At 71.3% G+C, this 82,288-nt stretch carries 75 protein-coding genes, 1 tRNA gene and 1 pseudogene; 65 read left to right on the top strand and 12 right to left on the bottom strand.

The genetic code is table 11. From position 1 onward, the window contains the following. Together SOM13_RS13135 and SOM13_RS13130 are read right to left on the bottom strand one after the other, a co-directional pair. The coding region (locus SOM13_RS13135; protein WP_320479961.1) for a TPM domain-containing protein at positions 1-1,997 on the bottom strand (1,997 nt) is incomplete at its 3' end. A 106-nt stretch (positions 1,998-2,103) separates the two neighbouring features. Next, positions 2,104-2,511, bottom strand: coding sequence for a hypothetical protein (locus SOM13_RS13130; RefSeq protein WP_192058155.1), 408 nt, complete (start codon positions 2,509-2,511; stop codon positions 2,104-2,106). Positions 2,512-2,581: 70 nt separating this feature from the next. Between SOM13_RS13130 and SOM13_RS13125 the strand changes: the two genes are divergently transcribed. The 3 genes from SOM13_RS13125 (at position 2,582) to SOM13_RS13115 (ending at position 4,430) form a co-directional block, all read left to right on the top strand. After that, complete coding sequence (locus tag SOM13_RS13125; RefSeq protein WP_243215639.1) at positions 2,582-3,466, top strand: EamA family transporter; 885 nt, start codon at positions 2,582-2,584, stop codon at positions 3,464-3,466. A gap of 95 nt (positions 3,467-3,561) precedes the next feature. Then, complete coding sequence (locus SOM13_RS13120; protein ID WP_192058151.1) at positions 3,562-3,777, top strand: hypothetical protein; 216 nt, start codon at positions 3,562-3,564, stop codon at positions 3,775-3,777. 86 nt (positions 3,778-3,863) lie between these two features. After that, positions 3,864-4,430: a recombinase family protein gene (locus tag SOM13_RS13115; RefSeq protein WP_320479960.1), complete on the top strand. Its 567-nt coding sequence runs from the start codon at positions 3,864-3,866 to the stop codon at positions 4,428-4,430. A gap of 17 nt (positions 4,431-4,447) precedes the next feature. Here the strand turns inward: SOM13_RS13115 and SOM13_RS13110 are convergent. Further along, positions 4,448-4,522, bottom strand: a tRNA-Arg gene (locus SOM13_RS13110). An 89-nt stretch (positions 4,523-4,611) separates the two neighbouring features. Here SOM13_RS13110 and SOM13_RS13105 point away from each other — a divergent pair. Both SOM13_RS13105 and SOM13_RS13100 read left to right on the top strand, forming a co-directional pair. Further along, entirely contained in the window at positions 4,612-5,280 is a 669-nt protein-coding gene (locus tag SOM13_RS13105) for a pyridoxine/pyridoxamine 5'-phosphate oxidase (protein ID WP_192058145.1), read from the top strand. 74 nt (positions 5,281-5,354) lie between these two features. Beyond that, entirely contained in the window at positions 5,355-6,113 is a 759-nt protein-coding gene (locus SOM13_RS13100; RefSeq protein WP_320479959.1) for a gamma-glutamyl-gamma-aminobutyrate hydrolase family protein, read from the top strand. A 77-nt stretch (positions 6,114-6,190) separates the two neighbouring features. On the opposite strand, the gene SOM13_RS13095 is transcribed toward SOM13_RS13100, so the two are convergent. Further along, positions 6,191-6,844: a hypothetical protein gene (locus tag SOM13_RS13095; protein ID WP_320479958.1), complete on the bottom strand. Its 654-nt coding sequence runs from the start codon at positions 6,842-6,844 to the stop codon at positions 6,191-6,193. Between the two features lie 144 nt (positions 6,845-6,988). Between SOM13_RS13095 and argS the strand changes: the two genes are divergently transcribed. From argS to SOM13_RS12990, 21 genes are all read left to right on the top strand, one after another. Continuing rightward, a complete protein-coding gene (argS, locus tag SOM13_RS13090; protein ID WP_320479957.1) occupies positions 6,989-8,653 on the top strand; it encodes an arginine--tRNA ligase in 1,665 nt (554 codons plus the stop codon). After that, a complete protein-coding gene (locus tag SOM13_RS13085; protein WP_320479956.1) occupies positions 8,650-9,402 on the top strand; it encodes a DUF2993 domain-containing protein in 753 nt (250 codons plus the stop codon). Before argS ends, SOM13_RS13085 begins: the two co-directional genes overlap by 4 nt. Positions 9,403-9,482: 80 nt before the next feature. Beyond that, complete coding sequence (gene lysA, locus SOM13_RS13080; RefSeq protein ID WP_320478304.1) at positions 9,483-10,886, top strand: diaminopimelate decarboxylase; 1,404 nt, start codon at positions 9,483-9,485, stop codon at positions 10,884-10,886. Between the two features lie 91 nt (positions 10,887-10,977). Beyond that, the gene (locus tag SOM13_RS13075; RefSeq protein ID WP_192058133.1) at positions 10,978-12,312 is read left to right on the top strand and encodes a homoserine dehydrogenase; all 1,335 of its coding nucleotides are present in this window, start codon (positions 10,978-10,980) and stop codon (positions 12,310-12,312) included. Beyond that, on the top strand, positions 12,312-13,394 hold the full coding sequence (gene thrC, locus SOM13_RS13070) for a threonine synthase (protein WP_192058130.1): 1,083 nt from the start codon (positions 12,312-12,314) through the stop codon (positions 13,392-13,394). Before SOM13_RS13075 ends, thrC begins: the two co-directional genes overlap by 1 nt. After that, positions 13,391-14,344: a homoserine kinase gene (thrB, locus tag SOM13_RS13065; RefSeq protein ID WP_192058128.1), complete on the top strand. Its 954-nt coding sequence runs from the start codon at positions 13,391-13,393 to the stop codon at positions 14,342-14,344. The genes thrC and thrB overlap by 4 nt, the downstream gene beginning before the upstream one ends. Before the next feature lie 255 nt (positions 14,345-14,599). After that, positions 14,600-16,921, top strand: coding sequence for a transcription termination factor Rho (rho, locus tag SOM13_RS13060; RefSeq protein WP_320479955.1), 2,322 nt, complete (start codon positions 14,600-14,602; stop codon positions 16,919-16,921). A 2-nt stretch (positions 16,922-16,923) separates the two neighbouring features. Beyond that, complete coding sequence (gene prfA / locus SOM13_RS13055; RefSeq protein ID WP_192058124.1) at positions 16,924-18,006, top strand: peptide chain release factor 1; 1,083 nt, start codon at positions 16,924-16,926, stop codon at positions 18,004-18,006. Next, positions 18,003-18,893, top strand: a complete 891-nt coding sequence (gene prmC / locus SOM13_RS13050; RefSeq protein ID WP_414655527.1) for a peptide chain release factor N(5)-glutamine methyltransferase — start codon at positions 18,003-18,005, stop codon at positions 18,891-18,893. Before prfA ends, prmC begins: the two co-directional genes overlap by 4 nt. A gap of 38 nt (positions 18,894-18,931) precedes the next feature. Next, entirely contained in the window at positions 18,932-19,609 is a 678-nt protein-coding gene (locus SOM13_RS13045; RefSeq protein ID WP_243215124.1) for an L-threonylcarbamoyladenylate synthase, read from the top strand. After that, entirely contained in the window at positions 19,606-20,886 is a 1,281-nt protein-coding gene (locus SOM13_RS13040) for an MraY family glycosyltransferase (RefSeq protein WP_320478307.1), read from the top strand. The genes SOM13_RS13045 and SOM13_RS13040 overlap by 4 nt, the downstream gene beginning before the upstream one ends. After that, positions 20,883-21,311: a hypothetical protein gene (locus tag SOM13_RS13035; RefSeq protein ID WP_320479954.1), complete on the top strand. Its 429-nt coding sequence runs from the start codon at positions 20,883-20,885 to the stop codon at positions 21,309-21,311. Before SOM13_RS13040 ends, SOM13_RS13035 begins: the two co-directional genes overlap by 4 nt. Positions 21,312-21,517: 206 nt before the next feature. Continuing rightward, complete coding sequence (gene atpB, locus SOM13_RS13030) at positions 21,518-22,324, top strand: F0F1 ATP synthase subunit A (RefSeq protein WP_192058118.1); 807 nt, start codon at positions 21,518-21,520, stop codon at positions 22,322-22,324. Between the two features lie 56 nt (positions 22,325-22,380). Further along, positions 22,381-22,614: an ATP synthase F0 subunit C gene (gene atpE, locus SOM13_RS13025; protein WP_043594505.1), complete on the top strand. Its 234-nt coding sequence runs from the start codon at positions 22,381-22,383 to the stop codon at positions 22,612-22,614. Between the two features lie 20 nt (positions 22,615-22,634). Further along, entirely contained in the window at positions 22,635-23,195 is a 561-nt protein-coding gene (locus SOM13_RS13020; protein WP_192058115.1) for a F0F1 ATP synthase subunit B, read from the top strand. A gap of 2 nt (positions 23,196-23,197) precedes the next feature. After that, positions 23,198-23,992: a F0F1 ATP synthase subunit delta gene (locus SOM13_RS13015; RefSeq protein WP_192058113.1), complete on the top strand. Its 795-nt coding sequence runs from the start codon at positions 23,198-23,200 to the stop codon at positions 23,990-23,992. A 61-nt stretch (positions 23,993-24,053) separates the two neighbouring features. Further along, entirely contained in the window at positions 24,054-25,691 is a 1,638-nt protein-coding gene (atpA, locus tag SOM13_RS13010; protein ID WP_192058112.1) for a F0F1 ATP synthase subunit alpha, read from the top strand. A 43-nt stretch (positions 25,692-25,734) separates the two neighbouring features. Beyond that, positions 25,735-26,634 (top strand): F0F1 ATP synthase subunit gamma, encoded by a 900-nt coding sequence (locus SOM13_RS13005; RefSeq protein ID WP_192058110.1) that lies wholly within the window; start codon positions 25,735-25,737, stop codon positions 26,632-26,634. A gap of 39 nt (positions 26,635-26,673) precedes the next feature. Continuing rightward, positions 26,674-28,134 (top strand): F0F1 ATP synthase subunit beta, encoded by a 1,461-nt coding sequence (gene atpD, locus SOM13_RS13000; protein ID WP_192058108.1) that lies wholly within the window; start codon positions 26,674-26,676, stop codon positions 28,132-28,134. 2 nt (positions 28,135-28,136) lie between these two features. Next, complete coding sequence (locus tag SOM13_RS12995) at positions 28,137-28,397, top strand: F0F1 ATP synthase subunit epsilon (protein WP_192058106.1); 261 nt, start codon at positions 28,137-28,139, stop codon at positions 28,395-28,397. 22 nt (positions 28,398-28,419) lie between these two features. Further along, positions 28,420-29,205 (top strand): YaaA family protein, encoded by a 786-nt coding sequence (locus SOM13_RS12990; protein ID WP_243215129.1) that lies wholly within the window; start codon positions 28,420-28,422, stop codon positions 29,203-29,205. Here SOM13_RS12990 and SOM13_RS12985 read toward each other — a convergent pair. Continuing rightward, the gene (locus SOM13_RS12985) at positions 29,175-29,735 is read right to left on the bottom strand and encodes a methylated-DNA--[protein]-cysteine S-methyltransferase (protein WP_192058103.1); all 561 of its coding nucleotides are present in this window, start codon (positions 29,733-29,735) and stop codon (positions 29,175-29,177) included. The genes SOM13_RS12990 and SOM13_RS12985 overlap by 31 nt on opposite strands. A 170-nt stretch (positions 29,736-29,905) precedes the next feature. On the opposite strand from SOM13_RS12985, the gene SOM13_RS12980 reads away from it, so the two are divergent. The 9 genes from SOM13_RS12980 (at position 29,906) to SOM13_RS12940 (ending at position 46,228) form a co-directional block, all read left to right on the top strand. Beyond that, complete coding sequence (locus tag SOM13_RS12980; RefSeq protein WP_320478310.1) at positions 29,906-30,412, top strand: FHA domain-containing protein; 507 nt, start codon at positions 29,906-29,908, stop codon at positions 30,410-30,412. Then, complete coding sequence (locus SOM13_RS12975; RefSeq protein ID WP_192058099.1) at positions 30,409-31,209, top strand: PP2C family protein-serine/threonine phosphatase; 801 nt, start codon at positions 30,409-30,411, stop codon at positions 31,207-31,209. The genes SOM13_RS12980 and SOM13_RS12975 overlap by 4 nt, the downstream gene beginning before the upstream one ends. 100 nt (positions 31,210-31,309) lie before the next feature. Further along, entirely contained in the window at positions 31,310-32,833 is a 1,524-nt protein-coding gene (locus SOM13_RS12970; RefSeq protein WP_320479953.1) for a serine/threonine-protein kinase, read from the top strand. After that, positions 32,830-38,682, top strand: a complete 5,853-nt coding sequence (locus SOM13_RS12965) for an Ig-like domain-containing protein (protein WP_320479952.1) — start codon at positions 32,830-32,832, stop codon at positions 38,680-38,682. Before SOM13_RS12970 ends, SOM13_RS12965 begins: the two co-directional genes overlap by 4 nt. Positions 38,683-38,701: 19 nt before the next feature. Beyond that, positions 38,702-39,673 (top strand): AAA family ATPase, encoded by a 972-nt coding sequence (locus tag SOM13_RS12960; protein ID WP_192058093.1) that lies wholly within the window; start codon positions 38,702-38,704, stop codon positions 39,671-39,673. Then, positions 39,670-41,064 carry a DUF58 domain-containing protein gene (locus SOM13_RS12955; RefSeq protein ID WP_320479951.1) on the top strand — a complete coding sequence of 465 codons (1,395 nt, stop codon included), beginning with the start codon at positions 39,670-39,672 and terminating at the stop codon, positions 41,062-41,064. Before SOM13_RS12960 ends, SOM13_RS12955 begins: the two co-directional genes overlap by 4 nt. After that, the gene (locus SOM13_RS12950; RefSeq protein WP_320479950.1) at positions 41,061-43,415 is read left to right on the top strand and encodes a DUF3488 and transglutaminase-like domain-containing protein; all 2,355 of its coding nucleotides are present in this window, start codon (positions 41,061-41,063) and stop codon (positions 43,413-43,415) included. The genes SOM13_RS12955 and SOM13_RS12950 overlap by 4 nt, the downstream gene beginning before the upstream one ends. Positions 43,416-44,020: 605 nt before the next feature. Continuing rightward, positions 44,021-45,238: an FHA domain-containing protein gene (locus SOM13_RS12945; RefSeq protein ID WP_320479949.1), complete on the top strand. Its 1,218-nt coding sequence runs from the start codon at positions 44,021-44,023 to the stop codon at positions 45,236-45,238. Positions 45,239-45,427: 189 nt separating this feature from the next. Then, complete coding sequence (locus SOM13_RS12940; RefSeq protein ID WP_320479948.1) at positions 45,428-46,228, top strand: hypothetical protein; 801 nt, start codon at positions 45,428-45,430, stop codon at positions 46,226-46,228. A 3-nt stretch (positions 46,229-46,231) separates the two neighbouring features. Here SOM13_RS12940 and SOM13_RS12935 read toward each other — a convergent pair whose 3' ends face one another. Continuing rightward, on the bottom strand, positions 46,232-47,284 hold the full coding sequence (locus tag SOM13_RS12935; RefSeq protein WP_192058084.1) for an asparaginase: 1,053 nt from the start codon (positions 47,282-47,284) through the stop codon (positions 46,232-46,234). A 45-nt stretch (positions 47,285-47,329) separates the two neighbouring features. Here SOM13_RS12935 and SOM13_RS12930 point away from each other — a divergent pair, with 45 nt between their 5' ends. From SOM13_RS12930 to rbfA, 20 genes are all read left to right on the top strand, one after another. Next, a complete protein-coding gene (locus tag SOM13_RS12930) occupies positions 47,330-47,809 on the top strand; it encodes an OsmC family protein (protein ID WP_192058082.1) in 480 nt (159 codons plus the stop codon). A gap of 186 nt (positions 47,810-47,995) precedes the next feature. Next, positions 47,996-48,562, top strand: a complete 567-nt coding sequence (locus SOM13_RS12925) for an FKBP-type peptidyl-prolyl cis-trans isomerase (protein ID WP_192058080.1) — start codon at positions 47,996-47,998, stop codon at positions 48,560-48,562. A gap of 31 nt (positions 48,563-48,593) precedes the next feature. Then, positions 48,594-49,607 carry an FKBP-type peptidyl-prolyl cis-trans isomerase gene (locus tag SOM13_RS12920; protein WP_320479947.1) on the top strand — a complete coding sequence of 338 codons (1,014 nt, stop codon included), beginning with the start codon at positions 48,594-48,596 and terminating at the stop codon, positions 49,605-49,607. 99 nt (positions 49,608-49,706) lie between these two features. Then, a complete protein-coding gene (gene dxr / locus SOM13_RS12915) occupies positions 49,707-50,783 on the top strand; it encodes a 1-deoxy-D-xylulose-5-phosphate reductoisomerase (protein WP_192058076.1) in 1,077 nt (358 codons plus the stop codon). A 138-nt stretch (positions 50,784-50,921) separates the two neighbouring features. Further along, positions 50,922-52,256: a site-2 protease family protein gene (locus tag SOM13_RS12910; protein ID WP_320479946.1), complete on the top strand. Its 1,335-nt coding sequence runs from the start codon at positions 50,922-50,924 to the stop codon at positions 52,254-52,256. Positions 52,257-52,297: 41 nt separating this feature from the next. Continuing rightward, on the top strand, positions 52,298-53,446 hold the full coding sequence (gene ispG / locus SOM13_RS12905) for a flavodoxin-dependent (E)-4-hydroxy-3-methylbut-2-enyl-diphosphate synthase (protein ID WP_182501110.1): 1,149 nt from the start codon (positions 52,298-52,300) through the stop codon (positions 53,444-53,446). A 230-nt stretch (positions 53,447-53,676) separates the two neighbouring features. Next, positions 53,677-54,600: a MetQ/NlpA family ABC transporter substrate-binding protein gene (locus SOM13_RS12900; RefSeq protein ID WP_320479945.1), complete on the top strand. Its 924-nt coding sequence runs from the start codon at positions 53,677-53,679 to the stop codon at positions 54,598-54,600. A 79-nt stretch (positions 54,601-54,679) separates the two neighbouring features. Next, on the top strand, positions 54,680-55,717 hold the full coding sequence (locus tag SOM13_RS12895; protein ID WP_192058072.1) for a methionine ABC transporter ATP-binding protein: 1,038 nt from the start codon (positions 54,680-54,682) through the stop codon (positions 55,715-55,717). Position 55,718: 1 nt separating this feature from the next. Beyond that, positions 55,719-56,378 carry a methionine ABC transporter permease gene (locus SOM13_RS12890; RefSeq protein ID WP_192058070.1) on the top strand — a complete coding sequence of 220 codons (660 nt, stop codon included), beginning with the start codon at positions 55,719-55,721 and terminating at the stop codon, positions 56,376-56,378. Positions 56,379-56,469: 91 nt separating this feature from the next. Next, positions 56,470-57,501 carry a MoxR family ATPase gene (locus tag SOM13_RS12885; RefSeq protein WP_320479944.1) on the top strand — a complete coding sequence of 344 codons (1,032 nt, stop codon included), beginning with the start codon at positions 56,470-56,472 and terminating at the stop codon, positions 57,499-57,501. A gap of 5 nt (positions 57,502-57,506) precedes the next feature. Further along, on the top strand, positions 57,507-58,394 hold the full coding sequence (locus tag SOM13_RS12880) for a DUF58 domain-containing protein (protein ID WP_243215116.1): 888 nt from the start codon (positions 57,507-57,509) through the stop codon (positions 58,392-58,394). Then, positions 58,381-58,863, top strand: coding sequence for a hypothetical protein (locus SOM13_RS12875; RefSeq protein WP_320478321.1), 483 nt, complete (start codon positions 58,381-58,383; stop codon positions 58,861-58,863). The genes SOM13_RS12880 and SOM13_RS12875 overlap by 14 nt, the downstream gene beginning before the upstream one ends. Further along, complete coding sequence (locus SOM13_RS12870; RefSeq protein WP_320479943.1) at positions 58,854-59,855, top strand: vWA domain-containing protein; 1,002 nt, start codon at positions 58,854-58,856, stop codon at positions 59,853-59,855. Before SOM13_RS12875 ends, SOM13_RS12870 begins: the two co-directional genes overlap by 10 nt. Further along, positions 59,852-60,916: a VWA domain-containing protein gene (locus tag SOM13_RS12865; RefSeq protein ID WP_320479942.1), complete on the top strand. Its 1,065-nt coding sequence runs from the start codon at positions 59,852-59,854 to the stop codon at positions 60,914-60,916. The genes SOM13_RS12870 and SOM13_RS12865 overlap by 4 nt, the downstream gene beginning before the upstream one ends. After that, positions 60,913-61,737, top strand: coding sequence for a hypothetical protein (locus SOM13_RS12860; protein WP_320479941.1), 825 nt, complete (start codon positions 60,913-60,915; stop codon positions 61,735-61,737). Before SOM13_RS12865 ends, SOM13_RS12860 begins: the two co-directional genes overlap by 4 nt. Positions 61,738-61,781: 44 nt before the next feature. After that, positions 61,782-63,545, top strand: a complete 1,764-nt coding sequence (locus SOM13_RS12855) for a proline--tRNA ligase (RefSeq protein WP_320479940.1) — start codon at positions 61,782-61,784, stop codon at positions 63,543-63,545. Between the two features lie 156 nt (positions 63,546-63,701). Beyond that, complete coding sequence (gene nusA / locus SOM13_RS12850; protein ID WP_192058055.1) at positions 63,702-64,691, top strand: transcription termination factor NusA; 990 nt, start codon at positions 63,702-63,704, stop codon at positions 64,689-64,691. A 110-nt stretch (positions 64,692-64,801) separates the two neighbouring features. Beyond that, positions 64,802-65,104, top strand: a complete 303-nt coding sequence (locus SOM13_RS12845; protein WP_320479939.1) for a YlxR family protein — start codon at positions 64,802-64,804, stop codon at positions 65,102-65,104. A gap of 75 nt (positions 65,105-65,179) precedes the next feature. Beyond that, positions 65,180-67,981 carry a translation initiation factor IF-2 gene (gene infB, locus SOM13_RS12840; RefSeq protein WP_192058051.1) on the top strand — a complete coding sequence of 934 codons (2,802 nt, stop codon included), beginning with the start codon at positions 65,180-65,182 and terminating at the stop codon, positions 67,979-67,981. 101 nt (positions 67,982-68,082) lie between these two features. Further along, positions 68,083-68,601: a 30S ribosome-binding factor RbfA gene (gene rbfA / locus SOM13_RS12835; protein ID WP_192058048.1), complete on the top strand. Its 519-nt coding sequence runs from the start codon at positions 68,083-68,085 to the stop codon at positions 68,599-68,601. Here the strand turns inward: rbfA and SOM13_RS12830 are convergent. Continuing rightward, entirely contained in the window at positions 68,598-69,467 is an 870-nt protein-coding gene (locus SOM13_RS12830) for an A/G-specific adenine glycosylase (RefSeq protein ID WP_243215193.1), read from the bottom strand. The genes rbfA and SOM13_RS12830 overlap by 4 nt on opposite strands. 71 nt (positions 69,468-69,538) lie before the next feature. On the opposite strand from SOM13_RS12830, the gene SOM13_RS12825 reads away from it, so the two are divergent. The 9 genes from SOM13_RS12825 to SOM13_RS12785 all read left to right on the top strand — a co-directional run bounded on the left by SOM13_RS12825 (position 69,539) and on the right by SOM13_RS12785 (position 77,453). Continuing rightward, complete coding sequence (locus SOM13_RS12825) at positions 69,539-70,099, top strand: hypothetical protein (RefSeq protein WP_192058043.1); 561 nt, start codon at positions 69,539-69,541, stop codon at positions 70,097-70,099. A gap of 43 nt (positions 70,100-70,142) precedes the next feature. Beyond that, a complete protein-coding gene (truB, locus tag SOM13_RS12820) occupies positions 70,143-71,045 on the top strand; it encodes a tRNA pseudouridine(55) synthase TruB (protein ID WP_243215204.1) in 903 nt (300 codons plus the stop codon). After that, positions 71,042-71,410 carry a hypothetical protein gene (locus SOM13_RS12815; RefSeq protein ID WP_192058041.1) on the top strand — a complete coding sequence of 123 codons (369 nt, stop codon included), beginning with the start codon at positions 71,042-71,044 and terminating at the stop codon, positions 71,408-71,410. The genes truB and SOM13_RS12815 overlap by 4 nt, the downstream gene beginning before the upstream one ends. Positions 71,411-71,468: 58 nt before the next feature. Beyond that, complete coding sequence (locus SOM13_RS12810; protein ID WP_192058039.1) at positions 71,469-71,882, top strand: hypothetical protein; 414 nt, start codon at positions 71,469-71,471, stop codon at positions 71,880-71,882. Further along, entirely contained in the window at positions 71,882-72,826 is a 945-nt protein-coding gene (locus tag SOM13_RS12805) for a bifunctional riboflavin kinase/FAD synthetase (RefSeq protein WP_320478327.1), read from the top strand. Before SOM13_RS12810 ends, SOM13_RS12805 begins: the two co-directional genes overlap by 1 nt. A gap of 109 nt (positions 72,827-72,935) precedes the next feature. Further along, positions 72,936-74,603, top strand: a complete 1,668-nt coding sequence (locus SOM13_RS12800) for an SDR family oxidoreductase (RefSeq protein ID WP_414655467.1) — start codon at positions 72,936-72,938, stop codon at positions 74,601-74,603. Positions 74,604-74,681: 78 nt separating this feature from the next. Then, positions 74,682-75,266: a GDSL-type esterase/lipase family protein gene (locus SOM13_RS12795; protein WP_192058033.1), complete on the top strand. Its 585-nt coding sequence runs from the start codon at positions 74,682-74,684 to the stop codon at positions 75,264-75,266. 74 nt (positions 75,267-75,340) lie between these two features. Then, complete coding sequence (locus tag SOM13_RS12790; RefSeq protein ID WP_243215195.1) at positions 75,341-75,706, top strand: DUF6804 family protein; 366 nt, start codon at positions 75,341-75,343, stop codon at positions 75,704-75,706. 115 nt (positions 75,707-75,821) lie between these two features. Continuing rightward, positions 75,822-77,453 (top strand): stealth conserved region 3 domain-containing protein, encoded by a 1,632-nt coding sequence (locus SOM13_RS12785; RefSeq protein ID WP_320479938.1) that lies wholly within the window; start codon positions 75,822-75,824, stop codon positions 77,451-77,453. Positions 77,454-77,558: 105 nt separating this feature from the next. On the opposite strand, the gene SOM13_RS12780 is transcribed toward SOM13_RS12785, so the two are convergent. Further along, positions 77,559-78,035: an NUDIX hydrolase gene (locus tag SOM13_RS12780; RefSeq protein ID WP_243215196.1), complete on the bottom strand. Its 477-nt coding sequence runs from the start codon at positions 78,033-78,035 to the stop codon at positions 77,559-77,561. 38 nt (positions 78,036-78,073) lie between these two features. Between SOM13_RS12780 and SOM13_RS12775 the strand changes: the two genes are divergently transcribed. Continuing rightward, positions 78,074-78,898 (top strand): oxygenase MpaB family protein, encoded by an 825-nt coding sequence (locus tag SOM13_RS12775; protein ID WP_320479937.1) that lies wholly within the window; start codon positions 78,074-78,076, stop codon positions 78,896-78,898. 483 nt (positions 78,899-79,381) lie between these two features. Here SOM13_RS12775 and SOM13_RS12770 read toward each other — a convergent pair whose 3' ends face one another. From SOM13_RS12770 to SOM13_RS12755, 4 genes and pseudogenes are all read right to left on the bottom strand, one after another. After that, positions 79,382-80,365, bottom strand: coding sequence for a phosphodiesterase (locus SOM13_RS12770; protein ID WP_192058024.1), 984 nt, complete (start codon positions 80,363-80,365; stop codon positions 79,382-79,384). A gap of 226 nt (positions 80,366-80,591) precedes the next feature. Then, positions 80,592-81,767: an alcohol dehydrogenase catalytic domain-containing protein gene (locus SOM13_RS12765; protein ID WP_320478330.1), complete on the bottom strand. Its 1,176-nt coding sequence runs from the start codon at positions 81,765-81,767 to the stop codon at positions 80,592-80,594. Positions 81,768-81,898: 131 nt separating this feature from the next. After that, positions 81,899-82,159, bottom strand: a complete 261-nt coding sequence (rpmA, locus tag SOM13_RS12760; protein ID WP_192058019.1) for a 50S ribosomal protein L27 — start codon at positions 82,157-82,159, stop codon at positions 81,899-81,901. Positions 82,160-82,188: 29 nt separating this feature from the next. Next, positions 82,189-82,288 (bottom strand): annotated as a pseudogene (locus SOM13_RS12755) (50S ribosomal protein L21); the annotation flags it as partial.

The raw sequence follows: 82,288 nt of genomic DNA, 5'->3' as shown, positions 1-82,288 counted from the left end.
CCGCCGCCCCCGCCGAAGCCGCCGCTGCGGCCGCCGAAGCCCCCGCCGCCGCCGAAGCCGCGGCCCCCGCCGCCCCCGCCGCTGAAGAGCCCGCCGATGATCAGTCCGGTGACGATGCCGCCGAGATCCGCTCCGCCCGACCCGCGGCCCCCGCCGCCGCCGTAGCCGTAGCCGCCACCCCCGCCGAACGGCGAACCCTGCTGGTACGACGAGACGTCGGACGCGGCCTCGCTCGAGGCCGCCTCGGCGGCCTGGTTGGCCAGGTGGGCCTCGCCGAGGGCGGCGTCGCGGTCGACGGTGGCGAGCGAGACGGCGGTGGCCAGGTGCCGCTCGGCCTCCGACAGGCGCGTCCGGGCGCCGGGCCCCACGGCACCGCGGCGGGTCTCGATGAAGTCGCGGGCGGCGCTGATCCGACTGCGCCCGGACAGCAGGGCCTGATCGAGCGCGGCCTGGGCCCGACGCCGAGCGGTCTCGGCGTCGCGGACGGCCGCGAGGGCCGCATCGACCCGGGTGTCGGCGTCGTCGAGCCGGGAGAGCACGGCCAAGGGGTCGGCGGGGTTCTCCGCGGCGAAGCGGAGGGCGGCGTCGACCGTCGTGACCGTCGCCGCGAGGTCCACCCCGCGGGGAGCGGCCGAGGGCTCGAGGGCACGGGCCGTGTCGAGATCGGTGCGGAGCTCGGCGGTCAGAGCGCCGATCCGGCTCTGAGCCGTCGCCAGCGAGTCTCCTGCACGATCGACGGCGTCGGCGAGCTGGTCGACCTGCCCGAGCGCCTGTCGTCCGGCTCGGATCCGGGCGACGGCCTGGCCGGTCTCGCCCGCCGAGAGATGGGTGCGGGCGGCCTCGGCGCACTCGTCGACGAACTCGAGCAGACGCTCGGCCTGATCGACGTTGCCGGTGATGGTGGCCACCGCGGTGGGGGAGTAGGTGCGCGACAACGCGGCGAGCGTCGCACGCGTCTCGCCCAGCCGGGACCGGCGCTCGTCGCGTGCTCCGGTCAACGCGGCGGCGTCGGCGGGCGCGTCGTCCTCGGCACGTCGCATCTCGTCGAAGGCGTCGGACTGCGCGTCGAGCGCCGTGCCGGCCGACTCGCAGAGCTCGACGATGCGCAGCGTCCACTCGCGACGCTGCTCGGGGCTGTCGGGGACGTGGTCGTCCAGTCGCTGACGGAGCTCGAAGGCCTCCCGCGCACTCGATCGGGCCGATTCGAGGGCCTCGGCGAACGGCCGGGCCGCCTGGTCGCCGAACTGGGCGGCGGCGAAGCCGACCTCCTGGGCCCCGGCGGTGATCTCGTCGTCGAGGGCGACGAGCAGGCCCGCCGCCCGCCGCTCGATGTCGTCCTGCTCGGCACGGGCCGCGGCGAGGGCGCGGTTGCGCCGGCGGCGGCGGGCGATCGCGACGGCGACGACCACGGCGATCACGACGAGGGCCAGCACCCCCAGGGTCCAGAGCAGCCACGTCGCGTCGCCGCCCCCGGACGAGCCGTCGTCGCCGCCCGACCCCGACCCGTCCGTCCCGATGGCGTCGGCGAGCGAGGTCGCCGCCCCGGCCCAGTCGCCGTCGCGCAGCTCGGGCACGAGCACGTCGGTCTCGAGGGCGGACTGGTCCGCGGCGGTGATCGACGAGCCGTCGGCGACCGAGAGGTCGTACAGGCGGTCGTCGATCGCCACGGAGAGCAGCACGTCGTTGACGCCCAGCTGATTCTGCTCGGCCGTCGCCCGACCCCAGGCGGCGCGGTCGGAGGGCGACGTGAACGAGTCGACGTACACGACGAAGAGGTTCGTGCCGTTCTCGGCCGCGAGCGAGTCGAGCGACTGCTCGACCCGCTGCTCGTCGGCGTCGGTCAGCACGTCGGCCTGGTCGACGACGTACGCGCCGGCGAGATCCACCGGCGCCACCGCCTGCGCGGCCGTGGCGCCGACGAGCGTCCCTCCGAGCGCCAGAGCACCCGCCAGAGCGATGCCCGTCATGATCCGACCACTCCGTGCGACGACGCCCACGACTCTCCCCTCGATGATGGGGGCGAGTCTAGTGACGGGCACCGACACGTCGCCCGGGCGACGGCCGGGGGCGGTCACGCCGTGTCGAGTGCGCGCCGCGCCGAGATCACTCGACGAAGAGCAGGGCGACCGAGGCGACGGCGCACACGGCGCCGACCGAGAGCAGCACGCCCCCGGCCAGACGGAACGCGTGTCCGTCCTCATGCGGGGTGTCCGTCCGCACCGAGGAGGGGCGGCGAGGGTCGTAATGGACCGTCAACTCGGTCTCCACGGGCGTCTCGATGGCGTAGTCGGCGAACTGGGTCTCGTGCAGGTCGCCCCACGAGTCCATCCAGCGCGCCGTCGCGACCCGCGCGTAGTCCGGAGCGGGGATGACGACGGCGACGGTCTTCTCGTACCGACGGGCCCGGCGTCTCGAGACCGCGGCGGCGATCGAGAACGGCGTCCCCGCGATGAACCCCAGCCAGCCGAACATCTCGACGACCGACGAGATCACGGGCAGGGCGTCGGACATGCCACGATCGTAGTGCCGCACCGCGGCGCAGGCCCCCGAGGCCCCCGTCCGTCCGTGAGGAACCCCCGCCGTGAGTCGATCCCCCCTCGACGTCGTCCCCGCCCCGATCCTGGCGGTCGGGGCCATCGTCTCGGTGCAGTTCGGCGCCGCCCTCGCGCGGACCCACTTCGACGCCGTCGGCCCTCTCGGCGCGGCGGCCCTCCGCCTCGCCTTCGGCGCCGTCATCCTGCTCGCCGTCTTCCGCCCCCGCGTCCGCGGCTGGGACGCCCGCACGTGGCTGGGCGTCGTCCTGCTCGGTCTCGCGCTCGCCGGCATGAACTCGCTCATCTACCTCGCCATCGACGTCGTCCCGCTCGGCGTCGCCGTCACGCTCGAGTTCCTCGGCCCGCTCGTCGTGGCCCTCGTGCAGACGCGACGCTGGCTCGACGCCGGCTGGGCGGTGCTCGCCCTCGGCGGGGTCGTGGTGCTCGGCTCCGATTCGAGCGGCGCGATCCCCGCGCTGGGCGTCGTGCTCGCGCTCGGCGCCGGGGCCTTCTGGGCGGGCTACATCGTCGCCAACGCGAACCTCGGGCGCCGCGCCGACTCGCTCTCCGGGCTGGCCGTCTCGATGCTGGTCGCCGCCGTCGTGGTGGTGCCGTTCGGCGCGGCCGACGCGACCGCCGCCGTGATGGCCGACCCGCGCCTCCTCGGCGTCTTCCTCGTCGTGGCCGTCGCGACGTCGGCCGTCCCCTACGCGCTCGAGATGGTCGCGCTGCGGCGACTGCCCACCCGGGTCTTCGGCGTGCTGTCGAGCCTCGGGCCCGCGATGGCCGCACTGGCCGGGCTGGTCGTGCTCGGCCAGGGGCTCGGCGCCCGCGAGCTGATCGCCCTGTCTCTGGTGACGGCGGCGAGCGTCGGGGTCACCGTCACGGCGCGTCGACGGGTGGTCGTGGTGGCCGAGCCGCCACCCGCATGACGTTTTCCGGATGATCTGTACCCCACTCACGGGGTACGGGCGTACTCTCGCCTCATCGGACCAGAGTCGGTCCGAGGCAAGCGAGGAGGAACACCATGGGAGCCGTTCTCGAGAAGACGTCCCGGGCAGAGGTCGTGCCCCTGGGCGACGGGTATCACCGAGTGTCCACACCCACCGCCGGCGTGATCGGCTTCGTGCACGAGTCCGAGGGTCGCTTCGAGGTCCTGCGGGGTCGGGTCCGCACCGCGACCCGTGCCGAGGGCGTGTACCGCACGCTCGACGTCGCGGTCATCGCGCTCACCTACTCCTGATCCGCACGTTGGCGGTGCCCACCGGCACCGCGTCCGAACCACGGCCCCGCCTCGGCGGGGCCGTTCGTCTCTGAGAGGGGTCCGTCATGGCGGTGATCGGCTACGCCCGCATCTCGGACGACGACCCGGCCCCCGACCGGCAGCAGGCCGTGCTCGAGGCGGCGGCGTGCGAGCGCATCTACATCGACCGGGCCACGGGGCGTCGCGAGCGCCAGCCCTTTCTGGTCGACGCGCTGGCCTCGCTCCGTGACGGCGACGTCTTCGTCGTCACGCGGCTCGACCGGCTGGGCGGCTCGGTGGCGGCGCTGCTCGATCTCGTGGCGGGGCTCGACGACCGCGGTGTCGCCTTCCGATCGCTCGACGACGGCATCGACGAGATCGGCCCCTGGGGTCGGTTCTTCTTCCGTACGGCGTCGGCGCTGGCCGGTCACGAGCGGTCGCTCGACGCCGAGGCGGGTCTGGCGGCGACGAGGCGCCGTCGGGAGGCGCGCGAGGCGATGTCCCGCAGCCGTCAGACTCTGAGCAGTCGCCGGCTGCGGATCGCCCGGGTGCTGCTCGCCGACGACATGCCGATGCGCGACGTCGCCCGCCATCTCGACGTGCCCGAGCGCGTTCTCCGCCGCGGACTCGAGGGCCGCGAGGCGGATCAGTAATCGGTCGGACGATTCTGTGGTGCCCCCAGAAGGATTCGAACCTTCGCCCCTGCCTCCGGAGGGCAGTGCTCTATCCCCTGAGCTATGGGGGCCCGGGACGTCGTCCAGGTTAGCAGCCATTCCGTGCGCCTCCCGACGCCGCTCCCGGTCGCGCCGCATCCCCGGGGAGCACGCTGGTGCCATGAGCACCGACGAGTCTGCCCCGATCCTCCGCGACCGGCTGCGCCAGGCGAAGCCTCCCCACCCCGACGTCCCGGCCCTCGACCCCGGGGCCGCGCCGGACGACCCCCGCGAGCTCGTGGTCGAGTGGCTCGTCGACGCCGTCGAGGCCGGTGTCTCGCAGCCGCAGGCGATGACGCTCGCGACGGTCGACGCCGACGGCGCGCCGGCGTCCCGCGTGGTGCTGCTGAAGGACGTCGACAGCGCCTTCTGGTTCGCGTCGTCGTCGCTCAGCCCGAAGGGGCGGCAGATCGAGGCGGAGCCCCGCGTCGCCCTCTCGTTCTTCTGGTCCGAGCGGGGTCGGCAGATCCGGGTGGGCGGCCGCGCCGTCGCCGGGCCGCGCGAGGTGAGCGAGTCCGACTTCACCTCGCGGCACCCCGCCTCGAGGGCCGGCGCCATCGCCCTCCCGCAGAGCAGCGTGATCGACGATCCCGAGGAGGCGCGGCGCGCGCTCGACGCCGCCCGTGCGCGCATCGACGAGAATCCCGAGTTCGCCCCCGACGACTGGACGGCCTACCGGGTCGAACCCGAGTCCGTCGAGTTCTGGCAGGCCACGAGCGGCCGCGATCAGGTGCGTCTGCGGTACGACCGCGACGGCGACGGCTGGACCCGCGCCTCCTTGTGGCCCTGATCCGGCCGGGTTCGAGGGCGTAACGCGGCGACACGGAGCTCGCACCCCGGCCGGGCGGCTACGACGATGGGTGCATGCCCTCCGAGCCCCTCCGCCTCGCCGTCGTCGAGGTGACCCGCCACCGCCCGCACGCTCCGCGCTACGACGCGTACGTGCAGACGATGGTGGCCCGGGCGCTCGGCGACGCGGCTCGCGGCGGGTGGGTGGCAGAGCGGCTCGCCGCCCGCGATCTCGGGGCGGACGCCCTCCTCCGCGAGACGTCGCGGGCCGACGCCGTCGTCGTCCTCGGCGGGGAGGACGTCTCGCCCCATCTCTACGGCGCGCAGGGCGGCTACCCCGGCGAGGGGCCGCACGACGTCGTCGCCGACGAGGCGCAGATCGCCCTCGTGCGGCGGTCCCTCGAGACGCTGACGCCGGTGCTCGGCATCTGCCGCGGCCACCAGATCGTCTCCGTCGCTCTCGGCGGCACGCTCGTCCAGCACCTGCACGACGAGAGCGGACTGCACCGCACCGGGGGAGTCCCCGCCGATCTGTCGATGACCGACCACTCCGTCGCGATCGAGCCGACGAGTCGGCTCGCGGGCGTCCTGGGTAAGACCGCCGTCGTCCGCAGCTCGCATCACCAGGCCATCGGTCGACCCGGCGACGGCCTCGTCGTCGTGGCACGAGCGGCCGACGGCGCCGTCGAGGCGGTCGAGCACGAGCGCGCTCCGATCACCGGCGTGCAGTGGCATCCGGAGGACCCGGGCGCCGATCGGGCCCAGCTGCCCGCCCTGCTCGCACGGCTGCGGCACGAGGCCCTGGCGAACCGCACGTCCGTCCGCGCCGCCTGAGCCGCCCCGCCCGACGCGCGGCCCCGAGTCGCGGAGGCGGTCCAAGCCGAGGAGCCGAGGAGCCGAGGAGGCGCGGGTCAGCCGGTCGCGCCGGTCGCCTGGAGCGCCGCCACCACCTGCGCGGCCATCGGCTCGGCCGAGCCCGGCTCGACGAACGCGGTCGACTCGATCACGACGTCGTAGGGGAGGGGGAACAGCTCCGCGCGGCCGACGCCCCGCTCGATGTCGAAGTAGCCCTCGACGCCGTAGGTCGGCACGGAGTTGCTCGAGGCGACGAGGTCGTTCGCCAACGAGGTGAGCCCGGCGTCGTCGTACTGCGCTACCCCGAGGGTGATGGTCTCGCCCGCGGCGTCCGTCCAGGCGCAGAGGGTGCCGTCGGCCGTGGCGATGCGTCCGAGCGGGGATGTCGTGGCGCTGTCGGCTGCGTCGGCGTCGTCGGCGGCGGGCTCCGGTGCCTCCGCGGCGGTGAGCCCCGGGTAGAGCGCGGACAGGGAGGCGGGGTCGACGAGACTCGCGCAGTCCAGATCGACCGGCGTGCTCACCAGCGTCGGGGGCGTGGCGGTCGGGGACTCCTCGGGTGCCGGGTCGGCGGACGCGGCGGCGGACGACTCGGAGGTCGGGGCCCCCGTCGGCGGGGCCGCCGAGGTGCAGGCCGCGAGCGGCAGTGCGGCTGCTCCGACGACGGCGGTGAGGGCCAGGCCCCGCAGGAAGCGGTGATTGGTCGACGTCATGACCACCATCCTCTCCGACGGAGGCTATGGATGCCATCGGACGCCGTGGGGCACGGTCGGGCGACGCCGTGTGCCGTCCGATGCCGCCGGATGCCGGACGGCGCCCGGCTCCCCGCCCGTCGTCTGCCGGTAAGATCGTCGCTCGTGACTCCCGCCGAACTCTCCTCGTCCCTCCTCGCCGTCGTCTCGGGTGTCCTCGAGCGTCGCGGCCTCGCCGACGAGGTCGAGGTGACCCCGGCCGACGTCGTGCTCGAGCGCCCGCGCAATCTCGACCACGGCGACTGGACGACCAACGTCGCCATGAAGTTCGCCAAGCGCGTCGGGATGAACCCCCGCGAGCTGGCGACCGAGATCGCCGGCGAGCTCGCCGAGGTCGACGGTGTCGCCGACGTCGACGTCGCCGGCCCGGGCTTCGTCAACATCCGTCTCGACGCCGCGGCCGCGGGTGCTCTCGCCAAGGTCATCGTCGAGCAGGGCGAGTCGTTCGGCCGGGGCGACTACTACGAGGGCGTCACCATCGACCTCGAGTTCGTCTCCGCCAACCCGACCGGCCCGATCCACCTCGGCGGGGTGCGCTGGGCGGCGGTCGGCGACAGCCTCGCCCGCGTCTTCCAGGCCCAGGGGGCGCTCGTCACCCGCGAGTACTACTTCAACGACCACGGCGGTCAGATCGACCGGTTCGCCCGCAGCCTCCTGGCCAGCGCACTCGGCGAGCCCACCCCCGAAGACGGCTACGGCGGTCTCTACATCGCCGACATCGCCGCCCGCGTCATGGCCACCCACGACGGCGACGTCCGCGAGCTCCCGCGCGCCGAGGCACAAGAGGTCTTCCGCTCGGTCGGCGTCGACTTCATGTTCGCCGACATCAAGAAGTCCCTGCACGACTTCGGCGTCGACTTCGACGTCTACTTCCACGAGAACTCCCTGCACGAGTCGAAGGCCGTCGAGCGGGCGGTCGCGCGCCTCCGCGAGCTCGGTCACATCTACGAGGCCGAGGGCGCCACCTGGCTGAAGACCAGCGACTTCGGCGACGACCGCGACCGCGTCGTCATCAAGACCGACGGCGAGGCGGCCTACATCGCCGGCGACCTGGCCTACTACCTCGACAAGCGCGAGCGGGGCTTCGAGCGCAATCTGATCATGCTGGGCGCCGACCACCACGGCTACGTGGGTCGCATGATGGCGATGTGCGCCGCCTTCGGCGACGAGCCGGGAGTCAACCTCGAGATCCTCATCGGGCAGATGGTCAACCTGCTCCGCGACGGCGAGCCCCTCCGCATGTCGAAGCGCAACGGCACCGTCGTCACGATGGAGGACCTCGTCGACGCCGTCGGGGTCGACGCCGGTCGCTACTCGCTCGTCCGCAGCCCGGTCAACAGCTCGATCGACATCGACCTCGATCTGCTGACCCGACGCAGCAACGACAACCCGGTCTTCTACGTCCAGTACGCCCACGCCCGCACCCGTGCGGTGGCCCGCAACGCCGAGGCCGCCGGCGTCACCCGCGAGGCCTTCGACGCGTCGCTCCTCTCGCACCCGACCGAGGCCGCCCTGCTCGGCGCGCTCGCCGAACTGCCCCGCGTGGTCCGTCAGGCCGCCGAGCTCCGCGAGCCGCACCGCGTCGCGCGCTACGTCGAAGAGCTGGCGGGCACGTACCACCGCTGGTACGACTCGTGCCGGGTGACGCCGCTCGGCGACGAAGAGGTCACCGATCTGCACCGCACCCGGCTCTGGCTCAACGAGGCCGCCGGTCAGGTCATCCGCAACGGCCTCGGGCTGCTCGGCGTCTCCGCTCCGGACCGCATGTGACCGCCTCCGACGGTGCGGGCGCAGCGCGACCGGGGCGTCGCCGCGGTCGCGTCGTCGTGATCGTCGCCCTCGTGCTGGCGGTGCTGGTCGGGCTCTTGGTCGTGGCCGACGTCGTCACCCGCGACGTCCTCGAAGACCGCGCCTCGGCCGAGATCGAGACGACCTCGGGCATCGCGGGCGTAGAGGTCGACATCCACGGCACGTCGATGCTCTGGCAGCTCGTGCGGGGCAGCCTCGACTCCGTGACGCTGTCGTCGGGCTCCGAGTCCGAGCCCCTCCGATTCCGGGTCGACGTCGTCGACGTCCCGACCGATCTCGTCGGAGCGACCGGCGCGGCGACGGGCACGGTCTCGGCCGACGCCGCGACGGTCAACCGTCTCGACGGCATCCGCGATTCAGGAGGCGCGGTGACGTTCGGCGACCGCGAGGTCACGTACACGAAGAGCTTCGCGGTGCCGATCATCGGGGACGTGCCCGTCGACGTCTCCGCCTCCGCCGCCGTCGCCGACGAGGGGCGGGCGATCGCGTTCACGCCGACCGCGGCCTCGCTGCCCGACACGTCGTTCCGACTCGACCTCTCGAGGTTCCTCGGCGACTTCGCCACCACGGTGTGCGTGGCCGAGTACCTGCCGACCGGTGCCGCGATCACGGCGGTCGACGTCGCACCCGGTCGTGCGTCGATCGACCTGTCGAGCCCCGGTCTCGACCTGTCCGAGCCGGTGCTCGACGACGAGGCCACCTGCTCGTGATCGACCGAGCCAGCCTCGCGCCGCCCCCGCGGTCGGTAGGCTCTGACCACATCCCGCCGTCCCCGAACACCGAGGTGCCCGTGTCGTCGAATCCCCTCGCCCCCGCCTGGCTCCAGGTCCCGGCCGAGCCCAACGCCCTCGACGCGTCCGTCTGGTCGCGCACGGCGGCCCGCGACGAGTCCTCGGGCGAGATCACCCTCGGCGGCGTGACCGTCGGCGAGCTCGCCGCCCGCTACGGCACCCCCCTCTACGTCGTCGACGAGGCCGACGCCCGAGGCCGTGCCGCCGAGGCCGTCGAGTCGTTCGGTCGCGAGTTCGGGCGCATCGGCACCACGGTGTCGGTGTACTACGCGGCGAAGGCCTTCCTGTCGGTGGAGATCGCCCGCTGGGTGGCCGCGGCAGGCATGCGCGTCGACATCTGCACCGGCGGCGAGTTCGCCGTCGCCCGAGCGGCCGGGGTCGACCCGGCGCTGATGGGATTCCACGGCAACAACAAGTCGCTCGGCGAAATCGACCGCACGGTCGCGGCGGGCATCGGCGTCATCGTGCTCGACAACGCCGACGAGGTCGTCCGCGTGGCCGACGCCGCCGATCGCCACGGGGTGGTGCAGGCCGTCCGGCTGCGCGTCAACTCCGGCGTGCACGCGTCGACCCACGAGTACCTCGCGACGGCGAGGGAGGACCAGAAGTTCGGGGTGCCCCTCGCCGACGCACCCGAGGTCGTCGCCGCCGTCCGAGGGCGCGCGTCGCTGAGGTTCCTCGGTCTGCACTCGCACATCGGCTCGCAGATCTTCGGCAGCGACGGCTTCGCCGAGGCCGCGTCGCGCCTGCTCGGCGTCCACGCCGACCTACTGCGCGACGGCGACGTGCCCGAGCTGAACCTCGGCGGGGGGTTCGGCATCGCCTACACGAGCGCCGACGACGCCCGTCCTCTCACCGAGCTGGCCGCGGCCCTGGCCGACATCGTCGACCAGGAGTGCCGCCGACTCGGCATCCCCGTCCCGGTGATGGCCGTCGAGCCGGGTCGCTCGATCATCGGGCCGTCGGGCACGACCCTGTACGAGGTCGGCACCGTCAAGGACGTCCTCGTCACCGCAGACGACGGCTCCGGTCAGGCCGTGCGGCGCTACGTCAGCGTCGACGGGGGGATGAGCGACAACGCCCGGACGGCCCTCTACGCGGCCGACTACTCCGTCGCGATCGCGAACCGCGCCTCCTCGGCCGACCCGGTCCTCGTCCGAGTGGCCGGCAAGCACTGCGAGAGCGGCGACCTCGTCGTCCTCGCCGACTACCTGCCGGGCGACGTCGCCCCGGGCGACCTGGTGGGGGTGCCCGCGACGGGCGCCTACTGCTGGAGTCTCGCGAGCAACTACAACCACGTCGGGCGACCGCCCGTGGTGGCCGTCGTCGACGGGGAGTCGCGGGTCATCGTCCGCGGCGAGACCGAGGCCGACCTCCTCGCCCGAGACGCCGGTCTCTCCTGAGACGTCCGTCGGGCCTCTCCGCCGACGCCACCGCACCTCCCGCACCGAACCGGGCCCGCCGATGCGGGCCCACCCATGAGAACGGAACGCCATGATCGAATACCGCAACGTGAGGGTCGCCCTGCTGGGAGCCGGCTCGGTGGGGTCCCAGGTGGCCCGGTTGCTCCTCGAGCAGGCGGACGACCTCGCCGGGCGCGCGGGTGCGGGGCTCGAGCTCGTCGGCATCGGCGTGCGCGACGTCGACGCCCGCCGCGACGTCGATCTGCCGCGGGAGCTGCTGACCACCGACATCGACTCGCTGATCCTCGGCGCCGACATCGTCGTCGAGCTCATGGGGGGCATCGAGCCGGCGCGGACCCACATCCTCAAGGCGCTCGGCTCGGGCGCCGACGTCGTGACGGGCAACAAGGCGCTGCTGGCGAGTCACGGCCCGGAGCTCTTCGAGGCGGCCGAGCAGGTCGGCGCGCAGCTGTACTACGAGGCGGCCGTGGCGGGTGCCATCCCGATCATCCGACCCCTCCGCGACAGCCTGGCCGGCGACCGGATCGTGCGGATCATGGGCATCGTCAACGGCACGACGAACTTCATCCTCGACCGCATGGACACCGACGGCGACACGCTCGAGGCCGCTCTCGCCACGGCCACCGAGCTCGGCTACGCGGAGGCGGACCCCACCGCCGACATCGAGGGCTACGACGCGGCGCAGAAGGCCGCCATCCTCGCCAGCCTCGCATTCCACACGACGGTGCCGCTCGATGCCGTGCACCGCGAGGGCATCACGCGCGTCACCCACGAGCAGGTCGTCGCCGCGCGCAAGGCCGGCTACGTCGTGAAGATCCTGGCGATCTGCGAGCGTCTCGTCGACACCGACGGGGTCGAGGGCGTCAGCGCGCGCGTCTATCCCGCCCTCGTGCCGCTCGGTCACCCGCTCGCCGCCGTGCACGGCGCGAAGAACGCCGTCTTCGTCGAGGCCGAGGCCGCCGGAGACCTCATGTTCTACGGTGCGGGCGCCGGCGGCGTCGAGACGGCGTCGGCCGTGCTGGGCGACCTCGTGTCGGCCGCTCGCCGCCACGTCATCGGCGGCCCGGGCGTCGCCGAGTCCACCCACGCGAACCTCCGGGTGCTGCCCATCGGCCACGTGACCACGCGCTACCAGATCACACTCGACGTGGCCGACCAGCCCGGTGTGCTCGCCGAGGTCGCCGGCGTGCTCAGTCAGCACGGGGTCAGCGTCCACAGCGTGGAGCAGACCGGGGGCGTCCGGCCGGAGGCGGCACCCGGCGACGACGACACCCCGGCCACCGCTACTCTGATCATCGGCACGCACCGTGCGCTCGAGTCCTCTCTCGCCGCGACGGTCGAGGCCTTGGAGGAATCACCGGTCGTGAACACCGTCACGAGCGTCCTGAGAGTCGAAGGAGCCTGATGGCCCACCAGTGGCAGGGTGTCCTGCGCGAATACGCCGACCGTCTCGACATCAGCGAGTCCACCCCGATCGTGACCCTGGGCGAGGGCGGCACTCCGCTCATCCCGGCCCCCGCGCTCTCGCACCGCACGGGCGCGAAGGTCTACGTCAAGTACGAGGGCATGAACCCCACGGGCTCGTTCAAAGACCGCGGCATGACCATGGCCATCTCCAAGGCGGTCGAGCACGGTGCCAAGGCGGTCATCTGCGCCTCGACCGGCAACACGTCGGCGTCGGCCGCCGCCTACGCGGCGCACGCCGGCATCACGGCGGCCGTGCTGGTGCCCGAGGGCAAGATCGCCATGGGCAAGCTCAGCCAGGCCGTCGCGCACGACGGTCAGCTGCTGCAGATCCAGGGCAACTTCGACGACTGCCTCGACATCGCCCGCGATCTCGCCGAGAACTACCCCGTCCACCTGGTGAACTCGGTCAACAACGACCGCATCGAAGGCCAGAAGACCGCGGCCTTCGAGGTCGTCGACGTGCTGGGCGACGCACCCGACTTCCACTTCATCCCCGTCGGCAACGCCGGCAACTACACCGCGTACACCCGCGGCTACCGTGAAGACCTCGAGGCGGGTCGCGCCACGCGTCTGCCGCGCATGTTCGGCTTCCAAGCCGCGGGCTCCGCGCCGATCGTCGCCGGCGAGGTCGTCAGGTCGCCCGAGACGATCGCGAGCGCGATCCGCATCGGCAACCCCGCCTCCTGGCAGCTGGCGCTCGAGGCGCGCGACCTCACGAACGGCTGGTTCGGGGCGATCACCGACGAGGGCATCCTCGCGGCCCAGAAGATCCTCAGCGCCGAGGTCGGCGTCTTCGTCGAGCCCGCCTCGGCTATCAGCGTCGCCGGTCTGCTCGAGCGCGCCGACGCCGGGGTCGTCCCCGCAGGGTCGACGGTCGTACTGACGGTCACGGGCCACGGCCTCAAAGACCCGCAGTGGGCCCTCCGTCGCGCCGACGGGTCGACCGTCGAGCCGACGGTCGTCGCGAGCGACACGGCACGCGTGGCCGAGGTGCTCGGGCTCGTCCCGGCCTCTGCATGAGCCCCGCCCCGGCCGAGAGGTCGGTCCTCGTCAGGGTGCCGGCGACGTCGGCCAACCTCGGCCCCGGCTTCGACACCCTCGGGCTGGCGCTGTCGCTCTACGACGAGCTCGTCGTCACGACGACCGCCGGCAGCGGAGTCGACGTCAGGGTGACCGGAGTGGGCGCGGGGGAGGTCCCGACCGACGCCTCGCACCTGGTCGTCCGCGCGATCGCGGCGACCTACGCGTCCGTCGGGCGCGACCTGCCGGGTCTCCGACTCGACGCCCGCAACGTCATCCCGCACGGCCGGGGGCTCGGATCGTCCGCCGCCGCGATCGTCGCCGGCATCATGGCGGCGAAGGGCCTCCTCGAGGGCGAGGTCGAGTTCTCGTCGTCCGACCTCCTCGCGTTGGCGGCCGAGCTCGAGGGGCATCCCGACAACGTCGCGCCCGCCCTCTTCGGCGGTCTCACGATCGCGTGGACGACGTCGACGGGGCCCGCTCACAAGCGACTCCTGGTGCATCGAGGCGTCTCGCCGGTCGTGTTCGTGCCCGAGACGACGCTCTCGACGAAGCTCGCGCGCAGTCTGCAGCCCGCCTCGGTGCCCCACGAGGACGCCACCTTCAACGTCTCCCGGTCGGCCCTGCTCGTCGCGGCCCTCGTGCAGAGCCCGGAGCTCCTGCACGCCGCCACCGAAGACCGCCTCCACCAGAGCTACCGGGCGAGCGCCATGCCCGAGACCGACGCCCTCATCCGTCTGCTCCGCGACGCGGGGCTGGCGGCCGTCGTGTCCGGCGCCGGGCCGTCCCTCCTCGTGCTCGGCAGCGACCCGGCCCAGCGCCTGTTCGCCAGTGATCTGGTGGCCGAGCACGGCGTGTCCGAGTGGCGCGCGTTGATGCTGGCCGTCGATCTCAAAGGTGCTACAGTCGTAGCGCACCCGGTAGAAAACTCAGATTTCCTGGGCATCTAGCACCGTTCGAACCTCCTCCCATCGACCTCGGGTCGATGCGATCCGATTCGGGCCGCATGGGGTTCCACGTCTTCGAGTCCCCGGGTCGCAACCATCCCGTAGTGCACATCTAGCAGTGTCCGCCTGCCGATCCGGCAGTCGTGCACCGCACCTCCGAGATCCTCTCCTGCAGCGATTCTGCGCAGGCGAGAGGCAGCGGGGTGTGAGCAGCTCTGCCCCGCCGTTCCGAGCGGGGGAGCGAAAGGAAACCATCCAGTGACCGACGTCAGCAACTCCGCGTCCATCGACCGCACCACCGAGCTCGGCGCCATGCGCCTGCCCCAGCTGCAGGCCCTCGCCTCGTCGCTCGGCATCAGCGGTCTCTCCAAGCTCCGCAAGGGCGACCTCGTGGCCGCCATCGCCGCGACCGAGGCCAGCGCCTCGACCGGCACCGTCGAGGCCCCCGCCGTCAGCGAGACCGAGATCCCCGCGGCCGCCGAGAGCATCGACATCGTCGCCCCCACGACCGAGGCGGCTCAGCCCACCCTCGACGTGGCACCCGCCGCCGAGGCGCCCGCCGTCGAGGCTCCGTCGTCCGACGCCGTCGAGGCTCCGGTCGCGCAGGCACCCGCCGCCAAGCGTCGCGGTTCGCGTCGTGCGTCGTCAGCCGCCGGCGCCCCCGCTCAGCGCGGGGCCGTCGACCACGTGAACGCCACCGAGACCGGCACCGAGCCGATCGTCGAGAGCACCGAGGCTCCCGTCGAGACCGCCCCCGCCGTCTCGGGCGCCGACCAGGCATCGTCCGCGACCGCAGCCGCGGCGACCACCGCCGAGTCGAGCGCGGCGCCCGCCGTCGCAGCCGACGAGACCCCCGCCGAGCGCCCCACGCGCAGCCGCCGCGGCTCGCGTCGCGCGACCGACGCCAGCGTGGCCGCCGCGCAGGCCCCCCAGCAGGACGACGCAGCGCAGGCTCCCGGCAGCGCCCCCGAGGCCGGCACCGCCGCGCAGGGCGTCACGGACGGCGCCGAGCAGCAGAGCGGTGCCGAGCAGCAGGGCTCCGACGAGCAGGGCGGCGACCAGCAGAACGGTCAGCAGGGCGGCGGGCGCCGCAGCCGCAACCGCAACCGCGGCGACCGGAAGAACGGCCAGAACGGCCAGCAGAACGGTCAGAACGCTCAGGGTGGTCAGCAGAACGGTCAGAACGGCCAGGCCGACGCCCCTCGCGTCGACGAGCAGCCCAAGCAGAACGGCGCCGACAAGAACGACGGTGCCCGGGGCGACCAGCAGTCCGCGGGTGCTCAGGGCAACGGGCCCCAGGGCAACGGCCAGCAGAACGACGAGGGCGGCCGTCAGGGCCGTGGTCGTCAGCGTGATCGCAAGCGCGGTCGCGGCGCCACGCAGAACGACGAGTTCGAGCCCGAGATCACCGAGGACGACGTCCTGATCCCCGTCGCGGGCATCCTCGACGTCCTCGAGAACTACGCGTTCGTCCGCACGACGGGTTACCTGCCCGGCGCCAGCGACGTCTACGTGTCGCTCGGTCAGGTCAAGAAGTACTTCCTCCGCAAGGGCGACGCGGTCGTCGGCGCCATCCGCCAGCCCCGTGAGGGCGAGCAGGGTCAGGGCCGTCAGAAGTACAACGCCATCGTGCGCATCGACTCGATCAACGGCCAGCCCGTCGAGGAGGCCGCCAAGCGCGTCGAGTTCAACAAGCTGACGCCGCTCTACCCGCAGGAGCGCCTCCGTCTCGAGACCGAGCCGCAGAAGCTGTCGACGCGCATCATCGACCTCGTCGCGCCCATCGGCAAGGGTCAGCGCGGTCTGATCGTCTCGCCGCCCAAGGCCGGCAAGACGCTCGTGCTGCAGGCGATCGCCAACTCGATCGCGAAGAACAACCCCGAGGTCCACCTCATGGTCGTGCTCGTCGACGAGCGCCCCGAAGAGGTCACCGACATGCAGCGGACGGTCAAGGGCGAGGTCATCGCGTCGACGTTCGACCGACCCGCCGAAGACCACACGACGGTCGCCGAGCTGGCCATCGAGCGTGCCAAGCGCCTCGTCGAGCTGGGTCACGACGTGGTCGTGCTCCTCGACTCGATCACGCGTCTGGGTCGTGCCTACAACCTGTCGGCCCCGGCCTCGGGTCGCGTTCTCTCGGGCGGCGTCGACTCGTCGGCCCTCTACCCGCCGAAGCGCTTCTTCGGTGCCGCTCGCAACATCGAGAACGGCGGCTCGCTCACCATCCTCGCGACCGCGCTCGTCGAGACCGGTTCCAAGATGGACGAGGTGATCTTCGAGGAGTTCAAGGGCACCGGCAACATGGAGCTCCGCCTGTCGCGTCACCTGGCCGACAAGCGCATCTTCCCGGCCGTCGACGTCAACGCGTCCGGCACGCGCCGTGAAGAGATGCTTCTCAGCCCCGACGAGGTCAAGATCACCTGGCGTCTGCGCCGGGCCCTCGCCGGTCTCGACCAGCAGAAGGCCCTCGAGATCGTGCTCGGCAACCTCCGCGAGACGCAGAGCAACGTCGAGTTCCTCGTGCAGGTCCAGAAGTCGGTCCCGGCGAACGGCCACGACAACGGCCACAAGGAGCACTAACAGTGTTCGAGTCGGTGGCGGTGCTGCTGGCCGAGCACGACGCTCTGCAGACCCAGCTCAGTGATCCCGCCGTCCACGCCGATGCGGCGCGGGCCAAGAAGATCAACCGGCGCTACGCCGAGCTCAGTCGGATCGTGGCGGCGCACACGGCCTGGCAGCAGGCCGGCGACGACCTCGAGGCGGCGCGCGAGCTCGCCAAAGAGGACGCCGCCTTCGCCGACGAGGTGCCGGCCCTCGAGCAGGGGCTCGACGAGGCTCAAGAGCGCTTGAGGCGCCTCCTGATCCCGCGCGACCCCGACGACGGTCGCGACGTGATCATGGAGATCAAGGGAGGCGAAGGAGGCGCGGAGAGCGCTCTGTTCGCCGCCGACCTCCTGCGCATGTACCTGCACTTCGCCGAATCGCGCGGTTGGAAGACCGAGATGATCCAGAGCGACGACTCCGACCTGGGCGGCTACAAGAACGTGCAGATCGCGATCAAGTCGAACGCGAGCGACCCCTCGCAGGGCGTGTGGGCGCACCTGAAGTACGAAGGCGGCGTGCACCGCGTCCAGCGCGTGCCGGCCACCGAGTCGCAGGGCCGCATCCACACGTCGACCACGGGTGTCCTCGTGTTCCCCGAGGTCGATGCGCCCGAAGAGGTCGACATCAACCAGAACGACCTCAAGATCGACGTGTACCGCTCGAGCGGCCCCGGCGGGCAGTCGGTCAACACGACCGACTCCGCCGTCCGCATCACGCACCTGCCGACGGGCATCGTCGTGGCGATGCAGAACGAGAAGAGCCAGCTGCAGAACCGCGAGGCCGGCATGCGCGTCCTCCGGGCCCGCATCCTGGCGCGCCAGCAGGAGGAGCAGGCGGCGATCGCCTCCGACGCCCGCAAGAGCCAGATCCGGGGGATGGACCGCTCCGAGCGGATCCGCACCTACAACTTCCCCGAGAACCGCATCGCCGATCACCGCACCGGGTACAAGGCCTACAACCTCGACGCCGTCATGGACGGCGCTCTCGGGGCGGTCGTCGACTCGTGCATCCAGGCCGACGAGGAGGCCCGACTGGCCGAGATCGGCGACACGGCGTCGTGAGCGACACCGTCTCGGGCGCCTTCGCGACCGTGAGCACCGTCGACGCGGCCCTGGCGGCCGCCGAGACGGTCCTCACGGCGGCGGGTGTCCCGAGCCCCGCCGTCGACGCCGAGCTGCTCGTCGCGCACGTCACGGATCTGGGGCGCGGGGTGGTCCGGGCCAAGGCGGTGACGCGGGCGCCCCTGGCGGAGGACGTCGTCGACGCACTCGCCGCGCTCGTCGTGCGCCGCGCCTCCCGCGAGCCCCTGCAGCACATCACGGGCACCGCCGCGTTCCGGGGGATGACCCTCGCGGTCGGGCCCGGGGTGTTCGTTCCGCGCCCCGAGACGGAGGGCGTCGCGCAGATCGCCATCGACGCGCTGCGCGCGGTCGCGTCCCCCCAGCCGATCGCCGTCGATCTCGGCACCGGCAGCGGGGCGCTCGCGCTCGCGCTCGCCACCGAGGTGCCGCACTCCCTCGTCTCGGCGGTCGAGCTGTCGCCCGAGGCAGCCGTCTGGACCCGCCGCAACATCGCCTCCGTCGGCGCCGAGAACATCCGACTCGTCGAGGGGGATCTCGCCGACGCGCTGCCCGAGCTCGACGGCTCGGTCGACGTCGTGGTCTCCAACCCGCCCTATGTGCCGCTCGGCATGATCCCGCGCGACCCCGAGGTGCGCCTGCACGATCCGGCGCTCGCGCTCTACGGGGGCGACGACGGGCTCGTCGTGGTCCGCTCGCTCTCGCTCACGGCACGTCGCCTGCTGCGACCCGGGGGAGTCCTCGTGATCGAGCACGGCGAACTCCAAGGAGGCGCGATCCGGGCGATCCTGCAGGCCGACGGATGGCGCGGGGCCACCACCACGACCGACCTCACGGGGCGCGACCGCGCGACCACGGCGGTGCGCTGAGCGGGCTCTGCGGTCCGTCGCACTACTATCGACAGGTCATGGCCTCTCTCTACGACTGCTCCGTCGACTCCGAACTGCTCGCCGGCATGCGCTTCGCGCGCGCCGCCATCGGGCGCGGTGAGCTCGTCGTCCTGCCCACCGACACGGTCTACGGCGTCGGCGCCGACGCGTTCGACCCCGCCGCGGTCCAGCGCCTGCTCGACGCGAAGGGTCGCGGGCGTCAGTCGCCGCCGCCCGTGCTGATCAAGGGGCTCGACACACTCGCGGCCCTCACCGAGTCCGTCCCCGACGTCGTGCGGCCGCTGCTCGACGAGTTCTGGCCCGGGCCGCTGACGGTCATCTTCCGCGCGCAGCCCTCCCTCACCTGGGATCTCGGCGAGACCCGAGGCACCGTCGCCCTGCGCATGCCGAGTCACCCGCTGGCCCTCGAGCTGCTCGAAGAGACCGGCCCGCTGGCCGTCTCGAGCGCGAACCTCACGGGTCGGCCCGCGGCGACGACGGCGGCCGACGCCCGCGACATGCTCGGCGACTCGGTCTCCGTCTACCTCGACGCCGCCGCCGTCGGATCGGACTACGAGCGGCGCCCGGGGGCGAACACCGGCTCGACGATCGTCGATGCGACCGCCGCCGAAGACGGCGTCCTCCGGATCGTCCGGCACGGCGTGCTCGCCGACACCGAGATCACGCGCGTCGTCGGAGTCGACGCGATCGCGTGAGGTACTACCTGCTCGCGATGGCCATCGCGGCGGCGGTCAGCTTCGTCATGTCGGTGGTGGCCTGGCGGGTCGGCCTCAAGTACAAGATCTATCCCACCATCCGCGAACGCGACGTCCACAAGACGCCGACACCTCGACTCGGCGGCGTCGCGATGTACGCCGGCGTGGTCGTGGCGCTGCTCTCCGCCTGGCTGATCTTCCCGCTCATCTCCGGTGTCGACTACTTCCGCCTCGTGTTCGCCGACGCCGGTCCGCCGCTGGCGATCATCGCGGCGGCGACGATCATCGTCGTCATCGGCGTGGTCGACGACCTCTACGACCTCGACTGGATGACGAAGCTCGCCGGGCAGATCATCGCAGCGGGGGTCCTGGCCTGGCAGGGCGTCCAGCTGGTCTCGCTTCCCCTCGGCGGCAGTCTGGCCATCGGCTCGCCCTACATGTCGCTCATCCTCACCATCCTCGCGGTGGTGCTCGTGATGAACGCCGTCAACTTCATCGACGGACTCGACGGTCTGGTCGCCGGGGTGGCCATCGTCGCCAACGGCGTGTTCTTCGTCTACAGCTTCGTCATCTCGATCACCATCGGTCAGACCGAGTACTTCAACCTGGCGGCGCTGATCTCCGCCGTGCTGATCGGCGCCTGCCTCGGCTTCCTGCCGCTGAACTGGCACCCCGCCCGACTCTTCATGGGCGACGCGGGCGCCCTGCTGACGGGGCTCCTCATGGCGACGAGCGCCATCTCGGTGACGGGTCAGATCGACCCGGCGCAGATCTCACGGACGGCGCTCCTGCCGGCCTTCATCCCGATCCTGCTCCCGTTCGCCATCCTCATCGTGCCGCTGCTCGACTTCGGGCTCGCGGTCCTCCGCCGGGTGAGCGCCGGCAAGTCGCCCTTCAGCGCCGATCGGAAGCATCTGCACCACCGCCTCCTCGACATGGGCCACTCGCATTTCCAGGCCGTCCTGATCTTCTACGCCTGGACGGTCGTCGTCGCCGTCGGCTGCCTGATGTTCCTCTTCGTCAAGCCCACGTACTTCGTCATCGTGTTCCTCTGCGTCGGGCTCGTGGCCTGCACCGCCGCGACGCTCGCGCCGCTCAGCCGACGCAAGCGCGTCGAGATGGCCGTCCAGACGACCCCGCGTGACGATCTCGAGGTCAGCGCATCCGGTCGCTTCGACCCGCTCGACGAAGCGGCCTCCGCGCTCGACCCCGCCGACACCGACACGGCCGCACAGGCTGCCGTCCCGGAACTCTCACCCCCGAAGGAACGACCATGAACGACGCCCGATCGATCTTCGTGCAGGTGCTGCGCTACACGGCCGTGCTGGCCCTCGTCATCGCCGTCGTCGGAGGAGGCGCGGGTTACCTCGCCGCCGGCACCGACGGCCTGTACAGCGCCCTGCTCGGAACAGCCCTCGCCGTGCTCTTCGCGGGCATCACGGCCGCCAGCATGCTCGTGGCGATCCGCTTCGAGCTCGCCGCCTTCTTCGGCATCGTGATGGGCGCGTGGCTCCTCAAGCTCGTCATCTTCATCGTCCTCCTCGTGCTGGTGCGCGATCAGCCTTTCGTCAACGACGTGGTGCTGTTCCTGTCGCTCGTGGTCTCGATCATCGGGACGCTCGCGATCGACGCCCTGGTGGTCGTGAGGGGGCGTCTGTCGCACGTGAGCGACGCATCGCTGCCCCCGGCGCCACGCGACTGACAGCAGACCCTTGCGGACCTGCCAGCGAACACTGCAGCGGGTGAAATAAGCTCAGCCGATTCGTCTCTGCGGTCCATACCTTGGTAGGGTTATCTCCGTTCCCCGGCCGCGATTCTCTGCGGGTTATCGGATGACAAACCCACCAATCGTCGCGACACTTCAGGGTGCTCGCCCCGACACAGGAGATAGCGCTGATAGCGAACGCTGTGAACCTGCTCTCCGCCGCCGATGCCGGCCACGGAGACGGGGGATTCCACGCCCCGACTCTTGACGAGTTCTTCCCGCCCGCCATCTTCTTCGAGGGCACGCCCTTCGAACTGAACCGCATCATGCTGGTCCGCCTCTTCGCGATCGCCGTCATGCTGCTGCTGTTCTGGCTGGCTCTCCGCAAGGGCCGGCTCATCCCGTCCCGTGGGCAGAGCATCGCCGAACTGGGCCTCGACTTCGTCCGCATCCAGATCGTCGAGGAGATCCTCGGCGAACGACTCGGTCGCAAGTACCTGCCGATCCTGGCCGCGATGTTCTTCGGCATCTTCGCGATGAACATCACCGGCATCATCCCGGGGCTCAACATCGCCGGCACGTCCGTCGTCGCCATGCCGCTGCTGCTGGCCGTGGTCGCGTACATCATGTTCATCTACGCGGGCATCCGCGAGGCGGGTACGGGAACGTTCTTCCGCAACGCGCTCTTCCCGCCCGGTGTCCCGTGGCCGATGTACATCCTGCTGACGCCGATCGAGTTCATCAACATCTTCATCGTGCGGCCGATCTCGCTCGCTCTCCGACTCCTGCTGAACATGATGGTCGGGCACCTCCTGCTGGTGCTCTGCTTCGCGGCGACGCACTTCTTCTTCTTCAGCATGAGCGGCGGGTTCATGGCCTTCGGCGCCCTGACCCTCATCGGCGGCTTCGTCATGACCATCGTCGAGATGGCCGTCGCGATCCTGCAGGCCTACGTCTTCACACTCCTCGCCTCGGTCTACATCCAACAGGCTGCGGCGAAAGAACACTAAGAACGACGACGGCGTCCGTCGACCGACGGACACCGCCCAACCGGAAGGAAACACAAGTGGACACCACCACGATCCTCGCTGAGATCAACGGCAACATCGCGACCGTCGGCTACGGCCTCGCTGCGATCGGCCCCGGTATCGGTATCGGCATCGTCGCGGGCAAGACCGTCGAAGCCATGGCTCGTCAGCCCGAGCTCGCCGGCCGCCTCCAGGTCACCATGTTCCTGGGTATCGCATTCACCGAGCTGCTGGGCTTCATCGGCCTCGCCGCCGGCTTCATCTTCTCCTGATCAGTTAGGACGACACACCGATGATCGAGACGATCCTCGCGGCCGAAGGCGGCGCGCCCGAAGGGGCTGCCATCTTCTTCCCCGCCGATTACGACATCCTCTGGTCCCTCGTCGTCTTCGTGGTCATCGCTGCGTTCTTCGGGATCTTCGCGATCCCCAGGTTCCGCAAGATCCTCGACGAGCGCGCCGAGAAGATCGAGGGTGGCATCAAGCACGCCGAGGCCGCTCAGGCCGAGGCAGCCGTGGCCCTCGACGAGTACAAGAAGCAGCTCGCGGACGCTCGGGCCGAGGCTGCGCGCATCCGTGAGGCAGCGCGTGCCGAGGGCAACGAGATCCTCGCCGAGATCAAGCAGCAGGCTCAGGCCGACGCCGATCGCATCACCGCATCGGCACACGCCCAGATCGAGGCCGAGCGCCAGGCCGCCGTGGCCTCCCTCCGCGCCGAGGTCGGATCGCTCGCGATCGACCTCGCGTCGGGTGTCATCGGCGAGTCGCTCAACGACGACGCCAAGGCGTCGGCAGTCGTCGACCGCTTCCTGGCCGACCTCGAAGCCGACCAGAACGCTAAGGCGGGCAGCTGACGATGGGTTCCATGTCCCGAGAGGCCCTCGGGTCGGCACGGTCCGTCCTCTCCGATCTGGGTGGGGCGGCCGACCTGGCCACCGGCGAGCAGCTGCTCGACGCTGGCCGGGTCATCGGCGGCTCGGTGCAGCTGCAGGCCTACTTCGCCGATCCGTCGACAGACGTCGTCGTCAAGAAGCAGCTCGTGGACCGGCTCTTCGGCTCGTTCTCCGAGGCGGCACGGGCCCTGCTCGTGTCGGTCGTCGGCAGCCGGTGGTCGTCGTCCCGCGATCTGCTCGCCGGCATCGAAGAACTCGGGTTCCGGGTGATCGCACTCAGCGCCCCCGGCGACAGCGGCATCGAGAACGAGCTCTTCGCGTTCGACGCCGTCGTCCGATCCGACGCTCAGCTCGAGTTGGCCATCGGAACCAAGCTCAGCGACGCGTCGTCGAAGGCGGGCCTCGTCCAGCGTCTGCTGGGCGACAAGGCGAGTCCTCAGACGCTCGCCATCGTGTCGCACCTCGTGCGCCAGCCTCGCGGTCGGCGCATCGGCGAGCTGCTCCGCACGGCCGCCGACATCGTCGCCGACCAGTCCGACCAGCTCGTGGCCACCGTGACGAGTGCGACCCGGCTCGACTCGTCGCACGTCGCTCGTCTCGAGGCGGGGCTCGCGCGGCAGTTCGGGCGTAATCTCCGCATCAACCAGGTCATCGACCCGGCCATCATCGGCGGTCTGCGTGTGCAGGTCGGCGACGAGGTCATCGACGGGACCGTCGCTACGAAGCTGAGTCTCCTCCGACTCCAGCTCGCCGGTTAGACGCGACCTCCCCCACACAGACTCGAGGCCTCCTGAAGCCTCGCTACGAATAGGAATCACAATGGCAGACATCAAGATCAGCCCCGATGAGATTCGCGACGCGCTGAAGGACTTCGTCTCGTCGTACGACCCGTCGAAGGCCTCCACCACGGAGGTCGGCCACGTCACGGACGCCGCCGACGGCATCGCGCACGTCGAGGGTCTCCCGGGCGTCATGGCGAACGAGCTCATCCGCTTCGCGGACGGCACCCAGGGCCTCGCCCAGAACCTCGACGAAGACGAGATCGGCGCGATCGTCCTCGGCGAGTTCTCCGGCATCGAAGAGGGCATGGAGGTCACCCGTACGGGAGAGGTCCTCTCGGTCCCCGTCGGTGACGGCTACCTCGGCCGCGTCGTCGACCCGCTCGGCGCCCCGATCGACGGACTCGGCGACATCGCGACCGAGGGTCGTCGTGCTCTCGAGCTCCAGGCTCCCGGCGTCATGCAGCGCAAGTCGGTCCACGAGCCCATGCAGACCGGCATCAAGGCCATCGACGCCATGATCCCCGTCGGCCGCGGCCAGCGTCAGCTGATCATCGGCGACCGCCAGACCGGCAAGACCGCCATCGCCATCGACACCATCATCAACCAGAAGGCGAACTGGGAGTCCGGCGACGAGACCAAGCAGGTGCGCTGCATCTACGTGGCCATCGGTCAGAAGGGCTCGACGATCGCCTCCGTCAAGGGCGCGCTCGAAGAGGCCGGCGCCATGGAGTACACGACCATCGTCGCCGCTCCCGCCTCCGACCCCGCCGGCTTCAAGTACCTCGCGCCCTACACGGGCTCGGCCATCGGCCAGCACTGGATGTACAGCGGCAAGCACGTCCTCATCATCTTCGACGACCTGTCGAAGCAGGCCGAGGCGTACCGCGCCGTGTCGCTCCTGCTGCGTCGTCCGCCGGGCCGCGAGGCGTACCCCGGCGACGTCTTCTACCTGCACTCGCGTCTGCTCGAGCGTTGCGCGAAGCTCTCCGACGAGCTGGGTGCCGGTTCGATGACGGGTCTGCCCATCATCGAGACCAAGGCGAACGACGTGTCGGCGTACATCCCGACCAACGTCATCTCGATCACCGACGGTCAGATCTTCCTGCAGTCCGACCTGTTCAACGCGAACCAGCGCCCCGCCGTCGACGTCGGCATCTCGGTGTCGCGTGTCGGTGGAGACGCTCAGGTCAAGTCGATCAAGAAGGTCTCGGGCACGCTGAAGCTCGAACTGGCGCAGTACCGGTCGCTCGAGGCGTTCGCGATGTTCGCATCCGACCTCGACGCCGCCAGCCGTCGTCAGCTCGCCCGTGGTGCGCGCCTGACCGAGCTGCTCAAGCAGCCGCAGTACTCGCCCTACCCCGTCGAAGAGCAGGTCGTCTCGATCTGGGCCGGTACCAACGGCAAGCTCGACGAGGTCCCCGTCCCCGACATCCTCCGGTTCGAGCGCGAGCTGCTCGACTACATGGGTCGCAACACCGACGTGCTGAGCAAGCTGCGCGACACGAACGTGCTGAGCGACGACATCGTCTCGGCCCTCGACTCGGGCATCGACTCGTTCAAGCAGGAGTTCCAGACGGGTGAGGGCAAGCCCCTCGCCTCCGTCGGGCGCGAAGAGTTCACGGCCACCGACGCCGACGACGTCAACCAGGAGAAGATCGTCAAGACGAAGCGCTGACGCGCTCTTCGACGATCACGACTGACGAGACAACAGGAGAACAATGGGAGCCCAACTCAGGGTCTACCGACAGAGGATCCGCTCGGCGCAGACGACCAAGAAGGTCACGCGCGCCATGGAGCTCATCTCCGCGTCGCGCATCCAGAAGGCGCAGGCGCGGATGAAGTCCTCGGGTCCGTATTCGCGGGCCATCACGCGGGCGGTGTCGGCCGTGGCGACGTTCTCGGACGTCGATCACATCCTCACCACCGAGCCCGCGACGATCGAGCGCGCTGCGATCGTCGTCTTCACGTCCGACCGCGGTCTCAACGGCGCGTTCAGCTCGAACACGCTGAAGGAGAGCGAGCAGCTCGCCGAGCTGCTGCGCAGCCAGGGCAAGGACGTCGTCTTCTACATCGTCGGTCGGAAGGCTCAGAACTACTTCGCCTTCCGCAAGCGCGACGCGGAGCAGATCTGGACGGGCAACACCGACCAGCCCGAGTTCGCGACGGCGAAGGAGATCGGCGACGCGGTCGTCGGCAAGTTCCTCACCGAGGCGGCCGAGGGCGGCGTCGACGAGATCCACATCGTCTACAACCGCTTCGTGAACATGGTCAGCCAGGTCCCCGAGGTCGTCCGGCTCCTTCCCCTGGAGGTCGTGGAGGGCATCGAAGAGCCTGCTGACGACGAGGTGCTCCCGCTCTACGACTTCGAGCCGGATCCCACGGAGGTGCTGGACGCGCTTCTGCCCGTCTACATCGAGAGCCGCATCTTCAACGCCATGCTCCAGTCCGCGGCTTCCGAGCACGCGGCCCGTCAGAAGGCCATGAAGGCGGCGAGCGACAACGCCGACACCCTCATCCGCGACTTCACCCGTCTGGCGAACAACGCCCGACAGGCCGAGATCACGCAGCAGATCTCCGAGATCGTGGGCGGCGCCGACGCCCTCAGCTCGGCCAAGTAGATCTGCACCCCAGTTTCATCATCCGAAGAGAGAGAAGCCATGACTGACACCGCAACCGCGCCGGTCGCGACCGAGTCGGCTCCCGGCGTCGGGCGAATCGCCCGGGTCACGGGCCCCGTCGTCGACATCGAGTTCCCGCACGACGCCATCCCGGGCGTCTACAACGCGCTCAAGACCACGATCACCATCGGCGACACGACCAGCGAGCTGACGCTCGAGGTCGCGCAGCACCTCGGTGACGACCTCGTCCGCGCCATCGCGCTGAAGCCCACCGACGGTCTCGTCCGTGGCCAGGACGTCACCGACACGGGCGGCCCCATCTCCGTTCCCGTCGGCGACGTCACCAAGGGCAAGGTCTTCAGCGTCACGGGCGACATCCTGAACCTCGAGGGCGACGAGCAGATCGAGATCACGGAGCGCTGGCCGATCCACCGCAAGCCCCCGGCCTTCGACCAGCTCGAGTCGAAGACGCAGCTCTTCGAGACCGGCATCAAGTCCATCGACCTCCTGACCCCGTACGTCCAGGGTGGGAAGATCGGCCTCTTCGGTGGGGCCGGCGTCGGCAAGACCGTCCTCATCCAGGAGATGATCCAGCGCGTCGCACAGGACCACGGTGGAGTCTCCGTGTTCGCCGGTGTCGGTGAGCGGACCCGCGAGGGCAACGACCTCATCGCCGAGATGGAAGAAGCGGGTGTCTTCGACAAGACGGCCCTCGTCTTCGGCCAGATGGACGAGCCGCCGGGAACGCGCCTCCGTGTCGCCCTGTCGGCGCTGACGATGGCGGAGTACTTCCGCGACGTGCAGAAGCAGGACGTCCTGCTCTTCATCGACAACATCTTCCGCTTCACGCAGGCCGGCTCCGAGGTGTCGACCCTCCTCGGTCGCATGCCCTCCGCCGTGGGCTACCAGCCGAACCTCGCCGACGAGATGGGCGTCCTCCAGGAGCGCATCACCTCGACCCGTGGACACTCGATCACGTCGCTGCAGGCCATCTACGTGCCTGCGGACGACTACACCGACCCGGCCCCGGCGACGACCTTCGCGCACCTCGACGCCACGACCGAGCTCTCCCGTGAGATCGCATCGCAGGGTCTGTACCCCGCGATCGACCCGCTGACCTCGACCAGCCGCATCCTCGACCCCCGCTACCTGGGCGATGCGCACTACAACACGGCCATCCGCGTGAAGGCGATCCTCCAGAAGAACAAGGAGCTCCAGGAGATCATCGCGATCCTCGGTGTCGACGAGCTCTCCGAAGAGGACAAGATCACCGTCTCGCGCGCCCGTCGCATCCAGCAGTTCCTCTCGCAGAACACGTACATGGCGAAGAAGTTCACGGGTGTCGAAGGCTCCACCGTGCCTCTGAAAGAGACCATCGAGTCGTTCACGGCGATCGCCGACGGCGAGTTCGACCACGTGGCGACCCAGGCGTTCTTCAACGTCGGCTCGATCTCCGACGTCGAAGAGAAGTGGGCTCAGATCCAGAAGGAGAACGGCTGATCGTGGCTGCTCTCTCAGTGAGCGTCGTCTCGGCCGACCACGAAGTGTGGTCGGGCGAGGCGTCGTCGATCGTCGCTCGCACCGCCGAGGGTGAGATCGGGATCCTCCCGGGTCACGAGCCCATCCTCGCCATCCTGGCCACGGGTCAGGTGCGCGTCCGGTTGTCCGACGGCACGACCGTCGAGGCCACCGCCGACGACGGGTTCCTGTCCGTCGAGAACGACACGGTCACCGTCGTCGCGCGCAACGCGCAGCTCGTCTGACCCGTTCGTCCTCCGCTACACCGTGCTGTTCCTGCTGCCCCCGTCCGAGACAAAACTCGACGGGGGCAGCAGTGCGTCCAGGCTCGAACTCGACGGCCTCGCCTACCCCGGCCTGACCGGCGTGCGTCGTGACGTGATCGGGCGCCTGTCGCTGTTGGCATCCGACGACGTCGCGGCCCTCTCCGCTCTCAAACTCGGCCCCCGGCAGCTTCACGAAGTCGTCCGCGATCGCGAGATCGAGACCTCTCCGACCATGCGCGCACTGAGCCGATACACGGGTGTGCTGTTCGACCCTCTCGATGCCGCGCGCCTGTCTCCGGCCGCCTGGCAATGGGCCCACCGCCACATCCTCGTGCACTCGGCGCTCTTCGGACCGGTGCGTGCCACCGATCTCATCCCCGCGTACCGGCTGTCGCACGACTCCCGACTGCCCGGTGCGTCGCTCCGATCGACCTGGCGCCGACCCGTCTCGGAGGTGCTCGACGACGCCGGCGAATTCGTCGTCGACCTTCGCTCCGAGGGGTACGTCGGGCTCGGGCCCGCGGGCGACCGATCCACCTACATCCGGGTCGTCTCCGACGCAGGCGGTCGTCGGCGGGCGCTGAACCACTTCAACAAGAAGTCGAAGGGGCTTCTCATGGCGGCGCTCCTCGCCGATCGACCGACGCTCGAGACCGCCGTCGACTTCTTCGACTGGTGCCAAGATAACGAGATCGTCGTCGAACCCGGCCACGAGACCCTGCTCGTCGCCGAGACGCTGCTCGAGCGGGAGTCCGTTCAGGTGACCGGCACCGGGCCCTCCCGATAGACGATCCCCTCATGACGGAGCAGCCACTGCTTCGTCTCGACTCCGCTCCCCACCGTGTATCCCGTGACGCCGCCGGTGCGCCCGAGGACGCGATGGCAGGGGATCAGCAGGGGCAGGGGATTCGCCGCGACGGCCCCGCCGACGGCGCGACCGGCCTGCGGGCTGCCGATCACACCGCCCAGGCGGCCGTAGGTCGTCGTCTCGCCCCACGTGACGTCCGTCAGCGCCGACCATATCGAGCGCTGGAACATCGTGCCGGTCATCCGCAACGGCAGATCGAACCGCCGACGGTGACCGGTGAAGTAGTCGCCGAGCTGACGTCGGGCAGCATGCAGCAGAGCGTCCGGTCGTTCGTCGAGATGATCGTGGGGGAGCGGCCCCGTTCCGGCGACGACGACGCGTTCGACGGCGAAGTGCCGGGTGACGATCTCGATGCGGCCGATGGGGCTGTCCAGTCGGACGAAGCCGACGTCGTCCTCCACGCGGTCGTCGTCCGGTGGGAGCGGAGGCACGAGGACGAGGTCAGGCATGGCGTCACCGTAGGAGGCGCACGAGCTCGCGGGGCGGGATGCGGGCGGGGGGTGTGGACGGATCGCGTCGATCGGCGTCGGTGGAGGAGACGACCCGGGGCGCGACCGGCGCTAGCGTGTCTGACGAGGCGACCCGCGCCTCCTCGGCTTCCCGACGGAAGGACGACCGCGTGCGATCCGACGATCCCGATCGGGGCGAGCGCCTCGACGACACCGTGCTGTCCCGGCTCGACGACACGGTGCTCCGACGCACCGACCGTCGAGGGTCCGCGGCGGTCGGTGCCGAGACGCGGGCGCCGGCGCCACGCCGCCTGTCGGGCGTCGTGATCGGGGACAGCGTCTTCCGGCTGGACGGACCCGTGATCGTGGGCCGCCGCCCCACGGCTCCCCGGGTGGTGCGCGGAGCCGCACCCCGGCTGGTGTCCGTCCCGTCTCCGACGCACGAGGTGTCGGGCAGTCACGTGGAGTTCCGGCAGGACGGCGACGTGGTGGTGGTCACCGATCTGCGGTCGACCAACGGCACGACCGTGAGGTCGCCGGCGCGGCTTCCGGTGAGACTTCGGCAAGGCGAGTCGACCGTGGCGGTTCCAGGCACGATAGTTGACCTAGGCGACGGGAACTCCCTCGAGATCGTCGCCCCTCTCAGATCAACCGCTCAGGAAGAACCCCACACGTGACAGAGCTCGGCCGCCCGACGACCGCCCACACCGTGACAGTCGGCGACGACTCGGTCGTCCTCGACTGGGCCGGTGCGACCGACGTGGGGCGCAGGCGGGCCCACAACGAAGACAGTCTTCTCGCGGAGTCGCCGTTCTTCGTCGTCGCGGACGGCATGGGCGGGCACAGCGCCGGCGACGTGGCGAGCGACGCCGTCGTGCGCCGCATGCTCGAGGTGTCCGAGGGCGCGACGGCCTCGACCGACGACGTCGAGGAGGCGCTGCGCCGTGCGACGGCGGACATCGCTGTCGCGGCGGAGGAGACCGAGCTCGGCGTCGGGACGACCGCGACGGGCGCCGTGCTGACGCACGGCGACGAGGGCTTCGAGTTCACCGTCTTCAACGTCGGCGACTCGCGCGTGTACCTCCTGCACGAGGGGCGGCTCCACCAGGTCACCGTCGACCACTCCGTGGTCCAGGAGATGGTGAACGCCGGTCTGCTCAAGGCGGAGGACGCCGAGGGCCACCCCGACAGCAACGTCATCACCCGCGCCGTCGGGTTCGACACCGACCAGGAGCCGGACTACTGGCGGGTGCCCGCCCGACCCGGCCTGCGCCTCCTCGCCTGCTCGGACGGGTTGACGAAGGAGCTGTCCGGTCAGCGCATCGAGGAGATCCTGGTCGACGTGAGCGATTCGCTCGCGGCGGCCGGCGCACTCGTCGATGCCGCCGTCGAGGCCGGTGGGCGCGACAACGTCACAGCGGTGGTCATCGACGTCCGTGCCGCGAGCGAGGCCGTCGGCGCGACCGACGAGTGACCCGGGTCGCGGTCCACCGCGTCGAGGTTCATCGATCCCTCCCCAGAAGTGGGGGAGGGCGCGGCACCCCACGGAGTCGCCGCTCGTGGCGAGAGGCCCGGTGGCGACACCTACAATCGATCGCGCCGACCCGACGTCGGCCCACCTGACCGAACGACCGACCTTCGAGGAGGCCGACGTGGCGCGACGACTGCCGTCCCAGCCCCCTGTGCTGCCCGGTTTCACGCCGGTGCGGGTGCTCGGCTCGGGCGGCTTCGCCGACGTGTTCCTGTACGAGCAGAACATGCCGCGTCGTCAGGTCGCGGTGAAGGTCATGCTCAGCGCGGTCGTCGACGACCGCGTGCGTCAGATGTTCCAGGCCGAGGCCAACCTCATGGCGCAGCTCAGCGCGCATCCGTCGATCCTCACCGTCCATCAGGCGAGCGTGTCCGCCGACGGTCGGCCCTACCTCGTGATGGAGCTCTGCTCCTCCTCACTCAGCGATCGCTACCGAAAAGACCGCATCCCGGTGGCGGACGTCCTCCGCATCGGCGTCAAGATCGGCAGCGCCGTCGAGACCGCGCATCGACAGGGTGTGCTGCATCGCGACCTCAAACCGTCCAACATCCTGACCACCGCCTACGGGCATCCCGTCCTGTCCGACTTCGGCATCGCCGCGTCGCTCGGCGAGAGCGAGCCGAACGACGTCGTCGGCATGTCCATCCCCTGGTCGGCACCCGAGGTCCTCCTGGACGAGACGGGCGGCACCATCGAGTCCGAGGTCTGGTCGCTCGGGGCGACCGTCTACTCGCTCCTGGCCGGACGCAGCCCCTTCGAGATCCTCGGCGGGGAGAAGAACACCGCGTCCGATCTGATCGCGCGGATCGACAAGGCCCGCCTCGCGCCCACCGGTCGGACGGACGTGCCGGCGAGCCTCGAGCGCGTCCTCGCGACGGCGATGTCGAGACGCCCCCAGCAGAGGCCGTCGAGCGTGCTCGAGCTGATCCGAGAGCTGCAGCGGATCGAGAGCGAGATCGGCGTCGCGCAGACCCCGATCGAGGTCGCCGTCGACGACTGGGCGCTCGCCACCGTGGCGGACCTCGAAGACCGGACGCGCCTCCGGGGGGCCGCCCCGGCGGTGTCGGCGAGTCGTCGCCGCCGACGACGGCGCGTGACCGAGGCTCAGGCCCGGGCTGTCCACGGTGGCGACACGGTCGGGGACCGCGCCGTCTCCCGAGGGGTCGCGACGAGGACGGGCCGCGAGGGGCGCAGCAGGACGAGGGGCGCGATGGTGGGGCTGCTGGTGGCCGTCGCGGTCGGCGTCATCGCTCTGGGGGCGGCCGCCACGCTGGTGCTGGTGCGATCCGACCCGGACAGTATCCCGCGGGTGGTCGACGTCGAGGCGGAACGGGACGGCGAGACCGTGACCTTCCGCTGGGACGATCCGGGCCTGCGGGCCGGCGACCTGTACGTCATCGAGACCGACACCGCCGGGAGGGCCGACACCAGCCAGCAGGCGGGCGCGAGCTTCGTCGTCGGCGACGCGGCCGACCGTTCCGAGGTCTGCGTGACGGTGAGCGTCAATCGCGCCGGCCGCACGGGCCAGCCGAGCGCGGAGACGTGCGCGTCGGGGGAGGGCGGATGAGTCGTCTCGGCGCCTGGATGCGATCGCATCGATCGGCGGTGGCCACGGGTGTCAGCGGGCTCGTCATCGTGGGACTCGTGGCGGGCGTGGCCCTCGTCGGGCCGGGGTACGAGCAGCAGCGCCTCGACCTGGACGACGGCACCGTCTGGGTGGCGAACGGCTCGCGGACGGCGATCGGCCGCGCCAACCCCGACGTGGGGGAGCTGAACTCCGCCGTCCGGAGTCAGGGTTCGGATCTCTCGGTCGTGCAGACTCCGACCGCCGTCGTGCTCGTCGACCGTACGAGCGCGACGGCGGGGATCGTGGACCCCGCGACCGCCACGGCGGATGTCAGCGTGCCGCTGCCGCCCGAGAGCCCCGAGGTGCTGCTCGTCGGCGATCGCGCTGTCGTCCTGTCGGGGGGCACGGGCGAGGTCTGGTCGGCGCCGGCGGCCGAGCTCGACTCGTTCACGAGCGACGCCGCCGCCGACTTGAGCCTCGGGGGCGACCTGGTGGCCGGCACCTCACCCGAGGGAGGGATCGTCGTGTTCTCGGCCGAGAGCGGGATGGTCTCTCTGGTCGACTCCGGCCAGGGGCTCGACGTGACGTCGACGCAGGCCGTCGAGACGACCGGCGAGGGGCCTTATCAGGTGGCGGCCGCCGGCTCCCACTGGGCGCTGCTCGACACGGTGTCGGGCGAGCTGACCGTCGACGGACGCACGGTGGAGGTGCCGGGCGGCGGAGATGGAGTCTCCGCCCTGCAGACCGGCGGCGCCGCCGACGACGCGTTCGTCGTCGCCACGTCGAGCGGTCTCTCGTCCGTGCCGTTCGCCGCCGACCGCGTCGACGAGCTCGTCTCGGGTCGAGACGGGACGCCGGCACGACCGGTGGTCGTCGACGGATGTCTCCGGGCAGCCTGGTCGGACGGGACGGAGTGGAGCGACTGCTCGTCGTCACGCGGCGGTCTCACCGCACTCGAGGGGGTGCCCGCCGACGCGGGTCTCGTCTACGACGTGAACGGACGCCGGGTCGTCTTGAACGATCCGGTCACCGGTCGCAGCTGGGCGGTGCAGTCGGGCGGCCGACTCATCGACAACTGGGACGACCTGCTCGATCGCGACGAGATGCGACAGGACGACGAGGATGACGTCGGCGACGACACGCTCGAGCTCGACCCCGACCAGAAGGCGCCGGTCGCCGCCGACGACGACTTCGGAGCCCGCGCCGGTCGCGCCACGAGCCTCCCCGTGCTGCTCGACGACTACGACCCGAACGGCGATCCGCTGTCGATCGACACGGTCGAGGGCGTCGACGACGCGGCCGGACGGGTCGACATCGTCGACGACAGGCAGCATCTGCTCCTCACTCTCGACGACGCCGCGAGCGGTGTGCTCGTCTTCGACTACACGATCTCGGACGGGAGGGGCGGACGGGACACGGCGACGGTCACCGTGACGGTCCGGTCGCCCGACGAGAACGGTCCGCCCGAACAGCGTCGATCGTCGGAGGCGGTGGTCGCGTCGTCGGGTCGGGTCACCACGCCGGTGCTGGGCGACTGGGTGGACCCCGACGGCGATGCCTTCTATTTGACGTCCGCCTCAGGCGAGGGCGGTGTCTCGTCCGCACCGGACGGCGACGTCGTCTACCAGGACAGCGGCGCCGGGGCGACGACCACGGACGTCGCGCTCACGGTGTCCGACGGGCGCGCCGAGGCCAACGGCGTGCTGCGCATCACCGTCGCGGCGGCGGGGGACACCCCGCTGACGACCGACTCCTTCTCGGTCCAGGCCTACGCGGGTCGGCAGACGACGATCAGGCCCCTGGCCTACGCCGAGGGAGGCACGGGCCCGGTCTCGCTGAACAGCGTCCCGGCACAGGAGGGCGCGGAGATCGCTCCGAGCTACGACGCGGGGACGCTGCTCTTCACGAGCGACGAGGTCCGGACCCACAACCTGGAGTACACGGTCACCGACGGCGACCAGACCGCGAGCGGGACCATCCGCGTGGAGGTGCTCTCGCCGCCCGACGTCAACAGCGCACCCGTGACGACGCCCAAGACGGTGTTCGTCGAGACGCTCAGCAGCGAGACCGTCGATGCGGCCGGGACCGATCGTGATCCCGCCGGGAACGTCCTCCTCGTGACCTCGGTCTCGCAGGCGCCCGAGTCGACCGGGCTCCGAGTCGAGACGATCGACCAGCGCTACGTCCGGGTGACGCTGACCAGACCCCTCGACGACGGTCCCGTCGAGCTGTCGTACACCGTGACGAACGGGCTCGCCTCCGCGGTGGGGAGCATCACCGTCGTGGAGATCCCCCGCCGCTCGCAGACCCAGCCGCCGGTCGCCACCGACGATCAGGCGACTGTCCGTGCGGGAGACGTCATCGACATCGACGTCCTCGCGAACGACGAGCAGCCGAACGGAGACGAGGTCTCGCTCGGGCACGACCTCCGTCGCCCGGTGCCGGAGGGTGGCGGTCTGCTGTTCGCCTCGGGTGACCGACTGCGCTACCTGGCCCCCGAGACGCCGGGCATCGTGACGGCCGTCTACACGGCGGTCGGCGAGGACGGCCAGACCGCCGACGCCCAGGTCACCATCACGGTCCGGGAGTCCGATGCGGCGACCAACGCGCCGCCCGTGCCGGAGACCGTCACCGCACGCGTCGTCGCGGGCGAGACGGTCCGCATCACCGTCCCGCTCGACGGCATCGACGCCGACGGAGACAGCGTGCAGCTCGTCGGGATCGGCAGCAACCCCGACAAGGGGGCCGTGTCGATGTCCGGCCCCGATCGTCTCGACTACGAGGCGGGCCCGTACGCGGCGGGCACCGACACCTTCGAGTACTCGGTGGTGGACGGTCTCGGGGCGCGAGCCACCGGCGTGGTGCGCGTCGGAGTGTCGGCCAGGGCGGACGGCTCCCGGGCCCCCGTCGCGGTGGAGGACGACGTCACGATGCGACCGGGCGGTTCGATCACCGTCCGGGTGCTCGACAACGACTCCGATCCCGACGGCGGAGACCTCTCGGTCACGGGCGTCGAGTCGAGTGATGAGACGGTCGATGCCGTGGTGGTGGACGACGAGCTCGTCACGGTCACGCCGCCCTCGACGCCCGGCAGCTACGGCGTGGTGTACGAGGTCGAGAACGCGCGCGGGGGGTCGAGCTCGAGCTTCGTCACCGTGACCGTCGATCCCGACGCTCCGCCGAACCCCCCGCTCGCCGACGACACCGTGCTCGACCTGCGCGACATCCGCGGCCGGGTGTCGGTCGACGTCGACGTCCTCGCGAACGTCTTCTCCGCCGACGTCCCGACCTCGCAGCTGGGCCTCGGCGTCGAGACCGGTTACGACGGCACAGCCGAGGTGACGGATGCCAGGCGCCTCCGGATCACGGTGACCGACGCGAGTCAGATCGTCCCGTTCTGGGTGTCGCACCCAGCCGACCCCGATGTCAGATCGCTCGCCTTCGTGCGGGTCCCCGGCTTCGACGACGCCCTGCCTCAGCTCGACCGCTCCGCCCCCTCGCTCTCCGTCGTGAGCGAGAGCACCCTCCGGATCGATCTCGAGGACCACGTCATCGCGGCCGGAGACCGGGGCGTCCGGCTGACTGACGCGGGGTCCGTCCGGGCGACGCACGCGAACGGCGACGACCTCGTGGTCGACGACACGACCCTGAGCTTCACCTCCGCCGATCTGTTCTTCGGGGTCGCCTCCGTCTCCTTCGAGGTCACGGACGGCCGCTCGGCCGACGACCCCGAGGGTCGGACGGCGACCCTCGTGCTGCCGATCACGGTCACGCCGCGCGACAACCAGCCGCCGGTGTTCACCGGGACGTCCCTCGACCTCGAACCGGGGGAGTCGCGTTCGATCGACCTCTCGAGGGTGACGACGTACCCGTACCCCGACGACGTCGGCGAGCTCCGGTACGAGCTGGGACGGGCATCCGGCCCGGGGTTCTCCTTCGATCTCACGGGACGAGAGCTGACGGTCACCGCCGCCGCGTCGACGGTCGAGGGCACCACGCGCACCCTGCCCGTATCGGTCTCCGACTCCGCGGCCGTCGGGCGAGGAGGCGCGGTGCGGCTGTCCGTCGTCGGCTCGACCCGGCCGCTGGTCGCCCCGGCCGCCGACTCGGTCGTGGTGGCTCGTGGCGGGGCCGCCACGGTCGACGTGCTCGCGAACGACGAGAGCCGGAACCCCTTCCCTGGGCAGCCCCTGCGCGTCGGCGGGATCCGCGGTCTGGGCGGCGCCTCGCTGCCGGCCGGCGTCGCCGTGACGCCGAGCGACGACGGGCGGACGTTGGCGGTGCGCGTCGCCGCGACGGCCTCGCCGATCGACGCCAACATCCAGTACCAGGTGGTGGACGCGACCGGTGATCCCTCGCGTGCCGTCTGGGGCAATGTCACGGTCTCCGTCCAGGACGTCCCCGACACCCCGGTGGCACCCGTCCGTGTCGGGGACTCCTCGGGCGGCCGGCTGACGCTCTCGTACGCTGCGCCGGCGTCGAACAACTCCCCTCTGACCGGCTTCCGTCTCACGGGCATCGGATCGGCCGGCTCGGTCTACACGAGGGACTGCGGCGTGTCGACGGTCTGCACCCTCACCGACCTCGATCCCGAGCAGACCTTCCGGTTCTCCGTCGTCGCCGCCAACGCCGTGGGCGCCTCGGAGCCCAGCGCCTCGAGCGACCCGTACCGTGCCGACTTCGTACCCGCGGCTCCCGGTGACGTGCAGGTGTCGCCGTCGACGACGGCGCCCGGGGTCCTCGACGTCCGATGGGCCGCCGTGCCGCGACCGGCCGGAGGGACCGCCGTGACGGGCTACACGGTCGAGATCACGGGCGACGGGGCGCCGGGCCCGCAGTCGACGACCTCGACGTCGGCGTCCATCCCCGGCCTCGTGCCGGGAGCCCGCTACGACGTACGGGTCTTCGCGACCAACAGGGCGCAGGTCGCCGACGCGTCCGACTGGTCGCGGAGCAGCGCGGTGCGGGCCGCCGCCGTCGGCGTCCCCGGCGCCTTCGCCGTCCGGGCCGGCGCCACGACGAACCAGGTGTCGATCTCCTGGACCGTGCCGGGCGCGGCCGGAGGGTCGGCTCCCCGCTTCGACGTCTATCGGTCGACGTCCGCGACGACGGTCACCGGGTGCTCGGCGACCGGCACCCGAGTGGCGCAGGGCCTCTCGTCGACCACCTACAGCGAGTCGCCCGACCGGGACGCGACCTACGTCTACACGGTCGTCGCGTCGAACGGGATCTTCTGCTCGAGCGCCGGCGCGACTGCGGAGAGCGTGACGCCGCCGGGTCGTGCCGAGGGATCGGTGGCCGTCGAGTACCGCGGCCCGGGGGGTCTGTTCAAGGCGCGCGTCCAGGGGCTGTCCGCACCGGGAGCCGTCGACTCCTACCGGTACCGGCTCGGTTCCGGCGAGTGGCGTCCCGTGCCCGCCGACGGCTTCATCACCGACGACAACGGGAACGGCGTGCCCCTCAGCGTCACCCTGCAGGCCTGCCGCACGGGTCAGACCCGCGACGAGTGCGGTCCCGCCTCGGCCGCGACGAGCGCGACCCCGGTCGACACGAGGGCCGTCGTGTCCTCCTGCACGGTCGGCGCGCCCCTGGGAGCGTCGGAGCCCCGCAACGTCGGCACGCCCGTGACGTCCGTCGTCGTGACGTTCGCCGGGCCGGGCTTCCCCGGGGGAGTCTCGAGCGACCCCGAGGGGATCGCCTACGGTTACAGCAGCGTGGTCCCGGACGGCGCGACCTCCGTGTCGGTCAAGGCGACCGTCGACGGTCACACCGACCCCGAGTCGGCGACCGCGCTCTGCGATCCCGCGCCCGGGCCCGCGTCGACCGACCCGACCGACCCCACCCCCTGACGAGAGAGCGAACGATCGCATGAGCATGACCCCCGAGCAGGCCGCCTGGTTCTCCGACGTCTTCGGTCGCCTGGTGGCCGGCGTCGACCAGGTGCTGCTCGGCAAGTCGTTCGTGGTCAGGCTGTCGTTCACGGCGATGCTGAGCGAGGGGCACCTCCTCCTCGAGGACTTCCCCGGAACGGGCAAGACGTCCCTCGCCCGCGCGATCGCGCAGAGCGTGCAGGGCACGAGCAGCCGGGTCCAGTTCACGCCCGATCTGCTGCCGGGTGACATCACCGGGGTCAGCGTCTACGACCAGGGGCGCAGGGAGTTCGAGTTCCATCGGGGTCCGATCTTCGCGAACGTGGTGCTGGCCGACGAGATCAACCGGGCGAGCCCGAAGACGCAGGCGGCCCTGCTCGAGGTCATGGAGGAGGGGCGGGTCACCGTCGACGGCGTCAGTCACGACGTCGGGCGCCCCTTCATGGTCATCGCGACGCAGAACCCCATCGAGCAGGCGGGAACGTACCGGCTCCCCGAAGCGCAGCTGGACCGCTTCGTCATGAAGACCTCCATCGGGTACCCGGATCACGCGGCGACGGTGCGGATCCTCGCGGGATCGGCGACCCGGGTCCACGAGGGGTCGATCCCACCCGTCGTCCGGGCCGACGTCGTCACCGAGATGGCGCTCCTGGCCCGCACCGTGCATGTCGAGCCGAGCATCAACGACTACGTCGCCCGGCTGGTCGAGGCGACCCGGGCGGCCGACGAGGTCCGGCTCGGGGTCAGCGTCCGCGGCGCACTCGCCCTGGTGCGCTGCGCCAAGACCTACGCGGCGTCCCAGGGGCGCCACTACGTCGTGCCGGACGACGTCAAGGCCCTCGCCGAACCCGTCCTCGCGCACCGCATCGTCCTCGACCCCGAGGCCGAGTTCGACGGCGTCACCCCGTCGAGCGTGATCGGCCAGCTGCTCCTCGAGACGCCCCCGCCGGCCGAGCGGAACACCGTGTGAGCGCCACCCCGACCCGAACGAGCCGTCGCGGGCGAGGCGACGCGGGCGTCGACCATCGACTCCCCGGGGCGACCGCCGGCGTCACCGAGGCACGCACGCGCATCGTGGGCGGACGCGTCGGTCCCGGCGCCGATGCCGTGCGCGCGGCGGCCGAGGCGGCCCAGGCCGTCCGCCGCGCCCTGTCGGGGGCCGGACGCGCCGTGTCGACGCTCGTGACCCCGCTCGGCTGGTCCGTGCTCTGCGTCGTCCCGCTCGGTCTCGTCGCCGGCTACGCCCTCGGGTGGACCGAACTGCTCGCCATCGCCGTGGCCGCCCTCGTCATGCTCGTCCTCGCGGCCCTCTCGCTCCTCGGCCGCACCGCCTTCGAGGTCGCGGTCGTGCTCCCCGACGACCGTGTGTCCGTGGGCCAGCCGCTGACGGGCGAGCTGCGGGTGGCGAACCCCACGCGGCGTCGCGTCGTCGGAGCGACCGTCGAGATTCCGGTGGCCGACGGACTCGTCGAGTTGCACCTCCCCGGGCTCCGCGCCGGCGGGTCCGTCCACGAGCCGTTCAGCGTCCCGACGTCGCGCCGCGGTCTCGTCCGGGTCGGTCCGGCGCGCACGGTGCGGGGCGACGCCGTCGGGCTCGTGCGTCGCGAGATCGAGTGGACCGACGCCGCCGAGGTCTTCGTGCACCCGACCACCGTCGGCATCCCGAGCACCAGCACGGGGTTCGTCCGCGACCTCGAGGGCAGCCCCACCCGCGATCTCGCGCCCGACGACCTCTCGTTCCACGCGATCCGCGAGTACCAGCCCGGCGACGAGCGTCGTCACATCCACTGGCGGTCGACGGCGAAGACCGGCACGTTCATGGTCCGCCAGTTCGAGCAGAGCCGCCGGTCGCACCTCGTCATCGCCTTGAGCCTCGCCCTCGACGACTTCGCCGACCCCGAGGAGTTCGAGCTCGCGGTCAGCGCCGCGGGGTCCCTCGGCGTCCGGGCCATCCGCGACGCGCGCGACCTCAGCGTCGTCGTCGGCGAGCGCACGCCAGACTCCGCCCGACGCCGCGCCGTCGCCGTGCGGACGCTCGACACGGTCACCCGGGGCCGGCTGCTCGACGGTCTCGCCGTCGTCGAGGCGTCCGAGTCGGCTCCGACGATCGCCGACGTCGCCCGGGCGGCGGGCGGTCAGGCGACCGGCGTCTCCGTCGCCTTCCTGGTCGTGGGGTCGACGACGACGCTCGCCGCACTGCGGTCCGCCGCCGTGCGGTTCCCGCTGGGCGTCGAGGTCGTGGCGATCGTCTGCGATGCGGAGGCGGTCCCGGGGGTGCGGCGGCTGGCGGATCTCACGGTGCTGACGATCGGCTACCTCGACGACCTGCGGCAGTCCCTGGCCAGGGCGGCGGCCTCGTGAGCGTCGACCCGGCGGGCCGCGGACCGGCAGCCGGACGACGGGCGGGAGCAGCGCCACGACGGCCCCGCGCCTCCTTCGTCGCCGCCGTCGCCGGGCTCCACGCCCTGTCGATGCTCGTCGCGACGTCCACTCTGTGGCCGGTGTACCAGAGCTCCGCATTCGTCGTGCTCGTCGTGGTGACCATCGCGGTCGGAACAGCCGTCGCGGTCGGCGGAGCCGTGCTGCGCGCGTCCAGCCTCCTCGTCCTGATCGCGACGGTCGTCGTCTTCCTGCTGCTCGGCGTGCCCCTGGCCGTGCCGTCCCAGACGGTCTGGGGCGTCGTCCCCACGGTGGCCGGTCTCGTCGACCTCGTCGGCGGCACGGCGTTGGGGTGGAAGCGGCTCGTGACGATCGGACTGCCGGTCGGCAGCTACGAGGCCCTCCTCGTCCCCGCCTTCGTGCTCGTCCTGCTCGCGACCGTGATCGGGCTGAGCGTCGCCCTCCGGTCGCGGCGGGGCGAGCTCGCCGTCGTCGCCCCGATCGTCGTCTATCTGGTCGGCATCGTGCTCGGACCGAGAGACGCCTGGCTTCCCCTCGGCACCGGGCTCGCCCTCCTGGCCTCGTGCGTGGGGTGGTCCCTATGGTGGCGCCTCCACAGACGTCGGGTCGCTCTGGCAGCGCTCGCAGGAGGCGCGGAGGCGGTCCGCGCGTCGGGTCATCGGACCGTCGCCGTGCGCGCCGTCGCCGGCTCGGTCGTCACGCTGCTCGTCGCCGGCGTGGTCGCCTCGGCGGTCGTCGTCGCCGCGCCGCCCTCGTCGCCCCGGACGGTCGCCCGGACGGTCGTCGACCCGCCCTTCGATCCGCGGAGTCTCGTCAGCCCCCTGACCCGTCTGCGGGTCTACGAGCAGCAGCCCGCCGTCGACCAGACCCTCCTGACCGTCCGCGGCCTCGGTGCCGGGCAGCTGCTCCGTCTCGCGACGCTCGACACCTACGACGGCGTCGCGTACACGGTCGGCAGCTCCGAGGTGTCGAGCGAGTCCGGATCGTTCGATCGGATCCCCTCGACGGTGGACCAGTCTGGTGTCGAAGGCCGGCGGGTCGAGCTCTCCGTCGAGGTCGGCTCGTACCGGGGGGTCTGGCTGCCGACGGTCGGTCGTCTCGAATCGATCGAGTTCGGCGGCGACGACGCCGCGACGCGGCCGACCGGACTCTTCTACAACGACGTCAGCGGGGCGGCCGTCGTCGACGGCGGACTCGACGCCGGAGACACCTACCGCCTCGACGCGGTGCTGCCGACGGGGCCGGACGTCGACCGGCTGGCCGACCTGACGCCCGGCTCGGCGAGTGTGCCGGAGCCCGTCGCCGTCCCGGACGAGCTGACCGACGCGCTCGCCGCCGACGTCCGAGGCGTCGACGGCCCGGGTGCCCGGCTTCAGGCCGCTCTGTCGGCACTCCGTGACGACGGATACATCTCGCACGGCGTCTCCGACGACGAGCCGCCGAGCCGTTCGGGTCACGGCTCCGAGCGTCTGGCGCAGCTCTTCACCGACCCGGTCATGATCGGCGACGCCGAGCAGTACTCGGCCGCGGCCGCTCTGATGGCCGGCGAGCTGGGGTTCCCCGCGCGCGTCGTGATGGGATTCGCGCCCGACGTCGGTGAGGCGACCGACGGCTCGGTGTCCGTGACAGGAGCCGATGTCACCGCGTGGATCGAGGTCGACACGCGGGAACACGGCTGGGTCGCGCTCGATCCCGTCCCCCTCGATCGCCCGATCCCCGACGAGCGGGTCCTCGATCCGAACCGACTGCAGCGCCCGGAGTCGGTGGTGCAGCCGCCCCTCCGGGAACCGCAGCTGCGCGACGAGCAGGCCCCACCGCAATCCGACCAGGAGACGCCGGAGGCGCCACCGGCCTGGCTGGCTATCGTCCGGCTGGTCGTCCCCATCGTCGGCGTCGTCGCTCTCGTCCTGGGACTGCTCGCCTCGCCGTTCCTCGCGATCGTCGCGGCCAAGGCACGTCGGCGTCGTCTTCGTCGTCGGCATCCGGACCCCGCGGTCCGGATCGCCGGCGGGTGGCGTGAGTTCCACGACGCCGCTCTCGATCACGGAGTCGAGATCCCCGCCTCGGCCACCCGGAGCGAGGCGGCTGAGATCGTCGGGGGCTCGCGTCCGACCGTGCTCGCACGGGTCGCCGATCGTGCGACCTTCGCTCCGGCCGAACCGGCGGCGGAGGACGCCGATCGCGTCTGGGTCGCCGTCATCGAGATGAGGAGGGCCTTCGACGCCCGGGCGACGAGATGGCGGCGGGTGGTGGCAGCGGTCTCGTCTCGTTCACTCCGCGGATACCATGGCCGGAAACGTCCCGAACGCTAGCTAGAGGTCTCTTCCGCATGCAGTGCCCCACCTGTGCCAGTCCGTTGCCCGTCGGCGCGATGATCTGCGGCGAGTGCGGCCGTACGCTCTCCGGTGTCGACACCTCGGGTCCCGCCGGGCCTCCTGTCGCCGACCCGGCGGACTCCCGCCCTCCTGCCTGGCGGCTGCAGTCGCCTGCGCGTCCGGCCGCTACGGATCGTCCCTGGTGGGTCCACGACACGACGGCGGATGCCCTCGACGAGGCCCCGTCGGTCTCCGACGACCTCGCTCCCTCGGCGTCGGACCCGGTGCCGGTCTGGCGCGACGGCTCTCCGGAGGCGTCCGCCGACCGTGAGGCGGAGCATGCGGCGGCGAGTGCCGCAGCGGCCGCGGAGGACGCCGCCGCCGCGACAGCGTCGGAGGAGTCGCGACAGGCAGGCGGTCCGAGCGCCGTCGGCGGCGGTGCCGCTCCGGTGACGCCCCGGCCGGCGCCTCTTCGCGAGCCGTCGCCTCGTGGCGACGACGCCTCACGTCCGCAGACGGCCCCGCTCTGGACGGCGTCGTTGACCCCGGTGTCCTCTCGGACGGATGTCCCGGTCGTCGACGGAGGAGGCACCGGTGGCGCCGTGGCCTCGTCGCCTGGGGAGTCGGCCGACGCGGACTCCGCCACGAGCGACCCCGCGGACGCGCCGGAGATCGAAGCGACGGAGATCGGGGGAGCGGCGCCGGAGTCCGCCCCCGTGTCCGCCGATGCCGGCAGGAGCGGAACGACCGGCGACGTCGCGGACGTCGCGTCCGACGACGCCCCGTCCGAAGCCCATCCGACCGGCATGACCGCCGCTGATGCCGCGGACGACACCCCGGCCGCCGCCGACCCGGCTGACGCCCGGTCCGTCGACGCCGGCTCGCCCGTCGCGAGCGCCCCCGGCCTCGGTTCCACCGGTGCGCATTCCACCGACGACCGCCCGGTGACGGACGACGTCGTCCCCGGGCCGGGGGACACCGTCCGTGTCGAGCCGATCGCCGATTCCACCCTCAGCCCGCGGGACTCCGGCGCCGCCCCCGTCCCCCTCGTGGAGCCGGGCACCGCTTCCGCTGCGGAGCGCTGCACGGAATGCGGCGCCGAGATCCACGAGGACGACATCTTCTGCGGCGTCTGCGGCGCCGTGGTGGCCTCCGTCGCGTTGTCGTTCACGGGGCCGATCGTCCCGCTCTCGCGACGGAGCCCGCTCGACGGCGACGATCGCCCCGCCGAGGTCGTCGTCGCCCCTGAGATGCGGTCCGCCCTGGTCGACGGCCCGTCCCGGGCCGACCAGCCGGAGCAGCGGTCGGAGCCGCAGCAGCGGTTCGAGGCGGAGCAGCAGCAGTCCGAGCCGGAGACGGACCACGAGCGTCCGTCCACGCAGCATCTGCCGCCGGTACCCGAACCCGCCTGGGGTCCCCGACGGCCCGCCGCGCCGACAGCGGCCGACGACGAGGACGTCGACGAGACCCGCCTGGTCCGTCGCGGACCGACCGGATCGCCCTTCGTGCTGCAGTTCAGCACCGGCGAGAGCTTCACCGTCGACGGTTCGGGGCTCGTCGGGCGGGCTCCCACCCCGCAGCCCGGGGAGTCCTTCGATCAGCTCGTGCGCATCGTCGATCCGGGCCGGTCGGTCTCGAAGACGCACCTCGAATTCGGTCAGGACGACGGGCACCTCTGGCTCAGCGACCGCTGGTCGGGCAACGGCACCATCGTCCGTCCGCACGGCGAACCCGCCCGCAGGCTGGAGCCCGGCACCCGGGTGCGGGTGAGCCGGGGGAGTCGCGTCGACATCGGCGAGCAGTTCTTCGTCGTCGGCTGACCCCTCCCCGGCGCCGACCCCTCCCCGGCGGCGCCGACCCCGCGGTTCTCCACAAGCGCTCTCCGACAGCGCCCGCGGAGGCGGGGCCGCGTGGTCTCGTGAGGTGTGAGCCTCGCCGAACCCCCGCCTCCTCGACGGACGATCGTGCTCCCCGCCGCGCCACCGCGGCCCCGGGCCAGGCGTCCGCCGGTGCACGCGGCGGGCGTCGCGATCGTCGCCTCGATCGTCGTCGGCGTGAGCGGCTCGGTGCCGGTGACCGCGGTCGCCGCATCGGCCGTCGCCGTCGTCGCAGCGGTCGTCGGCGTCTGGTCGGTCGTCGAACTCGTCGGCGCCCCGGCTCGGATCCGACACGGGCGGCGCCGCTTCGAGGTGGCGATCGCCTCCGTCGAGCGGACGATCCGCGAGCTGCACAGGCTCGAGCTGGCCGAACTGCATCAGAGGTTCCCCGGCAGCGCCGCCGTGGCTCGGGCCGGTCGTGACGTGATCGACGCGACCTCCGGTGCCGGGGCGACCCGCGCCTCCGGGGCGACGCCGTACCTCGTCCTGGGCCGGGGCGCCGTCGAGAGCTCCCTGCGGACGACGACGCCGCCCGAACCGCGAGTCCCGGTTCGACGCGTCGGGTCGGCCGACGATCCGGCGGCTCTGGCCGACATCCGACGACTCGTCGACGAGGCGGCCACCCTCGCCGACGGTCCGCTCTGCGTCGAGGCGCGCGGCTCCGTCGGGATCGTCGGTCCGATCGTCCTGGCGCGGGCGGCGGCCCAGGGGTATCTCCTGCAGGCCCGCCGACTGGGAGCGGCCTCGCTCGAGGTGCGTCATGGTCGGACGAGCGCCGACGTCGGACGGGTCGACGTGCTCGTCGTGATCGGGGCCGATGCCAGGGCGCAGGTCGTCAGGCGCGACGGCCGACCCTGCCGGGTGGCGGTCGATCTCGACCTCGTGTCGATCCGCGACCCCGTCGACGGGTGGCCGGGAGCGGGCTCGTGCTGACCCTCAGGCCCGTCCGCCGACGAGTGCGTCCGAGAGGCGGATGCGACCGACGTCGCGGCCGGCGCCGAGCACGCGCTCGCTCGTCGCCTCCACGACGGATCCGGCGGCGTCCGCATCGACGGCGCCCTGGCCGACGAGCAGATGCAGCGCCACCATCGTCGCGGCTCGCAGATTGCCGTCGAGGATCTTCACGGCCGTGCCGATGCCGTCGAGGGTGCCCATCACCAGGACGCCCTCCGCTCCGAGCTTCGCGAAGAGCCCGAGCTCGTCGATGGCCACGGTGTTCGCCCGGCCCGGTCCGTCGAGGGCCCAGGCATCGGCGAGCACGGCCTCGACCAGGAGGCGCGCGTCGGGATCCGCGTCGGAGGGCGTCGACCCGGTGCCGGTCGCGACCCCCGCCGAGCCGGCCACGACCGCCACGGCACGCGCGAGCCCGGCGATCGTGGTCGCGAACACGGGTGCGCCGCAGCCGTCGACGCCGGCGTGGTCGACGACCTCGCCGGTGAACTCCGAGACGGTCTCGCGTGTCGCGCGCTGCAGCGGGTGGTCCAGATCGGTGTAGGTGGTCGGGTCCCAGCCGTTCTCGGCGCAGGCCAGCAGGAACGCCGCGTGCTTGCCCGAGCAATTCATGGCCATCCGCCGTGCCCCGTCGGCACGGCGTGCGCTCGCGCGGTCGCCCGGCCAGTCGGGCGGGCAGAGCAGGTCGTCCTCCGAGCTGCCCGAGCGTGCGAGCAGCTCGGCGACCACGGCGAGGTGCTCGGCCGTGCCCGCGTGGCTCGCGGTGGAGAGGACGGCCTGGGGGCCGGCGAGGGCCACGCCGGACCGCATGACGGTCAGGGCCTGCAGCGGCTTGAGGCACGAACGCGGGTAGATCGACGCACCGACGTCGCCGACCTCCCTCAGCACCGATCCCGCGGCGTCGACCACGATGCCCGCCCCGAGGTGACGACTCTCGTCGAGACCCGATCGCGTCAGGACGGCCAGCTCGACGCTGCCGTCGACCGTGAGGGGTCTGCGGGTGGACGACGATGGGGCGAGGAGGCGCGGGTCGGTCATGATGGGGAGTGTACCGAGACCGTCGGCACCGACCGAGGAGGACCCATGCTCGACCACGACTACGCCGTCGACCTGCGCTGGACGGGAGCCCGGGACGTCGGGACGGTCTCGTACCGGTCGTACGGGCGCGACAACACCCTGAGCGCCGACGGCAAGCTGCACGACATCGCCGCGTCCGCCGACCGGACGTTCCACGGCGACGCCGACCGCTGGAACCCCGAGGAGATGCTGCTCGGCGCGCTCGCGCAGTGCCACCTGCTCAGCTACCTCCACGTCGCCGCCACCGACGGGGTCGTCGTCGTGGCCTACGAGGACGCCGCCGTCGGTCGCATGACCCAGACCGCCGACGGCGGGGGCCGGTTCACCTCGGTCACGCTCCGCCCCGTGGTCACGGTCGCCGAGGCGGGAATGGCCGACCGTGCCCTCGCCCTGCACGCCGACGCCGCCCGGAAGTGCTTCATCGCCTCGTCCGTCGCGTTCCCGGTCGACCACGAGCCGCGCATCGTGGTGGCCTCGCAGCCCTAGCCGCGCAGCCCTGGCCGCGCGGCTCCAGCCGCGCAGTCGCGCAGCAGCCCAGCCGCGCACCCGCACACCCGCCCGCAACCGCGAACGGCTCCCAGGCGCCCCGTCGGGAGCGTGCGGCACAATGGTCGTCGTCGCGGCGCCGTCACCGGCACCGTCCGATCCCCGCCCTCAGACCGAGAGATCCCCATGCGCCGTCCCCTCGCCCTCCTCGCCGTTCCCGCCCTCGTGTTCGCGCTCGCCGCCTGCGGCGGCACCGACGCCGGTGAGGAGTCCAGCGCCGGCGGCGCGGCGACGCCCAGCGCGTCGGCCACCTCCGAGGCCCCGCTGCGCGCCACGGGCGAGCCGCAGGACCCGACGCCCGGGTTCCCGACGGTCGAGCTCGCCGACGACGGCGCGCCCACCGTGACCGTCCCCGAGACCGACCCGCCGACCGACCTGCAGGTCGAGGTGCTTAAGAAGGGCGACGGCCCCGTCGTCGAGGACGGCGCCACGGTCACCGTCCAGTACGAGGGCGTCGTCTGGCAGACCGGCGAGACCTTCGACTCGAGCTGGCAGCGCGGCGAGCCCGCCACGTTCGGCACGGGTCAGGTCATCACCGGCTTCGCCGAGGGCATGGTCGGTCAGACCGTCGGCTCGCAGACCATCGTCTCGATCCCGCCGGCCGACGGCTACGGCGACAACGTGCCCCAGGGCGCCGCCTTCACGGCCACCGACACCCTGGTGTTCGTGATCGACATCCTCGCCGTCTCCTGACCCGGCGCGACCCCGTCCCCGGCTGCCCCTCGTGACCGACCCCGCCCGCGCCTCCTCGGCCCACCCGTCCGCTCGGCGGAGGTCGAGGCGCGCGGCGGTCTGGGCGGCGCCTGTCGTCGCCCTGCTGCTGGCGGGCTGCACGACCGATGCCGAGCCCGCGCCGACCGACCAGCCCTCGGCGTCGGCGGCCCCCACCACCTGCCTCGAGTCCGGCCCCGAGTCCGACTCGATCGAGGTCGGCGGCGTCTTCGGCGAGAAGCCGACCGTCGAGCTGCCGTCGCCGGTGACGGCCGAACGCAGTCAGCAGACCGTCGTCGTGCCCGGCGACGGGCCGACCACCGAGGTCGGCGACGTGGTGCGGGTGGCCATCACGGTCTTCGATGCGCAGTCGGGCGCCGAGCTGAGCACGGCGGGTTACACGGGCGGGTCGGGCGAGCAGCTCACGATCAGCGGCGACTTCTACGTGCCCGGCATCGAGGGGGCCCTCTCGTGCGCGAAGGCCGGCTCCCGCACGGTCACCGTCGCGTCGGCGGCCGACATGCAGCCCGGCTCGCCGGGCACGGACGCACCGAACCCCGCGGCGATCATCGTCGTCGACACGTTCTCGATCGTCCCGACCCGTGCGACGGGTGAGGCGCGGCCTGCCGAGCAGGGCTTCCCCGACGTCGCCCTGGCCGACGACGGTCGCCCCACGGTGACGATCCCCGACGCCGACCCGCCGATCGACCTCCGCATCGAGGTGCTGAAGAAGGGCGACGGAGAGGTCGTCCCCGATCCGGCGAACGTCACCGTGCAGTACCAGGGCGTCAACTGGCGGACGGGCGAGGTCTTCGACGAGAGCTGGGGCCGCGGCACCGTCGCGACGTTCTCGACCGACCAGGTGGTGACGGGCTTCGCCGAGGCGATGATCGGCCAGACCGTAGGGTCGCAGGTCGTCGTCATCGTGCCGCCCGCCGACGGCTACGGCGAGGAGGGCGAACCGGGCTCCGGCATCGAGCCGACCGACACCCTCGTGTTCGTCATCGACATCCTCGCCGTCGCCTGAGCACCAGCCCGATCGGCCGGCACCCCCGACCCGCAGCACCCCCGACGCCCCGACGCCCCGACCCGCCGAGCCCGGGCGCCTCGGGCCTAGGGTGGCCTCATGCGACGCATCACCATCCTCGGCTCCACCGGTTCGATCGGCGTCCAGGCGCTCGACGTGATCGAGAAGAACCCGCAGCTGTTCGACGTGGTCGGTCTCTCGGCCGGCACCAACCGGGCCCTCGTCGCCGAGCAGGCCGCCCGCTTCGGCGTCGAGCACGTCGCCCTCGGCACCGACGAGTCGGTCGCGCTGGTCCGCGACGTCGAGGCCGACGTCGTGCTGAACGGCATCACGGGCTCCGTCGGCCTCGCGCCGACCCTCGCCGCGCTCGACTCGGGGGCGACGCTCGCCCTGGCGAACAAGGAGAGCCTGATCGTCGGGGGAGACCTCGTCCGCGAGCGGGCCCGACCGGGCCAGATCGTGCCGGTCGACTCGGAGCACTCGGCGATCGCGCAGGCCCTCCGGTCCGGTGCGTCGTCCGAGGTCAGGCGCCTGGTGCTGACGGCGTCGGGCGGGCCCTTCCGGGGTCGTTCGCGGGCGTCGCTCGCCGACGTCACGCCGGCCGAGGCCCTGGCCCACCCCACCTGGGACATGGGTCTGGTCGTCACGACCAACTCGTCGACGATGGTGAACAAGGGTCTCGAGGTGATCGAGGCGCACCTCCTCTTCGACGTCGACTACGACGACATCGACGTCACCGTGCACCCGCAGTCGATCGTGCACTCGATGGTCGAGTTCGTCGACGGCTCGACGATCGCCCAGGCGTCGCCGCCCGACATGCGACTCCCGATCTCGCTCGGGCTGGCGTGGCCCGACCGCGTCGCGGGGGTGGGTCGACCCCTCGACTGGACCACCGCCTCCTCGTGGACCTTCGAGCCCCTCGACGCCGAGGCGTTCCCCGCCGTCGAGCTCGCGAAGCAGGTGGGCCGGGCGGGCGCGACGTTCCCGGCGGTCTTCAACGCCGCGAACGAGCAGGCCGTGCTGGCGTTCCACGAGGGTCGTGTGGGGTACCTCGGCATCCTCGACACCGTCCGCGAGGTGGTCGACCGGCACGACGCGGGCCCCAGCACCCTCGAGGGCGTGCTCGAGGCCGAGCGCTGGGCGCGCGCCGAGGCGGACGCGCTGCTCGCCGGCTAGCCTCCGCCCGTCCTGCGGGGCGAGGCAGGGCGAGGGGAGGCGGGGCGAGGCGGAGCCGAGGAGGCGCGGCGCGAGTTCCCAGCATCGCCAGGGCGGTCCCGTGGTCGCTTCCCGGCTCGGCACGGCTACCCTTGCCCGGTGCTCACCGTTCTGCTCTTCATCGTCGGCGTCCTGATCATGGTCGTCGGCCTCGCCGTGTCGATCGCCCTGCACGAGGTCGGTCACCTCGTCCCGGCGAAGCGGTTCGGCGTGAAGGTCGGGCAGTACATGATCGGCTTCGGTCCGACCCTCTTCTCGCGCACGAGGGGCGAGACGCAGTACGGCGTCAAGGCCCTGCCGCTCGGCGGCTACATCTCGATGTCGGGGATGTTCCCGCCGGCGAAGAACGGCGAGGCCGGTCGGGCATCCAGCACCGGGTTCTTCCAGACGCTCGTCCAGGACGCCCGGACGGCCAGCGCCGAGACCATCGACGAGGGCGACGAAGAGCGCACGTTCTACCGGCTGCCCGTCTACAAGCGGGTCATCATCATGCTCGGCGGGCCGACCATGAACCTGCTCATCGCGGTCGTGCTGTTCGGCGTCGTCCTCTGCGGGTTCGGGGTGGCGCGCGAGAGCACGACCGTGGGTCTCGTCAACGAGTGCGTCCTCCCCGCGGGGTCGACGGCGACCTCGTGCCCCGCCGACGCCACACCGGCGCCCGCGTTCGCGGCCGGCCTCCGCAACGGCGACCGCATCGTGTCGATCGACGGCGAGACCATGAGCGACGGCGACCAGATCGCCGCCGTGCTGCGCGACTCCGCCGACACGACCCTCGACGTGGTCGTCGACCGCGACGGATCCGAGCAGACGCTCGAGGTGACCCCGACCCTCTCCGAGCGGTACGTCGTCGACGAGAGCACCGGTCAGTACGAGGAGGCCGCCGACGGCACCCCGGTGACGCGCGAGGTCGGCTTCGTCGGCATCGGGTTCGCGACCGAGACCGCGCGGCAGCCCGTGACCGCCGTGCTGCCCGCCGTGTGGAACAACGTCACGCACGTCGTCGACCTGATCATCCACCTGCCGCAGCGACTCGTCGGCGTCGCCGAGGCGGCCTTCGGCGGCGGGGAGCGCGACGCCAACGGGCCGGTCAGCGTCGTCGGCGTGGGGCGGATGGCCGGCGAGATCGTCAGCCTCGACTCGGTGCCGATCGTCGACCGGGCCGCCTACGTGGTCAACCTGCTCGCGAGTCTGAACGTGGCGCTCTTCGTCTTCAACCTCATCCCGCTGATGCCGCTCGACGGCGGTCACATCGCCGGCGCGCTCGTCGAGGCCGTCCGCCGGGGCTTCGCGAAGCTCTTCCGCCGACCCGACCCCGGGCCCGTCGACACGGCCAGGGTGATCCCGTTGACCTTCGCCGTCGTGATCCTCCTCGGGGGCATGAGCGTGCTGCTCATCTACGCGGACATCGTGAACCCGATCGATCTGTTCGGCTGACGGTCACTCGGCGCCCAGCGCCGAGGTTTACGATTGGGCTCGTGCCAGCAGTCAATCTCGGAATGCCGAAGGTCCCCGAAGTCCTCGCCCCGCGCCGCAAGACGCGGCAGATCAAGGTGGGCAAGGTCCTCGTGGGCGGTGACGCCCCGGTCAGCGTGCAGTCGATGACCACCACGCCGACTCCCAACATCAACGCCACGTTGCAGCAGATCGCCGAGCTCACGGCGAGCGGCTGCGACATCGTCCGTGTCGCCGTGCCCAGTCGCGATGACGCCGAGGCCCTTCCGATCATCGCGAAGAAGAGCCAGATCCCGGTCATCGCCGACATCCACTTCCAGCCGAACTACGTGTACCAGGCGATCGACGCCGGCTGCGCGGCGGTCCGGGTGAACCCGGGCAACATCCGCAAGTTCGACGACCAGGTCGGCAAGATCGCGGCGGCGGCGAAGGCGGCCGGCGTCTCGATCCGGATCGGCGTCAACGCGGGGTCGCTCGAGCCGAGCATCCTCCAGAAGTACGGCAAGGCGACCCCCGAGGCGCTCGTCGAGTCCGCCGTCTGGGAGGCCTCGCTCTTCGAAGAGCACGACTTCCACGACTTCAAGATCTCGGTCAAGCACAACGACCCGATCGTCATGGTCAAGGCCTACCGTCAGCTCGCCGAGCGCGGTGACTGGCCGCTGCACCTCGGCGTGACCGAGGCGGGCCCCGAGTTCCAGGGCACGATCAAGTCCGCCACGGCGTTCGGCATCCTGCTGGGCGAGGGCATCGGCGACACCATCCGCGTCAGCCTCAGCGCGCCGCCCGCGCAAGAGGTCAAGGTCGGTCTGCAGATCCTCCAGTCGCTCAACCTGCGCGAGCGCAAGCTCGAGATCGTCAGCTGCCCCAGCTGCGGTCGCGCCCAGGTCGACGTCTACAAGCTGGCCAACGACGTCACTGATGGCCTCGAGGGCATGACCGTGCCCCTGCGTGTCGCCGTCATGGGCTGCGTCGTGAACGGCCCGGGCGAGGCCCGCGAGGCCGACCTCGGCGTCGCCTCCGGCAACGGCAAGGGCCAGATCTTCGTCAAGGGCGAGGTCATCAAGACCGTCCCCGAGTCCGAGATCGTCCAGACCCTGATCGACGAGGCGAACCGTCTCGCAGCCGAGATGCCCCCGGGCGAGACCGGGTCACCGCAGGTGCTGACCGTCTAGACGCGAGCCACGGGGTGCCAGGCGCCCCTGCCGAGGAGGCGCGGTGCAGGTCGACCTGCACCGCGCCTCCTCGGCGTCCCGGCCCGACGACGCCACCGCTCGCCGTCGCATGTGTCGCCGTGTGACCCCCGCGTGGGCGGGTGCCGCCCCGGTGCGTCATCATGGATGTGCCTCGATGGTCCGCACAGCAGCCGGCCTCGGGGCTTCCCTGTGCCATCGAGAGGATCCCCATGACCGACGCCACCCCCCTGATCGACGCCCCGAAGAAGGGCCCGGGCCGCCTCATCGCGATCATCGTCGTCGTCGTGCTCGTGCTGGCCGCCGTCGGCATCGGCTTCGCCGTCTCGCGGGGCGGATCGGGCGACGAGACCGTGCGCATCGGCGTCGTCGGCAAGAGCGACCCGTACTGGCAGACGTTCGTCGACGCGGCCGCCGACGAGGGCATCGACGTCGAGCTCGTCGACTTCGGCAGCTACGAGCAGCCGAACCCCGCGCTGACCGAGGGCGAGGTCGACCTCAACCAGTTCCAGCACATCGTGTACCTGGCGCAGTACGACGTCGCGGCCGATGCGGACCTCGTGCCGATCGGCTCGACGGCCATCTACCCGCTGCCGCTGTACTCCGAGCAGTACACCGACGTCAGCGACTTCCAGAAGGGCGACACCATCGCCGTCCCGGACGACGCCAGCAACCTGGCGCGGTCGCTGCTCGTGCTCCAGTCGAACGGCCTGATCGAGCTGAAGGGCGGCGGCGACGCCTTCTCGGGCATCAACGACATCGACACCGAGGCCTCGACCGTCCAGGTCACGCCGGTCGCCGCCGACCTGGCCGCCACGTCGCTCCCGGACTTCGACGGGGCGATCATCAACAACGAGTACGCCACGAAGGCCGGTCTCTCGTCGGAGGACGTCATCGCGCAGGACGACCCCAACGACCCGGCCGCGCTGCCCTACGTCAACGTCTTCGCCGCCCGTGCGGCCGACGAGGACGACGAGACCTACAAGAAGCTCGTCGAGATCTATCAGGACACCCAGTCGGTCACCGACGGCGTCGTCGAGAACTCGGGCGGCACCGCCGTGACCGTCAAGGTGCCGGTCGCCGACCTCCAGTCGTCGCTCGACGACACGCGAGAGCTCGTCGAGCAGAACGGCTGACGCCGCCCTCGACCCCGTCCGACCCGTGTGCCGTTCCGGTGCGCGGGTCGGCTCCGTTCCCCCCGTGACGAGGAGACCCATGCCCGCCATCACCCTGACCGACGTCGTCAAGACGTATCCGCCCCGAGAGAAGGGCGCGGCTCCGCTGACGGCGGTCGACGGCGTCAGTCTCGAGATCGCCGACGGCGAGATCTTCGGCATCATCGGGTACTCGGGGGCGGGCAAGAGCACGCTCGTGCGACTGATCAACGCCCTGGAGCCCACCACGAGCGGGCGGATCGAGATCGACGGGTCGCCGATCACCGGTCTGTCCGAGCGGCAGCTCCGGGTGAAGCGGGCCGGCATCGGCATGATCTTCCAGCAGTTCAACCTCTTCTCGTCGAAGACGGTCTGGGGCAACGTCGAGTTCCCGTTGAAGGCGGCGGGCGTGCCGAAGGCCGAGCACCAGCGGCGGATCAGCGATCTGCTGCACTTCGTCGGGCTGGCCGACAAGGCACACGCCCGCCCCGATCAGCTCTCGGGCGGGCAGAAGCAGCGCGTCGGCATCGCCCGGGCACTGGCGACGTCGCCGGGCATCCTGCTCGCCGACGAGGCGACCAGCGCCCTCGACCCCGAGACCACCCAGGAGGTGCTGGGGCTGCTGCGACGCGTCAACGCCGAGCTCGGCATCACCATCGTGGTGATCACCCACGAGATGGACGTCATCAAGTCGATCGCCGATCGGGTCGCGGTCATGGACCGGGGCCGCGTCGTCGAGATCGGCGAGACCTTCGACGTGTTCTCGTCGCCGCGCGAGACGTCGACGAGGCGGTTCGTGTCGACGGTGGTGGCGGGCGCCCCCGCCGGAGACGAGCTCTCGGCGCTGCGCGCCCGGCACCCCGGTCGACTCGTGACCGTGCGGGTCTCCGAGGGCGGGGTCGACCAGGGGCACGTCTTCGGTGTGCTCGCGCGGCACTCCGTCGCGTTCGAGATCGTCTACGGCGGCATCGACGAGATCGCCGGTCGCACGTTCGGCACGCTGACGCTCGCCCTGTCGGGGGCGCCCTCGTCGGTCGACGACGCCCTCGCCGACCTCGGACCGGCCGCGACCGAGCTCGCGACCCCGGAAGGACGCTGACATGGACTCCCTGATCGAACTCCAGCCCCTGCTCTGGCAGGCCGCCTACGAGACCGTCTACATCGTCGCGCTGACCCTGCTCTTCGGCGGCATCGGCGGACTCGTGCTGGGTCTCGCCCTCTACCTGACGCGCGGGGGAGCGCTGTTCGCGAACCGGGTCGTCTTCGGCGTGCTCAACGTGGTGGTCAACGTCTTCCGTCCCATCCCGTTCATCATCTTCCTGGCCGCCGCGCAGCCGCTGGCCCGGGTGGCCGTCGGCAGCGGGGTCGGCAACGCGGCGATCATCTTCACCCTGTCGCTCGCGGCGTCGTTCGCGATCTCCCGCATCGTCGAGCAGAACCTGCTGACGGTGCAGCCCGGTGTGATCGAGGCCGCCCGGGCCGCCGGAGCCGGACCGTTCCGCATCATCCGGAGCATCATCCTGCCCGAGGCGCTCGGGCCGCTGGTGCTCGGCTACACGTTCATCTTCGTCGCGCTGGTCGACATGTCCGCGGTCGCGGGCTACGTCGGCGGCGGCGGACTCGGAGCCTTCGCCCTGCTCTACGGCTACCGCCAGTTCGACCCGGTGGTCACCTGGGCGGCCGTCCTCCTGATCATCGTGCTCGTGCAGCTGGTGCAGTTCCTCGGGAACACCCTCGCCCGCAAGGCGCTGCGCCGCTGACCCGGCGGGTGTCGGCGGCGTCCCATGGCGGTCGTCCGCGATCGGTGATCCACCCGGCGGGCATGTCGGCGGCCTGGTTTACAGTGGGCGGGTGACGGACACGACGACGCCCCCGCCTCCTGCTCCCGCCCGGGGTCCGATCGCTCCGGCCGAGCTCGAGCGGGCCCGGGACGTCGTGGGGGCCGTCTCGAAGGCGTTCTCCCGCAAGGTCGTCGGGCAGACGTCGCTCCGCGACACCTTGCTCATCGCCCTGCTCACGGGCGGGCACGTGCTGCTCGAGAGCGTCCCGGGTCTCGCCAAGACGACCGCCGCGCAGACCCTGGCGCAGTCCGTCGCCGCGAGCTTCACGCGCATCCAGTGCACACCCGATCTGCTGCCCAGCGACATCACGGGCACGCAGATCTACGACGCCCAGCAGTCCACCTTCGTCACGCGCCTGGGGCCCGTCCACTCGAACTTCGTCCTCCTCGACGAGATCAACCGCTCGAGCGCCAAGACCCAGAGCGCCATGCTCGAGGCCATGCAAGAGCGGCAGACGAGCATCGGCGGCGTCGTGCACAGGCTGCCGCATCCGTTCCTGGTGCTGGCCACCCAGAACCCCATCGAGCAGGAGGGTACGTACCAGCTGCCCGAGGCCCAGCTCGACCGGTTCCTCCTCAAAGAGGTGCTCGACTACCCGTCACCGGCCGAAGAGGCCGAGATCATCCGTCGCATCGAGGCGGGCGTCTACGACGAGGCGACACCCGAGCCGCGATCCGGGGTCTCCCTCGAGGACGTCGTGTTCCTGCAGGGGCTGGCGAAACGGGTCTACGTCGACCCCTCGATCGTCAACTACATCGTCCAGCTCGTCTACGTGACCCGCCACCCGCAGCAGTACCTGCCGGGCAGCCTCGCCGACTACATCGAGTTCGGGGCGAGCCCCCGCGGCAGCATCGCGTTCACGCAGGCCGCGAGGGCGCTGGCCCTGCTGCACGGCCGCGACTACGTCATCCCCGAAGACGTCAAGCACCTCCGCCACGGGGTGCTGCGGCACCGCGTCATCCTCGGCTACGAGGCCGCCGCCGACGAGATCGCGCCCGAGACGATCATCGACGCGGTCTTCGCCGCCGTCCAGACCCCCTGACGACCGTGCCCAGCCTGCTGCTCCGGGTGCGGACCACCATGTCCCTCCGCGCGCACCGTCGATCGCTCGATCTGCTCGAGGGCGGGTACGCGTCGATCCATCACGGTCGCAGCCACGACTTCGACGATCTCCGCGCCTACGTGGCCGGCGACGACGTCAAAGACATCGACTGGAAGGCCACGGCGCGGCACGGCGAGCCGCTGGTCAAGCGGTACATCGCGAGTCGCCGGCAGCATCTCGTGCTCGTCGTCGACACCGGGCGCAACATGGCGGCGACCGCGGCCGGCGGCGAGACGAAGCGCGACATCGCCGTCATGGCGGCCGGCGCCCTCGGCTACATCGCCGCCTCGCACGGCGACACGGTCTCGCTCGTCGCCGGCGACGAGTCGGGCACCCGCGCCTTCCCGTCGGGCGGCACGGAGGCGCACCTCGAGATGCTGCTGAGGCAGATCGACCGGCGCGTGTCGCTCGACTCGGCGCGCAGCGATCTCGTCGGGGTGCTCGACTGGGTCGCGCGTGGCATCCGCCGGAGGTCGATGCTGCTGGTCGTCACCGACGACGTCCCCCTCGACGACCGGCTCTCCCGGCTGCTCCGACGTCTCCGGGCGCAGCATGAGATCGTCTGGCTGACGGTCGGCGACGCCGACCTGATGACCCGGGGCGGTCGCGCGTCCGAGGTGTTCGACGTCCACGAGATGGCCGGTCTCCCGGCCTACCTCCGCGAGAACCGCGAGCTGCGGGTCGAGTTCGACCGTGCCGACGAGACCCTGCACGACGAGACCGAGCGCGGGCTCCGCGCGCTCGGCATCAGCAGCGAACGCGTCGGGAGCCGTGCCGAGGTCGTCGCGGCCCTGTTCACCCTGATCGAGAAGCACCGCCGTGCTCGACGATAACGGCTTCTTCGGCCCGTACCAGTACCAGGGCTGGCTGCTCTACGCCATCGTGGGCGTGCTGCTGCTGGCACTGATCGCCGGCTGGTACGTGTTCGTCGTGCGCTTCTCGGCCCGGCGGCTCCCTCCGGAGGCACGGCTCGCCCTCCGGGGTCGGCCCGCGGTCGATCTCCCGTCGCTGCGAGCCCGCTACCTCGGGTTGATCGACGACGTGGCGATGGCATCCGAGCGGGGTCAGCTCGACGAACGGGCCGTCCATTCGCGGTTGAGTCTGCTGCTCCGGTTCTTCGTGCACGAGACCGACGGCGTCGACACGCACGTGATGACCCTGGCCGACCTCCGCGAGACGGAGCTGCCACGGCTGACCGGCGCCGTCGAGCAGTTCTACCCGCCGGCCTTCCAGCGCCTGCACCCGGGGGACCCGGCCCGGGCCCTCGAGACCGCCCGAGAGGTCGTGCGGACATGGGGCTGATCTTCTGGTGGATGCCGCCGGTGCTGCTGGTCGTCGTGGCGGTCGCGGCCGTCCTGGTGGTCCGCCGTCGGCGCGGCGACCGCGATCGGCTGCGGCGCCTCGGCACACCCGTGGCGCACGGCGAACGCCTCACGCGCCTCCCCGTCTACCGCCGTCTCGTCGCCCGCTACCGGCTGGTGCTGATCGCGACCCTGGTGGCCCTCGTCGGGCTCGGCGGGATCGCGGCGCTGCTCGCGTCGCGCGTCTCCAGCGTCGACGTCGTCGAGCCCCCGTCGTTCAAGCGGGACATCGTGCTCTGCCTCGACGTCTCGGGGTCGATGACCGAGGTCGACTCGCAGATCGTCGAGACCTTCGGTCGGCTGGCGGAGGGGCTCGACGGCGAGCGGATCGGACTCTCGCTGTTCGACAGCTCGTCGGTGACGGCGTTCCCGCTGACCGACGACTACGACTTCGTCCGCACCCAGCTCGAGCTCTACCGCCAGTCGTTCGACACCGTCGGAGAAGAGGGCAAGCGGTACTGGTCGGGCACCGACCTCGGCGAGGGGGCCAGTCTGATCGGCGACGGTCTGGCTTCGTGCGTGCTCGGCTTCGACGACGACGGCGAGAGCACCAGACCCCGCTCGGTCATCCTCGCGACCGACAACTACGTCAACGGCGGGGCGCTCGTCACCCTGCCCGAGGCCGGCGAGCTCGCGACCGACCGCGACGTCCGCGTCTACGCCCTCAACCCGGCCGACTACTCGACCGACGCCGTCGCCGATCAGGTCGCGACCGAGCTGAAGACGACCGTCGAGGCGACCGACGGCGCCTACTACGCCCTCGACGACGACACGAGCGTCGCGAGCATCGTCGAGCAGATCGACGCGCGCGAGGCCGGCCTGTTCACCGGCGCCCGGCGCCTCGTGGTCACCGACGACCCCGTCGGTCTCGCGATCGCCGGTCTCGTGGCGGCGCTGGCCGCCCTGGTGCTCCTCTGGCGGGTGCGGCTGTGACGTCGATCGTCTTCGACCCCGTGCTGCCGACGTGGCTGCTGGCCGTCGCCGGGGTCCTCCTCGGCGGGTTCGCGGTCTGGCGTCTCGCGGCCGAGCGGCGCGGTCGTCGGCTCGCAGCCGCCTGGGCGCGCCGCCTGGCCGTCGTCGGTCTGCTCGTGGTGATCGCGGCGCGGCCGGGGCTGCCCGGCGGGTCGGCGCAGGCGTCGTCCGCCGACCTCAACGTCTTCTTCGTCGTCGACACCACGTCGAGCATCGCCGCCGAAGACTGGGGCGACGGCGAGCCGAGACTCGACGGCGTGCGCGCCGACGTGACGGCCATCGCCGAGCAGCTGGCCGGCGCCCGGTTCTCGCTCATCTCGTTCGACAGCACCGCCGTGCTGCGGACCCCGCTCACGGACGACGCGGCGGCCGTCGTGACGGCCGTCGAGGTCATGAACCGCGAGATCACGTACTACTCGACCGGCAGCTCGATCAGCGAGGCGAACGACCTCCTGGCCGAGCGTCTGGCCGAGGCACGCGAGACCGACCCCGGACGCGCCAACGTGGTCTACTACCTGGGCGACGGCGAGCAGACCGCCGACGCCGAACCCGAGTCGTTCGACGAGGCCGCCGGCGACGTCGACGGCGGAGCGGTCTTCGGCTACGGCACCGACGAGGGCGGGCGGATGAAGGTCTTCGACGGCTACGGCGACGACTACTCGGCCGACGAGTACATCGTCGACGGCACGCGGGCCGGGTCTCCCGACGCGGTGTCCCGCATCGACGAGGAGGCGCTGGGCGCCATCGCGACGCAGCTCGGCGTCCCGTACGTGCACCGTGACGCCGCCACCCCGGTCGACTCCGCCGTGGCCGACGCGCGCGACGGGCGGGTCACCTCGACCGACGCCCGCGCCGAGAACGTCACCGAGCTGTACTGGATCGCCGCGGTGCCCCTCTTCCTGCTGGTGCTCGTCGACATCGCGCTCGTGCTGCGCGCGCTCGGCGAGATCCGCGGGGGGCGGCGGGACGAGCCGACCCGCGCCTCCCCGGCTCCGGTCCCGTCGACGAGGTCGAGATCATGACGGCCCTGCTCGGGCCGCCGCCCGTCGACGACCACGGCCCCTCGACGCTCGACGACGCCGGGATCACCGCCTACCGACGGAGACTCCGACGACGACTGCTCGGCTGGTCGCTGCCTGTGGTGCTCGTGGTCCTGCTCGTCGCGCTGAAGCTGCTCAGCATGCCCGTCTTCGCGGGGCTGACGCAGTGGGCCTACGACGACCGCGCCTACGAGCGCAGCACGACGCTGAGCGAGCCGCTCGGCGTCGCGAACCTCGTCGAGCCCTGGGTGCACCACTTCGACCGGGGCACCGGCTACGCGCAGATCGGCGTGCTCGACGTCGCCCGGCGCGAGTTCGGCACCGCGCTCGAGCTGGCACCCGACGACCCGACCATCTCGTGCGTCATCCGCACCGACCTCGTGCTCACCATCGAGGCGCAGGGCGACGCGGCGCTGCTCGAACTCCGGTACGACGACGCCGAGGCGCTGTTCCTCGAAGGGGCGAAGGCCATCGACGAGGCTCCCGAGGGCTGCTTCCAGCCCCCAGAGCAGCAGGGAGCGCCCGACACGTCCGAACCGCTCGAGGAGGCCGACGGCCGTCTCGGCGAGAAGGAGCAGGAGGCGCAGCGCGAGCAGCAGGGCGGCGACCCGCAGCAGGGCGACGAGGGGGAGCCCGAGGGCGGCGACGCCGACGAGGGGGACGGAGGCGGCAGCGGGTCCGCCGACCCCCTCGACCGCTTGCGCGAGCAGGGCGAGCAGAGCCAGCGCGACCAGCAGCAGGAGAACGACCGTCAGCGGTACTACGAGCAGAACCCGGGGGAGTACGACGGGCGACCCTGGTGAGCCCCGACCGTCGCCGCCGCCGGGTGCGCCCCTAAACTGGAGCGGTGTCCACACGCCTCTCCCAGCTCTTCGTCCGCACCCTCCGTGAAGATCCCTCCGATGCCGAGGTGACGAGCCACCGGCTCCTCGTCCGCGCCGGCTACATCCGACGCCAGGCCCCGGGCGTGTTCGCCTGGCTGCCGCTCGGTCTCCGGGTCAAGGCCAAGATAGAGGCCGTCATCCGCGACGAGATGACCGCCGCCGGCGCTCAGGAGGTGCACTTCCCCGCTCTGCTGCCGCGCGAGCCCTATGAGGTCACCGGCCGCTGGGTCGAGTACGGCGATGCGCTGTTCCGCCTGAAAGACCGCAAGGGGGGCGACTACCTGCTCGCGCCGACGCATGAAGAGGCCTTCACGCTGCTGGTCAAAGACCTCTACTCGTCGTACAAAGACCTGCCCCTGACGCTCTTCCAGATCCAGGACAAGTACCGCGACGAGGCCCGTCCGCGGGCCGGTCTGCTGCGCGGTCGCGAGTTCACCATGAAGGACGCCTACTCGTTCGACGTGTCCGACGCCGGTCTCGACGCCAGCTACCAGGCCCAGCGCGACGCCTACGAGCGCATCTTCACGCGACTCGGTCTCGAGTACGTGATCGTCAAGGCCGACGCCGGCGCGATGGGGGGCTCGCGCAGCGAGGAGTTCCTGCACCCGACCGCCGTCGGCGAAGACACCTTCGTGCGCTCGGCAGGCGGGTACGCGGCCAACGTCGAGGCCTTCACGACCGTCGTGCCCGAGTCGATCGCGCTCGAGGGTCTGCCCGAGGCGCTCGAGCTCGAGCCCGCCGACACCCCGACCATCGCGTCGCTCGTCGACCAGCTCAACGAGAGCCACCCCCGGGCCGACGGTCGCGAGTGGACGGCGGGCGACACGCTCAAGAACGTCGTCGTGGCGCTCAGCCACCTCGACGGCTCGCGCGAGCTCGTCGTGGTCGGGCTGCCCGGCGACCGCGACGTCGACATGAAGCGACTCGAGGTGGCGTTCGCACCGGCCGAGGTCGACGCGGCCGGCGACGCCGACTTCGCGAAGAACCCCGTGCTCGTCAAGGGCTACATCGGCCCGCAGGTGCTCGGACTCGAGTCCGACTCGGGCATCCGCTACGTCGTCGACCCCCGTGTCGTCGACGGCTCCGCCTGGGTCACCGGGGCGAACCGCCAGGGCGTGCACGTCTCCGGTCTGGTCGCCGGTCGCGACTTCACCCCGGACGCCGTCATCGAGGCCGCCCAGGTGCGCGAGGGCGACCCCGCCCCCGACGGCTCCGGTCCCATCGAGACGGCGCGCGGCATGGAGATCGGCCACGTCTTCCAGCTGGGTCGCAAGTACGCCGAGGCGCTGGGGCTCAAGGTGCTCGACGAGAACGGCAAGCAGGCCACGGTGACGATGGGCTCGTACGGCATCGGCGTGACCCGCATCCTGGCCGTCATCGCCGAGTCGAACAACGACGAGAAGGGGCTCGTCTGGCCCGCGAACGTGGCGCCCTTCGACGTCCACGTCGTCGCGACCGGCAAGGACCCGGTCGTGTTCGAGGTCGCCGAGAAGCTCACTGCCGATCTCGAGGCGCATCGACTCGACGTCCTCTACGACGACCGCCCCAAGGTCTCGCCCGGGGTCAAGTTCGGCGACGCCGAGCTGCTGGGCGTCCCGCAGATCGTCGTCGTCGGACGCTCCGCCGGCGAGGGGATCGTCGAGCTCTGGGATCGCCGCACCGGTGAGCGGACCCCCGTGCCCGTGGCCGAGGCGGTCGCGACCCTCTCGGCTCCCCGCACCGTCTGAGCGGCGGTCGACCCGCGCCTCCTCGGCTCCGAGCCCAGGAGGCGCGGGTCGACCGGGCCGGCCGTCCCGCGGTCGCCCCTCACTCGGGTACCGTAGGGGGATGCTGTGTGCGCCACCGCGCGTGCAGCCTGCAGATCTGAATAGTGGAGGCCCTCAGTGGACATCGACCTGAGTGTGCTGCGCCTCATGGAGCGCGAGCGTGAAATTCCCTTCGACGAGCTCGTGGGCATCATCGAGCAGGCCATCCTCACGGCCTACCTGAAGCACACGGACCAGCCCGAGAGCCGCGTTCCGGCTGCTCGCGTCGAACTAGACCGGAAGACCGGCCACGTGTCCGTCTTCGCCATCGAGCGCGACGAGGAGGGCGAGGTCGTCGGCGAGTCCGTCGACAGCCCGAGCGACTTCGGTCGCATCGCCGCGTTCGCCGCCAAGCAGGTGATCAACCAGCGTCTCCGCGACATCGGCGACGACAAGGTGCTCGGCCAGTTCAAGGGCCGTGAGGGCGACATCGTCGCCGGCGTCATCCAGCAGGGGCCCAACCCGCGCATGGTGCACGTCGACCTCGGCACCATCGAGGCGATCCTGCCGCCCGAAGAGCAGGTGCCGGGCGAGAAGTACGTGCACGGGTCGCGCATCCGCGTCTACGTGACGGGTGTGAGCAAGGGCACGAAGGGGCCGCAGATCACGGTCTCGCGCACGCACCCGTCGCTCGTCCGCAAGCTGTTCTCGCTCGAGGTGCCGGAGATCGCGAGCGGCGTCGTCGAGATCGTGTCGCTGGCGCGCGAGGCCGGTCACCGCACCAAGATCGCCGTGCGCGCCACCGAGGCCGGCGTCAACGCCAAGGGCGCCTGCATCGGCGAGATGGGCGCGCGCGTCCGTGCCGTGCAGACCGAGCTGAACGACGAGAAGATCGACATCGTCGACTACTCGAGCGACCTGCCCGTCTTCGTGGCCAGCGCCCTGTCGCCGGCCAAGGTGTCGTCGGCGTTCGTCATCGACAAGGCGACGAAGGCCGTCCGCGCGCTCGTGCCCGACTACCAGCTCTCGCTCGCCATCGGCAAGGAGGGCCAGAACGCCCGCCTCGCCGCGAAGCTGACGGGCGCGCGGATCGACATCCAGCCCGACAGCATCCTCGAAGACGACTGAGCGGATGGCGATCCGGTCACACGGATGAGCCGTCCAGCCCGACAGCATCCTCGCCGACGACTGAATCGCCGAGACCGGGCGTCTCGTATCCGACGACCCGAGGGGGTAAGGTGGAACCCGTCAGAACGTGCATCGGTACTCGAGCGCGCGCTCCGCGATCCTCACTCGTGAGGGTCGTCGCCCGAAACGGACGCCTCGTGGTCGACCCGACCGCGTCGCTCCCCGGGCGGGGTGCGTGGTTGACGCCGTCGATCGACGCGTTCGAGTCGGCAGCGAAGCGCAGGGCCTTCCGCCGTGCGCTCCGCCTCGACTCCGAACCCGACATCGACGAGCTCCGCGCCTATTTCACGCGGATCACCGCTGCACGACCAGTAGCCACGACAGAACAGGCTGAACGGCACATGGACAACTAATGAGCGGCTCGAAATGAGACCCGTCCAGAACTGAAGGCTCTTCCCGTCTCGGGAGGAGCCCGAGACAGGAGAACTGTGGCTAAACCACGCGTACACGAGATCGCCAGCGAGCTGGGGATCGACAGCAAGACCGCACTAGAGAAGCTCAAGGAGATGGGCGAGTTCGTCAAGGGCCCGTCGTCCAGCGTCGAGCCCCCCGTGGCTCGCAAGCTGCGTCAGGCGTTCGCCGGCGCCGCCAAGCCCGCCGCCACGCCGGCTGCATCCTCGGCCGCACCCGCTGCACCGGCGGCCCCCAAGGCTCCGGCCTCGTCGGCACCCAAGCCCGGCGGTCCCCGCCCCGCTGCCCCCAAGCCCCCGGTGGCCGAGCCCGAACCGGCTGCCGCCCCGGTCGCCGAGCCCGACGTCGAGGCTGCTCCGGCGCCCGTCGCCCCGCTGACCGTCGCCGAGCGCCAGGCTCAGGCCGAGGCGCAGCGCGCCGCAGCCGCTGCGGCGAAAGACGACACGGCCGCACCCGCCGCCGACACCGCCACGCCCGGTGCCGCCGGCCCCAAGCCCGGCGGACCGCGCCCGGGCGCACCCCGTCCCGGCAACAACCCGTTCGCGAGCAACCAGGGCATGGGTCGGCCGAGCGCCCCCCGTCCCGCAGGCTCCGGTGCGGCCAGCAGCATGCCGCGTCCCGGTGGCGCAGCGGGCCCGCGCCCGATGGCTCCGCGTCCCGGCGCCCCTCGTCCCGGTGCACCCCGCCCCGGCGTCGGTGCCAGCCCCCGTCCCAACGGCTTCGGCCAGCGTCCCGCCGGTGCGGGTGCCCGTCCCGGCGGTGCCGGTGGCGGGTTCCAGCGTCCCGGTGGCGGCGCTCCCGGCGCTGCAGGCGGATTCCGCCCCGGCTTCGGCCCGCCCCGTCCCGCCGGTGGCGGCGGCGGTCGCGGTCGTGGTCCCGGTGGCGGCACGGCCGGTGCCTTCGGTCGCGGTGGCGGCAAGAGCAAGGCCCGCAAGTCGAAGCGGACGAAGAGGGCCGAGTTCGAGATGCGCTCGGCTCCGTCGCTGGGTGGCGTCAGCGTCCCCCGTGGCGACGGCAGCACGATCGTCCGTCTCCGTCGCGGCGCCTCGATCAGCGACTTCGCCGACAAGATCGACGCGAGCCCCGGCAACCTGGTGACCGTCCTCTTCCACCTCGGTGAGATGGCGACGGCGACCGAGTCCCTCGACGAGGCGACCTTCCAGGTCCTCGGCGAAGAGCTCGGCTACAACATCCAGGTCGTCTCGCCCGAGGACGAAGACAAGGAGCTCCTCGAGGGCTTCGACATCGACCTCGAGCAGGAGCTCGAGGACGAGGACGAGTCCGTCCTGCAGATCCGTCCTCCCGTCGTCACGGTCATGGGTCACGTCGACCACGGTAAGACGCGACTCCTCGACGCGATCCGCAACGCGAACGTGGTCGCCGGCGAAGCCGGTGGCATCACTCAGCACATCGGCGCGTACCAGGTCTGGGCACCGCACGAGGGCGTCGAGCGCGCCATCACCTTCATCGACACACCCGGTCACGAGGCGTTCACCGCCATGCGTGCCCGTGGTGCGCAGGTCACCGATATCGCGATCCTCGTGGTCGCGGCCGACGACGGCATCATGCCGCAGACGGTCGAGGCGCTGAACCACGCCCAGGCGGCCAACGTGCCGATCGTGGTCGCGGTCAACAAGATCGACAAAGAGGGTGCGAACCCGGCCAAGGTGCGTCAGCAGCTCACCGAATACGGCCTCGTCGCCGAGGAGTACGGCGGAGACGTCATGTTCGTCGATGTGTCGGCGCGCGACAACAAGAACATCGACGCGCTGCTCGAGGCCGTCCTCCTCACGGCGGACGCCGGTCTCGACCTGCGGGCGAACCCCGACAAGGACGCCCGTGGTGTCGCGATCGAGGCCCGTCTCGACAAGGGACGCGGTGCCGTCGCGACGGTGCTCATCCAGTCGGGCACGCTGCGCGTCGGAGACGCCATCGTCGCCGGCACGGCCTACGGCCGCGTCCGAGCGATGATGGACGAGAACGGCGAGGCCGTCCTCGAGGCCTACCCCAGCCGCCCCGTGCTGGTGCAGGGTCTGTCGAGCGTCCCGCGAGCCGGCGACACCTTCCTCGTCACCGAGGAGGACCGCACGGCCCGCCAGATCGCCGAGAAGCGCGAAGCCGTCGAGCGCAACGCCTCGCTGGCCAAGGCCCGCAAGCGCATCTCGCTGGAGGACTTCACCCGCGCACTCGAAGAGGGCAAGGTCGAAGCGCTCAACATCATCATCAAGGGCGACGTGTCGGGTGCCGTCGAGGCGCTCGAGGAGTCGTTGCTCAAGATCGAGGTGGACGACAGCGTGCAGCTGCGCATCATCCACCGCGGTGTGGGTGCGGTCACCGAGAGCGACGTCAACCTGGCGACCGTCGACAACGCGGTCATCATCGGGTTCAACGTGCGACCCGACACGAAGGCTCGCGAGCGCGCTGCTCGCGAGGGTGTCGACGTCCGCTTCTACTCGGTCATCTACGCGGCGCTCGAAGACATCGAGAACTCGCTCAAGGGCATGCTCAAGCCCGAGTTCGAAGAGAAGCAGTCCGGTGTCGCCGAGATCCGCGAGATCTTCCGCTCGTCGAAGGTCGGCAACATCGCCGGTGTCATCGTCCGCTCCGGAACGATCACCAGGAACGCCCGGGCCCGGGTCATCCGCGAGGGCGTCGTCGTCGGCGACAACCTGGCGATCGACTCGCTCCGTCGCTTCAAGGACGACGTCACCGAGGTCCGTACGGACTTCGAGGCCGGTATCGGTCTCGGCAAGTTCAACGACATCCAGATCGGCGACGAGATCGAGACCATCGAGATGGTCGAGAAGCCGCGGGTCTGACCCCCGGCGTCATCGCAGCACACGAGGCCCCGCTCCGACTACGGTCGGGGCGGGGCCTCACCCCTCTCGCCACGACGGCGAACAGCACGAAGGAGCTCACAATGGTCGACGCGCAACGCGCCCGCAAGATGGCCGACCGCATCCAGGAGATCGTCGCCCGACGTCTCGAACGCGGCATCAGAGACCCCCGCCTCGGATTCGTCACGATCACCGACGTCAAGGTGACCGGCGACCTGCAGCACGCCTCGATCTTCTACACGGTCTATGGCACCGACGAAGAACGTCGCGACACCGGTGCCGCACTCAAGTCGGCGACCGGCATGCTCCGCAGCGAGGTCGGCAAGAACATCACGGCTCGGCTGACACCGAGCCTCGAGTTCATCCTCGACGCCCTGCCCGAGAACGCGGCCTCGATCGACCGTCTCCTGCAGGAGGCGCGACAGCGTGATCACGAGAGCCAGACGATGGCCTCGTCCGCGGAGTTCGCCGGTGACGCCGACCCGTACGTGAAGCCCCGCGATCTCGACGACGACGAGGACGACATCGACGCGGACGACGAGGAGGCGGCCGTCACGCCGACCTCGGGCGACCCCGACGAGTCCGACGCCCCGAACCGCTAGTCGGCGAGGACGTAGCCCTCGTCGGACGACCCCGTGGCGAGTCCGTCACGGATCAACCCGGCGAGGGCGCGTTCGCGTTGCGCCGCGTCCGCCCAGACGGCGTCGAGCTCCGTCTGCGACACGGGTACGTCGCTGGCGCGCAGCTCGGCCATGATGAGGCCCCGGACCTGACGGTCCGAGCCCTCGAACCTCGCCTGGCCCCGGAGGCGCGGGCCGACATGCTCCGGACGTCCGGCCAGCACCCACGCGCACCGGTCGATCAGGGGGCACACGTCGCACCGGGGCGAGCGCGCCGTGCAGACCAGCGCACCCAGCTCCATGACTCCTGCGCTGACGACCCGCGCCTCCTCGGTGTCCTCGGGCAGCTGCGCCTCCATGAGGGGGAGGTCGCGACCGGCCTTCGGGGCCCACGGTTCGGCGAGTCCCTCGACGGCACGGGCGAGGACCCTCCTGACGTTCGTGTCGACCACCGGATGGCGGTGTCCGAAGGCGAACACGGCGACGGCACGCGCCGTGTAGTCGCCGACTCCCGGCAGCGCGAGCAGGGACGGGACGTCTTCGGGGACGACGCCGTCGTGGCGCTCCACGATGGCGACGGCTGCGGCGTGGAGGGCCAGCGCCCGGCGGGGGTAGCCGAGTCGATCCCACGCGCGGACCGCCTCCGACGCGGGCGACGCGGCGAGATCGCGAGGCGTCGGCCAGCGCTCGAGCCACAGCTCGAGGCGAGGCACGACCCGGGCCACGGGCGTCTGCTGCAGCATGATCTCGCTGACGAGAGTGCCCCAGGCGGTGAATCCGGGGCGGCGCCACGGAAGATCGCGACCTTCGACTCGGAACCACGCGGCGACGGCGGGGGAGATGCTCACCGGACGAGCCTACGTGCGTCGGCGCACGGCGGTCCCCGCTCGTTGTCGGAGGTGCGGCGTAGCGTGGACGCATGACGACCAGATGGGCTCCGGCCAAGAAAGACACCCTCCGCGAGCTCGCGGCCGAGATCGTGCACAACTACGGCCGCGGCCGGGTCGTCGTCGCCGTCGACGGCGACACCGCCGGTGCCCCGGGGGTGGGCCCCTTCGCCGACGACCTCGCCGAGGCGATCCGCGAGTCCGGTCAGACGGCCTTCCGCGCCTCCCTCCGGGCCTTCTCCCGACGACCGGCGTCGGCGCCGCGCGACGCCGAACCCGAGCTCGACGAGAGCGTCCTGCGTCGAGTGCTCGTCGAGCCGTTCCTCCTCGGTGGCAGCACGGGCTGGGTCGAGGCGGCCTTCGACGCCGAGGCGGATCGCGCGCTCGAGCCCACCTGGGTGACGGGTCCGGCCGACGCCGTCCTGGTGGTCGACGGCACCGACATGAGCCGCCCCGGGTTGTCGGGCATCTGGCACTACCGGGTGTGGGTGTCGGTGGGCGACGCACGCACGGCGGGTCGTGCCACGGCCTCCGCCGTCGTCGGCAACGACGATCCGGAGCATCCGCGTCGACGATTCGACGACGCATGCTGAGCACGGTGCGGCACGGGGCCGCCTCGACCTGCGATAACGTCGTCTGGTGAACAGCGGCATCCTCCTCGTCGACAAGCCGCAGGGCATCACCAGCCACGACGTCGTCGCCCGGGTACGACGCGCAGCGGGAACCCGCAAGGTGGGCCACGCCGGCACACTCGACCCCCTGGCCACCGGTCTGCTCGTCGTCGGTCTCAATTCGTCGACCCGGCTCCTGACGTTCCTCGTCGGTCTCGACAAGGGCTACGACGCGACCATCCGCCTCGGCGTCTCGACCACCACCGACGACAGCGAGGGCGACGTGATCGGCCGTGCCTCCGCCGCGTCGGTCACCGATGCCGCGATCGACGAGGGCGTCGCAGCCCTCACGGGTCCGATCAGCCAGGTGCCGACCACGGTCAGCGCCATCAAGGTCGACGGTCGCCGCGCCTACGACCTCGCCCGCGAGGGCGTCGAGGTCGAGCTGAAGGCTCGCGACGTGATGATCTCCGAGTTCACCGTCCTCGACCGGCGAGAGACCGTGGTCGACGGTCTGATCGTCCGCGACCTCGACGTGCGGGTGTCGTGCTCGTCGGGGACGTACGTCCGGGCGCTGGCCCGAGATCTCGGCGCGGCACTCGGCGTCGGCGGGCATCTGACGGCGTTGCGCCGGACTCGCGTGGGGCCGTTCGACGTGACCCGCGCCTCCGTCCTCGAGGGCATCGACGTCGCACCCGCCCTGCTCGCGCCGGCGGACGTCGCCGAGACGCTGTTCCCGGTGTGGCGCATGACCGCCGACGAGGCGACCGACCTGGGCCACGGCAAGCGCGTGGCCCTCGCACTCGACGACGCCGACGGGCCGATCGCGGCCCTCACGCCTCACGGCGCTCTCGCCGGGCTCGTCTCGGTGAGCGGCGGGCGTGCGAGACCCATCGTCAACTTCCCGAGCGACGAGGTCGTCCTGTGATCGAGTGGTTCACCTGGGTGCAGGTCGTCGTGGCCTGCGTGGCGGGCATCGTCTGCCTCGTCGCGGGCTTCTCGGGGCGTCTGCCGAACGACATCACCGTCGGGGCGACCGCGCTCGTCCTGGTGCTGCTCCTCGTGCAGCTGGTGGTGGCGATCGTCGCTCCCTTCGCCGGCAACGATCCGACCGGCAACGTGGTCGAGTTCTACATCTATCTGATCTCCGCCATCCTGCTGCCGCCGTTGGCCGTCGTGTGGGCGCTGGTCGACCGTTCCCGCTGGAGCAACGTCGTCCTGGCCGCCGCGGTCTTCGCCGTCGCGGTCATGGTCTACCGGATGCTCCAGATCTGGACGGTGCAGACGGCATGATCTCCCTCCACCCTCCCCGGTCGTCGAACGGCGACCCCGAGTCATATCCTTGGTCGTGATGGACACTCAGAAGTCAACGCGCGCGGTCGGTGTCGGCCGTGTGCTGATCGTCGTCTACGCCGTGCTCGCCCTAGCAGCGACCGGGCGTTCGGTCTTCCAGATCCTCGAGCAGTTCTCCGAGGCCCCGCTCGCCTACACGCTGAGCGCCCTCGCGGCCGTCGTCTACATCGTCGCCACCGTGTCGCTGATCACCCGCGGCCGGACCTCGTACGCGGTCGCGTGGGCCACGATCGCCTTCGAGCTCGCCGGCGTGCTGATCGTCGGCCTGCTGACCACCCTCGACCCCGAGCTCTTCCCCGACGACACCGTCTGGTCGTTCTTCGGTCGCGGGTACGGCTTCATCCCGCTCGTCCTCCCCGTGCTGGGCATGATCTGGCTGGCTCGCACGAGACCCCGCGGCGGCTCCCGCTGATGGAGTTCTACGGATCGGCGGCCGACGTCCCCGAGGGGTTCGGACCGAGCGCGGTGACCATCGGCAAGTTCGACGGCGTGCACGTGGGTCATCGAGCGGTCATCGACCTGCTCGAGGAGGTCGCGGCCGCCGAGGGGCTGACGGCCACCGTCGTGACCTTCGACCGCCACCCCCTCGCCGTCCTCCAGCCCGACCGGGTCCCGACGGCTCTGGTCAGCAACCGCCAGAAACGCGAGCTGCTCGACGCGGCCGGGGTGGCGGCGACCCTGATGCTGCCGTTCGACGACGAGCTCAGGGCGCTCACGCCGACCGAGTTCGTCGACCGGATCCTCGTGGGCGCCCTGCACGCCCGGGTGGTCTTCGTCGGCGACGACTTCCGGTTCGGCGTCCGGGGGAGCGGCTCCGTCGCGACGCTCCGTGAGCTGGCCGGGTCGCGGGGCTTCAGGGTCGTGTCGATCGACGACGTGCGTCCTGCGGGCGGGCGCCGCGCCTCCTCGACCTGGATCCGCGAGCTGCTCGACTCGGGGCGCGTGCGCGAGGCCGGTCATCTGCTCGGGCGCGAGCCGGCAGTCCGCGGCGTCGTCGTGCACGGCGAGCAGCGCGGCCGCGAGCTGGGGTTCCCGACGGCGAATCTCGCACCGTTCAGCGAGGGGTTCGTCCCCGCCGACGGGGTCTACGCCGCCCGGGTCGTGATCGACGGGGTCACCTACCCCGCGGCCGTGTCGGTCGGCAACAACCCCACCTTCGACGGCGTCCCCGCCAAGCAGGTCGAGGCGCACCTGCTCGACGTGACCCTCGACCTCTACGGTCGAGAGGCGACGGTCCACTTCGTCGACTGGGTGCGCGGCAACGTCCGGTTCGACGGACTCGACGCCCTCATCGAGCACATCGCCGCCGACGTGAGACGGACGCGCGAGATCCTCGGGGTCCCCGCCCCGGCCTGATCGGCGGTGGCGCGTGTGCGCGCCACGCCGGCGTCGGATCGGCTCCGTCGGCCGCGACGCCCGCGTCAGCTCAGCCGGTCGCGTCGGCCCGATCGTCCGAAGCCGGTCGATGCTCGCTGTCGGGGGTGCGGCGTACGGTGGGGCCGTGCCAGAGAATCGAGCCCCCGACGTCCCCCCGTCCGACGACCCGACCGACGTGGACGGCGCCGTGGCGCGACGACGCGTGCTGGTCACCGGGGCGACGGGCTACATCGGCGGTCGCCTCGCGCCGCGACTCGTCGAGGCCGGGGCGGACGTCCGCGTCCTCGTCCGCTCTCCCGAGAAGCTGGTCGACGTCCCCTGGGCCCGACATGTCGAGATCCTCCAGGGCGACCTCACCGACCCCGCCTCGGTCGCACCCGCGATGGCGGGCGTCGACGTCGTCTACTACCTCGCGCACGCCATGGGCGGCAAGGGCGACTTCGGGCAGGCCGAGTCGCAGGCCGCTCACACGGTCGCCGACGCGGCGGCGGCAGCCGGGGTGGGGCGCATCGTCTACCTCGGCGGTCTGCACCCCGACGGCGAGCTGTCGAAGCATCTCCAGTCGCGGAAGGACGTCGGCGACATCCTGCTCGCGAGCGGCGTTCCGACCGTCGCGCTCCAGGCCGGCGTCGTGATCGGGTCGGGCTCGGCCTCGTTCGAGATGATCCGCCACCTCACCGACGTGCTCCCGTACATGCCGGCGCCCAAATGGGTCCGCAACCGCATCCAGCCGATCGCGGTCCGCGACGTGCTGCATTATCTGCTCGGTGCGGCCGACGTGCCGTCCGACGTCAACCGGACCTTCGACATCGGCGGGCCGGACGTCCTGCGCTACGGCCAGATGATGAACGGCTACGCGCTCGAAGCGGGGCTGAAGCAGCGCCCCATCGCGTCGCTGCCCGTGTTCACGCCGTGGCTCGCCTCGCAGTGGGTCAACCTCGTCACCCCGGTGCCGCGTGCGCTGGCCGTGCCGATCATCGCATCCCTGCAGTACGACTGCGTCGTCCACGAGCGCGACATCGACCGCTACATCGCCCCGCCGTCGGCCGGTCTGCTGCGTTACCGGGTGGCCGTCCGCCTGGCCCTGCAGCGCGAGAAGGACGGCGACGTCGAGACGAGCTGGCAGGACAGCAGCGTCTCGGGGGCCCCGAGCGACCTGCTGCCGAGCGACCCCGACTGGTCGGGCCACACGGTCTACACCGACGATCGCGAGACCGAGACGTCGGCGCCGCCGGCCGAGCTGTGGCGCGTCGTCGAGAGCATCGGCGGCGAGAACGGCTGGTACTCGTTCCCGCTCGCGTGGGCCGCCCGGGGTTGGATGGACCGCCTCGTGGGCGGGGTGGGCCTCCGGCGCGGTCGTCGCAGCCAGACGACCCTCCGCGTCGGCGATGCGCTCGACTGGTGGCGGGTCGAGAAGCTCGAGCACGGCACGCTGCTGCGACTGCGCGCCGAGATGAAGGTCCCGGGAGGCGCGTGGCTCGACATGACCGTCACCCCCGTCGACGGGGGCGGTTCGCATTACCGCCAGCGTGCGGTGTTCTTCCCGCAGGGGCTGGGCGGGCGCCTGTACTGGTTCGCCATCCTGCCGTTCCACGGGGTGATCTTCTCGGGCATGCTCAAGCGCATCACCGCCACGGCCGAGAGGGACGCCGCCGAGCGGTCCGTGGCTCCTGCCGGGGCGACGACCTCGGCGACCGCTGCGTCGTCCGTCCCGGCATCGGCTGCGGGGCCGGCCGACGCGACCGGCGTCGCGTGAGTGCGCCGCGCCTCCTTGTCGCTTCCCAGCGGTTGCTGACACCATGGGCCGACAGTGCTTTGTACAGAGAGGTCGGACATGTCGAACGATGAGAAAGTGGTGTTCGTCGGAGACGACGTCACCCGGGCCGGAGACTGGGGCACCTGGTTCCCCGGAGACGACGTCGTGAACCTCGGTGTCGACGGCGACACCACGGCCACACTGGCCGAGAGGGTCGATCAGATCGTGGCGGCGCAACCCGACTCGGTGGTCCTCCTCATCGGCACGAACGACTTCACCGCCCGGCGGTCCGTCGAGCAGGTCGTGCGCGGGGTCGAGAGTCTGCTCGTGACCCTCCGGCGGGAGCTGCCGGGCAGTCGACTGCTGCTGCAGTCGATCCTGCCTCGCGGGGCCGAGCTCGCGCCGCGCATCCGCGACGCCAACCGGCACCTCCGTCAGTTCTCGTCCACGGTGAGGGCGCAGTACCTCGATCTCTGGCCGGCTCTCGCCGACGACGCGGGCGAAGCGATCAGGCCCGAATTCACGACCGAGAACGGGCGGCTGACCCCTGAGGGGTACGAGGCCTGGCTCGACGAGCTGCGACCGGGTCTCGAGCGTCTGCGCGACGAACCGCCGATGAGTCGGCCGCTCAGCGTGCTGAACATCCCGTACGACATCGACTGAGTTCCGGCACGGTGCGCCCGATAGGCTCGGTCGGTACGCCCGCAGGCCGTCTGCGGTCCATCGAGAGGTCTTCCGTGCCCACGCCCACCGCACCCGCATTCACCCGCCCCGCCTTGGCCCCCGGCCTGCTGGGGGCGTTGGCGCTCGTCGTCGGGGTCGTGCTGCTCGACTCGGGGCTGTTCATCGGCTTCCGCTACGTCGTGTCGATCCTGGCGTTGATCATGCTGGTCTTCGCCGTCCGCGGCCGTACCTGGTGGGCGACGCCCCTCCTCGCGGCCGTCGCCGTCATCTGGAACCCGGTCGTCGTGATCCCGATCACCGGTCAGCCCTGGGCGGCGCTGCAGTTCGTCGCCGCGGGGGTGTTCATCGCGGTCGGCGTCGTCGTCAAGGTGCCGACCGACGAGGCCGGCACGACCGGCCGGGCCGCCACGCGTCGCTGACGGCAGGCCCGCCCGCGGCCGTCCGCCGAGCGGAGTCCGCGCGCTACCGCTAAAATCAAATGTTCCCCCAGGGTGCAGCGGCCTACCCGAGGCCCGCACGGAAGGTTGAGTCTGAATGGTCACCGAGATCACCGGTACGACGGAGAGTCCGCTCCTGACCCCTCGTCCCCGATCCGGTGGTCTCGATCGCGACGACATCGTGCTCCGCAAGGGGCAGTTCACACTGCTGAACGGCCATCTGACGCCGCAGCAGTCGATGATCGAAGACCTGCTGTACCTCCGTCGGGTCCTCGACGAGGCAGACGTGCCCTACCTCCTCGTGCGGGGCAACGACATCCGTCCGGTGATCGCGATCGACATCGTGCACCGTGAGGCCTTCGTCACGGCGATGGTCGAGGCGTCCGCGACCGAGCCGTTCTACGCGAAGGCCGGCAAATCGCGGGCGGTGCTGGTCGTCGAGGGCGGTCTCGACGTCGAGGCCGAACGCATCTTCAAGATCTACCGGCCGAGGGTCGAGCCCATCGGCCGGCTGCGCTACGGTGCGGGCACGGCCGTGCAGGTCGAGTTCTGGATCGTCACGGACGACGAGATCCTCGCCCCGACCGAGAACGCCCTGATGCGCACCGCCCTCCCGCGCGACGAGGCCGTCGAGGGCACCGTCGAGCGCTTCGGGCTCGAGTGGCCCACCCTGGCGCACATGTTCGACGACCACGCGACGGACATCACGTTCGAGATCGACCTCATCTTCTCCTGGGTCGACGGGAACTCCGTCGAGTACCAGCGGGCCCGTGCGGCGCAGGCCAAGCGGCACGTCGTGGGCGAGGGAGACGACGCCCCGGCTCGGTTCCGCCAGATCGACGAGCTGAAGTACGCGCTCCGTTCGGTCTACATGTTCGCCCCCTGGGTACGCACGATCTACATCGCCACCGATTCGCCCGTCCCCGAGTGGCTCGGCGACCACCCGCGGGTGCGCGTCGTCCGCAGCGAGGAGTTCTTCTCCGACCTGTCGTACCTGCCGACCCACAACTCGCAGGCCGTCGAATCGCAGCTGCACCACATCGAGGGTCTCAGCGAGCACTTCCTGTACTCCAACGACGACATGTTCTTCGGTCGTCCGGTCGCGCCGTCGATGTTCTTCTCACCGGGGTCGGTGACGAAGTTCATCGAGGCCGACACCCGCATCGGCCTCGGGCTGAACAATCCCGAGCGCAGCGGCTTCGAGAACGCCGCCCGGGTCAATCGTCGTCTGCTCCAGCAGCGCTTCGGACGCGTCACCACCCGGCACCTCGAGCACACGGCCGCGCCCCTCCGACGCAGCGTGATGTACGAGCTCGAGCACGAGTTCGCGGACGACTTCGCGGCGACGGCCGCGAGTCCGTTCCGGGCGAAGGAGAACATCTCCGTCACCAACTCGCTGTACCACTACTACTCGCTGATGACCGGGCGGGCGATCGTCCAGGAGAACGCGCGCGTCAGCTACATCGACACGACGATGGTCTCGGGCCTCGCCTCGTTGTCCGACCTCCTCAAGAAGCGGTCCGACGACTTCTTCTGCCTCAACGACGGCAGTTTCCCCGAGGTCAGCGACGAAGAGCGGACCGCCACCGTGACGGACTTCCTCGAGCGGTACTACCCGTTCGCCGCCCCGTGGGAGCAGGCCGAGATGGATCGCGTCGCGCGCGAGAGCGCCGAACAGGATCGTCGTTCGCTGCGCGCAGGCGGGGTGCAGGGCAGCCTCGAGGGCTGAACCTCCCGGCGGGTCTGCTGGGTCTGCGGGGGTCTGCCGCGCCTCCTCGGCTCCCACGGGGGTCGCGGGTCGCTCGAGCGCCCTGCGCGTCTCGGGTGGCTCGGGTCAGGCGGGCGTCGTGCCGAAGCGCGCGGCGACCTCGTCGGACAGCGCGGCCTCGATGCGCCGGGTCATCTCGGTGCTCATCGGGGGAAGCGCCGTCGTCGAGAACCAGCGCGCCTCGGTGTTCTCGCCGTCGGCCGGGTGGGGTTCGCCCGCTCGGTGGCTCATGACGAACGTATGGTCGATGTACTGGGCTCGGTCGCCGTTGCCGTAGACGATCTCGTCGGTCACGCCGACGGCGGCCAGACGCTCGGGCACGGCCACGACGCCGGCCTCCTCGAGGGTCTCTCGGACGGCCGCGTCGGCGGGGTGCTCACCCGGATCGATGATGCCCGTGACCGGCGTCCAGGCGCCCGTGTCGGCACGACGGACGAGCAGGATGTCGTCGCCGCGGACGACGACCGCCGTCACCCCCGAGAGCCACAGCCGTTCGGTGCCGATCTTCTCTCGGAGGGACAGGACGAAATCGGGCGTCGACATGGGAGAACCCTACCGAGGGCGGCCTCTAGGCTGACCGCATGAGGCTGCCCTGGACACTGCGCGGAAGCGATGTGCGGACCATCGGCGACATGGCGGGGGAGTCCGTGCTGCTCGCCGGGGGCGGGCGGGCGATCCTGCTGCAGCTGGCCGACCCTGCCGTCGGGCATGGCGTGGCCGATCACAGCGACTTCGTCGACCGGCCCCTGTCGAGGCTGCACGGCACGATGACCTACCTGTACGCCGTCGTCTTCGGCTCGCCCGCGGAGCGCGCGCATGTGCGCCGTGAGGTCGGACGGGCGCATCGACCCGTCCACGCCGACGGCAGCCAGGGGGTCCGCTACGACGCCTTCGACCCGGCATCGCAGCTCTGGGTGGCGGCGACCCTCTACGACTCGGCCATGACGATCTTCGAGCAGGTGCACGGCCCCCTGACTCCCGAGGTCGCCGACTCGGTCTACCAGGAGTACGCCGTCGTGGGGACGGCCTTGCAGATGCCCCGCGAGCTCTGGCCCACCGACCGCGAGGCCTTCGCCCGGTACTGGGCTGGGGCGGTCGACGCACTCGTCGTCGACGACGTCACTCGCGGCGTGGCCCGTCAGCTGCTGCACCCCGTCAACGTGCCCTGGTGGCTCCGCGTGCTCATGCCGGTGGCGCGGTGCCTCACGCTGGGGTCGCTGCCCGAGTCCGTCCGGCTCCGGTTCGACCTGCCGTGGAGCGCCCGGTCCGCTCGCTGGTACGCGCGGGTCATGGGCGTCGCGGCGGTCGTCGTGCCGCATCTGCCGCCGCGACTGCGCCATGTGCTCCGCGACGGGTATCTGCGGCGGATGCGCGCCGCCATGGCGTCCGCGCCGCCCCGGGGCTGAGTTCCGAGATCTGGGGTCCCAGATCTGAGGCCCGAGATCTGAGGCCTGGAGACACCCGGGGGCCGCGCGCCGGGCCGCGCCTTGGGCCGCACTCCCGTACCGCCCGACGCCGCGCCCACCGTCGGCAACTCCTGGCTTCTGCACCGTTCGGCTGATGACCACCCCCGTTCAAGGGCGCGGTCGGGCGACACACGCGAGGATGAGGAGTTGCCGACGCGGGGCGCGTCCCGCCGCCTGCGCAGATCTCGTGTTCGGATTCAGCACGTGTGTGGTCGCGCGCTGTCGGTAACTCCCCACGCGTGCAGACGTTCGCGACCCGGCCCGCGCATCCTCGGGGCGGGCGACTCGCGGCGACGCACAGGTGAGGAGTTGCCGACGTGCACCGCGGCTGCTCGCGTTCTCGACCAGCACCGACCGGCACCGGCCGGCACCGGCACGAACCGAACCGACGCGACGAGGCTCCCCAGGCGCCCGGCACCGCCGCTACAGGGTGTCGATGGGCCCGGTGAGGGCGTAGTCCTGCCGAGCAGGCGCGGCGAGCGGCAGCGGCACGGGCGCGGTGTCGGTCGCCCGGTGGCGCGGTGCCGCCGGGGCGATGCGCACCCCGGCGAGGGCCAGGCGCTCGGCCACGACGTCGGCCGGGACGCGTTCGCCGACGGTCTCGTAGGTGCCGATCGGCACGACCGAGTGCACGACAGAGCCCTCGTACACGTGCACCAGGTTGAACGACTGGGCGCCGTCGCGTCCGCGGGTGCCGCCGCCCGCGGCGTTGAGATCCTGCGTGTAGCAAGTCGCCGAGGCCACGGAGACGGGGATCCCCGCGAAGACCGTGTTGGTCGAGTAGTGCAGGTGCCCGGCGATGATCGACCGCACGTCGCTGCCTTCGACGACCTCGGCCAACGACGCCTGGTCACGCAGCTCGACGAGGGCGGTGAGGTCTTGAACGCTCGGCACGGGCGGGTGGTGCATCGCGATGATGGTGCCGTCGGGGGCGTCGGTGCTGAGCTCCTCCGCCAGCCAGTCGAGCTGCTCGCCCGACAGCTCGCCGTAGTGGTGCCCGGGCACGGTCGTGTCGAGGGTGATGATCCGCAGACCGTTGACGTCGTAGACGAGGTCGACCGGTCGCTGCGACGGCAGCTGGCCGAAGAGCTGCTCCCGGAAGGCCCCGCGCTCGTCGTGGTTGCCCATCGCCCAGATGACCTGGGCGCCGAGGCGGTCGGCCATCGGCTGGACGAGCTCGCGCAGCTTCCGGTAGGCGTCCGGCTCGCCCTTGTCGGCGAGGTCGCCCGTGAAGACGATCGCCTCGGGGCTGTTTCCCGAGGCCTCGATCTCGGCGACGATCTGCCGGAGACGGGCCTCGCTGTCGACGGCCCCGTAGAGGTCGCCGTCACCGCCGACGAGATGCGTGTCGCTGAGGTGCAGGATGAAGTGGTTCGGCCTGGGGTGTTCGGCCGTCCGGAGATCCATGGTTCTCTCTTCGATGTCGCCGACGGGGGCTCGGGACGAGACCCTCGTTGTTGATTCGACACTAAGTCCATCACTGGATTGCTCCGAATGTCATGAACGCAGGTGCGCGTTTCGATGAACTGTCGGCTAACTCGTCGTATTCCCGTCGGCCGTCCACGCACGGACGGCACCTCACGACCCGAGGAGGCGCGGGTCGTGAGGTGCCGTCGATGTCAGGACCTGCAGGTCAGGGCTTCAGGACCACCTTGATGCAGCCGTCGTCCTTCTGCTTGAACAGCTCGTACATGGCGGGGGCCTCGGCGAGCGGCACGGGGTGCGTGACGAGGTCCATCGTGCCGAGCGGGTCGGCCGGGTCCTCGACGAGGGGCATCAGGGTGTCCATCCACCGCTGCACGTTGCACTGGCCCATCTTGAGGGTGATCTGCTTGTCGAACAGCGTGAGGAACGGCGTCGGGTCGGCGGTGCCGCCGTACACGCCGCTGAGCGACACGGTGCCGCCGCGGCGGACGATCTCGAACGCGAGGTGCATGGCGCCGAGGGCGTCGAGGCCGGCCTTCTGCAGGACGGCCTGGCCGACCTTGTCGGGGAGGACGGCGGCGAACTTCTGCACGGCGGTCACTCCGCCGTGGTCGTGGGCCTCCATACCGACGGCGTCGAGGACGGAGTCGGGTCCGCGGCCGTCGGTCATCCCCGACACGACGTCGGCGATGTCCTTCGTGAGGTCGAGCACCTCGACGCCGTGGCGCTCGGCCATGGCGCGGCGCTCGGGGACGGGGTCGATGCCGATCACGCGGTAGCCGCGGTGCACGCCGATGCGGGACGCGAACTGGCCGACCGGTCCGAGTCCGAGCACGACGAGCGTGCCGCCCTCGGGGACCTGCGCGTACTCGACGCCCTGCCACGCGGTGGGGAGGATGTCGCTGAGGAACAGGTACCGCTCGTCGGGCAGGTCGTGCCCGACCGTGACGAGGTTGGCGTCCGCGAGGGGGACTCGCAGCTGCTCGGCCTGCCCGCCGGGCACCTGGCCGTAGAGCTTGCTGAAGCCGTACAGGGTCGCGCCCGAGCCGTACTCGGTGACCTGGGTCGTCTCGCACTGCGAGAAGAGCCCGCGATCGCACATGAAGCAGTCGCCGCAGGCGATGACGAACGGGACGACGACGCGGTCGCCGACCTTGACGCGTCCGACGGCGGATCCGACCTGGGTGACGACACCCATGGTCTCGTGTCCGAGGACGTCGCCCTTGTCGAGGTACGAGTCGAAGACGTCGTAGAGGTGCAGGTCGCTGCCGCAGATGGCGGCGGACGTCACCTTGATGACGGCGTCGGTGGGGTCGATGATGCGGGGGTCGGGGACGTCCTCGACCGAGACTTTGGTGACCGACTGGTAGGTGAGTGCTCTCATCGTCCCCGTCTACGCGCCGCGGCACACAGCGACCTGGCAGAGGGGTACAGGATCGTCCTCCATCGTGCCGGGATGCGGAACGGGGCGACCGGACCGAAGTCCGATCGCCCCGAGGCGCGTGCTGCCGAGACCTACGCGGTGACGGCGGCGACGATGTTGACGACCTTGCGGCCGCCCTTGTTGCCGAACTCGACGGAGCCGGGTGCGAGGGCGAAGAGGGTGTCGTCACCGCCGCGGCCGACGTTGGCGCCGGGGTGGAAGTGGGTGCCGCGCTGGCGGACGATGATCTCGCCGGCGAGGACGACCTGGCCGCCGAAGCGCTTCACGCCGAGGCGCTGGGCGTTCGAGTCGCGGCCGTTACGGGTGGACGATGCGCCCTTTTTGTGTGCCATGTGCTGTCAGCTCCTGATCTTCTACAGTGCTACTTGGTCGTGATCGAGGTGATCTTGACGCGGGTGAGGTCGGCACGGAAGCCCATGCGACGCTTGTACCCGGTCTTGTTCTTGTAGTTCTGGATGACG

Origin of the sequence: Frigoribacterium sp. CFBP9030, from assembly GCF_034045195.1 — a bacterium.
Classification (GTDB): Bacteria; Actinomycetota; Actinomycetes; order Actinomycetales; family Microbacteriaceae; genus Frigoribacterium.
Note: the sequence above shows the minus strand (reverse complement) of the source record. Positions and strands in the feature narration are given on the sequence as shown.

Excerpts from the sequence above, each read along its gene's own strand:
- SOM13_RS13130 (WP_192058155.1), bottom strand. The coding sequence starts at position 2,511 with ATGTCCGACGCCCTGCCCGTGATCTCGTCGGTCGTCGAGATGTTCGGC.
- SOM13_RS13120 (WP_192058151.1), top strand. The coding sequence starts at position 3,562 with ATGGGAGCCGTTCTCGAGAAGACGTCCCGGGCAGAGGTCGTGCCCCTG.
- SOM13_RS13115 (WP_320479960.1), top strand. The coding sequence starts at position 3,864 with ATGGCGGTGATCGGCTACGCCCGCATCTCGGACGACGACCCGGCCCCC.
- SOM13_RS13105 (WP_192058145.1), top strand. The coding sequence starts at position 4,612 with ATGAGCACCGACGAGTCTGCCCCGATCCTCCGCGACCGGCTGCGCCAG.
- SOM13_RS13100 (WP_320479959.1), top strand. The coding sequence starts at position 5,355 with ATGCCCTCCGAGCCCCTCCGCCTCGCCGTCGTCGAGGTGACCCGCCAC.
- SOM13_RS13095 (WP_320479958.1), bottom strand. The coding sequence starts at position 6,844 with ATGACGTCGACCAATCACCGCTTCCTGCGGGGCCTGGCCCTCACCGCC.
- SOM13_RS13075 (WP_192058133.1), top strand. The coding sequence starts at position 10,978 with ATGATCGAATACCGCAACGTGAGGGTCGCCCTGCTGGGAGCCGGCTCG.
- thrC (WP_192058130.1), top strand. The coding sequence starts at position 12,312 with ATGGCCCACCAGTGGCAGGGTGTCCTGCGCGAATACGCCGACCGTCTC.
- thrB (WP_192058128.1), top strand. The coding sequence starts at position 13,391 with ATGAGCCCCGCCCCGGCCGAGAGGTCGGTCCTCGTCAGGGTGCCGGCG.
- SOM13_RS13045 (WP_243215124.1), top strand. The coding sequence starts at position 18,932 with ATGGCCTCTCTCTACGACTGCTCCGTCGACTCCGAACTGCTCGCCGGC.
- SOM13_RS13035 (WP_320479954.1), top strand. The coding sequence starts at position 20,883 with ATGAACGACGCCCGATCGATCTTCGTGCAGGTGCTGCGCTACACGGCC.
- SOM13_RS13020 (WP_192058115.1), top strand. The coding sequence starts at position 22,635 with ATGATCGAGACGATCCTCGCGGCCGAAGGCGGCGCGCCCGAAGGGGCT.
- SOM13_RS13015 (WP_192058113.1), top strand. The coding sequence starts at position 23,198 with ATGGGTTCCATGTCCCGAGAGGCCCTCGGGTCGGCACGGTCCGTCCTC.
- atpA (WP_192058112.1), top strand. The coding sequence starts at position 24,054 with ATGGCAGACATCAAGATCAGCCCCGATGAGATTCGCGACGCGCTGAAG.
- SOM13_RS13005 (WP_192058110.1), top strand. The coding sequence starts at position 25,735 with ATGGGAGCCCAACTCAGGGTCTACCGACAGAGGATCCGCTCGGCGCAG.
- atpD (WP_192058108.1), top strand. The coding sequence starts at position 26,674 with ATGACTGACACCGCAACCGCGCCGGTCGCGACCGAGTCGGCTCCCGGC.
- SOM13_RS12985 (WP_192058103.1), bottom strand. The coding sequence starts at position 29,735 with ATGCCTGACCTCGTCCTCGTGCCTCCGCTCCCACCGGACGACGACCGC.
- SOM13_RS12965 (WP_320479952.1), top strand. The coding sequence starts at position 32,830 with ATGAGTCGTCTCGGCGCCTGGATGCGATCGCATCGATCGGCGGTGGCC.
- SOM13_RS12960 (WP_192058093.1), top strand. The coding sequence starts at position 38,702 with ATGAGCATGACCCCCGAGCAGGCCGCCTGGTTCTCCGACGTCTTCGGT.
- SOM13_RS12935 (WP_192058084.1), bottom strand. The coding sequence starts at position 47,284 with ATGACCGACCCGCGCCTCCTCGCCCCATCGTCGTCCACCCGCAGACCC.
- SOM13_RS12930 (WP_192058082.1), top strand. The coding sequence starts at position 47,330 with ATGCTCGACCACGACTACGCCGTCGACCTGCGCTGGACGGGAGCCCGG.
- SOM13_RS12925 (WP_192058080.1), top strand. The coding sequence starts at position 47,996 with ATGCGCCGTCCCCTCGCCCTCCTCGCCGTTCCCGCCCTCGTGTTCGCG.
- dxr (WP_192058076.1), top strand. The coding sequence starts at position 49,707 with ATGCGACGCATCACCATCCTCGGCTCCACCGGTTCGATCGGCGTCCAG.
- SOM13_RS12900 (WP_320479945.1), top strand. The coding sequence starts at position 53,677 with ATGACCGACGCCACCCCCCTGATCGACGCCCCGAAGAAGGGCCCGGGC.
- SOM13_RS12895 (WP_192058072.1), top strand. The coding sequence starts at position 54,680 with ATGCCCGCCATCACCCTGACCGACGTCGTCAAGACGTATCCGCCCCGA.
- SOM13_RS12890 (WP_192058070.1), top strand. The coding sequence starts at position 55,719 with ATGGACTCCCTGATCGAACTCCAGCCCCTGCTCTGGCAGGCCGCCTAC.
- SOM13_RS12870 (WP_320479943.1), top strand. The coding sequence starts at position 58,854 with ATGGGGCTGATCTTCTGGTGGATGCCGCCGGTGCTGCTGGTCGTCGTG.
- SOM13_RS12860 (WP_320479941.1), top strand. The coding sequence starts at position 60,913 with ATGACGGCCCTGCTCGGGCCGCCGCCCGTCGACGACCACGGCCCCTCG.
- rbfA (WP_192058048.1), top strand. The coding sequence starts at position 68,083 with ATGGTCGACGCGCAACGCGCCCGCAAGATGGCCGACCGCATCCAGGAG.
- SOM13_RS12825 (WP_192058043.1), top strand. The coding sequence starts at position 69,539 with ATGACGACCAGATGGGCTCCGGCCAAGAAAGACACCCTCCGCGAGCTC.
- SOM13_RS12810 (WP_192058039.1), top strand. The coding sequence starts at position 71,469 with ATGGACACTCAGAAGTCAACGCGCGCGGTCGGTGTCGGCCGTGTGCTG.
- SOM13_RS12805 (WP_320478327.1), top strand. The coding sequence starts at position 71,882 with ATGGAGTTCTACGGATCGGCGGCCGACGTCCCCGAGGGGTTCGGACCG.
- SOM13_RS12800 (WP_414655467.1), top strand. The coding sequence starts at position 72,936 with ATGCTCGCTGTCGGGGGTGCGGCGTACGGTGGGGCCGTGCCAGAGAAT.
- SOM13_RS12795 (WP_192058033.1), top strand. The coding sequence starts at position 74,682 with ATGTCGAACGATGAGAAAGTGGTGTTCGTCGGAGACGACGTCACCCGG.
- SOM13_RS12785 (WP_320479938.1), top strand. The coding sequence starts at position 75,822 with ATGGTCACCGAGATCACCGGTACGACGGAGAGTCCGCTCCTGACCCCT.
- SOM13_RS12780 (WP_243215196.1), bottom strand. The coding sequence starts at position 78,035 with ATGTCGACGCCCGATTTCGTCCTGTCCCTCCGAGAGAAGATCGGCACC.
- SOM13_RS12775 (WP_320479937.1), top strand. The coding sequence starts at position 78,074 with ATGAGGCTGCCCTGGACACTGCGCGGAAGCGATGTGCGGACCATCGGC.
- SOM13_RS12770 (WP_192058024.1), bottom strand. The coding sequence starts at position 80,365 with ATGGATCTCCGGACGGCCGAACACCCCAGGCCGAACCACTTCATCCTG.
- SOM13_RS12765 (WP_320478330.1), bottom strand. The coding sequence starts at position 81,767 with ATGAGAGCACTCACCTACCAGTCGGTCACCAAAGTCTCGGTCGAGGAC.
- rpmA (WP_192058019.1), bottom strand. The coding sequence starts at position 82,159 with ATGGCACACAAAAAGGGCGCATCGTCCACCCGTAACGGCCGCGACTCG.